This window comes from Pseudomonas sp. S31, from assembly GCF_016648105.1.
Classification (GTDB): Bacteria; Pseudomonadota; Gammaproteobacteria; order Pseudomonadales; family Pseudomonadaceae; genus Aquipseudomonas.
In genome coordinates, this window is sequence record NZ_JACVVE010000022.1 from 1 (window position 1) to 109,010 (window position 109,010).

Consider the following 109,010-nt stretch of genomic DNA (forward strand, 5'->3'; position numbering starts at 1 on the left):
ACCCCCGCCCCGTGCTCTTCTTATGCCCTGCGTTCAGGTGCCCCCTACGGGGGTGAAACGGGAAACCGGTGCGTCACAGGCCCTTGCTCCACTCGCTGCTGCAGTGGAAAAAAAGGCCCGGCAATTCCGGTGCTGCCCCCGCAACGGTAAACGAGTGAAAGGTCTGGACCACTGTGCCTCGCAGTTCGGCATGGGAAGGTGACCGCATCAGGAGCCCTGCTCCGCCTCGTAAGCCCGGAGACCGGCCTGGCGTTCATGTACACCCCGCGGAGGGCGGGCGCTGTCGCATTCCCCATGCCCTGGGGCCCAAGGCACTGATCGTGCCTGGGGCGGCCGCGCCTGTTGCCTACAATAAATGCAGAGGAACGCGTCATGCCCGTCACCAGCCTCAAACACAGCGTCGCCACCCCCACTACCTTCAGCCAGCGCGTGGCCGTGGCCGTAGGCGCCAGCCTGCTGGGCCTGTGCCTGGTCTACTTCGCCGGCTTCTCGCACATCGAAGCGGTGCACAACGCCGCCCACGACACCCGCCACAGCGCCGCCTTCCCCTGCCACTGAGCCTGCCCGCATGATCAAGCGCATCGCCCGCACCGCCGGATTCAGCGGCCTGCTCGCCGCCCTGTTGCTGACCCTGCTGCAAAGCTTCTGGGTCGCACCGCTGATACTTCAGGCCGAAACCTACGAGAACAGCGGCGCCGTCGCCGAGCATCACGAACATGAGCACGAGGCCTCGGCCGCGCACAGTCACGACAGCGAGGCCTGGGCGCCAGAGGATGGCTGGCAGCGCATCGTCTCTACCACTGGCGGCAACCTGGTGGTGGCGGTCGGATTCGCCCTGATCCTCGCCGCCCTGTACAGCCTGCGCGAACCTAGCCGCGCGCTGTCCGGCGCATGGTGGGGCCTGGCTGGCTTCGCCGTGTTCTGCCTGGCGCCGACCCTGGGCTTGCCACCGGAGCTGCCGGGCACCGCTGCCGCCGACCTGGGGCAGCGCCAGGCCTGGTGGATCGGCACCGCCGCCGCCACTGCGGTGGGCTTGGCGTTGCTGGTGTTCAGCCGGCACTGGCTGCTGAAAGTACTGGGCGCAGTGCTTCTGGTGCTGCCGCACGTCATCGGCGCGCCGCAACCCGAGCATCATTCGAGCCTGGCTCCCGCCGCCCTGGAAACCCAGTTCAAGATCGCCTCGTGGCTGACCAATGCGGCCTTCTGGCTGGCACTTGGGCTGCTCAGCGCATGGCTCTACCGTCGCGCCAATCCGGCCTGATGACTGCGCTGTACGTCGGCCTCGGCTGCCGCCGGGGCTGCCCTTTGGAAGTGCTCGATGCCCTGCTGCGACAGGCGCTGCAGGCCAACGGCCTGCAGCCTTCGGCGGTGCGCGGCATCGCCACCTTGGCGGCCAAGGCCGACGAGCCCGCCTTGTTGCAACTGGCCGAGCGCCACGGCTTGGCGCTACAGCCCTTCGACGCCCTTCAACTGCAGCCCTTCGAGGCACAACTGAGCCATCGCTCGTCGATAACCTACAGCCACACCGGCTGCTGGGGCGTTGCCGAGAGCGCCGCCCTGGCGCTGGCCTGGCAGGTGGAAGGCCAGGCCAGCCTGGTGCTCACCCGCCAGGTGCTCGGCCCGGCTACCCTGGCACTGGCACGGGGTCGATAATTGCCTCCCCCATCGTTCAAGGAATTCCCATGACTGTCTATTTCATCGGCGCAGGCCCGGGCGACCCGGAGCTGATCACGGTCAAGGGCCAACGCCTGATCCGCCAGTGCCCGGTGGTCATCTACGCCGGTTCACTGGTACCTGCGGCCGTGCTCGAAGGCCACCACGCCGAAACCCTGATCAACAGCGCCGAACTGCACCTGGAGCAGATCATCGCGGCGATGCGCGCGGCACACGAAAAAGGCCAGGACGTGGCGCGGGTGCACAGTGGCGACCCCAGCCTGTACGGCGCCATCGGTGAGCAGATCCGCCACCTGCGCGAACTGGGCATCGACTACCAGATCATCCCCGGGGTTACCGCCGCGGCTGCCAGCGCGGCCTTGCTCGGCTGCGAGCTGACCCTGCCAGACGTGGCGCAGACGGTGATCCTGACCCGCTATGGCGACACTTCGCCGATGCCCGCCGGTGAGCAACTGGCCGACCTGGCACGCCATGGCACCACCCTGGCCATCCACCTGGGCATCAAGCACCTGGCGCGGATCGTCGAGGATCTGCTGCCTCACTACGGCTCCGACTGCCCGGTCGCGGTGGTCCATCGCGCCACCTGGCCCGACCAGGACTGGGTCCGCGGCCGCCTCGACGACATCGTCGGGCAAGTGGCTGCCAAGGGTTTTCGCCGCACCGCGCTGATCCTCGTAGGGCACGTACTGGGAGATGCGCCTTTCGCCGAGTCCGCCCTCTACCGCGCCGGGCATGCCCACCTGTACAGGCCGCGCGACTGAGCATTGCCAAGTATGCACAGGCCAGAGCAGACTCCAGGTTCTCGTCCACGGCCCGGAGCCCTGCCCATGCTGGAACTGCGCCCCAATTGCGAATGCTGTGATGCCGACCTGCCCGGCGACAGCCACGACGCGATGATCTGCTCGTTCGAATGCACCTTCTGTCGAGCCTGCGCCACCGACCGCCTGCAGGGCCAATGTCCGAATTGCGCGGGTCAGCTGGTCGCCAGGCCCACCCGAGTCGGCCTGGCCCTGCGCAACAACCCCGCCTCGACCAGGCGGGTGAAAAAAACCCACGCGCCCTGTGCCTGACACGCCGTCTATACATCGCTTGCACCGGTCGATTCCAAGGGTGCAAGCCTTCCCATTCTCCTTGTAGGTTTTTTCACCAGAGTAAGGTGACAATTTCAACAGTCCTATACTCGCCATTACTAAGGCGACGGAATGCCCGTATCTTGCGCGCTGCCGGCCATCGTCTACAGGCCTCTTCCCGCTAAAAGCGAGAAACGGACCACATTCCGACAGGAGTTTTCTACATGACCACCGTACTGATCGTCGATGACCATCCTATCGTTCGCCTCTCCCTGCGCATCATGCTGGAACGTGATCGCTTCCAGGTTGTAGGAGAAGTCGATGATGGGAAGGAAGTCGCACAGGCCGTACGCGACCTTCAACCCGATGTCGTCATCCTCGACATCGGCCTCCCTGGGCTCGATGGCATGGAGGTGATCAAGCGCCTGCAGAAGCTCGAGCCGCAACCGAAGATCATGGTGCTCACCGGCCAGGCCGGCGACCTCTACGTCAGGCGTTGCCTGGATGCCGGCATCGCAGCATTCCTGACCAAGGACGAAGACCTGGATGCCGTGGTGTTCGCGCTGAAGGCGCTGGTCAAAGGCTACTCCACGTTCCCGCAGATGTCGGTCAATAGCAGCACGCTGGAAAGCGAGGCGTACCGCCTGGGCAGCCTGTCCAATCGGGAGATGGAGGTGTTGCGCCGCCTCGCCCGTGGCGAGAGCAACAAGTTCATTGGCCAGCAGATGAACCTCAGTGCCAAGACCATCAGTACCTACCGTGGACGGATCATGGACAAACTCAGGACCGAATCGCTGGTGGAAATGGTTGATTTGGCCAAACGCAACCAGGTGAATTGAACGGGCGATGCAATGAGAATCGTCCTGTGCTGCCTGCTCCTGCTGCTTGCCTGCTTGGCCACCGACGCCCTGGCGCGGGACGATGGCGAGCCACGTCACCTGCTGGCCCGCTCGCTCAGCGCCACGCCGCCGTTGCGGCTCGACGCCCAGGACCGGCAGTGGCTGCAACAACGCAAGGTGCTGATCCTGGGGAGCTCGCGCCCCGACTACCCGCCATTCGAGATCAATGCCAGCCTGGCCGACTATGAAGGCCTGAGCGCCGACTATGCCGGCTTGATCGCCGAACAGCTGGGCATTGCCATCGAAGTGCGGCGCTTCGCCAGCCGCCACGAGGCCATCGCCGCACTCCGTGACGGGCGCATCGACCTTCTGGGCACTTCCAACGCCTTTGAGGCGGCCGACGCCGAGCTGGCCTTGAGCCAGGCGTATGCCGACGACCTGCCGGTAATCGTCATCCGCGAAGGCCGTAGCCTGGAGCACAACCGCAACCTCGAAGGCCTGCGCCTGGCCATGGTCGACCACTACCTGCCTGCAGCGCAGGTCAGGGCGCTCTACCCCAAGGCCCAGCTCAGCCTCTATCGCTCCACCTTGACCGGCCTCGCAGCCGTCGAGCTGGGCGAAGCGGACGCTTACCTGGGCGATGCGATCAGCACCGACCACCTGATCGGCAAGAGCTACCAGGGCAGCCTGAAGATCGACCATTTCTGCCAAGCGCCTTCCGCTGCGTTCTCCTTTGCCCTGGCGCATGACAATGCGCGCCTGCATCGCCTGGTCGACAAGGCCCTGGCCAGGATCACCGAGAGCGAGCGGCTGAACATCCTGCGGCGCTGGAGCAGCGGCAACACCAGTCTGCTGCTCGATCGCCATCCGGTGGCACTGACCGAACAGGAGCGCAGCTGGATCGCCGCGCATTCCACCGTCAGCGTGCTGGTCAACAGTGGCCTGGCCCCATTGACCTTCAACGATAACCAGCAGCAGGCCAGTGGTATCACCCTCGACCTGCTCAAGCAGGTCACCCTGCGCACCGGCCTGCACTTCGACATCGTCGAGCACGATTCAGTACAGAAGATGGTCGACCTGGTGGCTCGCGGCCAGGCGCAGATGATCGGCGCCCTGGGCTATGGCGCGGAACGGGCCAGCAAACTGCGCTACACCCGCCCCTACCTGGTCAGCCCAAGGGTGCTGGTGACCCGCGCCCAGGGCATCTCGCCAGCCCAGGCCAAAGCCCTGGACGGCCAGCGCGTGGCCTTGCTGCGAGGCTCGCCACAGCGCGTGCAGATTCAACGCCAGTACCCTCGCGCCATCCTGGTCGAGGTGGACAACCCGCTCGGCCTGATGGAAGCGGTGGCCAACGGCGATGCCGACGCGGCCCTGAGCAGCCACATCAACGCCAGCTACTACATCAGCCACGTTTTCAAGGGTACGCTGCAGATTGCCGCGGTGCTCGACGACGACCCAGCCGTGGCGGCGTTCGCCGTGGCCCCGGACCAGCCGCAGCTGCAGGCGATCCTCGACAAGGTGCTGCTGAGCATCCCGCCGGAGGAACTGGAGCAATTGATCAACCGCTGGCGCACCAGCACCCTGGTCAGTGACAGTCCGTGGCGCAACTACCGCACCCTGGCCCTGCAGGTGCTGATCCTGTCGGCCCTGCTGCTGGCCGGCGTGGTGTTCTGGAACAGCTACCTGCGCAAGCTGATCCACCAGCGCACCGAGGCCCAGCAAGCCTTGCAGACCCAGCTGGGGCTGAGCCGCGGCCTGTTGGAGCAACTGCGCCAGGCCAAGGATGACGCGGTACGCGCCAGCCAGACCAAAAGCACCTTCCTGGCCACCATGAGCCATGAGATCCGCACACCGATGAACGCCGTCATCGGCTTGCTGGAGCTGGCCCTGGAAGACAACCAGGCCGGCCACCGCGATACCGAGACGCTACGTACCGCGCACGATTCGGCCATCGGATTGCTCGAGCTGATCGGCGATATCCTCGATATTTCGCGTATCGAGTCCGGGCACATGACCCTGCAGCCCGTGCCGGTCGACCTGGTCGAACTGGCCAACGCCTGCTTGCGGGTGTTCGAGGGCAACGCACACTTGAAAGGGCTGCAGTTGAACAGCGATATGCCGGACGGGCCCTGCTGGGTGCTGGCAGACCCGCTGCGGATCAAGCAGATCCTTTCCAACCTGCTGAGCAATGCGATCAAGTTCACCGACCGCGGCGAGGTGCAGATCAGCCTGCGGCTCACGCCGCAACCCAACGACATCGCCGTGAGCCTGGCCGTGCGCGATTCGGGCATCGGCATCGCTGCCGCCGACCAGGCGCGCCTGTTCAGCGCCTTTGCCCAGGCACAGGGCCCACGGGCGCAGCAAGGCGCCGGGCTCGGCCTGGTGATCAGCCGCTCCCTGGCAGAGCTGATGGGCGGCCAGCTCAACCTGCAGAGCGTCGAAGGGGTCGGTACCCGAGTCGAGGTGCTGCTGCGCTTGCAGCCCTGCATGGCGCCCGAACCGCCCGAGCGGGCCCCGGGCATGCCGCAGGCGCCTGCAGGTGCGTTGAATATCCTGGTGGTCGATGACTTCCCGGCCAACCTGATGCTGCTGGAAAAACAGCTCGATAGCCTCGGCCACCGGGTCACCCTGGCCGAAAATGGCGAGCAGGCATTGGCGTTGTGGCAAGCGACGCCGTTCGAGCTGGTGCTCACCGACTGCAGCATGCCCGTCATGGACGGCCGTACCCTCGCCCGCGCGATCCGCGCCACCGAGCAGAGCCGTGGACTGAGGCCGTGCAGGATCGTCGGCATCACCGCCAATGCCCAGGCCGAGGAGCGCGAGCGTTGCCTGGCCAGCGGCATGGATGACTGCCTGTTCAAGCCGATCGGCCTGCAAACCTTGAAGCAGCATGTCACAGGCCCGGCGGCGGAGCCCACAGCGATCCCCTATTTGCATCTCGACGAACTGCGCCACCTGACCCAGGATGACGAACACCTGACCCGCCAGCTGCTGGAACAACTGGCCAAGAGTGCGGGCGAAGACCTCGCTGCCCTGCAGGCGTTGGACAGCGAGCCCGGCGATGCGGAACTGCGCGCCTTGGCCCATCGCATCAAGGGAGGCGCGAAGATGCTCAAGGTGCGCCGGATCGTCAGCGTCTGCGAAGACATCGAGCAGGCTCAGGCCCGTGGCGAATCCACAGCCGAACTACGCCAGCAACTGCACGTCGGCCTGCAGACCCTGCTGGGGGAGCTGGCCGACAAGCTCAATGCAATTGCAACGTCGAGGTAATCTCGCCAATCGCATCGACCACGTGCCGAGAGCCCTGCTGGATTTCCATGATCACCGTGCCGGCTTCGTTGGCCAGTTCCACGCCGCGACCGGTACGCGACAGGCTCGATTGCATGCTGGCCACGGCGGTCAGTGAAAGGTCGTGGTTCTGACGCACCACATCGACGATTTCCAGGGTCGCCTTGCTGGTACGCGCCGCCAGGCTGCGCACCTCGTCGGCTACCACGGCAAAGCCCCGGCCGTGCTCGCCGGCGCGAGCGGCCTCGATGGCTGCGTTGAGGGCCAGCAGGTTGGTCTGGTCGGCAATGCCGCGGATGGTCAGGACGATCTGCCCTATCACGTCCGACTGCTTGCTGACCGCGTCGATGCTACGCGCGGCATCGTTGAGCTCGCGGGAAATCTGTTCGATCACCTGCACGGTCTGCTGCACCACCTCGGTGCCCTTGCGCGCGCAGGCATCGGTCTGCACGGAGCTGGCGTGGGCGGCCTCGGCGGCGCTTTGCTGGGTGGTTACCTGGGAGGTGATGTCGCTGGCGAACTTGACCACCTTGTACAAGCGCCCCTTGTTGTCGAAGATCGGGTTGTAGGAAGCCTCGAGGTAGACGATCTGACCGTACTTGTTGATCCGCTCGAAGCGGTGCGAGTGGTACTCCCCGCGGTTGAGGGAGGCCCAGAACTCGCGATAGGCCACTGACTCGCGCTCATGGGGCGAGCAGAACAGGCCATGGTGGCGGCCGACCACCTCCTCGTGGCGATAGCCCATGGTCGCCAGGAAGTTTTCGTTGGCCTTGATCACCCGCCCTTCAGGGGTGAACTCGATCACTGCCATCGACCGGCCGATGGCCTTGAGCAGGCTCTCGCTCTCGTGCTCCTCGAGCATCCGACGGGTAATGTCCGAGGCCACCTTGATCACGCTGGTGACCTGGCGCTGCTCGTCGAACACCGGCATGTAGCTGGCCTCCAGCCAGACCTCCCGGCCCGCCTTGTCCAGGCGTTCGAAGGTGCCACTGATGGCCTTGCCCTCTCCCAGTTCGCGCCACAGTTGCTGGTATTCGGCACTCTTGGCGTAGACCGGGTCGCAGAACATCCGGTGGTGCTTGCCCCGCAGTTCATCGACGCTGTAGCCCAAGGTCTGGCAGAAATGCTCGTTGGCCTCGAGGATGGTGCCATCGGGGGCGAACTCGATCATGGCCATCGAGCGGCTGATAGCCGCCAGCTTGGCCTCGGCACCCGCCAGGGCCAGCCGACTGCGCTGGATCTCGATCAAGTCTGACTTGCGATGGAAATCGAACATGACGCCGGGCTCCTCATCCTGGGATGCCCTCAGCATAGATCGTTCGTGCCTAAGTGCCAGCAAAAGGCTACTACCTAGGCATTAGCCCTTTGTGACTGGCGTATCTGCCCTCATGAGCTCTCCCGGACCACCAGCTCGAAGCCCAGGTCCTGCTGCTCGGCCGCTACCGCCTTGCCATCGAGCAACGCCAGCAAGGCCTGGGCGGCACGCCTACCAACGGCTGCGCGCGGGGTGCGGATGGAAGTCAGGCGCGGCACCATGTGCGCCGAGGCCGGCAGATCGTTGAAACCGACCATCGCCACCTGGCCCGGCACCTCGATGCCCTGTCGCAAAGCCTGGAGCACAGCGCCGTGGGCCAGGTCGTCGTTACAGAAGAAGATGCCATCGACTTGCGGCGCCTGCGCCATCAGTTGGCTGAACAATTCGCCTCCCAGGGCGATGGAGGACGGCTGCGGCGCGAGCAGCTCCAGTTCGTCCGCCTGCAGCCCGGCCTCGACCAGCGCCTGGCGAAAGCCCTCGGCCCGCTGCATCACTCGCGGGTCGAGCTGCGCGGCAACGAATGCCAGGCGTCTGCGCCCGCGGGCGATCAGGTGCCGGGCCGCAGCACGCCCGGCTTCCTGCTGGGAAAAGCCCACCGAGAACATCCCCTCGCCGCCCAGTTCCATCATGTGTACGCACGGCACGCCACTGGCAGCCAGCATCTGCCGGGAAGCATCGCTGCGCTCGAAACCGGTGAGCAGGATGCCGCACGGCTGATACGCCAGGTAGTTACGAATGAGGTTTTCTTCCTCGGCGACATCGTAGTGGTAGTTGCCGATCAGCACTTCGAGCCCGCGCGGGCGCATCACCTCGTGAATCGCCTCGAGGGTGTCGATGAACAACTGGTTGGACAACGAGGGGATGAGCACCACCACCGATTGGCTGCGCGCCGACGCCAGTGCCCGCGCCGCAGGGTTGGCGATGTAGCCGAGGCTGGCCGCGGCTGCGCTGACCTTTTCCACCAGCGCGGGCGCAACCGTGCTGACCCCGCGCAAGGCGCGGGAAGCGGTGATGGGGGAAACCCCGGAAAGCCTGGCGACTTCCGCCAGGGTGGGACGGCCGGTGGTGCGGGAACCTGTACGAGACATGATTGTTGTAATTTTACTACTTGCAAAGAGACGGGAACGGCCACTAAGGTAGCGCTGTCTCAGGACCCAGGCAATGTAATCTTTGGTCGCACCGGTAGCGACTGAGCGCCAGGCGTCCATACTGCGTAAGGACAAGATCAACAACACCGGGAAGGCAGCCGCGCATTTAAGCCAAGACAGCGCTGTCTCGCCCCGCAGGAGGTACTGATGAATGTTCCACTGTCCGCCATCGTCGTGATGGGCGTGGCCGGCTGCGGCAAAAGCAGCATTGGCTCGGCCATCGCTGGCCTAAGCGGCGGCCGCCTGATCGAAGGCGATGCGTTCCACCCCGCCGCCAACATCGCCAAGATGAGTGCCGGTATTCCCCTTGACGACGACGACCGCGCCGGCTGGCTAGTCCGCCTGGGCCAGGAGCTGCTTGACGTGGCCGCTGCCGGCGAACGCCCGATCCTGACCTGCTCGGCGCTCAAGCGTCGCTACCGCGACACCTTGCGCGATGCCATGCCGGGCGTGGGTTTCGTGTTTCTCGAGCTGACCCCGGCCGACGCCGAACAGCGCGTGCTCGCCCGTCCCGGCCACTTCATGCCGGCCAGCCTGATCGACAGCCAGTTCGCCGCGCTCGAGCCACCCCATGGCGAGCCGCTGACCCTGGCGCTGGATGCTACCCGGCCGGTCGCCGACCTGGCCAAGGCGGTAGACACCTGGCTAAAGCCCTGCGGTGACCGGAGCCTGGCGCGAACTGCCTGATTCTGGTGGTTTTTTCCGTTCACCAAAGACAGCGCTACCTCCACACCGCAAAGCGGTGAACATTCAATGAAGCTACGCCAAAAACAACGATAAGACCGAGGCATAACCACCATGTTCGGACTGGCTACTGATACCTACCTGCTGCTCGACGCCCTGGTCACCATCGTCGGGCTGATCCTGCTGATCACCCATTTCAAGGTTCACCCCTTCGTCGCCCTGACCCTGGCCGCAGGCTTTCTTGGCCTGACCTCCGGCATGGATGTGGCCAAGGTCATGAAGTCGTTCCAGGACGGCTTTGGCGGCGTGCTCGGTTTCGTCGGCATCGTCCTGGCGCTGGGCACCATGCTCGGCAAGCTGATGGCCGACTCCGGCGGCGCCGACCAGATCGCCCAGACCCTCATCCGTGCCTTCGGCAAGAAGAACGTGCACTGGGCAATGATGTTCTCGGCCTTCCTGGTCGGCATTCCGCTGTTCTTCGAGATCGGCTTCGTGCTGCTGGTGCCGTTGGTGTTCATCGTCGCCCGGCGTTCCGGGGTGTCGCTGATCAAGATCGGCATTCCGCTGCTGGCGGGGTTGTCGGTGGTGCATGGCCTGGTTCCACCGCACCCGGGGCCGCTGCTGGCCATCGGCATCTTTCACGCCGACATCGGCCGGACCATCTTCTATGGGCTGCTGGTGGCGCTACCGACCGCGATCATTGCCGGGCCGCTGTTCGGCAACTTCATCGCCCGCTACATTCCCGGCAGCCCTTCCCAGGAGCTGATGGACCAGATCGCCAAAGAGTCCGACCGTGGCAACCTGCCGAGCTTCACCGTCACCCTGGTGACCGTGCTGCTGCCGGTGGTGCTGATGCTGCTCAAGACCTTCGCCGACGTGGCACTGCCGGCCGAGCATATCGTGCGCAAGTGGATGGACCTGATCGGCCACCCCATCACCGCGCTGCTCGCCGCCCTGTTGCTGGCTTTCTACACCTTCGGTTCGGCACGCGGCTTCAATCGTCAGCAGATCATGAAGATGCTTGACCAGAGCCTGGCCCCCACCGCCGCCATCGTGTTGATCGTCGGTGCCGGGGGTGGCTTCAAGCAAATGCTGGTGGACACCGGTGTCGGCAACGTGATCGGGCAGATGGCCGTACAGGCGCAGATCTCGCCGATCTTGCTGGCTTGGCTGGTGGCAGCGGTGATTCGTATCGCCACCGGTTCCGCGACCGTGGCGACCATCACCGGGGCCGGCATCGTCGCGCCGGTGATCGACCTGGTGCCGGGGGTCAACCGCGAACTGCTGGTGCTGGCCACCGGGGCCGGATCGCTGATCCTGTCGCACGTCAATGACGCCGGTTTCTGGCTGGTGAAACAGTACTTCAACATGACCGTCGCCGAGACCTTCAAGACCTGGAGCATGATGGAGACCATCCTCTCGGTGGTCGGCATCATCTTCATCATGTTGCTGTCACTGGTGGTCTGACCGTTGATCGGGGTGATGGCACCCTGGCAGCTCGAGTAGGGCCGAACCTAGGAAGACGCCTACTCACGCAAAGGAGCCTGCCCCATGAACCGATCGACCCTGATACTCGTCGCCCTGCTCGCCTCCCCCTTGGCCTGGGCGGTGGGCACCGGCCCCACCTATCCCGATGACCCGCACAACCCGGCACCGCAGCCGGGCGTGGACAGCACGCTCAATCCCATCGAGCAACCGATGCCGCGTGACACCGATCCGCGCCTGCAAGGCACCGACCCGCAAGACCCACCGGCTCGGCAGAACGACAACCGCGACCTCCCGGGGATGGATGGCAGTGGCTCGGAAGGGACCGCTGGCCAAGGCGGCGATGGCGGCAGCAACAAGCCCTGAAGCCGGTACCGCCCCCGCCACCGGTAGCGGCCTGATCTGCGCCCCGAATCACCATTGCCGCTTGTCCGGCCGGGTCAGGCCGAGTTTCTCTATACGGTAACGCAGCATGTCGCGCGACAAGCCGAGCATTCGTGCCGACTTGGTGACATTCCAGTCGGTACGGTCGAGGGTGCGGCACACCAGGTCACGCTCCATGTCTGGGAGGCTGGTACCGGGCTCCGGCTCATGCCTTGGCACTTCGAAAGGCAGCGGCGCCGGCGGCGTCAGCGGCTCGTCGATCAACGTCAGGCAGAGGTTGAGCTGGTGCGCCTGGACCACTTCGTTAGGCGCCAGCAGCACGGTCTGCTCGAGCATGTTGCGCAACTCACGCACATTGCCCGGCCAGCTGTAGCTCAGCATCAAGGCTTCCGCCTCGGCGCTAAAGCGCAGGTTCGGCTTGCCATAGCGACGACCATGGTGGGCCAGGAAATGCCGCGCCAGCAGCAGGATATCCTGGCCACGGGCATACAGCCTGGGCACTTTCAAGGCGATGATGCGCAGGCGGAAGAACAGGTCGCGACGGAACTTGCCTTGCTGCACCATCTGCTCCAGGTTGCAGTTGGTCGCGCTGATGACCCGCAGGTCGACCTTGCGCTCCTTGACCGCGCCGATACGGCGGATGCTCCGGTCTTCCAGCAGCTTGAGCAACTTGGCCTGCAGCAACAGGTCCATCTCGCCGATCTCGTCGAGGAACAGCGTGCCGCCATCGGCGGCCTCGACCAGGCCGACCCGGCGGTCCTTGGCATCGGTAAAGGCGCCTTTCTCATGACCGAACAGCTCGGCCTCCAGCAGGTTGGCCGGGATCGAGGCGCAGTTGAACTCGATGAACGGCCCCTTGCTGCGCGAACCGTCGAAATGCAGGGCACGGGCCACCAGTTCCTTGCCAGTACCGGTCTCGCCCTCGATCAACACCGGCGGCAGGTCGTCGCTGGCCATGCGCCGCTCGGCGTCCAGTACCTGGCGCAGGGTGTGCTTGAGCCCGAGCATGGCCGGCGATTCGCCGATCAGCGCCTGCAAGCCGGACTTCTGCGCCTCGCGCTCCTGGTAGAACGACAGCGTGCGCTCCATCCGCTCGGTGGCCAGGGCCTTGTCCAGGGTCAGTTTCAGCTCGGCCAGCACCACCGGCTTGGTCAGGTAGTGGAATGCGCCCTCCTTCATCGCCTGCACGGCATCTTCGACATTGCCATAGCCGGTCATCATGATCACCTTGAGGTCCGGCGACTGGGCCAGCAGCGTGCGCAACAAGTCGTGGCCGCTCATGCCGGGCAAGGAGTTGTCGGTCAGCACCGCATCGGGCTGCGCTCGCTTGATCTGCTCCAGCGCAAGCTCCGCGCTGTGGCACACGTTGACCTCGAAGCCCTTGAGGCCCAGGTAGGTCTGAATGTTTTCGGCGAGGATTTCATCATCCTCGACCACCAGGATGCTGTGCTCCATGGTCCCCTCCCGCTGCGATATTGAAAATGAGGCTGACGCGGGTTCCTTCCTCTTCACGGCTGCTCAGGCTGACCGAGCCGCCAAAACGCTCCATGATGCGCTTGACCAGGGCCAGGCCGACGCCGAGGCCGCCCTGCTTGGTCGTGTAGAACGGCTTGAATACCATGCGCTCCTGCTGCTGGGTCATGCCTTTGCCGGTGTCGGTCAGCAGTAGCTGCGCCCGTTGCCCATCCAGCACACTGACCTCGGCGCAGAGCACGCCGCCCTTGGGCATGGCCTCGATGGCATTGGAGAACAGACTGTTGAGGATCTGGGTGAGCTGCAGCGGCTGGCTGGCCACCCATTGCACCTGAGGCCCCTCGAAGCGGAACAGCACGCCGTTGCGCTCGATCTGCTGGACGAACGCCAGGTGGGTATCCTCTACCGCCGCAACCAGGTCCACGGGCTCGGCTTCATCGCTGGTCGGGCGCAGCGACACCAGCAGGTCACGCACCCAGCGCGACATGCGGTCGACCTGGCTGATGATGTCGACGATGTTCTTCTGCGCCAGGGGGTTGGCGATTTCCTGGGCCAGCTCGGCGCTGGAGCGAATGTTGGCCAGCGGGTTGCGCAGGCTGTGGGCCACCGCCGAAGACATCTCACCCAGGGCCACGTAGGTTTCGCTGGCCACCAGGCGATCTTGCTGGTGATGAAGCAGAAGCGCGGCGCGGCGCACGATCCAGAACAGGCCGAAATAGATCAGCGCGCCACCGACCAGGGTCGAAGCCCAGATCAGCAGGTAACCACGCTGTATGCGACGCACCAGGTCCTGCGGCTCCTTGTAGATTTCCACCATCGACATCACCTGCTCGCCCTGGCTGTCGAACAGCGGGATGTAGTTCTCGATGAACAGGTACTGCGGCTCACGCAGGAATTTCTGCTCTTCGCGGTCCTCGTCCGCCTTGTGGTAGCTGGCCGATACCGCCTTGCGCGAGCGGAACGCGTGATCGAGGTCTCCGTCGGCCGCGATGCGCTTGCCTATCAGCTGGGGGTTGGTCGACCAGACGATGGTGCGATCGCGGGCATAGACGTTGGCCAGGAGGATGTCAGGCAGGTGGGCGACGTGATCGAGGAATTCGGTGCGGGTCGCCTCGGCGAGCGCCGGTGTGAACTGCAGGTGCTGTTGATCGAGGCGAGGGTCGAGCAGTTCGCCCATGGTCGTGCCGGGTGGCAACTGCGAGTGGCGCACCTCGGCCTGGGCAATGGCCTGGATGAACTGGGCGGTCAACATGGCATCGCGCTGGACGCTGTCGCGTACGACGAACCGGGTCGACACATACCCCAGGCCGCCGGCTACCGCCGTGATGATCAGCAAGCTGATGACCGAAAACCAGCGCAGCAGGTTGAACTCGCTGACCGGTGTGCCCGGACTGCTTGCGGGTACTGCCACTGGCTGAACAGGGTCTTCCAGCATCTGCATCGGTCAGATTCCACGCAGAAAGTGCGCTCGAAAAGCGCCTTCGAAACCACTGCTACCCAGGGTAGCAAGTGAGTGGCGCTTCGCCATGGCAGCCAGGCTGCCGGACGTTGCGCGTGATGTGCTGCAAAAACTCAGCCACATGCTTCAATAAAAATAGATCCTTTTATTTTCAGTAACTTACGATAAATATTGAATGCGATATCGAGAATGATTCCCCACATTTGGGTACTTTGCACCCATAAACAGGTTTTTCTTAAAAATCATATAGTTATGGAAATACTTTGATCCTCTGTATCAGGATTTAACCAGCTTGAAACTGAGGGATACCCGGGTACCGTGCCCCTCGCTACTACTGAGCCGCACCGAGCCTCCGAAGCGCTCCATGATCCGTCGCACCAATACCAGCCCCACCCCCAGACCACCTTGCTTGGTGGTGAAGAACGGCCTGAAGGCCAGACGTGACTGCTGCTCGCTCATCCCCCTACCGGTGTCCGACAGCCGCAGGGTCAAGCCATGCCGATCCTGGCGTACCACCTCCACCCGCAGGCGGCCACCCTGCTCCATGGCCTCCAGGGCGTTAGCGATCAGGCTGTCGAAAATCTGTGCGAGCAGCGCCGGATGTCCCAGCACCTGCACCGCCGGTAGTGGCTGCACATCGAGCGTCACCCCACTACGCGCCAGGGGCACGGCGAAGGCTTGCAGGCTTTCGTGCAGGGCCTGGGCCAGGTCCACCGGTACCGCTTCGTCGTTGAGCGGACGCAGCGACTGCAACAGCTGGCGGATCCACTGCGACATGCGGTCGACCTGGCCGATGATGTCGTTGATATTGCGCTGCGCCGGGCCTTCATCGAACGCCTGGGCCAGCTCGGCGCTGGAGCGAATGCTGGCCAGCGGATTGCGCAGGCTGTGCGCCACCGCCGACGACACTTCCCCCAGGGCCACATAGGTCTCGTTGCTGATCAGCCGTTTCTGCTGCACCTCCATCACCCGGGCCGCGCGGCGCATGATCCCGTACAGGCCGACATAGACCAGCCCCGCCCCCACGGCGATGGCCAACCAGATGAGAATCAGGCCATGTTCGATGCGCACGATCAGGTCGTGGGGTTCCTTGTAGATTTCCACCATGGCCGTCACCCGGTCGCCATCGGCATCGAACAACGGAATGTAGTTTTCGATGAACAGTTTCTCGGGGGGCGTGACGAACTTCTGCTCGGCCCGGGCCTGCTCGAAATCGTGATAACTGGCCGAGACCCGCATCTTGTACTCGAAGGCCCGCTCCAGGTCGTCGTCGCCTTCGATCAATTTGCCCATCAGGGCCGGGTTGCTGGACCAGATCACCGTGCGATCCGGCGCGTAGATGTTGGCCAGGAGCATGTCCGGCAAATGCGCGATATGGTCGAGGAACTCGCCGCGCGCCTTGCGCCGGGCAGTGGGGTCGACATCCGGCAAGGCGGCCTGGTCGGTACGGGGGTCGAGCAGTTCCCCCATGGTGCGCACGTCGGGAATGGATACATGACGGACCTCGGCATCGGCGATCGCGGTGATGAACTGAGCAGTGAGCAGCGCATCGCGCTCGATGCTCTCGTCGATGATGAATCGACTGGAAATCAGCCCCAGCCCCGCAGCCACCGAGACGATAATGGCCAGGCTCACCCAGGCGTACCAGCGCAGCAGGTCGAATGACCGGCGCCCGGAAGCGGTATCAGCGCTGGTGGGCATCACGGCGGGCTGGGAACGAGGGACGATGTCCATGGCGGACTCCACTGCTGGTCACCTGTGAAAGGTTATAGCCCAGAGTTGGGGAAGCGTTGGGGGGAATCTGCAAGCTGCCCATGTGCCCGAGCCTAGAGCGGCGAATCCGCCGCCAGACCCTGCAGCTTGCGGTATTCGCGCAGTACTGCAGGGACGTAGCGGCGGGTTTCGGCGAACGGCGGCACCGCGCCACGGCGTAGCACCGCGTCTGGCCCGGCATTGTAGGCCGCGACCGCCAGGGTGATGTCGTTGTCGAACAGCTTCAGCATGCGCTTGAGGTAGCGTGCGCCGCCCTGGATGTTGTCTTCCGGGTCGAGCCGATCTTCCACGCCCATCTCCCGGGCGGTGTCCGGCATCAGTTGCATCAGCCCCACCGCCCCGGCAGCGGATCGCGCCCGAGGGTTGTAGCCGGACTCGGCCTTGATCAGCGCATGCAGCAGCGCCTGGGGCACATCATGGATGCGCGCCGCCACGGCGACGACATCGGCATAGGGGCGCCCGGTTATCAGTTGCGCGTCGCTCGGGCCGGCCTGGGCAAGCGGCTCGCTGATCACCCGCTCATAGTGGCGTCCGGGTCGATGGACGTTGGTCAGTACGTAGCCGCCCTTGGCATCGATGGAAATGTACACATCGGCCTGGGCGATCGTCGCCGCCAGCCACAATGAAACCAGGATGAGTCCACGCATGTCGGTCGCCTCCCCGCCGTGCCCCCGATCTGGGGGAAATGCCCCGCAAATCCGGGCCTTTTGAGCGACGACGCAAGCACCGTGCCGCTTGCCATGGCGCATGGCGCAAGGCCCCGAGGCAGACGTGCACGGCAGTTGCATGGCGAGTGCCAGGCATGTCCCTGCAGCGGAGGATTTCACCATGCAACGCAGACCCAACCCCCAACGTGGCTTCACCCTGCTCGAACTGTTGGTCGTACTGGTGGTACTCGGCTTGTTGGCCGGTATCGTCGCGCCCAAGTACTTCAGCCAGCTCGGTCGCTCGGAGGCCAAGGTCGCGCGGGCGCAGATCGAAGGCTTGAGCAAGGCCCTGGACCTCTATCGCCTGGAAGTCGGCCACTACCCCAACAGCGAGCAAGGCCTGCAGGCCCTGGTGGTGGCGCCCAGCGGCGAATCCCACTGGTCCGGGCCCTACCTGCAGAAAGCGGTGCCCCAGGACCCGTGGGGCCGCCCCTACATCTACCGCCAGCCAGGTGAGAACGGCGGCGAGTACGACCTGCTGTCGATGGGCAAGGACGGCCAGCCCGGCGGCGATGGCGAAAACGCCGAAGTCACCAGCTGGCAATGAGGAGGCGGCCCATGCGCTATCAGCTCAAGGCCCTGGGCAGCCAGGGCGTGGTGCAACTGCAGATCGAAGCCGAGGACCTCGAACAGGCGCGGCGCAAGGCCGTCGAGCAAGGCCTGCGGGTGGTCAGCATACGTGGCCAAGGCAGCGCCTTGGGCGGCCTGCCCTGGCGACGCGAGGCGGCGTTCGACCTGGTGTTGTTCAGCCAGGAGCTCACCACCTTGCTCAGCGCCGGCCTGCCGCTGATCGATGCCCTGGAGAGCCTGGCGGAGAAAGCGCCAGGCGCAGGCGCGCGCAAGGTGTTGGAGGCGCTGGTGCGGCAACTCTATGAGGGGCGCTCGCTGTCACAGGCCCTGGGCCTGCAACCCCGGGTATTTCCACCGCTGTACGTGGCGCTGGTGCAGTCCAGCGAGCGCACCGGCGCACTGGGCGATGCGCTGGCGCGCTACATCGGTTATCGCCAGCGCCTGGACCTGGTCCGGCAGAAACTGGTGGGCGCCTCGGTCTACCCGCTGTTGCTGTTGCTGGTGGGCGGTGGCGTGGTGCTGTTCCTGCTCGGCTACGTGGTACCGCGCTTCAGCCTGGTGTTCGAGGGCATGGGCAGCGAGTTGCCCTGGTTGTCGCGGGTACTGATGCAGATCGGCCTGTTCCTGCATGCCCAGCAGCTGCCGTTGGCGCTGGGCACGGTCGGCGGCATCGGCGCGCTGGTGCTGCTGCGCCGCCACCCGCGGGTACGCCGCTGGGTAGCCCGCCAGTTGCGGCGCATGCCAGCGCTGCACCAGCGACTGATGATGTACGAACTGGCGCGCTTCTATCGCTCGCTGGGCATTCTGCTACAGGGCGGCATCCCGATCCTGACCGCCATGGGCATGGCGCGCGGGCTGCTGGGCAGCGCCTCGGCGCAAGGCCTGGAGCAGGCCAGCCAGCGGGTGGGCGAAGGCTTGCCGCTGTCCGATGCTCTGGAGGCGGCCAAGTTGGTGACGCCTGTCTCGCTGCGCCTGCTGCGGGCCGGGGAACAGTCAGGCAACCTCGGCGAAATGCTCGAACGCTGCGCGGACTTTCACGACCAGGAAATCGGCCGTTGGGTCGAGTGGTTCGTGAAGTTGTTCGAACCCCTGCTGATGACCTTCATCGGGCTGCTGATCGGGCTGATCGTGATCCTCATGTACATGCCGATCTTCGAGCTGGCATCGAGCATTCATTGAGGCTCAGTAGTCGAAGCGATCCACCGCCCGGCGCCGCTCGTTGTCATCGCGTCGGTCATAGCTGGCGGTGGTCTGGATATTGGCGTGATGCGCCAGCTTCTGGGCGATCGACAGGTCGTGCTCCTCGATCACCCGGGTGATGAACGCACGGCGAAAATCATGCGGCATGATCTTCACCCCTACCTGCGCGCCTCGCTGCCGGGCGATGTAGTAGATGGCATGCTTGGTGATGCGGGCCCGGGTGATGTGGTTGCCGCGACGAATCCGGTTGAACAGGAACGGGTCGTCGCTCGCCCCTTCGGGCAGCATCTCGCGGCGCAGGTCCAGCCAGGCCTGCAGTTTCTCGAAGGCCCAGGCAGGCGCATACTTGATCAACTGCCGGTTGCCCTTGCCCACCACCTGCACGCTGCGCGCCGCGAAGTCGACATCGTCCAGGTCGATGTCCACCGATTCCGACTTGCGCATGCCAGTGCCATACAGCAGCGCGATGATAGCGGCATCCCGCACGCCCTGGGGCCGTGGGTCGGCGGCGCACAGGTCCATCAACTCGCGGATCAGGCTGCGGCGCAGGTTGCGCCCTGGCGGCAGGCGGCTGCCGGTGTCGGGCTTGACCTCGCGGATGCGCAGCAACCGCTCATGATCGATCAGGCCCTGGCGCCAGGCTTCATTCATCACGCCGCGTACGGCATTGACATACAGCGACGAACTGTTGGGGGCATAGCCGTCGGCGCGCAAGGCCGCCACCAGGCCGATCACATGGCCAGGATCGAGCCGGTGCCAGGGCACATCGGCAATATCGTGGTCGACAAAACCCAGTCGGTCGGCGGCATCCTGGAGCACATAGCGCATGGTCTGCTGACTGGACGGTGCGAGCCGGGCCATGTATTGCAGCAGCGGGTTCTGTGAAAGCTCGGACAAAACAGAGATCCTGTGGTGCGATAGCGAGTCAATCCGACTTCGTCAAGCGTCTGATTGACCAGGAGAAACGAGAGGTCATCACGACCTGCGACACGTGCCATCACCTTGATATTCAAGGGCTTAGTCGATGGCATGGATCATGATAGTACCTTATTGCAGCCCTATTGAAGCCTCATTGAAGCCCCACAGATCGAATGAGGGGCCGGCCATCTGCGGGCTGCCTGGCATGCCTGGCTGAATGCCATTGGTCTGATAGTGCATCGCGGGCCGGCGGTGCCCAGCCCGCAGGAAAACGTTTGCAACGCGCCGGGGCAGTAAAGAGGGAGGCAAGAGCCCGCGTGATCGGCATCAAGTATTTGCGATTTAATCTTATTTTCAGGGCGACAGCGGCGTGTCAGGTGCTATGGTTACTTTCCCGGCGGCCTCGCCGGGCTACCCTCACCCCGTCCAGGAAAGGACAAGGAGGCTGGCATGAACAAGATGACGTTCCCCAACGCCTGCCAGGTGATGCGTTGGCATTTCCACCCACTGGGGTTCGAAGCCAGCATGGACGCGCCACGCAGCATGGTCGCCCGCCTGTTCGACCGGGCCACGGGCGAAACCCTGCTGGCAATTGCCGGTATCCCCTGTACCGCAATCATGCCGGCTGCCGATGTCGAACGCATCATCGAGGCGGTGGAGGCGGAAATGGACGCCTTCATCCCCAGTCTGCCCCTCAAGGACGCTGTCTAGGCTCCGTCTGAAAATCCTTGAGACTTTTCAGACGGAGCCTAGGCTGGCACCTCGCGGGTCTGGCCGAGCGCCTGCAAGCGCGCCATGAACTGCTCGGCCGGCACCGGTTGGCCAAGCAGGTAGCCCTGCAACGAATCGCACCCCAGCCCGGTCAGAAACGCCTGCTGCCCATCGGTCTCAACGCCTTCGGCGACGATACGCAGGCCCAACGCCTGCCCCAGCGCGACGATCGCCGAGACGATGGCTGCGTCATCGCCGTCCTGTTCCAGGTCACGCACGAAACCGCGGTCGATCTTCAATTCGTTGGCCGGCAAGCGCTTGAGGTACATCAGGCTGGAATAACCCGTACCGAAATCATCGATGGACAGGTCCACGCCCATGTCGGACAGGCGCTGAAGCACCGTCAGGCTGGCGTCGGCATCATGCATCGCGGTGGATTCGGTGATTTCCAGGGTCAGCCGGTTGGCCGGCAGGCCGTTGTCGTCCAGCGCCCGGGCCACGCTGTCGACCAGGCCGACATGGCAGAACTGCAGGGCCGACAGGTTCACCGCCATGCGCCAATCTTCGTGCCCCTGGTCGAGCCACTGGCGCATCTGCCGACACGCTTCGCCCAGCACCCATTCACCGATCGGAATGATCAGCCCGGTCTTCTCGGCCAGGGCGATGAAGCGATCCGGCAGCATCAATCCATGCTGCGGGTGCTCCCAGCGCAGCAGGGCCTCGGCGCCTATCGGCTGGCAGCCCTGGGCGGCGAACTTGGGCTGGTAGTGCAGGCGGAACTCGTCTCGCTCAAGGGCCAGGCGCAGATCCTGCAGCAACTGCAACTGCTGGCGGGCGTTACTGTTCATCGAGGCGTCGAAGAAGCTGTAGCCATTCTTGCCAGCGCTCTTGGCGTGATACATGGCGGCATCGGCGTTACGCAGCAATTCGTGCTGGTCCAGGCCGTTTCCTGGGTAGAGGACGATGCCCAGGCTGGCCGTTACCTGCAAGTCGTGGCCGGCGACCTCGAAGGCCCGGGACACCAGGTTGACCTGCTTGACCGCCACGCTCATGGCATCGTCGGGCTCCTGCAGCTCGACCAGCAGGACGAACTCGTCGCCGCCGATGCGCGCCAACGTGTCCTGGCTGTGCAGATGCCCACGCAAGCGGGCTGCCACGGCCTTGAGCAGGAGGTCGCCGACATGGTGGCCGAAGGCATCGTTGACCGGCTTGAAGCCGTCCAGGTCGATGAACATCAAAGCGAAGCACCCCCCCTGCTCCGCCACCTTGCCGATGGCCTGGTCGATGCGGTCGGCCAGCAGCGTGCGGTTGGGCAGCCCGGTCAGCGTATCGTGCAGGGCGAGCTGGGTCAGCTCCTGGTTGGCCAAGGTCAGCGAGCGGGCCAGCTCGGCGGTGCGCGCCTCGAGGCGGGCGTCCAGCACCGAGGTCAGCAAGGCCACCGAAAGCACCGCCAGGGTGGTGATCAATACCAGGTAGTCCAGTCCATCGCCTTTCAGGCCATTGGCCAACGCGCCACAGTAGCTGCCTTGCGGGAAGTTGGCCGCGGCCATGCCGGTGTAGTGCATGCCGACGATGGCGATCCCCATCAGCACCGCAGCCAAGCCACGGATCTGCCGCACGTAGGGGGTGTTCTGGCGTAGGCGAAAGGCGATCCACAAGGCCGCGGCCGAAGCCCCGACGGCAATCGCCAGGGAGGCGCCGAACAACGTCGGATCGTAGTCGACACCGGGCAGCATGCGCAGCGCGGCCATGCCGGTGTAGTGCATGCAACTGATACCGGCACCCATGATCAGAGCGCCGAAGCCCAGTTGCAGCCAAGGCAGGGTCGGCTGGCTGACCATCCAGAGGGCGAAGCCGGCCGACAGTACCGCGATCAGCAGGGAAAACGCGGTCAGCCCGATGTCGTAGCCCAGTTCCACCGGCAGGCTGAAGGCGAGCATGCCGATGAAGTGCATCGACCAGATGCCGATACCCATGGCCAGCGCGCCGCCGCCCATCCACAAATAGACTGCCCGCCCCTTGGCGGTGGCCAGGCGGCCGGTCAGGTCGAGGGCGGTGTAGGACGCGAGAATGGCCACGCACAGCGAAATCAACACCAGCGAGGACGAATAGCTACCAATCAGCATTTGCGATTCCAGCGACAGGCGATGCAAGGCCTGTAAAAAAACCCGTGATTGTACAGAAGCGCTGGCGAAACGCTATGAAGTTGTCGCGAATGGGAATGGATTCGTGAAACCACCACCCCACCCACCTGGGCCTGACGCATTCGCGGCTGAACCCGCTCCTACTCGGCTTCGGCGAACGCTTGCTCGGCGTCCCATCCCCCGCCCAGGGCCGCGATCAGTTGCACGCTGGCCACCAGCCGACCTTCCAGCAAGGTCAACACGCTACGTTCGTTGCTCAACGCCGTGGTCTGCACGTTGACCACGTCCAGATAGCCGATCAAGCCGGCCTTGTACTGGTTCTCGGTCAGGCGCAGCGACTCGCGCGCTGCCTCCAGGGCCTCCTGGCGTACCCCCGCTTCGTCGGCATACACCTTCAACTGCACCAGGTAGTTTTCCACTTCCTTGAAGCCATCGAGCACCGTCTGCCGGTACTGCGCCACGGTCTGGTCATACGCGGCCACGGTGCGGTCCACCTCGGCGCTGCGCTTGCCCGCGTCGAACAGGGTCAGCGCCAATTGCGGGCCGACCGACCAGTAGCGGTTCGGCAACTCGATCCAGTTGTTGAAGCTGCTACTGGAATAACCGCCGCTCATGCTCAGCGACAGGTCGGGGAAGTAGGCTGCCCGGGATACGCCGATCTGTGCGTTGGCGGCCATCACGTTGCGTTCGGCCGCAGCGATGTCAGGGCGACGCTCGAGCAACTGCGACGGCAACGCCAGCGGCACCTCCGGCAAGGCGGGGATCGACTTGCTGTCGGCCAGGGCGAAGTTGGCAGGTGCCTTGCCCAGCAACACGGCGATGGCGTTCTCGAACTGGGCGCGCTGCCACGCCAGGTCGATCAGGTCGGCCTGGGTGCTCTTGAGCTGGGTGCGCGCCTGGGCCACCGCATCAGGGCCGGATACGCCGGCGCGGTACTGGTTCTCGGTCAGGCGCAACGAGCGTTCGTAGGCAGCGACGGTGGCCTCGAGCAGGCGCTTCTGCTCATCGATCACCCGCAATTGCAGGTAGTTCTGTACCAGCTCCGACTGCTGGCTCAGGCGAATCGAAGCCAGGTCGGCGAGGCTGGCTTCGGCACTGGCCTGGTCAGCATGCAGCGTTTCACGCAGCTTGCCCCACAGGTCGATTTCCCAACTGACGCCCAGCTGCGCATTGTAGGTGTCGCGGATACCGCTACTGTTGTTCGACAGGCTCGAACTGGAGCTTCCCGTCCCTTGCGCCGAGCGGTTCTTGCTGGTGGTCAGGTCCAGCGTGGGAAACAACGAGGCACGGCTGCTGCGCACCAGCGCCTGGGCCTGGCGGTACTGGGCCTCGGACTGGGCCACGGTCTGGTTGCTGCGGTTGAGCTCCTCGACCAGGGCGTTGAGGCCCGGATCGCCGTAGATTTCCCACCAGGCGCCACGGGCCATGGCGTCGGACGGGCTGGCCTGGGTCCAGCCCTCGGCCTGCTTGAATTGCGCGGGTGTGTCGAGGGTCGGGCGATGGTAGTCCGGGCTCAGGGTACAGGCACTGAGCATGGCCACGCACAAGCCTGCGCCGACCAGGCGCGAACCGCGCCCACGGGTCAGCACTTGCAGGGCACGATGGAGCGGAGCTTGGGCAAAGGTCATAGCGGGGTTTCCAGGGCGGCGTCGGTGCGCACGCCGCGCCAACGGTTGAAACGGTGACGCAGGCGGTCGAGGTACAGGTACACCACCGGCGTCGTATAAAGGGTCAGGACCTGGCTGAAGACCAAGCCACCAATGATGGTCAGGCCCAGCGGCTGGCGCATCTCGGCACCCTCGGCACGGCTCAGCAGCAGCGGCAAGGCACCGAGGATGGCCGCCAGCGTGGTCATCAGGATCGGCCGCAGACGCAACAGGCAGGCCCGGCGGATCGACTCCTCGGGCGTGAGCCCCTGGTGACGCTCCAACTGCAGCGCCAGGTCGATCATCAGGATGGCGTTCTTCTTCACCACGCCGATCAGCAGGAACAGCCCGAGCAGCGAGATCAGGCTGAACTCGCCACCGGTCAGGTACAACGCCAGCAGTGCCCCGACGCCCGCCGAAGGCAGGGTCGAGAGGATGGTCAGCGGGTGGATGTAGCTCTCGTAGAGAATGCCCAGCACCAGGTAGACCAGCACCAGCGCCCCGAGGATCATGAACGGCTGGCCTTGCTGGGTCTTGGCGAAGGCATCCGCCGTCCCGCCCAGGCGAGCGATCACCGACTCGGGCAGCCCCATCTTGGCCACCGCGCGCTCGAGCGCGGCCATGGCCTGGTCGGTGCTGTAGCCTTCGGCGACGTCGAAATTGATGTCCTGGGAGGCGAATTGGTTCTCGTGGCTGACCCGGTCGTCGGCCAGGCTGTTCTCGTAGTGGGCGATGGTCGACAGCGGCACGCGCGCGCCCTCGCTGGTAATCACCTGCACCTGTTCCAGGGTGCTCGGGTCCCAGGCGTATTTCGGGTTGATCTCCAGCACCACCTGGTACTGGTTGAGGCTGTCGTAGATGGTCGAGATCTGCCGCTGGCTGTAGGCGTTGTTGAGCACCGTGGTGATCATGTCCATGTCGATGCCCAGGCGCTTGGCCTGGTCGCGGTCGACCACCAGGGTCACCTGCTGGGTCCCGCCACCATCGCGGGCATCGACCGAGGTCAGCTCGGGCAGTGTACGGACCACCTCCGTGACCTTCGGGAACCATTCGCGCAAGGCGCTCAGGTTATCGCTCTGCAGGGTGTAGACGTACTGCGAGGAACTCTGGTCGCGGCCCCCGCCACCGAGCTGCAGGTCCTGGTCGGCCATCAGGAACAAGCGCCCGCCCGGCACCTTGGGCAGATCTCGGCGCAGGCGGTCGATGACCTTCTGCGCCGAGATCTTGCGTTCGGCGATCGGCTTCAGGCGCACCAGCACCATGGCATTGTTGGTGCCGCTGTTACCCCCGATGAAACCAGCCACGCTCTGCACCGCCGGGTCGGCGAGCAAGGCACGTCGGTAGATTTCCATCTTCGGCTGCATCACGCTGAACGACAGCCCGTCGTCACCGCGAATGAAGCCCATCAGTTGCCCGGTGTCCTGCTGCGGCATCAGCGTCTTGGGAATCACCACATACAACGCGATGTTCACGCCGATGGTCACCAGCAGGCTGCACAGCGTCAAGCGCTTGTGCCGCAGTGCCCAGCCCAGGCTGCGATCGTAGGCGCCGACCAGGCGTTGGTGCTGCCTTTCGCTCCACTGCTGCAGGCGGTTCGGTTCGGCCTGCTGCGGCTTGAGCCAGCGGGCGCAGAGCATCGGCGTCAGGGTCAGCGACACCACCAGGGAAACGATGATCGCCGCCGCCAGGGTGACCGAGAACTCCAGGAAGAGGTTGCGCACGATGCCGCCCATGAACAGGATCGAGACGAACACCGCCACCAGCGAGACGTTCATCGACAGCAGGGTGAAGCCGACCTCCTTGGCACCGAGGAAGGCCGCACGCATCGGCGGCTGGCCATCCTCGATATGCCGCGAGATGTTCTCCAGGACCACGATGGCGTCGTCCACCACCAGGCCGGTGGCCAGGATCAACGCCATCAGCGACAGGTTGTTCAGCGAGAAGCCGCACAGGTACATGACGGCGAAGGTGCCCACCAGCGACACCGGCACCGCCAGGCTGGGGATCAGCGAGGCACGCAGGCTGCCAAGGAACAGGTAGACCACCAGGATCACCAGCACCACGGCGATCAGCAAGGTATGCTCGGCCTCCTTGAGGGTGGCCTTGATCACTGGCGAGCGGTCCATGGCCACATCCAGCTTGACGCTGGCCGGCAGCAGCGACTGCAACGCCGGCAACTGCGCCTTGATCTGGTCGACGGTCTGGATGATGTTGGCGCCGGTCTGGCGGTTGATCACCAGCAGCACCGCGCTCTGATCGTTGAAGAAACCGCTGTTGTAACGGTTTTCCACACCATCGGTGATGGTGGCTACGTCGGACAGGCGCAGGATGGTGCCGTTTTCCTGGCGGATCACGATGGGCTCGTAGTCCTTGGCTTTCTCCAGCTGGTCGTTGGCACGTACCTGCCAGTTGCGCTCGCCGTCCTCGACGAAGCCCATCGGCCGGCGCTGGTTGGCGTTGGACACCGCAGTACGCACGTCATCCAGGGCAACCCCGTACTGGTTGAGCAATTGCGGCTCCACCGCCACCCGCACCGCCGGCAACGAACTGCCGCCGATCTGCACTTCCCCTACCCCACTGACCTGAGCCAGGCTCTGCGACAGGATGGTATCGGCCAGGTCGTACAGCTGGCCTTTCTGCAGCACGTCCGAGGTCAGCGACAGCACCATGATCGGCGCCTGCGAGGGGTCGATCTTCTTGTACGTGGGCATGCTGCGCATGCCGCTGGGCAGCAGGTTGCGCGTGGCGTTGATGGCGGCCTGCACCTCGCGGGCGGCGCCGTCTACGTCACGGCCCGTCTCGAAGCCGATGATGACCCGGGTCGAACCCTGGCTGGAATTGCTGGTGAGCGTGGTGACCCCGGCGATGGTGCCGAGCTTGCGTTCCAGCGGCGTGGCCACGGTGGCGGCCATGACTTCGGGGCTGGCACCGGACAGGTTGGCCTGCACCACGATCACCGGGAAGTCCATCTTCGGCAATGGCGCCACCGGCAGCAACCCGAAACTCACGCCGCCCAGCAACATGATCGCCAGGCTCAGCAGCATGGTCGCCACTGGCCGGCGGATGAATGGCCCGGACAGATTCATGCCTGGGCCTGCTGGTTATCGGGGGTCGGGCGCCAGCGGCGGGCAAGGCGGTCGAAATACAGGTAGATGACCGGGGTGGTGAACAGCGTCAGCACCTGGCTGACCAGCAGGCCGCCGACCATCACCAGGCCCAGCGGCTGGCGCAGCTCGGCGCCGGAGCCGGTGGCGAGCATCAGCGGTACGGCACCGAACAGCGCCGCCAGGGTGGTCATCAGGATCGGCCGGAAACGCAACAGCGCCGCCTGATAGATGGCATCGGCCGGGGCCATGCCCTGGTTGCGCTCGGCCTCCAGGGCGAAGTCGATCATCATGATCGCGTTCTTCTTGACGATGCCGATGAGCAGGATGATGCCGATGATGGCGATCATCCCCAGGTCGTTGCCGCTGAGGATCAGCGCCAGCAAGGCGCCGACCGCGGCGGACGGCAGGGTCGAAAGGATGGTCACCGGGTGGATGTAGCTCTCGTAGAGCACGCCCAGCACGATGTACATGGTCACCACCGCCGCCAGGATCAGCAGCAAGGTACTCGACAGCGAGGCCTGGAACGCCTCTGCGGCACCCTGGAAGCGGGTCTGCACGCCGATCGGCATGCCGATCTCCTGCTGCACCTGCTCGATCACCTTCACCGCCTCGCCGAGCGATGCGCCGTGGGCCAGGTTGAACGACATGGTCACCGCCGGGAACTGGCCGATGTGCGAGATGGCCAACTGCGCCTGGCGCTGCTCGATGCGCGCCAGGGCCGAAAGGCGCACCTGGCCGCCGTCGCTGGCCTTGACGTGGATCGACTCCAGCGCCTGCGGGCCGATGCTGCCGGCATTCTGCGACTGCAAGACCACGCGATACTGGCTGGCCTGGGTGTAGATGGTCGAGATCTGCCGCTGGCCGAACGCATCGTAAAGGGCGTTGGTGATCTGCGACACGTCGATGCCGAGGCGGCTGGCCATGTCACGGTCGATCACCAGGTACACCTGCAGGCCCTTGTCCTGCAGGTCGCTGGCCACATCCTGCAGCTCCGGGCGCTGCTGCAAGGCGTCGACCAGCTTGCCGCTCCACTGCGCCAGCAGGTCGGCATCGGGCGAGGACAGGCTGAACTGGTACTGGGTCCGGCTGACCCGGTCCTCGATGCTCAGGTCCTGCACCGGCTGCATGAACAGCCGAATGCCCACCAGCTTGTCGAGTTGCGGTTGCAGGCGGCTGATGACTTCGCTGGCGGTGACGTCCCGCTCGCCATGGGGCTTGAGGTTGATCAGCAGGCGACCGCTGTTGAGGGTGGCGTTGTCGCCGTCGACGCCGATGTAGGACGACAGGCTCTGCACCGCCGGATCCTGCAGGATCAGCTTGCTCAGCGCCTGCTGGCGCTCGCTCATGGCGGTGAACGAGATGGACTGCGGCGCCTCGGAAATACCCTGGATCACCCCGGTGTCCTGCACCGGGAAGAAGCCCTTGGGCACCACCATGTACAGGAACACCGTGAGCGCCAGGCTGGCCACCGCCACCAGCAGGGTGAGCGGCTGATGCTTGAGCACCCAACGCAGGCCACGGCTATAGCGCTCGATCAGCCAGTCGATCCACGCGCCGCTGGCACGGTAGAAGCGCCCCTGCTCTTCTTCCTTGGGTTCGCGCTTGAGCAGGCGGGCACACATCATCGGCGTCAGCGTCAGCGACACCACCAGGGAAATCAGGATCGCCACCGCCAGGGTAATGGCGAACTCGCGGAACAGCCGGCCGACCACATCGGCCATGAACAGCAGCGGGATCAGCACGGCGATCAGCGAGAAGGTCAGCGACACCAGGGTGAAGCCGATCTGCCGGGCGCCTTTGAGCGCCGCCTGCATCGGCGTCTCGCCTTCCTCGATGTGCCGGGAGATGTTCTCCAGCATGACGATGGCGTCGTCCACCACGAAGCCAGTGGCGATGGTCAGCGCCATCAGCGTCAGGTTGTTGATCGAGAAGCCCGCCAGGTACATCACCCCGAAGGTACCGACCAGCGACAGCGGCACGGCGATCGACGGGATGATGGTGGCGCTGACGCGGCGCAGGAACACGAACGTCACCATCACCACCAGAACGATGGCGATCAGCAGTTCGTGCTGCACGTCCTTGACCGCGGCACGGATGGTCTGGGTACGGTCGGTGAGTACCGAGACGTCCAGGCCGGCCGGCAGGTTGTCGGTGATCGACGGCAGCAGCTGCTTGATCAGGTCGACCACCTCGATGACGTTGGCCCCCGGTTGGCGCTGGATATTCAGCAGCACCGCCTGGTTCTGGTTGGCCCAGGCCGCGAGGCGCTCGTTCTCGGCGCCGTCGACGATCTCGGCGACGTCCTTCAGGCGCAGCGGCGCACCGTTGTTGTAGCTGAGAATGAGGTTGGCGTATTCCTCGGGCGAACGCAGCTGGTCGTTGGCATCGAGCATCGACACCCGGGTCGGCCCGTCGAAGTTACCCTTCGGCTGGTTGACGTTGGAGGCGCCGATCAGCGTACGCACGTCGTCCAGATTGAGGCCGTTGGCGGCCAGGGCATCGACGTTGACCTTGATGCGTACCGCCTGGCGCTGGCCGCCGGCGATGCTGACCATGCCCACGCCGCTGATCTGCGCGAGCTTCTGCGCCACGCGGGTGTCGACCAGGTCGTTGAGCTTGGGCAGCGGCATGGTCTTGGAAGAAATCGCCAGGGTCAGCACCGGCGTATCGGCCGGGTTGACCTTGTTGTACACCGGCGGGGCCGGCAGGTCGCTGGGCAACAGGTTGCTGGCGGCGTTGATGGCCGCCTGCACCTGCTGCTCGGCGACGTCCATGTTCATGTCGAGGTTGAAGCGCAGGGTCAGCACCGAGGCGCCGCCAGAGCTGGTCGAGGCCATCTGGGTCAGCCCAGGCATCTGCCCGAACTGGCGTTCCAGCGGCGCAGTGACCGCGCTGGTCATCACCTGGGGGCTGGCGCCGGGGTACAGGGTCATGACCCGGATGGTCGGATAGTCGACCTGGGGCAACGCGGACACCGGCAACAGTTTGTAGGCGATCAGGCCGGCCAGGACGATGGCCAGCATGCTCAGCGTGGTAGCGACCGGCCGCAGGATGAACAGGCGCGAGAGATTCATGCGCCCGCCTTGCCCGGCTCGTCGGTCTTGCCCTTGGCCTCGCCGCCCTGCAGCTGCGAACCCGGCGTGGTCGGCACCTGCGAGCTGTCCTCGACCACTTCGACCAGGGTGCCATCGCGCAGGCGGTCGGTGCCTTCGAGCACCAGGCGGTCGCCGGCAGCCAGGCCGTCGAGGATCACGCTGCGCTCGCCATCGCTGGCGCCCACCTTGAGCTTGTGGATGCTGACCTTGTTGTCGGCATTGACCACGTAGGCGAAGCTGCCCTCGTTACCGAACTGCACGGCGGCGGAAGGCACCAGCACGACCTGCTTGAGGGTGTCGGCGAGCAGGCGCACGTTGACGAACTGGTTGGGGAACAACGACAGGTCCTTGTTCTCGAAGCGCCCCTTGAACTTCAGGGTGCCGGTGGTGGTGTCGATCTGGTTGTCGATGCTGCCCAGCACACCGGTCGCTTGCAGCTTGCTGTCGCTGCGATCCCAAGCCTCCACCGGCAGGCTGGCGCCGCCGCGATAGCGGTCGAGCACGGTGCTCAGCTCGGTTTCCGGCAGGGTGAAGGCGACGCTGATCGGCTCGGTCTGGGTGATGACCACCAGCGCTGTGGTGTCGTTGGCTGCCACCAGGTTGCCCAGGTCGAGCTGGCGCAAACCGACCCGGCCATTGATGGGCGCACGGATCTGGGTGAAGTCGAGGTTCAGGCGGGCGTCGTTGACCTGCGCCTGGTTGGTCTTGACCAGGCCTTGGAACTGCGCGACCTGCGCCTCGGCGGTATCCAGAGTCTGCTTGGCGATGCTGTCTTCGGCGTACAAGCCACGGTAGCGGGCGACATCGACCTGGGCGTTCTTCAACTGCGCCTGGTTCTGCGCCAGCGTGCCTTCGGCCTGTTGCAGGGCGATGCGATAGGGGCGCGGGTCGATCTCGGCGAGCAGGTCGCCAGCCTTGACCTGCTGGCCTTCCTTGAAGTGGATCTTGACCAATTCGCCCGCCACCCGGCTACGGACGTTGACCGTATTGGTGGCTGTGACCGTGCCCAAGGCCTTGTAATAGAGTGGGAAGTCGCCCACGGTGGCGGGCTCGACACGCACCGGTACCGGATCGGTGGAGGCACCGAAGCCCGGACGCCCGTTGCCGCCTGTTCGTCCTTTCGCCTCTTTGTGGGGCATGGAGGCCGGCCACAGCCACCACGCCAGCAGGGCCACCAGCAGCAGGATCAGCAGGCCCACGAGCCAGCGACGGGGAGAACGGGAGACGGAAGCGTGCATGGGTTGAACGAACCTTGTTCGGAAAAGCGACTTGGGGAGGGTGAACGATAAGCATTGGCACCGTTTTAGCAAAGCGCCTTTACAGGGCATTTACCTTAAGCTGACGAGGCCAAGATCCTGAACTTTAAATGAAAACGGCCCGGAAGGGTTTCCGGGCCGTTTCGCGATGTTGCCTGGCATGGCAAACAGGGCGCGAGTTCCACCGCCCTGCCCTACGCCATTCTTATTTCAGGACTGCCAGCGCTGCGTCGTAGTTCGGCTCGTCGGCGATTTCGCCGACCAGTTCGCTGTGCAGCACCTTGTCGTTCTCGTCCAGCACCACCACGGCACGGGCAGCCAGGCCGGCCAGCGGGCCGTCGGCGATGGCGACGCCGTAGTTCTCGAGGAACTCGCGGCCGCGCAGGGTCGACAGGTTCTGTACGTTCTCCAGGCCTTCGGCGCCGCAGAAGCGCGCCTGGGCGAAGGGCAGGTCGGCGGAGATGCACAGCACCACGGTGTTGGCCACGTCGTTGGCCTGGGCGTTGAACTTGCGCACGGAGGTAGCGCAGGTCGGGGTGTCGACGCTCGGGAAGATGTTCAACACCTTGCGCTTGCCGGCATAGTCTTTCAGCGAGGTGTCGGCCAGGTTGCCGGCTACCAGCGAGAAGGCAGGCGCCTGGGCACCGGCCTTCGGCAGTTCGCCCTTGACCTGAACCGGGTTGCCTTTGAGAGTCACTTGAGCCATGACGGAAATCCTTGTGCGGGGTTTGAAAAGGACACTGAGTTAAGCATGAAGGCGCCCGAGTGCCTATGGGGTCTGGCGAAAATGTTGCGTCGCCAGCCCGGCTGCCTCGCTCGTCGACTGCCCTGTCAGCCCAGGTCCAGGGCACTGGTGAGGTCGCCCAGCAAAGCCTGGCCGCGCCCGGCCATGGCCTGGTCGCGGGCCTTGAGACCTTCGAGCGGCTCCAGGTCGAACACCCGGGTGATCAGGCGCAGGATCGACGTGGTGTCGTACACGGTATGGTCCACCGTGCCCTTGCGCGCGAACGGCGATACCACCAGCGCCGGGATCCGCGAGCCCGGCCCGAAGCGATCACCCTTCGGCGGCGCGACGTGGTCCCACCAGCCGCCGTTCTCGTCGACGGTGATCACCACCACCATGTTCGACCACTGCGGGCTTTCCATCAGGGTCTTGACGATGCGCTCGATGTGGCGATCGCCCGAGGCCACGTCGGCGTAGCCGGCATGCAGGTTGAGGTTGCCCTGGGGCTTGTAGAACGTTACAGCTGGCAAGCGTCCGTCGCGCGCATCGGCGAGAAAGCGGTTGCTGCTCGGATCCTCGCCGAGGCCGCCGTCGCGCAGGCGCTTGCGGCGCTCCTCGGGGTGCTCCGGCCCCTGCTGGGCGAAGTAGTTGAACGGCTGGTGATGGTACTGGAAGTTGGGGATCCTGGGGATGCCGTCAGCGCCCTTGAAAGCGTCCAGCGTGGCCTGCCAGCCACCCGCGTACCAGGCCCAGTCGACATTGCGCCTGGAGAGCTTGTCGCCGATGTGCTCGTGGGTCTGCGGCACCAGCACATTGGGCAGGTCGGGCTTGGAATGGTCCGGGCGCGCCGGGTCGCGCAGCCAGGTCGGCCAGTACGGTGGCGCCAGGGTGTTGACCGCATGGCCATCTGGCGTGATGGCACTGGGGCCGAACTGCGGAGGGCCGTCGTGGGCCTTGTTCGGCGAGCCGGGCAAGGGCTTGAGGCGGATGTCCAGCGGATCGTCGCTCTGCAGTTGGGCGATCTGGCTGCTCGCAGGCGAGTTGGCGGCATCCGGATAGAACGGCGCACGCCCGGCGACCAGGAACTGGTGGTTGAGGAACGAGCCGCCGAAGGCAGCCTGGAAAAAGTTGTCGCACAGCACGAACTGCCGGGCCAGGTCCCACAGGCGCAGGTTGTAGCGCGTCTGCGGATAATGCCCCATGGTCAGGGCGCCAGCGTCGGACCAGGCGGCGAAGCCGTCGTTCTTGCCGCCATTGATCTGCAGTTGGTTCTGGTAGAACACATGCCACAGGTCGCGGGTCACCAGGCCCAGTGGCAGGTCCTCGCCGTGAGGGCCCTTGAGGGCGAATGGCGCATTGGGCAGTTGCGCCTGGTACTCGACGTCCTTCTCATAGGTGACGCCATCGACGGTCTGCGGGCCGACCTGCAGGGTGCCGCCGAACGTCGGCGGCAAGGTATCGAACAGGGTGCCATCGCGGTCGCGCTGGGCGTAGGCGTCCTTGGTCAACTTGGCCAACGGGCTCTGCAACCCCGGGAAGTCGGCGAACAGGTTGTTGAAGCTGCGGTTCTCCGCGTAGATCACCACCACGGTGCGCACCTTGTCACGCAACGCCCTGTCCAGGGCGGCGCCGGTCAGCTGTGCGCGTGGAGCATCGCCGGGTGTGCCGTCATTGTGGCCACAGGCGGCCAGGCCGGCACCTGCACCCAGCACCGCCAGGCCGCCGAGGAAACCACGGCGCGAAGGGCCTGGTGAAGATTGTCGATCGTCGTTGTCCGCTACTGCGTCGTGCTCGGGTGCTTCGTGCATCGCCTGATCCATGAGTTGTGACAGTTTATGTCCGCGCAGGCTAGCGAGGGTTCATGACGGTTTCGTGTCGGCAGGCAAACGATCAATGTGCGCTATCACCCACAAAAAAGCCCGGAGGGCGGTAGGGCCATCCGGGCTTCGGCGTCAGGCGCGGGTTACCAGCCGAGCAGGCTGTAGGCCAGGCTGTAGACCACCGAGGTCAGTGCCACCAGGCCGATCACCACGACGAACACGTTGGACAGCGCACCGCTGTACTTGCGCATCGAGGGCACACGGCGAATGGCGTACATCGGCATCAGGAACAGCAGCACGGCCAGGATCGGCCCGCCCAGCGATTCGATCATGCCAAGGATGCTCGGGTTGAGGGTGGCGACGATCCAGCACACCACCAGCATCAGCGCCGCGACCAGGCGGTCCAGGGCCTTGGCCGACGGCCGCGCGCCGGTCTTGGCGATGATGCCCTTGAGGCCTTCGCTGGCACCGATGTAGTGGCCCAGGAACGACTTGGCGATGGCCACGAAGGCAATCAGCGGCGCGGCGAAGGCGATGGCCGGGTTGCTGAAGTGGTTGGCCAGGTACGACAGGATCGACAGGTTCTGCGCCTTGGCTTCAGCCAGCTGGGCGCTGCTCAGGGTGAGCACGCAGCTGAACACGAAGAACAGCACCATGGCCACCATCAGCAGGTGGGCACGAGCCAGGATCTGGCCGCTGCGCTCATCGGCATGCTCGCCGTAGCGGCGCTTCTGGTCGACCGCGAAGGCCGAGATGATCGGCGAGTGGTTGAACGAGAACACCATGACCGGGATCGCCAGCCAGAGAGTGTGCAGGAAGGCCGAGCCCGCTGGCACCTGGCCGACGCTGTCGAGGATGCCGCCGGTCCAGTGCGGCACCAGGTACAGCCCCAACAGCGCGAGGGCGACGATGAACGGGTAGACCAGCAGGCTCATGACCTTGACCGTAGCCTGCTCGCCACAGCGCACGATGCTCAGCAGGCCCAGGATCAGCACGAACGACAGCAGCGCCCGCGGCGGCGGCGCCATGTGCAACTGGTGCTCGATGAAACTGCTGACGGTATTGGTCAGTGCCACGCTATAGATCAGCAGGATCGGGAAGATGGCAAAGAAGTAAAGCACGGTGATCAACGCACCCGCCTTGATACCGAAATGCTCCTCTACCACGGCGGTGATATCGCCGCCGTCACGGCCGGACAACACGAAACGGGTCAGGGCGCGGTGGGCGTAGTAGGTCATCGGGAAGGCCAGTACGGCGAGTATCAGCAACGGCCAGAAACCGCCGAGCCCGGCATTGATCGGCAGGAACAGCGTGCCTGCGCCGATGGCGGTGCCGAACAGGCCGAGCATCCAGGTGGTGTCTTGACGCGCCCAGCTGCCAAGGGTGGCGGGGGTCGATTCTGCAAAGCGTTGTTCAACGCTTGGGGCCTGCTCATTCATTCCGGGTGAAGCTCCACTCGCAAGACTGCAACAGGGTTGAGAATGGCGAAACAGATGCTTCGCGCACCTCAACCGAAAAAGAGGGGCGCGATTGTGCACTGAATGAGGGCAATTGCGAAGCCCCGTCCGAGGGACGGTTGCACTTGTCTTCACAAGCGGGTTGCACTGGAAGGGGCCGCCGAGCGGCCCCGGCGCTACTACTTCTGCACGGCCGCGAAGGCCTCGGCCACCTGTTGCAGGTTGGCCGGCCGCAGGCCGGACATGCACACCCGGCCGCTGTCGATCAGGTACACGCCGAACTCGTCACGCAGGCGACGCACCTGCTCGACGCTGAAACCGGTGTAGCTGAACATGCCGCGTTGGCGCAGGAAGAACTGGAAGTCCTGGCCCGGCAGCAGTTGCCCCAGTGCATCGACCAGTGCCTGACGCATGTCGAGGATGCGCTTGCGCATGACCTCGACTTCCGCCGCCCACTGGGCGTTCAGGGTAGCGTCACCGAGCACGCCGGCCACCAGCTGGGCACCGAAGTTGGGTGGGCTGGAATAGTTGCGGCGCACGGTGGCCTTGAGCTGGCCGAGCACGCTCTGCATGGTGGCCTCGTCATCGCAGACCACCGACAGCCCCCCTACCCGCTCGCCGTACAGCGAGAAGATCTTCGAGAACGAGTTGCTGACCAGGCACGGTACGCCGGCGCGGGCCATTTCGCGGATGGCGAAGGCGTCTTCGACCAGGCCTTCAGCGAAGCCCTGGTAGGCGATGTCGAGGAACGCAATGAGCTGCCGCGCCTTGACCACTTCCACCACCTGTTGCCACTGCCCCTGGGACAGGTCGGCACCGGTAGGGTTGTGGCAGCATGGGTGCAGCAGCACGATGCTGTTGGCCGGCAGGGTCTGCAGGGTGGCGAGCATGCCGTCGAAGTCGACGCCACGGCTGGCCTGGTCGAAGTACGGGTAGTTGTGCACCTTGAACCCGGCACCTTCGAAGATCGCGCGGTGGTTGTCCCAGGTCGGGTCGCTGACCCAGACTTCCGACTGCGGGAAGTAGCGTTTGAGGAAGTCGGCACCGACCTTGAGCGCACCCGAGCCGCCCACGGTCTGCACGGTCGCCACGCGACCGGCGCTTACCGCCGGATGGTCGGCACCGAACAGCAGCGCCTGGATCGCCTGGCGATAGCTGGCCAGGCCTTCCATCGGCAGGTACAGCGAAGCTTCATGGGCCTGGCCGGCGAGGCGCCGCTCGACCGCGTCCACCGATGGCAGCTGCGGCACCACGCCGGCCTCATCATAGTACAGCCCGATGCTCAGGTTGACCTTGTTGGCCCGCGGGTCGGCCTTGAAGGTTTCCATCAACGAGAGGATCGGGTCGCCGGCATAGGCATCGACATGTTTGAACACAGCGTGCAGCTCCTTGGATCAGGACAGTTCGAAAAGGCAGCGATGAGCATACCCGCTGTTGCCGTGGAGGAACATCACTTGCGTGCAAGCCAGTTCATGCAAGCGTGCACACCTCCTATAGAACAACCGCTAACTTATCGATTTTGCTGAGACTCTGTGGGAGCGGGCTTGCCTCGCGAACACCGGCAAAGCCGGTGCCAGACACCGCGTGGCCTGCTTCGCGGGGCAAGCCCGCTCCCACATTCTGGACTGCCCACTGTTCTCTGGGCGATGGCGCAGCCCAGCGGGGCTGGGTGATCTCCTGCCGCGCTCAGCGCCCAGCCTGCCTAGTATTTTTGCCAGTTTCGCCCTTTATCCACCGGCCCCACACTGCGCTGAGCGACCCCCACACCTGTTGGAGACACCATGAACAGCGTCCATCAACTCAGCGCCATCAGCCTGCTACTTGCCCGCCTGCGCGGGCCTGGCGACTTCGTCCAAGGGGCCAAAGACAACCTGCCCGCGCCGAGCATACCTTCTGCCGAGCCCAATGGCGGCCTTCGCTATTACGACCTGGTAGACCCTACCGTCCACGTCCTGGTCCTCGTCCGAGCTTATCCACAGATGAGCCTCAACGACCACTTGGTCGTGTATTGGAACGACGAGCCTGTCGCCACGGACTATATCCGCCAAGATCACATCGAGGGGGCCAGCATCCTTATCCCCGTCAGCAGCCTAGGCATCGAGGACGGCCTGGCGCAGGTGCGTTATGAGGTCACCAGTGCCCTCGGCGGCAACCTCTACCCCTCGGATGCACTCAGCATTCGGGTGAAGACCAACGTGCCTGGCGGCCTTGACACCGACGACGCGACACCCGGCATCAACGATCGGCTCACGCCTGTGCAAGGCGTACCGGAGACCACCCAGGACGGCGACCTGGACAGCCTTGTCGCGACCGTGCCCGCCTACCTCAACATGACCGGCCCGGACGACGGGCAAGGCATCGAAGCTGACCAGATCACCCTCAGCTGGAATGGGGTGAAGTTCAAGCACGCCATCGAACCTGAAGATGTCGGCAAGGATGTGTGCTTCGACATTCCTCGCGAAGTCGTCGAACAAGCAGGCTCCGGCGACATTCTCATCCGCTACGAAATCCGCGACACGGTCAATAATTGGTCGCGCTGGTCGCAAGGGTTCAATACGTATGCGGAGATTGGCGGTGATTTGCTCACAGCCCCCATCGCCAGGGAGGTCGTCGAAGGCGTACTGGACCTCGACATGCTGGGTGACGAAAATGCGCATGTCTTGGTGCGCGCTTATATCGGCATGCTGCCCGGCGATACGGTCCGCTTGTTGTGGTCCGCCGAGGCAGAGAGTGAACGCCCCCTCGAATACCAGAGCGATTTTTTCATCGACGACGACAATTACGGCCTTCCTATTGTGTTCATGGTGCCTAACGCCATCGCCAAAGCCAGTGCCGGGGCCGAGGCCACGCTCAAGTACACGGTCAACCCTGGCCCCGATGAGCGCCTGTCCAAACGCCTGGTGTTCCACGTGGCCGGCCAAGCGCAGCGGCTCGAGCCCCCGCGCATCCAGGAAGCCGAGGGCGATCGACTCGAGCTCGAAGCCATTCCCCCCTCGGGTGCCACCGCAACGGTCGCCGCCTACCCCGGGATGGTCGCCGGAGACCGGCTGGAACTGTTCGTCGTTGGCGACGACGGGAGCAGCCATTACGCTTTCACGGACATCGACAGTACGCAACTAGGCAATCCGGTCGACTTCACGGTGCCCAAGGACTTCTTCGAGCGCTTGCCCGGCCAGTGCATCACCGTCCATTACCGAGTCAATAACGAGCCTTCCGAGTCGCTCGCCTTGGCGGTTGTCAGCCAGGGCGCCGCGGACCTGATCGCTCCTGAAGTGGATAATGCCGGTGGGGGCGTGCTCGATCCCGACGCAGTCAACCCGAACGGCACCAAGGCCTGGGTGCTGAACTATGAAGGCAAGGCGGTCGGTGACTCCATCACGCTGGAGTGGATCGGCGTGTATCGCTTCGAAGCCCATACCGAAGTCACAGAGGCTAGCCAGAACACGCGCATCGATTTCGATATCCCCTACGACCCTTTCATCATCGGCAACCTGGACACTGAAGTGAGGGTGCAGTATAGGGTGAGGCGCGCAAGCGGTGGCTTGGCGTCGTCAAAGGCCTTGCCGATCCGAGTGCAACATGAAAGCGGTGAAGAGCTCGTCGCACCCACCGTATTGGAGGCATCGGATGGCACGCTCGACCCGATGGCGGCGCTCACTGGTGCCACCGTGCGCGTCCGATATACCAGCATGCTGCCCACCGACATCCTCGCGGCAGCTTGGGTCGGCGAAACCCTAGCCGCCACTTGGCAAAGCGACCAAGCGCCGGGCAGCATTGTTGGCTTTGTCGATTTCACCGTACCGCAGAGCGTGGTGGCTGCCAGCCAGGGCGAGGACATCCAAGTGGCTTATGGCTTGATGCGCAATGGCAAGCCGTCCCCTTCCATGCCGCTGGAACTGGCGGTCGGAGAGCTGGACGAGCGTGACTTGCCCACACCGGTGGTACCGCAAGCGAAGGGTGACACACTGGACCTGCTCGACTTCACGGGCGATGCCCACATGCAAGTTGAACCGTGGCCACTGATCGCTCAAGGGCAGCGGTTCTGGTGTCGAATCGATGGCACCCTGGAGAATGGCCAGGCCTATGCGTTCTACTCTGCCCGTGACCAAGAAGTGAGCGCTGAACAGGTACGCCAAGGGCTGCAAAGCCCGGTAGCCCGGACTGAGTTGGAGAAGCTCAAGGGTGACGCCGAGCTCACCTTGACGCTCTCGGTAGCCTTCGACAAGGGACGAATCGAAGCAAGCGCTGTGGCATTCCCACAACGCACCTACAGGCTCGTAAAGTTGCCCGAAGTCGCCCCTACCCTCGCGTCGGTGGCGGACGACAAGGGCAATCCCGTGCCCGACGGCGGCTCGACCACCGCGACGACACTCTTGCTCACGGGTAAAGCCGCCGTCAACCAGCGAGTGCAGATCCTGGACGGCGCAGCCATCAAGGACATTGTCACAGCCGGTGCCAACGGCGACTGGACCAGTACGCTGACCGGCCTGAGCGTGGCGGCGCATAGTTTCAAGGCCAAGGCCCTATATGGCAGCGAACCCGTGTCACCTGCCTGGGCGGTGACCGTGGTCGCGGCGACGGCGCCGACGATTACCACGGTGGAAGACGACAAAGGCACTGCGGTACCGACCGGGAGCTCGACCACCGCGACGACACTCGTGCTCACGGGTAAAGCCGCCGTCAACCAGCGAGTGCAGATCCTGGACGGCACAGCCATCAAGGACACTGTCACAGCCGGTGCCAACGGCGACTGGACCAGTACGCTGACCGGCCTGAACGTGGCGGCGCACAGTTTCAAGGCCAAGGGCCTATATGGCGGCGAACCTCTGTCACCTGCCTGGGCGGTGACGGTGATCGCGGCGACGGCGCCGACGATTGCCACGGTGGAAGACGACAAAGGCACTGCGGTACCGACCGGGAGCTCGACCACCGCGACGACACTCGTGCTCACGGGTAAAGCCGCCGTCAACCAGCGAGTGCAGATCCTGGACGGCGCAGCCATCAAGGACACTGTCACAGCCGATGCCTACGGCGACTGGACCAGTACGCTGACCGGCCTGAGCGTGGCGGCGCATAGTTTCAAGGCCAAGGCCCTATATGGCAACGAACCTGTGTCACCTGCCTGGGCGGTGACCGTGGTCGCGGCGACGGCGCCGACGATTGCCACGGTGAAGGACGACAAAAGCACTGCGGTACCGAACGGGAGCGCGACCACCGCGACGACACTCGTGCTCACGGGTAAAGCCGCCGTCAACCAGCGAGTGCAGATCCTGGACGGCGCAGCCATCAAGGACACTGTCACAGCCGGTGCCAGCGGCGACTGGACCAGCACGCTGACCGGCCTGAGCGTGGCGGCGCACAGTTTCAAGGCCAAGGGCCTATATGGCGGCGAACCTCTGTCACCTGCCTGGGGGGTGACCGTGGTGGAAACTGTCACGCCGACGATTGCTTCGGTGAAGGACGATCGAAACATCGAAATACCGGACAACGGTAATACGCGAGCCGAAAGTATAACGCTCAGTGGTAGAGCATCCAAAGGGCTGCGCATCGAGCTGTTGGATGGTTCCGTTTCGAAGGGGTTATATAACGTCAATTATGCCGGGGTGTGGACGACTCAACCCGCAATTGCGATAGATGTGGGTAGTCATAGTTTCAAGGCCGTGGCGCAATATGGGAACGGCCAGACTTCTGACATTAGGCGATTGGAAAGGCGACAACCTGGCAGGTATGCATATGAGGACTTCGAGAGCTTCGCAGTGGGTCATCAATTTCCGCCTTATACCACCACTACGTTGCCCTCAGGTATTATCTTGCCTACTGGTGCTGTACGGCCTGTGCAGATCGTTGCAGGTAACGGAGGGCGCGAGCTTAGTTTCGTCTTAAGGAGAGTAGATTGGCCACTGCTATACTTCTATATCCCATGGACGGGGGCCTTGATGCGCCCCCTAAGAGTAACTATCGAATACCAGATAATCTCTGTCCAAGCGAAGTGTAGATTGATGTTCTCGGGGAAGAACAATCACGATACTATATACCTTTCGCCGGGGGCAGGTACTGTAACGCTTGATTTGCCTGCATACACAAGTCCTGTACTTGACCCCCCTAACACCTTTACCATAGGTTTCGGACATCGTCAGCCAGTCCTCGAGGACATTACCGTACGTCAATCAGAGGACATCACCGTGCGTCTAAGATCAGTAGGCTGGGAAGAGGTATAGCCACAGCAGCTAAGAAGCAGGCCTGACGTTACTCTCAGATTTGTTGAAAGAACATCACCTGCGTAAATAGCTGGTTGGCACCAGCTCTATCACCAGCCGGGGGGGGGGGGGGGGGCGGGGGGGGGGCCCGGCGCCCCCCCCCCCCCGCCCCCCCCCGGCCGCCCCCCCGCCCCCCCCCCCCCCCCCCCCCCCCCGGCTGGTGAATCCGTTTCAGCCCAGCAATGCCCTCAAGTCATGCAACTCCTGCTCACTCAACGCCACCCCTTCACGCTCGGCAACCTCCCGCTCCCGATAGCGCCGCTCCCCCGGCATGCGCGACAACCCCACCGCCTGCATCTGCTCCACCAGTTCACGACTGCGCTGGGCGAATCGATCCCCTTCGGCCTTGCTTGGATCGATCAGGATGATCAGCTGTCCGGTCCACGGCGTCTTCGCGCCGGGGTGCCCTGCCCAGTCGAACTCCCAGGAGAAGTGCCCACCGGTCAGCGCCGCGGCCAGCAGCTCGACCATCATCGACAGCGCCGAGCCCTTGTGCCCGCCAAACGGCAACAGGGCCCCGCCCTCGAGAATCGCCGCCGGGTCGCAGGTCGGCTGCCCCTGGGCATCCACACCCATGCCTTCGGGTAAAGATTGGCCGGCACGCGCGGCAAGCTGCACATCGCCGTGGGCCATCGCGCTGGTGGCCATGTCGAAGACGATCGGGTCATGCCCCGCGCACGGCGCAGCGAAGGCGATCGGGTTGGTGCCGAACAGCGGCTTGCGGGCACCATGGGGCACCACGCAGGTCATGCTGTTGACCACGCTGAGGGCCACCAGCCCTTCATCGGCGAACGGCTCCACGTCCGGCCAGAGCGCCGCGAAATGATGGGAGTCATGAATCGCCAGCACGGCGATGCCGGCGCTGCGCGCCTTTTCCACCAGCAGGCTGCGCGCTGCCGCCAGGGCCGGCTGGGCAAAGCCTCCACGCGCATCCACGCGGACATAACCGGATGCCACATCGGTTATCTGCGGCACGGCACGGCCATCGACCCAGCCGCTGGCCAAGGTCGAGATATAACCGGGCATGCGAAAAACCCCATGGCTATGGGCACCATCACGTTGCGCGCTGGCGCAGTTGGTCGCCAGCACACTGGCCACCGCCTCGCTGCAGCCATGCTGCTGGAAGATCGCCTGCAACAACCCCGACAACTCGGCAAAGGACATGCGCACCACGGCGCTGGAGGAAGGTAAAGACATCGGCGGCTCCTTTGTTGGAATGTTGGATGGGCTGCGGCCTTCCGTTATGCCCACATCGGCGCTGCCAGGCAAGCCACTGGGCGTACGCCTTCATTGCATGGCTGCAATCAACCGACTGCATCGTTAAATATAATTGACCTTGGCTTGCGGCAAACCCTTGCCAGCACAGGGGCGCAGCGCCGACACCGCCTAAAAACAAGGACAAAAGCCCGCTTCGACGCGCGCTGAGTCGTTTGACATATCGAACGGCTCTGGCAAGCTGTCGATAAGCCCCGACCGGATCCTTCTCCGGCAGTGCTCGGGGCTTCAGGTAGCACAGCGGCCCATGCCGAGCACCTGCACGACAACGGCAGGCAGGACCTGCCCCAAGGTGACATATGTCCAACAGCAACATTGGCAACAAGCAACCCTCCCTGCGCAAACCCGTCGTCCTGATGACCATGGGCACCCAGGAGCGCAAAGGCCATGACTATCAGGTCATGACCCACAAATACATCACTCCGCTGGTCGACTTCGCCGATTGCGTCCCCGTGCTGGTGCCCACCTGCTGTGGCACCGAGGCCCTGGATGCCTATCTGGACATGGCCGACGGCGTCTACCTGACCGGTGCCGGCAGCAACATCGACCCAGCCTTGTACGGCCAGGACAACCAGACCCCCGGCAAGGCCCAGGACAAGGACCGCGACCTGTTCGACATCCCTCTGGTCAAGGCGGCGATCAAGCGCGGCCTGCCGATTTTCGGCATCTGCCGTGGCATGCAGGAAATCAACGTGGCCCTGGGTGGCGACATCTACCAGAAGGTCTATGCCGAGCCAGGCTTCAACGACCACCGGGAGAACCCGGAAGATCCGGTCGATGTGCAATACGCCCAGGTCCATGGCGTGAAGATCCAGCCTGGCAGCTGGCTGCGTGATGCCTTGGGCACCGATGAGATCCGCGTCAACTCGCTGCACGGCCAGGGCCTGCACAAGCTGGGCGCGGGTATCGAGCCGATCGCCCGCGCCGAAGACGGCCTGGTCGAAGCGATCCACGCCCCGAGCATTTCGCCGTTCCTGTTCGCCGTGCAATGGCACCCGGAATGGCAGGCGGCGAAGAACCCTGACTCGATCAAGATCTTCCAGGCCTTCGGCGATGCCTGCCGCGCCCAGGTACGCAAAGCCCAGGTGAAACGCCAACAGGCGGCCTGAGGCTAGGCTTCTTCAGCTTTGATCGCGGGGCGGCGCAAGGCCGCCCCTGCTTCCCCGGTCACCCTCTGCTGGTCCCAGAACATCTCCCGTGGAAGCGGGCGGCGGGTGCGTGCCTGTCTCCGCGATCTTTTTTTGCTCTCTCCTCATATAGAGATACGATGACCCACGATTGGTCGTCGTGAATCCTCAGCGCCTGTGCTATCGAGCGCCGCCCGCGCGGCGCATCGCGAGCTGCGCTCGCTCCTACATTTGTTTCTGGCCAGTACCGTCAGTGACAGACGCGCGCGACCGCCTGGTGCGCAGGACGCGGTATCGCATAATGCCCACCTCAATACCGTGGCGGACACCAAGGCGGTCGCGCGCAAATCCCACAGGAATGATTGGCCCGAGACAAACGTAGGAGCGAGCGCAGCTCGCGATGCGCCGCGTGGGCGGCGCTCGATATCCGCACCACCGCCCATCCAGAATCGACCACCGAATCCAAAAATTTTTCGAAGGGGACTAGTCATCCTTGTAGTTGTACGATAACTTACCTCTCACCTTAGCTCTCCCCCCAAAAGCGCCACAGGATGCCTATAACAATGAATCCACAAGAACTGAAATCCATCCTCTCCCACGGCCTGCTGTCGTTCCCGGTCACCGACTTCAACGCCCAGGGCGACTTCAACCAGGCTGGCTACATCAAGCGCCTGGAATGGCTCGCTCCTTATGGCGCCAGCGCCCTGTTCGCTGCCGGTGGCACCGGTGAGTTCTTCTCCCTCGCCGCCAGCGAATACAGCCAGGTGATCAAGACCGCGGTCGACACCTGCGCCACGTCGGTGCCAATCCTCGCCGGCGTCGGCGGCTCCACCCGCCAGGCCATCGAATACGCCCAGGAAGCCGAGCGCCTGGGGGCCAAGGGCCTGCTGCTGCTGCCGCACTACCTGACCGAAGCCAGCCAGGAAGGCGTCGCCGCCCACGTCGAGGCGGTGTGCAAATCGGTGAACATCGGTGTTGTCGTCTACAACCGTAACGTCTGCCGCCTGAACGCCGACCTGCTGGAAAAACTCGCCGAGCGTTGCCCGAACCTGATCGGCTACAAGGACGGCCTGGGCGACATCGAGCTGATGGTGTCGATCCGTCGCCGCATGGGTGATCGTTTCAGCTACCTGGGTGGCCTGCCAACCGCCGAGGTGTATGCTGCTGCCTACAAGGCCCTGGGTGTGCCGGTCTACTCCTCGGCGGTGTTCAACTTCGTGCCGAAGACCGCGATGGACTTCTACAACGCCATCGCCCGCGACGACCACGCCACCGTGGCCAAGCTGATCGACGATTTCTTCCTGCCGTACCTGGACATCCGTAACCGCAAGGCCGGCTACGCCGTGAGCATCGTCAAGGCTGGTGCCAAGCTCGCCGGCTACGATGCAGGCCCGGTCCGCACGCCGCTGACCGACCTGACCGCCGAAGAGTACGAAATGCTCGCAGCGCTGATGGACAAGATGGGCCCGCAATAAGCGCCCCAGCGGCCTGCCAATGCCGCGACCGGAGTGGGCTGCCCCCACTCCGGCTACAACTCGTTAGCCCGCACAAAAATAACTAGTGGGAGTATTACCAGCATGCAAGCGACGAAAAAGACGCATGTGCGCTACCTGATCCTGTTCATGCTGTTCCTGGTGACCACGATCAACTATGCCGACCGAGCCACCATCGCCATCGCCGGCTCCAGCCTGCAGAAAGACCTCGGCATCGATGCCGTGACCCTTGGTTACATCTTCTCCGCCTTCGGCTGGGCCTACGTGGCCGGCCAGATTCCCGGCGGCTGGCTGCTCGACCGTTTCGGCTCCAAGAACGTCTATGCCTTCAGCATCTTCACCTGGTCGTTGTTCACCCTGCTGCAGGGCTTCGTCGGCGGTCTGCCGGTGGCCTGGGCGGTGGTGACACTGTTCACCCTGCGCTTCCTCGTCGGCTTCGCCGAAGCGCCGTCGTTCCCGGGCAATGCCCGTATCGTCGCAGCGTGGTTCCCAACCCAGGAACGCGGTACGGCCTCGGCGATCTTCAACTCGGCGCAGTATTTCGCCACCGCGCTGTTCGCCCCGATCATGGGCTGGATCGTGTTCAGCTTCGGCTGGGAGCACGTATTCGTGGTCATGGGCGCATTGGGCATCGTGTTCTCGATGTTCTGGCTCAAGACCATCTACAACCCGCGCCAGCACCCGCGTATCAGCCAGGCCGAGCTCGAGCACATCGAGCACAACGGTGGCCTGGTCGACATGGACCAGAAGCGCGGCAATGACGGCCCGAAATGGGGTTATATCAAGCAACTGCTGACCAGCCGCATGCTCCTGGGCGTGTACCTGGGCCAGTACTGCATCAACGCCATCACCTACTTCTTCCTGACCTGGTTCCCGGTATACCTGGTGCAGGAACGCGGCATGACCATCCTCAAGGCAGGCTTCATCGCTTCGTTGCCGGCGGTATGCGGCTTCATCGGTGGCGTGCTGGGCGGCGTGATCTCCGACTGGCTGCTGCGCCGTGGCAATTCGCTGACCTTCTCGCGCAAACTGCCGATCGTCTGCGGCCTGTTGCTGTCGACCACCATGGTCTTCTGCAACTACGTCGACGCCGAATGGATGGTGGTCGGCTTCATGACCCTGGCCTTCTTCGGCAAAGGCATCGGCGCGCTGGGCTGGGCAGTGGTGGCGGATACCTCGCCCAAGCAGATCGCCGGGCTGTCCGGTGGCCTGTTCAACACCTTCGGCAACATCGCCTCGATCACCACGCCAATCGTCATCGGCTACATCATCAGCGCCACCGGCTCGTTCAAGTGGGCCTTGGTGTATGTGGGTGCCAACGCCTTGGTGGCGGTGTTCAGCTACCTGGTGATCGTCGGCCCGATCAAGCGTATCGAGTTGCGCGATGACCCAAAGCCTGAGGCCGAGGCCGCCGACGGCGGCAAACTGGCCACCTCGCAATCCTGAGTGAACACGCCCGCCCCCGGTCATGCCGAGGGCGGGCGGATGTATAAAGCCTGAGCAATCGAAAAAGGGCACGACCATGCAGTTGATCGAACATTCCGACTCGCCCCGCTACGTCCGCCTGCACGACGACGACAATGTCGTGGTGGTGGTCAACGATGGTGGCCTGGGCGAAGGCGCTCGCTTTCCCGACGGCCTGACCCTGGTCGAGGCCGTACCACAGAGCCACAAGGTGGCTACCGTCGCCATCGCCAAGGGCGAGCCCGTGCGCCGCTACGGGCAGATCATCGGCTATGCCCTGGAAGACCTGCGCCAGGGCAGCTGGGTGCAGGAAAGCCAACTGGCCATGCCGTCGGCACCCGAATTGGACAGCCTGCCCCGCTGCGACGCGGTCCCTGCCCCGCTGCCACCGCTCGATGGTTTCACCTTCGAAGGCTACCGCAACGCCGACGGCACGGTCGGCACCCGCAACATCCTCGGCATCACCACCACCGTGCAGTGCGTCACCGGCGTGCTGGAGCATGCGGTCAAGCGCATCCGTGACGAGCTGTTGCCCCGCTACCCCAACGTCGACGACGTGGTCGCCATCACCCACAGCTACGGCTGCGGCGTGGCGATCAATGCCCGTGACGCCTATATCCCGATCCGTACCGTGCGCAACCTGGCGCGCAACCCCAACCTGGGCGGTGAAGCCCTGGTCATCAGCCTGGGCTGCGAGAAACTCCAGGCCGGCCAGGTGATGCACGAAGACGACCCGTCGGTGGACCTCAGCGACCCCTGGTTGTACCGCCTGCAGGATGCCAGCCTGGGCTTTACCGAAATGATCGAGCAGATCATGGGCCTGGCCGAGACCCGCCTGAAGAAGCTCGACCAGCGCCGTCGCGAAACCGTACCGGCCAGCGAACTGATCCTCGGCATGCAGTGCGGCGGCAGCGACGCGTTCTCCGGCATCACCGCCAACCCGGCGCTGGGCTACGCCGCCGACCTGCTGGTGCGTGCCGGGGCCACCGTGCTGTTCTCGGAAGTGACCGAAGTGCGCGATGCCATCTACATGCTCACCTCCCGCGCCGAGAACCAGGACGTCGCCGACGCCCTGGTGCGCGAGATGGACTGGTACGACCGCTACCTGCAGCAAGGCGCCGCCGACCGCAGCGCCAACACCACCCCGGGCAACAAGAAGGGCGGGCTGTCCAACATCGTCGAGAAGTCCCTCGGCTCGATCGTCAAGTCGGGCAGCGGCGCCATCCAGGGCGTGGTCGGGCCAGGCGAACGGGTCCAGCGCAAGGGCCTGATCTTCTGCGCCACCCCGGCCAGCGACTTCGTCTGCGGCACCCTGCAACTGGCAGCCGGCATGAACCTCCACGTCTTCACCACCGGCCGCGGCACCCCCTACGGCCTGGCCATGGCCCCGGTGGTCAAGGTCTGCACCCGCACCGAGCTGGCCCAGCGCTGGCCCGACCTGATCGACATCGACGCCGGGCGCATCGCCAGCGGCCGTTCGAGCATCGAGGAACTGGGCTGGGAGCTGTTCCACTACTACCTCGACGTCGCCAGCGGGCGCAAGCAGACCTGGGCCGAACAGCACCGGCTGCACAACGACATCACCTTGTTCAACCCGGCACCGATTACCTGATTCCCAGGGTGCACAGCTTCCCTGTAGGAGCGGGTTTACCCGCGAACACCGGCAAGGCCGGTGCCATGCACCGCGGAGTCCATTTCGCGGGTGAACCCGCTCCTACAGGGGCCAAGCACGCTCAACCAGCCATTTACCAGCACAGGAGCATCCCATGCCTGAGATCCTCGGCCACAACTTCATCGCCGGCCAGCGCAGCGCCGCTGGCCCACAGCGCCTGCAGAGCCTGGACGCCACCACTGGCGAGGCCCTGCCCTACAGCTTCGCCCAAGCCACCGAAGCGGAAGTCGACCAAGCCGCCAAGGCCGCTGCCGCAGCTTTCGTCGAATTCCGCCAGCTGTCGCCAGCACGCCGCGCCGAATTCCTCGACGCCATCGCCGCCGAACTGGACGAACTGGACGATGCTTTCGTCGCCATCGTCTGCCGCGAAACCGCCCTGCCGGCCGCCCGCATCCAGGGTGAACGTGGCCGCACCAGCGGCCAGATGCGCCTGTTCGCCCAGGTCCTGCGCCGTGGTGACTTCCTCGGTGCGCGCATCGACCTGGCCCTGCCCGAGCGCCAGCCACTGCCACGCGTGGATCTGCGCCAGATGCGCATCGGCGTCGGCCCGGTCGCCGTGTTCGGTGCCAGCAACTTCCCCCTGGCCTTCTCCACCGCCGGCGGTGACACCGCGGCCGCACTGGCCGCCGGTTGCCCGGTAGTGTTCAAGGCGCACAGCGGCCACATGGCCACCGCCGACCTGGTCGGTTGCGCCATCCAGCGCGCCGCCGAGCGCACTGGCATGCCCAAGGGCGTGTTCAACATGGTCTTCGGTGGCGGCGTCGGTGAACCCCTGGTCAAGCACCCGGCCATCCAGGCCGTCGGCTTCACCGGTTCGCTCAAAGGCGGCGACGCCCTGTGCCGCATGGCCGCCGAACGCCCGCAACCGATCCCGGTGTTCGCCGAGATGTCCAGCATCAACCCGGTGATCGTCCTGCCGGGCGCCCTGGCCAAGCGTGGCGAGGCCATCGCCCGTGAGTTGGCAGGCTCCGTGTGCATGGGCGCCGGGCAGTTCTGCACCAACCCGGGTCTGGTCATCGGCCTGCAGTCGCCGCAGTACAGCCAGTTGCTCGCCGACCTCGGCCAGCATCTCGACCAGCAGGCCGGGCAGACCATGCTCAACGCCGGTGGCCTGCGCAGCTACGTCGGCGGCCTGGAGCACCTGCACGCCCACGCCGGCATCGAGCACCTGGCCGGCCAGGCCCAGGAAGGCAGCCAGGCCCGCGCCCAGCTGTTCAAGGCCGATGCCCGCCTGTTGGTGGAGTCCGACCCCCTGCTGCAGGAAGAAGTCTTCGGCCCCACCACCGTGGCCGTCGAAGCCAAGGACAATGCGCAACTGCGTGATGCCCTGCTCGGCCTGCGTGGCCAGCTGACCGCCACCCTGATCGGCGAAGCGGAAGACTTCGAGGCCTTCGCCTGGCTGGTGCCGCTGCTGGAGGAGAAAGTCGGCCGTATCCTGGTCAACGGCTACCCGACCGGTGTCGAGGTGTGCGATGCCATGGTCCACGGCGGGCCGTACCCGGCCACTTCCGATGCCCGTGGTACGTCGGTCGGCACCCTGGCCATCGACCGCTTCCTGCGCCCGGTGTGCTACCAGAACTACCCGCAGGCGTTGCTGCCCGAAGCGCTGCGCGACGCCAACCCGCTGGGGCTGCGTCGGCTGGTGAACGGCCAGTGGAGTGAAGGGGCGATCTGATCGACACCTGATGTGAAAAAGCCCCGCGAATGCGGGGCTTTCTTTTTTTGCCTGTTCGGGCCCTTTCGCGGGTAAACCCGCTCCTACAGGGCCCGGTGTAGGAGCGGGTTCACCCGCGAAGGGGCCCGAACAGGCGACCGGGGATGGTCAGGCGCCCTGCGCCTCGGCTTCCTCATGCGCCTGGCGCAGCCGTTCGCGGCTGTTGCTCAGGTGCATGCGCATGGCCATCTTGGCCCCTTCGCTATCGCCTCGGGCCACGGCTTCATAGATTGCCTCGTGCTCGTGCATCAACCGGCCCAGATAGTGCGCCTGGTCATCATGGGCCAGGCGCGCCGAGTTGAGCCGGGTACGCGGGATGATGCTCGACCCCAGGTGATTGATGATGTCGGCGAAGTAATGGTTGCCGCTGGCCTGGGCGATACGCAGGTGGAACTGGAAATCCGCCGAGACCGCATCGCTGGCGCGAGCGGCACCTTCGTTCAGCTCATCCAGCGCCGCGCGCATACCCGCCAGTTGCTCGTCGGTGCGCCGCTGCGCGGCCAGGCCGGCCGACTCGATCTCCAGGGCAATGCGTAACTCCAGCACCGCCAGCACTTCACGCAGGGTCACCACCGTGGCCGGGTCGATACGGAACCCGCCCGTGGCCGGGGCGTCCAGCACGAAGGTGCCGATGCCATGGCGGGTCTCGACCTGGCCTGCGGCCTGCAGCCGGGAGATCGCCTCACGCACCACCGTGCGGCTGACCCCCTCTTCGGCCATGATCTGCGACTCGGTCGGCAGCTTGTCGCCGCGCTTGAGCTGGCCGCTGCGAATGCGCTCGGTCAGTACCGTGACCAGTTCCTGGGCAAGGCTGCGCGGCTTGCGCCGGACCCGTGCCTGTACCTGCTGCTCTGTCATGCCCTGAAGTTCACCTTGAAAGACTGCCGTCATGATAGCGCAAGCAGTTGTACGATCACATACGCCCCGCGTGCTATTTCCGGGCGTTGCCGGCCATCCTTGCGTGCATAACGGCAAACTGCTGGCCCCCGATATTGGGAAGCGAAGGCAAACTCCGTTTTCCATCAGTAGCTTAGGACAGCAACATGCGAGTACTTCTAGCAACGATCGCCGGAACCGTACTGGCCATATCCGCCTGCGCCGCGCAGGCCAAGGCACTTAGCCAGAACGATCGCCAGGTGTGTGGATGGGGCTCGCAGATCGCCGCCGAGGCGCAACAAGCCAAGCTGTCCGGCGTCACGCTGTACGCTACGCGGAAAAAACTGCAGGTGCGCAGGTTCGCCAAGCCGTGGATGCGCATGACCGCTTTCGGCATCACCGAGCAGACCTACAACAGCCGTTCCCGGCTCAAGCCTGCGGCCATCAAGCAGACCTACTTCGAGCAGTGCGTGCAGCACGCCGTAGCGAAGAGATAAACGATATTTATCAGTAGGTTATGAAGAACTCATAACCTACTTTATAAGAAGCTGTCTCAGCAGCCGCTGAGCTTCGCAGGTGCGCGCTCACCGGCAAAGAACAGCGGCCGCAGGCGCACACCAATCACGTTGCCGGCGTAGGCCGCCACCAACCACAGCCAGCCATGCACGCTGCCCGAGGCGATACCGCTGAAATACGCGCCGATGTTGCAACCATAGGCCAGGCGCGAACCATAGCCGAGCAACAGGCCACCGATCACCGCAGCGATCAGCGACGGCAACGGGATCTTCAGGCTTGGCGCGAAGCGCCCGGCCAGGCCCGCAGCGAGCAGGGCGCCAAGGACGATGCCCAGGTCCATGACCGTGGTCACGTCCTGCCACAGCGGCGAGGCCAACGCCTTGGCATTGGCCGGGGCCTGCCAGAACACCCAGCTGCCCACGTCGATGCCCAGGCCCTGGAGGGTCTTGGCGCCCCACAGGGCGAATGCCGAGGTGATGCCCCAGGGGCGCCCCGCCAGTGCCAGGGTCGCGTAGTTCAGCAGCGCCAGGGCGATCGCACCCCACAGCAGCGGCCAAGGCCCGCGCAGGAAACGGCGCAGCCCCTGGTGTTCGCTGCTGACCGGTGCTTCCAGGGCGCCGTGGCGACGCTTCTCGAGCACCACGGTGGCCCAGGCGATGAGTGCGAACACTGCGACGCTCACCAGCAACGCCGGACCCACTCCCCAGGCCTGGACGATCGAGGTCGGCGCCAGCGACGGCAGCGCGAACCACCAGTCGGCATGGTGGGTCGCGGTCACCGAGCCGATGATGAAGAACAGCAACGTCACCAACATCCGCGCGTTGCCACCGCCCACGGTGAACAGCGTGCCCGACGCACAGCCACCGCCCAACTGCATGCCGATGCCGAAGATGAACGCACCGAACACCACCGACACGCCGGCAGGGGCCACCAGGCCGGTGACCGGGTTGCCGAACAGGCTGCCGGCCGACAGGGCCGGGAAGAACAACAGCACGGCCAGGGTCAGCATGACCATCTGCGCTCGCAGGCCAGCGCCCCGGCGTTCGTTGATGAACACCCGCCATGCCGAGGTGAAGCCGAACGCCGCATGGTACAGGGTAAGCCCCAGGGCGGCGCCGACCAGCAGCAACAGCACCTGCTTGAAGCCGGCGTTGAGGTTGAGGAACCAGGCGCCTGCCAACAGCAGGGCCAGGGCGATCATCGGCGCGCCCAGGCGGCGCGGTTCGGGTGTGGCGGTTGCGGAAAGACCCATCGGAATACTCGGATAACTGTCAAACGGAGCGCGAGTATACCGCCATGGGCCGATCAATGCTGCGCTGGGTTGGGCATCGGGCCCCGACGCCGGCATGCCGGCGACAAAGCACCTGCTGCGCAGCTCCTCGCTCAAGTCAGCGGGAGGTCTCGACGCGCAGCACCTCGGTGTAGATCGCATCCACCGTCTGGCCGACCTTGAGGTTCTTCATCCGCTCCTGCAAGTCGGGGTTCTCGACCTTGACCACCTGCACCTTGCCTTGCGGCGGCAACAGGGTCACTTCGTGCTTGTCGAGGTCGATCTTCTCGACTTTCGAGGTCACCCGTACCTGGCGAAACGCTTCACCGCCGGGGTTGGGATTGTCGGCGGTGGCGCGGATGGTGCCCTGCTCGGCGCTGGCCTTGGGTGCGCCACCGACGTTGCTGTTGAGCACATAGGCCACGGCACGGGTGACGTAGATGTCGACATTGTCACCGACCTTGAGGTTGGGCAGCGACTTGGCGTTTTCCGAAAGCTGGAAGGTGACGTCCTTGTCGTGGGCCCCCTTCACTGTCACCTGGCGAGTGGCCAGGTCAATGGCCGTGACCTGGGTCTGGATATGGCTTTCCAGCGCCTCGGCGCCGATCGGAATTTCGTTGGCCTGCACGCTGGAACTGGCAGCGCCGACCAAGGTGGCGAGGGCAATGGCATGAGCGAGTGAGCGAATTGGATTCATAGGCCTGCTTCCATGTGATCAAGACCGGATTGGCGCGTGAACCTTTCACGCGCCGCTCCTTCACGATAGCCGGACTTATCGATTACGCGTCACTCGCCACACGGTATTGGCCAGATCGTCGGCAATGATCAACGCACCGCGTGGGTCGACCGTCACCCCGACCGGACGGCCGCGGGTCTTGCCATCCTCGCCCCTGAACCCGGTGGCGAAGTCGACCGGTTCACCCGCTGGCTTGCCATCGCTGAACGGCACGAAGATCACCTTGTAGCCCACCGGGTTCGGCCGGTTCCAGCTGCCGTGCTCGCCGACGAAGGCGCCATTGGCGAACTGCGTGCCCATGGCCGGGAGCGAGAAGCTCACCCCAAGCGCGGCCACGTGCGAGCCCAAGCTGTAGTCGGGCTTGATGGCCGAGGCCACCTTGTCGGGATTCTGCGGCTTGACCCGCTCATCGACGTTCTGCCCCCAGTAGCTGTACGGCCAGCCGTAGAACGCGCCTTCGCGTACCGAGGTCAGGTAGTCCGGCACCAAGTCCGGGCCCAGTTCGTCGCGCTCGTTGACCACTGCCCACAGCTGCCCGTTGCCCGGCTGGATCGCCAGCGCCGTCGGGTTGCGCAGGCCGGTCGCATAGGGCCGGTGGGCACCGGTCTGGGCGTCGATCTGCCAGACCATGGCGCGGTCGGCCTCGACTTCCATGCCGCGTTCGGTGATGTTGCTGTTGGAGCCGATGCCCACGTACAGGTAGCGGCCGTCAGGGCTGATCGCCAGGGACTTGGTCCAGTGGTGGTTGATCTCGGCAGGCAGCGAAGTCACCACGGTCGGCGCACCGCCGGCCTTGGTCTGGCCTTCCTGGTAGTCGAAGCGCACCAGCGCGTCCTGGTTGGCCACGTACAGCTTGCCGTCGGCGAATGCCAGGCCATAGGGGGCGTTGAGGTTTTCGGCGAAGACGCTCTGGGTCTCGTACTTGCCGTCGCCATCGGCGTCGCGCAACAAGGTCAGGCGGTTGCCGCCCTTGACCTGGGTATTGCCCTTGGCCTTGATCTGGCTGGCGATCACGTCCTTGGGCTTGAGCTTGGCGGCATTGCCACCACGGCCTTCGGCCACGAGGATATCGCCATTGGGCAGTACCAGGGTCTGGCGCGGGATCTTCAGGTCGGTGGCGATCGCAGTGATGCTGAACCCCTCCGGCACCGTAGGCTTCTGCTCGCCCCATTGGGTCGGTTCGGCGATCTTCATGCTCGGCAGCAGGCCACGCTCGGGCGCCGGTAGTTTGGGATCGGGGCCGCGGGCTTGGGTGGGCTCGCCATCGCTGCCGCATGCGCTCACCAGCAGGGCCATGCTCAACAGGGTCAACGCAGCTGTAGGCTTCATGCGGCACCTCCGTTACGCAGATTGCTCATGCCGATCCAGGCAGCGATGCAGGCGAGCACGCTGACGATCACCGACAGCACCAGGCCCGAGGGCATGACCGCCCAGGCGTCCTTGGCGTGTTCGAAGGCATTGATCAGGCCCAGGATCCAGGTCACCACCAGCAACAGCAGGTAGACCGTCGGCCGCCCTCCCTTGCGCTCGGCCCGCACCAGGGTGGCCAGGGCGAACAATATCGCCAGCCCACAGCACAACAAGGCACCGGCGATCAGCCAGGAAGCGAAGTTGGCCCACTGGATCTGGTAGCTCTGGTAGTAGGCGATATCGCTCAGCAACGCCCCGAGAAACAGCGGGACCGAGCCGCCCAGCAGGATCGCGTGCAACGGGCTGGGCGTGCATCGATAGAGGGTTTGGTCTGGTGTGGTCACGGCGCCTCCTTATCATTCAGTGACCCGGTGCCGATGAGCGAGCGCGGTGCCCGGTCCATCAGGCTTGCGCGGGGTGCGCCTAGGAAAAGATAGCCTGTGTTGCCGATAGTTCCGGTTTATCGGGATGTGGCGGTGTGATAAGCGCCAAGCGAAGCGTATTATCCTGTGGCGAAGCACGGGAGACGCACATGAACACATTGGTATTGCAGCCCTACGCCCGCTTGGCATTGGCTGCTCTGCTCGGCCTGGGCCTGATGATGACGGGAGGTTGTTCGAGCAAATCCAAGCAGGCCCGCTATGCCACGCTGGGCTCGAACTGCTACGCCAAGGCCGTACCGCGAAGCGGCGAAGGCGGCCTGGCCTGGGGCAACACCCTGAGCATTGCCCGGCAGAAGTCGCTGAACAACTGCATTCGCTACGCCAGCCGCTCGGGCGGCACGCCAGACACCTGCCAGGTGGTCGTGGCCGAGTGCAAACGCTGATCAGCTAAACGCCACGGCGCGCTGGCGACAACCACCAGCGCGCGAACGGCAAGAGCGACTGGGACCACTCTGCCCTGGTTTTATCGAACTGCCCGAGCCCGCGCTGCGTGCAGCTTCTTGTAGCTCTCGATCAGACGCAGGTGGCGATCGAGGCCTTCGAGCTTCATGCTGGTCGGGGTCAGGCCGTGGAAGCGCACGCTGCCATCCACCGAGCCCAGCGCCGCGTCCATGCGCGCGTCACCGAACATGCGGCGGAAGTTGGTCTCGTAGTCGGCCATTTCCAGCTCGTCGTCCAGCATCACCTCCAGCACCACGTTCAAGGCTTGATAGAACAGGCCGCGCTCGACGGTGTTGTCGTTGAACTGGAGGAACGCCTCGACCAGTTCCTTGGCTTCGTCCAGGCGCTGCACGGCCAGGCAGATCAGCAGCTTGAGCTCGAGCAGGGTCAACTGGCCCCACACCGTGTTCTCGTCGAACTCGACCCCGATCAGCGTGGTGATGGTGGTGTAGTCATCCACATCGCAGTTGTCCAGGCGCTTGAGCAGCAGCTTGAGGCTGCGGCTGTCGAGGCTGTGCAGGTTGAGGATGTCGGCACGGAAACCCAGGGCGCGGTTGGTGTTGTCCCAGATCAGGTCCTCGACCGGGTAGATCTCCGAATAGCCCGGCACCAGGATCCGGCAGGCGTTGGCGCCCAGATCGTCGTACACCGCCATGTACGCTTCCTTGCCCATGGCCTCTAGGATGGCGAACAGCGTCGCAGCTTCCTGGACGTTGGAGTCCTCACCATGGCCGGAGAAGTCCCACTCGACGAATTCGAAATCGGCCTTGGCGCTGAAGAAGCGCCACGACACCACGCCACTGGAGTCGATGAAATGCTCGACGAAGTTGTTCGGCTCGGTCAGCGCATGGCTCTCGAAGGTCGGTTGCGGCAGGTCGTTCAGGCCCTCGAAGCTGCGGCCCTGGAGCAGCTCGGTGAGGCTGCGCTCCAGCGCCACCTCGAAGCTTGGGTGAGCGCCGAACGAGGCGAACACGCCACCGGTGCGCGGGTTCATCAGGGTCACGCACATCACCGGGAATTCACCGCCCAGCGAGGCATCCTTGACCAGCACCGGGAAGCCTTGCTCCTCCAGCCCCTGGATGCCGGCGAGAATGCCGGGGTACTTGGCCAGCACCTCCTGCGGCACGTCCGGCAGGGCCAGTTCGCCTTCGAGGATCTCGCGCTTCACCGCCCGCTCGAAGATTTCCGACAGGCACTGCACCTGCGCTTCGGCCAAGGTGTTGCCGGCGCTCATGCCGTTGCTCAGGTACAGGTTCTCGATCAGGTTGGACGGGAAGTACACCACCTCGCCGTCCGACTGGCGCACGAACGGCAGCGAGCAGATACCACGGGCCTTGCTGCCCGAGTTGGTGTCGTAAAGGTGCGAGCCGCGCAGCTCGCCGTCAGGGTTGTAGATCTCGAGGGTGTACGGGTCGAGGATCTCGGCGGGCAGCGCGTCCTTGGCGCCTGGCTTGAACCATTGCTCGTTGGGATAGTGGACGAACTCGGCGTTGGCGATGTCCTCGCCCCAGAACTGGTCGTTGTAGAAGAAGTTGCAGTTCAGCCGCTCGATGAACTCGCCCAGCGCCGAGGCCAGCGCAGCCTCCTTGGTGCTGCCCTTGCCGTTGGTGAAGCACATCGGCGACTGGGCGTCACGCACGTGCAGCGACCAGACGTTGGGCACGATGTTGCGCCACGAAGCGATCTCGATCTTAATGCCTAGCCCGGCGAGCAGGCCCGACATATTGGCGATGGTCTGCTCCAGCGGCAGGTCCTTGCCCGCGATGTAGGTGGTGCTGTCGGCCACCGGCATCAACAGGCCTTGGGCATCGGCATCGAGGTTGTCGACTTCCTCGATGATGAACTCGGGCCCGGTCTGCACCACTTTCTTCACCGTGCAACGGTCGATGGAGCGCAGGATGCCCTGGCGATCCTTCTCGGAAATGTCCTCGGGCAACTCGACCTGGATCTTGAAGATCTGGTTGTAGCGGTTCTCCGGGTCGACGATGTTGTTCTGCGACAAGCGGATGTTTTCGGTGGGGATGCCGCGGGTCTGGCAGTACAGCTTGACGAAATAAGCCGCGCACAGGGCCGACGAGGCCAGGAAGTAGTCGAACGGCCCCGGGGCCGAGCCATCGCCCTTGTAGCGGATGGGCTGGTCGGCGATCACCGTGAAATCGTCGAACTTGGCTTCGAGCCGGAGATTGTCGAGAAAATTGACCTTGATTTCCATGCGGGGATTACCGTGAGTTAAGCGTGCAGAACGAAATTGGCCGGCATTATCCGGGTTTTTGCCCGGGAAGTCCTGCTTGGCAGCGCGGGCCCTTGCGCATTCCCCCGGACTTCTTGCCCGATCCTCCGAACTTGCCAGCCCCCATCCAAGGCCCTCCGGGCCGCTGTGCTAGCGTTGATGAATTGGGGAACAACGTATTCCCCAGCCGATTGCAAACGCCATCAACCGATGATCAGCAGGTGAGCCATGGAACTACGCATCAACCAGAAGACCTATCAGGTCGAGGCCGAGGCGGATACGCCGCTGTTGTGGGTGATCCGCGACGACCTGGGGCTGACCGGTACCAAATATGGCTGCGGCCTGGCCCAGTGCGGCGCCTGCTCGGTGCTGGTGGACGGCAACGTGGTGCGCGCCTGCGTCACCCCGGTGGCCGGCGTGGTCGGGCGTGAAGTGACGACCATCGAGGCGATCGAGGACGACGCGGTGGGCAAGCGCGTGGTCGCTGCCTGGGTCGAGCACCAAGTCGCGCAATGTGGCTATTGCCAGTCGGGCCAGGTGATGGCCGCCACCGCGCTGCTCAAGCACAATGCCAAGCCCAGCACCGAGCAGATCGACGCGGCGATGGTCAACCTGTGCCGCTGCGGCACCTACAACGCCATCCATGCCGCCATGCATACGCTCGCCGAAGGGGAGAAAGCCTGATGAACTCGCCCGTCGATACCCCCGCAGACCTGCTCAAGCTGCAACTGGGCGAAACCGTCAACCTGTCGCGCAGACGCTTCCTGGCCGGCACCGCGGTCGGTGCCCTGGTACTGGGCTTCGGCCTGCCCCTGGGCTCGGCGCGGGTACAAGCGGCGGCAGCCGCTGCGCCCGAGCGCGGCACGCAAGTGCCGGCTTTTCTGGAAATTCGCCCGGACGGCAAAGTTCGCCTGCTGAGCCCGTTCATGGAGGGCGGCCAAGGCCCCTTCACCGCCATGGCGCAGATCGTCGGTGAGGAGCTGGACGTCGATCCGGTCAACTTCCTGGTCGACAGCGCGCCGCCTGGGGAAGCCTACGTGGTCATGGAAAACGGCATGCGCATCACCGGCGGCAGCATGTCGGTGCGCATGAGCTACCCGACCATGCGCCGCCTCGGCGCCCTGGCTCGGGCCATGCTGATGCAGGCCGCAGCCGAGCGACTGGGTGTGCCGGTCGGCGAGCTGTCCACCGAGCCCGGCAAGGTCCTGCATGCGGCTTCTGGCCGCTCGCTGAGCTACGGCGAACTGGCCGGCCGTGCCATGGACTTGCCAGTGCCCGACCCGGCCAGCGTCAAGCTCCGCGACCCCAGTCAGTTCCGCTGGATCGGCAAGCCGGTCCGGCGCCTGGACGCCCATGACAAGTCGACCGGCAAGGCCGTGTACTGCATCGACATCAAGGTGCCGGACATGCTCCATGCCGCCGTGCAGCATGCGCCACGTCTTGGCATGACGGTGGACAAGCTGCGCAACGAGGACCAGGTCAAGGCCATGCCCGGCGTGCATTCGCTGCACACGTTGCCAGGCGCGGTGGCCGTGGTCGCCGAACGTTGGTGGCACGCCAAGCGCGCGGTCGAAGCCTTGCAGGTCGACTGGCTGGAGCCAAAGGCCGATAGCCAGGTGCGGCCAATGCCGGCGGATTTTTCCAGCGACGGCTGGCGCGACCACCTCGCCGCCGCTCACGCTAACGGCACCGCACGCGACGAGGAGAACCAAGGCGATGTAGCCGCAGCCCTGGCCAGTGCCAAGACCCAGATCGAGGCCAGCTACCACAATCAGTACCTGAACCATGCCCAGCTGGAGCCGCCTTCCGCCCTCGCCCGCTTCAACCCGGACGGCACCCTGGAGGTCTGGCTGCCCAACCAGGCCCCGGACATGTTCCGCGACGACATCGCCAAACGCACCGGTCTTGCGACCGAGCAGATCCACCTGCATTCGCCGCTGCTGGGCGGGTTCTTCGGCCGCCACTTCCTCTACGACTCGGCCAACCCCTACCCGCAGGCCATCGCCCTGGCCAAGGCCGTGGGCCGTCCGGTGAAGTTGATCTGGAGCCGTGAAGAAGAATTCCTGCGCGACGTGTTGCGCCCGGTCGCGGTGGTGAAATTCCGCGCCGGGCTCGACGCCGACGGCTGGCCCGTTGCGATCGAAGCGGTGAGCGCTACCGAAGGCCCTACCGAAGCCCTGGCAGGCAAGCAAGGCGACAAGATCGACCCGACCGCCCTCGAAGGGCTGTCGGGCAAGGCCTACGCCATCGCCAACAAGCGCATAGCCCAGATCTACGTCAAGGGCCCGGCGATGCTCGGCTACTGGCGCTCGGTGGGCAACTCGCTGAACGACTTCTTCTATGAATCGTTCCTCGACGAACTGGCCGACAAGGGCGGCAAGGACCCGCTCGGGTTGCGCCGGCACCTGCTGCGCGACAATACGCGGCTGACCAACCTGCTCGATGCGGTGCTTGAATTGTCCGGTGGTTGGAAACGCGGGCCGTTCACCGCCGAAGATGGCAGCAAGCGCGCCCGCGGTATCGCCATGGCCTCGCCGTTCGGCTCGGAAGCGGCGGCGATCGCCGAAGTGTCGATCGAAAACGGCCAGGTCAAGGTGCACGACATCTGGCAGGCCATCGACCCCGGCAGCATCGTCAACCCCGCGATCATCGAGCACCAGGTCAACGGCGCGGTGGCCCTGGGCCTGTCGCAGACACTGCTCGAGGAAGCGGTGTACGTCGACGGCAAGCCACGGGCGCGCAACTACGACCTGTACCCGATCCTGCCGCCCTCGCGCATGGCCCGGGTGCATGTGCGTATCGTCGAGAGCGGGGCGAAGATGGGCGGCATCGGCGAACCACCGCTGCCCGCCGTGGCACCGGCGGTGGCCAATGCCGTGGCCCAGCTCACCGGCCAGCGCGTGCGCAGCCTGCCCCTGAGCCGCCATACCTTCAGTTGACCGGACAAGGAACGCCCATGCCTCATCGTCGATTCGCAAGAACCGCAGGCTGGTTGGCCCTGCCGTGCCTGGTAGCGGCTGGCCTGCTGGCCTGGTACGTCACCCGCGAGCCTGCCACGCCGTTTGCCGGGCAAACTTCACAAGGCTTCGACGCGGCGTTAGTCGAGCGCGGCGAGTACGTCGCCCGCCTGAGCGATTGCGTCGCCTGCCACAGCCTGCCAGACGGCAAGCCATTCGCCGGCGGCCTGGAAATGGCCACGCCGCTGGGCGCCATTCACGCCACCAACATCACCCCGGACAAGGCCACCGGTATCGGCACCTACAGCCTGGCCGACTTCGACCGCGCAGTGCGCCAGGGGGTAGCACCCGGTGGACGGCGGCTGTACCCGGCCATGCCCTACCCCTCCTACGCCAAGCTCAGCGATGACGACGTGCGCGCGTTGTACGCGTTCTTCATGCAGGGTGTGCAGCCGGCCGAACAGGCGAACATCCCCAGCAGCATTCCCTGGCCGCTGAACCTGCGCTGGCCGATCGCGCTATGGAATGGCCTGTTCGCCGCCGACACCCCCTACGCAGAGAAGCCCAGCCAGGACCCGCTGTGGAACCGTGGCGCCTACATCGTCCAGGGCCCTGGCCATTGCGGCAGCTGCCACACCCCACGCGGCCTGGCGTTCAACGAGAAGGCCCTGGACGAGCATGGCGGCGCCTATCTGGCCGGCGCCCTGCTCGACGGCTGGTACGCGCCGAGCCTGCGCAACGATCACAACACAGGGCTAGGCCGCTGGAGCGAAGCCGAGATCGCCCAGTTCCTCAAGACCGGGCGCAACCGCCACGCGGTGGTATTCGGCTCGATGACCGAGGCGTTCAACAACTCCACCCAGTTCATGAGCGACCAGGACCTGACCGCCATCGCCCGCTACCTCAAGTCGCTACCGGGCGATGCCGGGCGTGACGGCGCGCCCTGGCAGTACCAGGCCGCCAGCATCGACGATGCTCCCGGCGCCCACACCTACGCCACCCGCTGTGCCTCCTGCCACGGCCTGGACGGCAAGGGGCAGGCACCCTGGATGCCGCCGCTGGCCGGTGCCACCTCGGCCCTGGCCAAGGAAAACGCCTCGGCGATCAACATCACCCTCAATGGCTCGCAGCGCGTGGTCGCCGCTGGCCGGCCCGACGCCTACCGCATGCCAGCCTTCCGCGAGCAGTTGTCGGACCAGGACATCGCCGAAGTGCTGAGCTACATGCGCAGCACCTGGGGCAACCACGGCGCAGCCGTCGACGCCCAGGCGGTCGGCAAGCTGCGCGGGCACACAGACCCGGCCAGCAGCAGCCCGATCATCCTGCACATGCGATGAATTGAGCCCAGGCCGTGCTGCAGAGGTCCATATCTGCACATGGCCCGAATCCACAGAGGTGCGACAACCCCATGGAAAGTATCGACCTGCTGGTCCTGCGCACCGCCCGCGACTGGCGCAAGGCTGGCGAACGCGTGCTGCTCGCCACTGTGGCCCGCACCTGGGGTTCGTCGCCCCGCCCCGTGGGCTCGATGATGGCCTTGCGCGGTGATGGCCGGGTGGTCGGCAGCGTCTCCGGCGGCTGTATCGAAGACGACCTGATCCACCGCTATACCACCGCCTACAGCGGCCCCGGCATGCACACCGGGCTGCCCGAGGTGGTGCGTTATGGCGTCAGCGCCGACGAAGCGCACCGCTTCGGCCTGCCCTGCGGCGGCACCCTGTCCCTGGTGCTGGAGTTCGACCCTTGCTGGCAAAGCCTCGAGCAGCTGTTGCAGCGATTGGACGCCGGCCAGCTGGTGCAGCGCAGGCTCGACCTGGACACCGGCATCGCCAGCCTTGCCGCCAGCGATGCCCCGGCGCAGTTCGAGTTCGACGGCCAGCGCATGCTCAATACCCTGGGCCCCGGCTACCGCATGCTGTTGATCGGTGCCGGCGCGCTGGCCGAGTACCTGGCGACCATGGCCCTGTTCAACGGTTTCAAGGTCTCGGTATGCGACCCCCGCCCCGAGTACATGAGCGGCTGGAACCTGGCCGGAGTGGAAAAGATCGTCGGCATGCCGGACGACGTGGTACGCGCCTTCGCGCCCGACCTGCGCACCTGCATCGTCGGCCTCAGCCACGATCCCAAGCTCGACGACCTGGCGTTGCTCGAAGCCCTGCACAGCCCGGCGTTCTACATCGGTGCCATCGGCTCGCGGCGCAACAGCCAGCTGCGCCGCGAACGGCTGATCGAGCATTTCGGCGAGACCGAGGCCTCACTGGCGCGTCTGCATGGCCCCATCGGCATCTACATTGGCAGCAAGACGCCGCCTGAAATCGCCGTCAGCGTCATGGCGCAGATCCTCGCGGCGAAGAACCACATCGCCTTGCCCGGCGAAATCAGCGTGAGCGCGGCCAAGCGCGCCCGCGAGGCGCAGGTGCCGGCCGCCTAGCCGGCCAGCACCTTGTCGACGGTGATCGGCAGGTCGCGCAGGCGCTTGCCAGTGGCGTTGTATACGGCATTGGCCACCGCTGCAGCGACACCGATGATGCCGATTTCCCCCACGCCCTTGGAGCCCAGCTCATTGACTATATCGTCCGGTTCGTCGACGAACAGCACCTCGATGTCACCGATATCGGCGTTCACCGGGATGTGGTACGCGGCCAGGTCATGATTCATCGGCCGCCCCAGGTGATGATCGACCTCGGCCTGTTCGTGCAGGGCCATGCTCAAGCCCCAGACCACACCGCCGAGGATCTGGCTGCGAGCGGTCTTGGGGTTGATTACCCGACCTGCGGCGATCGCACTGACCACCCGGCTGACCCGAACCGTGCCCAGCGCCTCGTCCACTCGTACCTCGACGAACACCGCCGAGTGGGTAGCGCTGGAGAACCCCTGGCGACGCGCGCCGGGCTCGGCGTCCAACTGCACTTCCAGCACGCCGCCTGGCATGCCCTGCAGCAACTCGGCCAGTTCATAGTGGCGATCACCGACCTGCAAGCGACCGGCTGCGATCATGAATCGCTCTGCGGGCTCGCCGGCCAATTCACCAAAGCGCGTCTTCGCCGCCTCGACCAGCTTGCCGCGTAGAACCTCGCACGCCTGGCGCACGGCTGAACCGACCGAGGACACGGTGAACGAGCCGCCTTGCAGCGGCGCCGTCGGCAACGAGCTGTCACCGAGCAGGAAGGTGACGTCGCCGACTGCCATCCGCGCCGCGTCGGCGGCGATCTGGGTCATGACGGTGTAGGTTCCGGTGCCGATGTCGGTCGTGGCGCTGCTGACCCAGAGGTGGCCATCGGCGTCCAGCCGCGCCTTGGCGCTGGCCTTCATCTGCATGGCTTCCCACACCCCGCCAGCCATGCCCCAACCCACCCGCTCATGGCCTTCGCGGCGGCTGCCCGGGCATACCTCGCGGGCCGCCCAGCCGAAGCGCTCGGCGCCTTGCCGGTAGCAATCGAGCAATGCCTTGCTGGAATAAGGCTTGCCCTCATTGGCATTGCTGTCGGTGAAGTTGGCCTGGCGCAGGGCGAGCGGATCCAGCCCCACCGCCTCGGCCAACTCATCCATGGCGCACTCCAGGCCGATCAAGCCCAGCGCCGCACCCGGGGCGCGCATGTCCAGCGGGGTGTACACATCCAGCGGCACCAGGCGGTAGTCCATCGCCACGTTGTCGCAGCGATAGAGCATGCCGCTCCACTCCACCACATGCTCGGTGAAGTCCTCGAAACGCGAGGTCTGTGCCGTGGCCTGGTGGCGCACCGCCTGCAGGCGACCCCGGGCGTCGGCAGCCAGTTGCAGGTGCTGTAGCGTGCGCGGGCGATAGCCGAAGGTGAACATCTGCTGGCGGGTCAGGGCCACCCGAACCGAGCGTTGCAGCTTGAGCGCAGCCATGGTTGCCAGTGCCAGCTGGTATTGCGGCCGCAGGCCCGAGCCGAAGGCTCCGCCGACATACGCCGCGCAGACCCGCACCTGCTCCTTGGCCAGGCCGAACACCTTGTGCAGGTAGTCCTGGCTGTTCTGGGTGCCTTGGGTCTTGTCGTGCACGTGCAGGCTGCCGTCGGGCTGGTAGATCACCGTCGAAGCGTGCGGCTCCATCGGGTTGTGGTACTCGCTGGGCGTGCTGTACGCCACGTCCACCTTGAACGGGGCGGCATCGAAGGCGCGCTGGAAATCGCCGCGAGGCTTGGGCAGCTCAGCCGGCGCCGGATGGGCGCGATCGAGCGCTGCCAGCAGGTCGGTCTCGAACGGCTCGGGGTCGATGTCGATGCGCACCAGCGCCTCGGCGTGGCGAGCCGCTTCCAGGCTCTGCGCGACGACCAGCGCGACCGGTTGCCCGCTGTAGAGAACGCGGTCGTTGAACAACGGTCGGAACGGCTGGCCATCGGCTGCATCGGCATCTTCGTAGGCCTCGTCGTCACCGGCCATCGGGGGGCGGTTGGCGTGGTGCAGCACGGCCATCACCCCGGGTACGGCCAGGGCCGCGGCGCAGTCGATGTAGCGGATGCGCCCACGCGGCACGACGCTACAGACCACGCGGCCATGCAGCAGGCCGTCGCTCGGGTACTCTGCCGCATAGCGGGCCTGGCCGGTGACTTTGGCGGGGCCGTCGATTCGGTTCAGCGGCTGACCGCTGCTGGGTTCGAAGTGGGTCATTGGACGCCTCCCTGGGCTTGAGCCTCGCTCAAGGCGCGAATGATCGCCTGGGTCGCCAGCGGGATCTTGAACGCATTGCCAGACAACGGCTGGGCACTTTGCAAAAGCGCCTGGGCCAGTTGCGCGTAGGTGTGCGGGTTGGCCGGCTGGCCGACGAAGCGCTGCTCCACGGCAGCTACGCGCCACGGTTTGTGGGCCACGCCACCCAGCGCCAGGCGCAGGCTGGCGATATGCTCACCGGCGAGTTCCAGGCCGGCAGCCACAGACACCAGGGCGAATGCATACGAAGCCCGGTCGCGAACCTTCAGGTAGTGGCAGCGCGTGGTGAAGCGTGGTGCGGGCAGCTCGATGGCCAGGATCAGTTCATCATCGGCCAGGCAGTTATCCCGCTCTGGGTGCTCACCCGGCAGACGATGGAAGTCGGCGAAAGGTATGCGTCGCTCACCCCCCAGCCCGCGCACGTGCACCACGGCTTCCAGCGCCGCCAAAGCCACGCAGAGGTCAGACGGGTGCACCGCGACGCAATGCGCGCTGGCGCCGAGGATCGCGTGGTTGCGGTTGAGACCGTTACGCGCCGGGCAACCGCTGCCGGGCTGGCGCTTGTTGCAGGGGCTGCCGACGTCGTAGAAATACGGGCAACGGGTGCGCTGCAGCAGATTGCCGCCGGTACTGGCCATGTTGCGCAACTGCGGCGAGGCGCCCGCCAGGATCGCTTGTGCCAGCAGCGGGTAGCGCTGCTCGATGAGCGGATGCCAGGCCAGGTCAGCGTTGCTGACCAAGGCTCCGATGCGCACACCGCCGCCTGCGGTTTCGCTCACCTCGCGCAATGGCAGGCCAGTGATGTCGATGATCGTGCGCGGATTGGCGATGTGCTCTTTCATCAGGTCGAGCAGGTTGGTACCGCCGGCGATGTAGCGCGATTGTGGCCCAGCCTGGCGCAAGGCCTGTTCGATGCTGGAGGGTTTGCTGTAGGCGAAGGGCGTCATGGGCGCGGCCCTCCCTTGCCTGGGTGGATGAGTGGCAGCGCCTGCTGCACGGCGGCCAGGATATTGCCGTAGGCACCGCAACGGCACAGGTTGCCGCTCATGCCTTCGCGCAGCTGCTCGGGCGTATGCGCCCTGCCCTCATGAGCCAGGCCCAATGCCGAGCAGATCTGCCCTGGCGTGCAGTAGCCGCACTGGAACGCATCCTGGTCGATGAACGCCTGTTGCAGAGGGTGCAGGCGGTCGCCCTCGGCCAGGCCTTCGATGGTGGTCAGCTCCTCGCCGTCGCACATCACTGCCAGGGTCAGGCAGGCGTTGATCCGCCTGCCATTGCGCAGCACCGTGCAGGCACCGCACTGGCCGTGGTCGCAGCCTTTCTTGGTGCCGACCAGGTCCAGTTGCTCGCGCAACAGGTCGAGCAACGTCGTCCAGGGCGCCACCGTCAGCTGCCTGGCCTGGCCATTGAGGGTCAGGCCTATCGTCAGGCCTGCGCTGGCATCTTGCATTTGTGTCATCACGATTGCCTCACGGTAGGTATGCTTGTGCGCAGCTGATGCTGCTTTTTCAGGTCCGACCCAAGGGCTCACAGATGCGTTCAAAGCAATCGACCACCCGCCCCTGCCCCTGCCACGCGTTGGTGCTGGCTGCTGGGCAGGGTCTGCGTTTCGGCAGCGACAAGCGCCAGGCCCGCTTGCCGTCCGGGCAGGCCCTGCTCGGCACAACCCTGGCCCAGGCACTGGAGCATTTTTCCGATGTCAGCGTGGTGCTGCGTGCGGACGATGACCCGTCACTGCTGGGCATCGATCCAAGGATTAGCGTGGTGTGGGCACGGCAGGCGCACGTCGGGCTGTCGGCGAGCCTTGCTGCAGGCATCGCCGCCCTGCAAGATTCGCCCGCCCAAGCCGTCGCCGTGCTGCTCGGCGACATGCCATCGATTGCCCCAACGACCCTGCATGCACTCTGCTGCCAGGCGCGTGCCGATCGCATCGTGGTGCCGGTACACCAGGGGCAACGGGGCCACCCGGTGATCTTCGGCCGGGCGTTCTGGACAGCGCTGGAGCAGGTACTAGGCGACCAGGGCGGCCGCCAGGTCATTCAGGCCAACGCCCATGCTTGCATACGCGTCGAGGTCGATGACCCCGGTGTGCTGCTGGATGTGGACACGCCGGCGGACCTTGCCGCCCTTGCCAGGCCTGGGCAATGAACTGGACGGGGTCAGGGCGCCTGCGCCGCAGGTTGCTGTTGCTGTTGCTTCCAGCGCTGCAGATTGCGCTCCAGCAATCGCTGCGGCAATTGCCCGGAAACCACCTGCTTCATCTTCTGCGCCAGTCGCTCGCGCAACTGCGGCTGGTTGCAGGGTGACGCCCGGGAAAAGGCCAGGTACAGCCCCTCGCTCGACACTGCCGGGGCGAGCACTTTGAGTTGCTCGTCCATGTTCAACTGGCCTGCCAGGGCCATTCCGGGGAATTGCTCGTACACCACATAATCGCTGCGCTTGAGTAGCAGCTTCTCGAACGCCTGGCGAGCGCTGGGCACCGCTTCGAGGTCGAGGTTGGCCCTGGCGTACTCGTCGAACGCCTGGCCATGACTGTTGTTGACCAGGGTACCGCCCTTGCGGCCCTCGAGGTCGGACCACTTGCCGTAGTCGAAAGCGCCATCCCGGCGAACCCAGACCACGCTGGGCGTATACAGGAACGGCGGGCTGATGAAGTCCATCGACTGCTGGCGGGCTTGGGTGACGAAGTAACCGGCCAGCAGGTCGATGTGGCCCGTGCGGACTTCTTCCTGGGCGCGTGACCAAGGGCCGGCGTACACCACCTGCACTTCCAGGCCCAGGGATTGGCCCACGTGCCTGAGCAGGTCGGCATTGACGCCGATCAGGCGCTGGGGGTCCTGGGGGTCTCGCCACAGATAGGGAGGGTATTCGGGATTGCCCGTAGCGGTCAGCTGCTGGCAGGTTTGCTCGGCCAACGCTTCAGAGGCCGCCAGGCACAAGCCAAGCAGCAGGCAAGCCGAGCCGTGGAACCATTGCCCGATCATCTGCCTACCCCTGCCCGGCCCGCACCGACGCCCCGGTCAGAGCAACGACTTGCCTTGCTTGAGGATCTGGTCGCAGGCTTGCTTGGTGACCTTCTCCTTCAACCCGCTGAGGCTGAAATCCTTGCCACTGGACGTGGTGATGGTGCCCTCGCTCCCTTCGCTGTAGCCGCTGTCGGAGGTGCCGCCGGTCACCTGGCTGAGCAACTTGTCTTTCACGGTGGATGCTGCGTCGGCATTGAGGTAGTTGTTCTTCACGCAATACTCCAACACCCCGGCAACGTTGCCGGCGCTATCCGAAGTCAAGGTGCTCGGCAAGGCACCGGTCAGCCCGCCGAGGTCGGACAGCCCAGCCGCCATTGCCCACGGCGAACCCAGGGCCGAAACCAGCGCGATGCAAAGGGTGGAACGACGAATGGAACTCATGTTGCCTCCTGTAGCCTGTCCATGATGCGCAGGTATTAGACTCTAGCAGCAATCTGCGGCCTGGCCCGCCACTGAACCACTCGGCCCCTGCGCCAAGGCATGCATTGCACATGCCCCAGCGCGCGGGTGACTCGCGATCCGATCCGGACACCTTGTAGGAGCGGCTTCAGCCGCGAACACCGGCTCAGCCGGTGCCAGGCAACGCGTCGCTTGCTTCGCGGCTGAAGCCGCTCCTACAGGGCTACTCGCTGGCCAGGGTCGCGCGGACCTTGGCCACACTGGCCGCAGTCACTTCCGGTGCCTGGTTGCCCCAGCTGCTGCGCACGAAGGTCAGCAGCTGCGCCACTTCCTCATCGCTCATGCGCCAGGCGAAGCCCGGCATGCCCAGTTCCGAAGGCGCAGTGGCAGTAGACGGCAGCTTGCTGCCGTGCAGCACCAGGCGGATCATCGATACGGGGTCTGCGGACAGCACCGAGGAGTTGCCGGCGATCTTCGGGAACACCCGCGCATAACCCAGGCCGTCGGTACGGTGGCAGGCGGCGCAGTTGTCGACGTAGAGCTCGGCACCACGGCCACTTTCCTGACCGGCCTGCAATGCCTTGGCGGTGGCCGGGTCGGCCTTGAACGACGACACCGAGTTAGCGCTCGCCGGCAGGGTCTTGAGGTAGGCGGCAATGGCCTGCAAGTCATCGTCACCCAGGTGCTGGGTGCTGTGCACCACCACATCGCCCATGGCCCCACCGAGTACTGCATGGGTTGGGCTGCGGGCACTGCGCAGGGTCGCGACGATATCCTCGCGGCTCCAGGCGCCCAGGCCGTCGGCCGGGTTGCCACGCAGGTTCACCGCCAGCCAGCCATCGATCACCGGACCACCGGCCAGGAACGCTTCGCCAGACTCGTCCAGGGCCTTTTCCTGCAGGGTTGCCGCCCGTGGCGTATGGCAGCTGCCACAGTGGCCAAGGCCTTGCACCAGGTAGGCACCGCGCGCGACCTGAGCGTCGGCATAGCGACCGGCATCGAAGGTAACGGCCTGCGGCGTAGGTGCGAACACCTTGCGCCAGATCGCCAGCGGCCAGCGCATCGACAACGGCCAAGGCACGTCGTTGGTACGATTCTCGGCCTTGACCGGGGCCACGCCCTGCATGAAGTAGGCATACAGTGCCCGCACATCGTCATCGCTGACCCGGGCATAGGCCGGATACGGCATCGCTGGGTACAGGCTGTCGCCGTTGGCGGCGATGCCGTGGCGCAGGGCCCGGTCGAACGCGTCGAGCGAGTAGTTGCCGATGCCGGTGTCCTTGTCCGGCGTGATGTTGGTGCTGTACAGGGTGCCGATCGGCGAGGCGATCGCCAGGCCACCGGCGAACGGCTTGCCGTCCTTGCTGGTATGGCAGGCGGTGCAGTCACCGGCATCGGCCAGGTAGCGGCCCTTGTCGATCAGCGCCTGGTCGACGCTGGCCAACCGCGCGAGCGGTGCGGTGGTGGTTGGCCACAAGGCGTACGCCAGCACGGCGACGAACACCAGCAGCGCCAGGGCGATCAGGCGCAGGAGAAACTTCTTCATGGTCATTTCTCCTTAGGCGTGAACCAGCGGGCCAGGGTTTTTCAGGTACTGTTCGCGAATCGCCTTGGCCGACCAGTAGGCCAACGCACCGACCATGCCGGTCGGGTTGTAGCCGTTGTTCTGCGGGAAGGCGTTGGCGCCGATGGCGAACACGTTGTGCACGTCCCAGGACTGCAGATAGCGGTTCAGCGCCGAGGTCTTCGGGTCGCTGCCCATGATCGCGCCGCCACAGGTGTGGGTGCTCTGGTACTTGGTGATGTTGTAGTGCTCGCCCGGTTTCTTGGCATCGCCCGAGAGCGCGCTGGGGTTGAGCACCTTGGACATCTCCAGGGCCTTGCCGACCAGGAACTGCGAGGCCTTGACCTCGTTGTCGTGCCAGTCGAAGGTCATGCGCAGCAGCGGCCGGCCGAAGGCGTCCTTGTAGGTCGGATCGAGGCTCAGGTAGTGCTGCTTGTACGACATGCAGGCGCCCTGCACCTCGAAGTAGAACGAGTGACGGAACGAATCGCTGGCCGCCTGCTTCCAGGCCGTGCCCCAGTTCGGCGTGCCCGGTGGCACGTTGATGCCGCGCACCGGCCCGGCGCCCGGTTGGCGAGCCCAGATGATGCCGCCACCGACGAAGCCGGCCTTGGCATTGTCGAGCTGGTTGCCGTTGAGGTTGTCCATGGTGGTGCCGGCGCCGCCGATTCCGATGAACTGGTTGGCCTGCACGTCCTTGTCGAAGAACAGCACCACGCGGTTGAGGTTCTGGTAGGAGTAGTTACGGCCCACCGTGCCTTCGCCGGTCTGCGGATCGTAGGGTTTGCCGATGCCCGACAGCAGCATCAGGTGCACGTTGTACAGCGAGAACGCGCACAGCAGCACCAGGTCGGCCGGCTGCTCGATCTCACGGCCTTGCGCGTCGAGGTAGGTCACGCCAGTGGCTTTCTTGCCATCGCTGTCGAGGTTCACCTTGAGCACCTGGGCGTGGGTGCGCAGCTCGAAGTTCTTGCGCTGGCGCAACACCGGCAGGATGCTGATGTTCGGGCTGGCCTTGGAGTAGTTCAGGCAGCCGTAGTCGCTGCAGAAACCACAGGCGTTGCACGGGCCCATCTGGCAACCGTAGGGGTTGACGTACGGCCCCGAAGCGTTCGACGCCGGGATCGGGTACGGGTCCCAGCCCATCTCGCGGGCACCCTTGTAGAACATCTCCGCGCCCAGGTAGTTGGGGTTGGGGCCCAGCGGGAATTCACGCGAGCGCGAACCTTCGAACGGGTTGCCGCCAGGCTGGCGTACACCCTTGATGATGCCGGCCTTGCCCGAAGTGCCACAGACGTGCTCGAAGTGGTCGAAATGCGGCTCGAGGTCTTCGTAGGTGATCGGGAAGTCCTGGATGCTCATGTCCGAGGGAATGAACTTGGCGCCGTAGCGCTGTTCGACGTTGCTGCGCAGCTTGAAGTCCTCGGGCAGCGCACGGAAGTGGCAGCCGGACCAATGGCTGCCGGCACCGCCGACGCCGGTACCGGGCTTGAACGAGCCCATCTGCCGGTACGGCACGGCGGTCGCGGTGGGGTTGTGCCGCGCGGTGACGGTTTCCTGGGCCAGGCTCTGCAGGTAGCGGCGGTGCACCGAACCTTCCAGCTCGTCGACCACCTTGGGGTAGGCGAAGTCCGGCTGCGTGTCGCGGTCGGCGCCACGTTCGAGCACCACCACGTGCAAGCCGGCGTCGGTCAGTTCCTTGGCCAGGATCGCCCCGGTCCAACCCATGCCGACGATGACGGCGTCCACTTTCGGTTTTGCATTTGCCATGTTCAGCCTCTCCGTCCGGCCAGGTCCACGGGTGGGAACGGATACGGCTTGTCACGCACCGTTACCCAGTCCATGTAGTCGGCACGCATGCCCGGGTAGCCGATCATCTTCCAGGCCCCCATGTTCTTGTTGCCGCCATGCGACGGGTCGGCGAAGTAGCCATTGCGCACTTCGCCGAGCAGGCTGCTGAAGAACAGCTTCGCGGAAATATCGTCCAGGGCCAGCTTGCCGGCTTCCGCGGCCTTGAGCAGGTCTTCCTGCTGGGCGTGGGACAGTTCGGCGAAGGCCTTGCCGTCGAATGCCTTGCGGCAGTGGCCGTCGAACGCCTTGATACCGATGCGCAGCGTTTCGCGCAGGTTCAGGCGGCCCTGGTAGCCAAATTCCGGTGCCGCCTCGAGGAACGGCCCCTGCATGTACCAGATGGCGCCGTTGGCATAGGGTGTCTGCATGTGCCGGTCGAGGAACTCGGGCACGCCCAGTTCCACGGCGCCAGGGCCGACGTGGTCGGAGGGGATCAGGCGGTCGCACGCAGCGATCAGGAAGGTCCATTCCTCGGGGCTGAAGAAGGTCGGTTTGTAGTCGCCGGCCGCTTGTGCAGGTACCGCCTCGGGCTTTGCCGCTGCATCGCTGGCCGGGGTCTGGGCGAAGGTGGTGGCGGGAACACCGGCGCTGGCCAGGGTGACCACCGGGATCAGCGTCAGCGACTTGCGCAGGAAATCACGCCGTGCGGGTGATGTATCGTCATCGAGCATCGTGCTTCTACTCCTTGGGCTAAACACGGGGAGTGCTTTTTTCTTATGTTTGTCTTCATGAGCCGCGCGGACCGATCCTCGGCACCGCGCCAGATGATGGCCAGCTAACAATTATCTAGCTAAGCAATCAGACGTCACTAAACCAGCAATTGCCGCCCGCGACCACCGCCGCAGGCTGCTTAAACGTTTCTTCAGATCTTGAACTGACGCACCAGGGCGCTGAGGTTGCCGCCAAGGGTGGAAACGTCGCGCATGGTGCTGGCGCTCTGCTCGGTTTCCTCGGCGAGGTTTTCCACGGCACCGGCGATCTGGTGCACGCTGCGGTTGATCTCTTCGGCCACCGAGGTCTGCTCTTCGGCGGCGCTGGCGATCTGTGCGTTCATGGCATTGATGGTGGCGATCAGGCCGGAGATCGAGTCCAGCGACGCGCCGACCGCGTTGGTCTGCTCGTTGGCGCCCTGCCCGGCTTCAGTGGAACGGCGCATGGCCTCGACCGAGGCGTGGGTACCGGTTTCCAGGCGGGTGATCATGCCCTGGATTTCCTGGGTGCTCTGCTGGGTGCGGCTGGCCAGCGCGCGGACTTCGTCGGCGACCACGGCAAAACCACGCCCGGCCTCACCAGCACGGGCGGCTTCGATGGCGGCGTTGAGGGCCAGCAGGTTGGTCTGCTCGGCAATCGAGCGGATGACGTCGAGCACCGATACGATCGAACGCACGTCCTGCTGCAGGCTGTCGAGGCTGGTGCCGCTGAGCTGGATGTCTTCGACCAGCGAGCTCATGCCGCTGATGCTCGAGCCCACCACCTTGCGCGCGGCCTGGCCTTGCTGGTCGGTTTCCGAGGCGGCCTCGGCGGCGCGCTGGGCGCTACGAGCGACTTCCTGGGCGGCGGCGGACATTTCGTGGATGGCGGTGGCGACCTGGTCGGTTTCCTCGCGCTGGCGCTGCATGGCCTGCTCGGAGCGCAGGGTCTGCTGGGTAGCCTGATCCACCAGGCCGGCGAGGTCGGTGGTCATCTGCGCGATCTGGCGGACCATGCCATGGATCTTCTCGACGAAGCGGTTGAACGAGGCTGCCAGGTCGCCCAGCTCGTCGCGGCTGGTGATGGCCAGGCGGTGGGTCAGGTCGCCGTCGCCGGCAGCGATATCGTCGAGGTTGGTCTTGAGCACGCGCAGCGGGCGCACGATGCTGTTGGCGATCCAGGCGCCGACGGCAGCAGTGGCCAGCAGCAGCACCAGGGTCACCACGAACACACTGACCAGAATGCTGCGGGTGCGCTTGTCTACCGCCGCCTGCTCCAGCGCCATGGCCGCGTCGATGTCGTCCATGTTGATCGCACTGCCCAGTACCAGGTCCCATTTCGGCAGGTACACGGTGTAGCCGAGCTTCGGCACTTGCACCGCTTCGTCACCTGGCTTTGGCGCCTGGTAGTCGATGTAGTGAGTGCCGTTCTTGGCCACCTCGACGAAGGTCTGGTAGTGGTACGAGCCATCGGGATCGCGGGTATTCCAGAAGCTGGTGCCGATGCCGGCCGGGCTGTCGCCCCGGAAGACCCGCACGCCCTTGGTGTCGTAGCCGAAGAAGTAGCCCTCGTCACCGAACTTGACCGGCTTGAGCAACTCGAGCGCCTTGTCGCGGGCCTGCAGGTCGCCGGGGGCGGACGCATCGTGCAGCGGCTGGATGGTGGTCAAGGCCACGTCCACGTAGTTTTTCAGTACCTGGCGGTTGCGCTCCACCAGTTTCTCGCGTCCTTCTTTCATTTCTGCGGTAGCGCTGCGCTGCAACATCCACGAGGCGACGCCACTGAGAATCAGCGCGAACAGCAATGCGGGAACGATGGCTAGGCAGAGCAGCTTGCTCTTCACGGTAAGCTTCATGGACAGATCACCTCCTGGTCGTGTGGATATGTCCTATCGGCCAGATATGAAACATCTTGAAAGCTTTTGATGGCATTTTGACGCCAAACTTTAGGAAAATCGATTCAGCGCCCACTTTCGAGCGCTGAATGGTCAATCGCGCTGCCAGACCGCAGCGGCAATGTCCACGCGCTTGGGCAGCACCCGGTTGTCCAGGAACAGCTGCGCCGTGCGCTGCTGAGCCGCGACGATCTCAGCGCTGATCGGCAGCAACGGCGAAGCCGGGCGGTGACCGAAGCTTCGCCGCACGACCGCTTCCGGCAAACCCATGAAACCGGCCAGTAGCGCGATGCTCCCGGCCTCGTCGCTGCGCGTGAGTGCCTCGGCACGGTTGACTTCCTCCAACAACCGGTCGACGAACTCGCCATTGGCCTCGACGTAGTCGCGAGCACCGAGCATGAACGGCCCGATCAGGCCCAGCCCCTCGCCATTGGCCAGCACACGGGCCTTGCCCTCCAGTTCGATAGCGGAATAGAACGGATCCCAGATGGCCCAGGCATCGACGCTGCCGCGCTCGAACGCCGCCCGCGCATCGGCCGGCGCCAGGTACACCGGCTGCACGTCACGCATGCCCAGGCCGGCCGTGGCCAGGGCACGCAGCACCAGGTTGTGGGCGCTGGAGCCCTTCTGCAAGGCGATTCGCTTGCCCTTGAGTTCAGCGACCGACTGGATCGCGCTGCCGTTGGCCACCAGGATCACCTCGGCCTTGGGCTTGGGCGGTTCGGCGGCGATGTACAGCAGGTCGGCACCGGCGGCCTGGGCGAAGATCGGCGGGATGTCGCCCGTCGAGCCGATGTCCAGGCTACCGATGTTCAGCGCCTCGAGCATCTGCGGGCCGGCCGGGAACTCGATCCATTCGATACGGGTGTTGGCGAAGCGCTTTTCCAGTAATTGGTGCTGCTTGGCCAGCACCAGGCTGATCGAGCCCTTCTGGTAGCCGATGCGCAAACTTGCCGGGTCGTCCGCCTGGGCGGTGGTGACAAAGGCCAGCCATGCGAACATGGCCAGGCGTAACCAGGCCATGGCTCACTCCTTCCAGTCGGTCGAGGGTTTTTCCCAGAGATTGATCCCGCCTTCCACCGCGTGCTGGTCGATTTCGGCCAGTTCTTCCGCGCTGAACGCCAGGTTGTCGAGGGCGGCGACGTTCTCGATCACCTGCTCGGGGCGGCTGGCCCCGATCAACGCCGAGGTCACCCGCGGGTCGCGAAGGGTCCAGGCCAGGGCCAACTGCGCCAGGCTTTGGCCACGTCGCCGGGCGATCTCGTTCAGGGCCCGGGCGCGGGCGATGTTGGCCGGCGACAGGTGGCCAGGCAGCAATGATCCGCCGCCTGCACGGTTGACCCGTGCGTCGGCCGGGATGCCGTCGAGGTACTTGTCGCTGAGCAAGCCTTGGGCCAGGGCGGTGAAGACGATGACGCCAGTGCCCAGTTCGGCGGTGGTGTCCAGCAAGTCGCGCTCGACCCAGCGATTGAACAGGTTGTAGGAAGGCTGGTGGATCAGCAGCGGCACCTTGAGCTCAGCCAGCAGGTCGGCGATCTCACGGGTCTTGCCGGCCGAGTAGGATGAGATGCCGATGTACAGTGCCTTGCCCTGGCGCACGATGTCAGCCAGGGCGATGGCGGTTTCCTCCAGAGGCGTATCGGCGTCGAAACGGTGCGAATAGAAGATGTCGACGTAGTCCAGCCCCAGTCGCTGCAGGCTCTGGTCGAGGCTGGCATGCAGGTATTTGCGCGAACTGCCGCCTTGGCCGTAGGGGCCCGGCCACATGTCCCAGCCAGCCTTGGTCGAGATGATCAGTTCATCGCGGTAGCGGTGCAGGTCCTCGCGCAACAGGCGGCCGAAGTTGCGCTCGGCGCTGCCGTACGGCGGGCCGTAGTTGTTGGCCAGGTCGAAGTGGTTGATGCCGGCGTCGAATGCAGTGCGCAGCAAGGCGCGCTGGGTATCGATGGGCGTGGCATCGCCGAAGTTGTGCCACAGGCCCAGGGACAGGGCCGGCAACACCAGGCCGCTGCGGCCGACGCGGCGATAAGGCATGCGCGTGTAGCGCTCGGGGTTGGCGGTGTAGCTCATGGTTGACCTCGGTCGACGAAATAGGGGTTGGCAGGGCGCTCCAGGCCCAGGTGTTCACGCAGGGTGCGGCCCTGGTACTGGCGCCGGAACAGGCCGCGCCGCTGCAGCTCAGGCACCACCAGGCTGGCAAAATCTTCCAGGCCGGCAGGCAGGTGCGGCACCAGCAGGTTGAAGCCATCGGCGGCGCGCCCCTCGAACCAGGCCTGGAGCTGGTCGGCGATCTGCGTCGGGGTGCCGATCAGGCTGTAGTGCCCTCGCCCACCGGCGATGCGCCGGCCCAGTTCGGCCAAGGTCAGTTGCTCGCTGCCCGCCAGCTCGGTCAGCAGTTGCTGGCGGCTGCGCTGGCCATCCTCGGTGGGTGGCAGTTCGGGCAGCGGGCCGTCCAGCGGGTAGCCGGACAAATCGAAGTTGCCGAGCATGCGCCCGAGCAAGGCCACGCCTACCCTCGGGTCGACCAGCGCCTGGAACTGCTGGTACTTGTCCTCGGCTTCGGCGACGCTACGGCCGACAACGACGAACACCCCCGGCATGATCTTCAGCGAATCCTCGCTACGCCCGTAGCGCTGCAGCCGCCCCTTGAGGTCGGCATAGAATGCCTGGGCCCGGGCCAGGCTGGGCTGCGCGGTAAACACCACTTCGGCGCTTTCGGCTGCCAGCTCACGGCCGGTTTCCGAAGAGCCGGCCTGTACCAGCACAGGACGGCCCTGGGGCGAGCGGGCGACGTTCAACGGGCCACGCACGCGGAAATGCTCGCCGACATGGTCGAGGGTACGTACCGCGTCGGGGTGATGGAATACGCCCTGGGCCTTGTCCCGGACGAAGGCATCATCCGCCCAGCTGTCCCACAAACCTTGCACCACCTGCTGGAACTCGCGGGCCCGCGCATAGCGCTCGGCGTGAGGAATGTGGGCACTGCGGCCGAAGTTGCCGGCCTCGGCGGCAGCATCCGAAGTCACCAGGTTCCAGCCGGCACGCCCGCCAGAAAGATGGTCGAGCGAGGCGTACTTGCGTGCTATGTGGTACGGCTCGTTGTAGCTGGTGGTCGCCGTGGCGATCAGGCCGATGCGTTCGGTCACGACGCTCAGCGCCGAGAGCAGGGTCAACGGCTCGAAGTACACCGACCGGGCGCTGTGGCTGGCCAGGGTATCGCTGGGCGCGGCCACGCTGTCGGCGACGAACAGCGCGTCGAAGCAGGCCGCTTCGGCGATTTCGGCGGCGCGGCGGTAGCTGGAGAAATCCAGCGGATCGGCCGGCACATCCGGGTGACGCCAGGCGGCGATGTGGTGCCCGGTGGCCATGAGGAAGGCGCCGAGGCTCATTTGACGATTCATGCTTTGGGGTCCTTGATTGGGGCCGCCTTGCAGCCCTTCGCGGGCTTGCCCCGCGAAGGCCGCGACGCGATCAGAAATCCTTGCGCAACTGCACGCCGAAGTAGCGCCCGTCGTCACGCGGCACGGCGCGGTAGATGTAGTCGCCGCCACTGGCGAGCATCTGTGCATACGACTTGTCGCCCAAGTTCTTGCCGAGCAAGGCCACGCGCCAGCCGTTGGCGTAATCGGCCAGGGCCACGCTGGCGTTCCAGATGCCATAGGCGCCCTGCACGGTGTCGGGGTTCTGGTCGAGGCTGAACTGCACCGAGTCCTGCCAGCTGTAGTCGCTGGACAGCTCGACATCCAGACCGTTGTCCAGCGGGATCACGTAGTCGGCACGCAGGTAGGCCTTCCAGTCCGGGGTGAACGGCAGGCGGCCACCGTCGATGTCGCAGCTGGCCGCCGCGCCGGCCGGGCAATTGAAGTGATCGACCCGGGCCTTGGTGTAGGCCACCGCAGTGGACAGCTTCAGCTGGCGGGTCGCCTGGAAGCTGGCATCGAGCTCGACGCCCTGGGTCTTGACCTTGCCGGCATTGACCAGGCGCGTCACCACCTGGTTGGCCACGGTGTCGTAGAAGTTGGCCTGGTAGTTGTCGTAGTCGGTGTGGAATATCGCCAGGTTGGCGGTCAGGCGGTTATCCAGCGCCGTGCTCTTGAGGCCGACTTCGTAGGCATCGGAGGTTTCCGGCTTGAGGGCCTCGGTATCGCGCGGCTGCATGTTGAAGAACACGTTGTAGGCCGGGCCCTTGTAGCCACGCGAGTAGGTCAGGTAGCCGGTCAGGTTGTCGTTGAAATCGTACTGCAGTCCGGTGCGGCCGCTCCAGCCGTCTTCGTCCACGGAACCGGAGCTGGAAGTCGAGGGCTGGATACCGGTGACTGCAGTGGCCGAAGAGGACACGCGACGGTGGTCGTAATCGAGATCATCGTGGGTCCAGCGCAGCCCGAAGATCGCACGCAAGTCATCGGTGAAGTTGAAGGTGTTCTCGCCGAACAGCGCCACGCTGTCGTTGGTCGTCGAGTAGTCGGCGCGGCCACTGTCGGCCACCCCGCCGTTGACCGACAGGCGCCGGTAGGTCTCGTTCGAGGTGCCGTGCATGTAGAAGGCGCCGAGCACGTACTCGTTGAACTGGCCTTTGGGTGAGGTCAGGCGCAGTTCCTGGCTGTATTGGTCGTAGTCCACCGTGCCCTTGTCGTGGGAGGCGGTGACGGGCAGCAAGGCGCGACGGTCGCCGTCCTGGTACTGGGTGTTGTCCCAACCGCGCCAGGCGCTGATCGAGGTCAGGGTGTAGTCGCCCAGTTGCCAATCGAGCTGGGCCGAGAGCCCTTGGTTCTCGTCCTCGACATGAGTCTTGAAATCACTGCTGATGTCGCGGTTGTGGGCGCTCGGACGCACGCCGCCGAGCTGTCGGGTGAAGGCATCGCTGGCGCTGGTGATCACGCCGCTGGGCAAGGTGTCCTCGCCCTTCATGTAGTCGCCGATCAGCGTCAGGCGCAGGTCGTCGCGCGGCTCGAACTCCAGCTTGCCGCGCACGCCCTTGCGTTCGTAACCGTTGACCTCATGGCCGTTGACGACGTTCTCGACGTTGCCATCGTAGTCGCCCCAGAGGGTGCTCAACGAGCCCTTGAGCTGGTCGTTCAGGCGCCCGCCAATGCCAAAACGCAGGCGGTTCTCATCGCCCCCGCCGAAGTGCGAGTAGTCAACGTAGCCCTGGGCCTGCTCGGGAATCGCCTTGCTGACGATGTTCAGTACGCCGGCCGAGGCGTTCTTGCCGAACAGTGTGCCCTGCGGGCCGCGCAGCACTTCGATGCGCTCCAGGTCGAGCAGGTCCAGGGTCGACTGCCCCGGGCGGCCGAACACCACGCCGTCGACCACCGTGGCCACGGTCGGCTCGACGCCCGGCGAGGTGGAAATGGTGCCCACGCCACGGATGAACAACGAGGTGTCCTTGTTCGAGGCGCCGGCGCGATAGTTCAGGGTCGGCACTTGCTGGACGATGCTGGCAACGTTGTTGCGGTTGTCGCGCTCCAGTTGTTCGCCATCGATCACCGAGACGGCCACCGGTACCTCCTTCAAGGTGGCTTCACGACGCGTGGCGGTCACGGTCACGGCGCCGAGCGCGGTGGCCTGCGGCACCTGCCCGGCTGGCTCGGCAGCCTGGCTGGCCTGGCCGAACGCGGCCAGCAACACTGCGGCGGCCAGGGGTTGGCGTTGCTTGAACGGAAATGTCGTACGACGTGTTTGCATGATGCTCACTGCCTTCAGGAACCAGACCAGACCCGCGAAATGGGGGCCTACACGAAAACGGCTGCGGGTGTCTGGTCTCGCTCGTGCGAGTGGCAGGCGCTTGCCAACAGCTGCGCTTGTTAGCGCTAACATTGGCAAGTATCCGAGGCTGATGCTTAGCAGGTCAAATAATAAAAAGTCAGATTTATATGCAATAAAGCTATTTGTCAGCGACCTCTGCGTTAGCGCTAACATCGCCCCATTTCCCCAGGAAGCCAGCGCGTGAGCCAAGCCAAGGAACCCACCCGCAAACGCCGCAGTGCCGGCCGCGTGACCCTCAACGAAGTGGCGCGGGCGGCCGATGTCTCGGCCATCAGCGTGTCACGCTACTTCAACCAGCCAGAGCAGGTTTCGCCGCCCTTGCGCGAGCGCATCGAGGCCGCCGTGCAGGCATTGGGCTATGTGCCGAACCTCGTGGCGGGCGGGCTCGCCTCGGCGCGCGGGCGTATCGTCGGCATGGTCATCCCGAACATCTCCGGGCCGATCTTCGCCCACACCATCGAAGCGTTCAGCGATACCTTGAGCCGGCACGGCTACCAGTTGCTGCTGGCCTCCAGCTACTTCGACGAGGCGCAGGAAGAAAGCGCGGTGCGGGCGTTCCTCGGCTGGTCGCCGGCGGCGCTGGTGGTGACCAGCCATTTCCACAGTCCGGCCACCGAGAAAATGCTGGCCGAAGCCGATGTGCCGGTGGTGGAAATCTGGGACTACCGCCCCGAGCGCGCACCACTGCAAGTCGGTTTCCTGCACCATCAAGTGGGCGTGCAGGCCTGCCGCTATCTGCTGGAACAAGGTCATCGGCGCATAGCCTTCGTGCAGAACAGCGCCCCTGGCGACTTCAGCGCACTGGAACGGCGTGACGGCTATCTCGAGGTGCTCGCCGAGGCAGGGCTCGAGCCCTGCGTGTTCGCGCCAGCGGCCGACTGCGCACCGTTCGAGGCGGGCAAGCAAGCCATGGTGGCGCTGATGCAGGCCGAGCCGCGGCCCCAGGCGATCATCTTCGCCAACGACAACCTGGCCGCCGGCGCCCTGCTCGCCGGCCAGCGTGCGGGCCTGAAACTGCCAGACGACATGGCGATCATGGGGTTTGGCGACTACCCGTTCGCCGATATGCTGCTGCCCAGCCTGACCACCCTGCGCCCGCCCTCGCGGGAAATCGGCGAACTGGCGGCGCTGCGCGTGCTGCAACACCTGGGGGCAATCGCCGCGGACGGCGAGGTGCCGCGGCTGAACCTGCTCGCGTGCCAGTTGGTGGTGCGCGAGAGCGCTTGAGCCGCGCGGGCTGTGACAACCAGGCCATAGAGGATTATGCTCGCCAGGTATGTCCCACAGCCCCAATATGTGAGCGCCGAATATGAAAATCGATGACATGGACGCCTTCGTGGCAGTCATCCGTTGCCAGTCGACCAACCTTGCCGCCGAGGCCCTGCAGCTTACACAGCCAGCCATCACGCGGCGGGTGCAGAACTTCGAGGAAGACCTTGGCGCCACCCTCCTCGACCGCAACACCAAGCCGCTCAAGCCCACCCCCATGGGCTTGCGGGTCTACGAGCAATGCAAGGCCATCCTGCGCGAGATCGACTCGCTGCGCGAACTGGTGGCCAACGATGGTGCGCCGTCGGGCACCCTGCGCCTGGGCGTGCCACAGACCCTGGGCGATGTGGTGCTGCTCGATGCCCTGGGGCGCCTGCACGACGCCTATCCCCAACTGCGCACGCAGGTTACCAGTGGCTGGGGCAGCAGCCTCATAGCACGCATGGAGAACGCCGAACTCGATGCGGCTGCGGCGCTGTTCCCGCCAGGCAAGATCTTCCCCGAGGGCATCGCCAGCCAGTCCATTGCGCGCATGCCCCTGCGCGTGGTCGCAGCCAAGGGCAGCGCCAGCAAGCGCAGCTACAAGCTGCGCGACTGCTACACCCGTGGCTGGGTACTCAACCCCGATGGCTGCGGCTTCCGCGCCGGGCTGCAACGGGCATTGAGCGAACAGGGCCTGAGCCTGTCGATCAACCTGGAGACCTTCGGTACCGACCTGCAACTGGGGCTGGTAGCCAACGGCCAGGGGCTGGGCCTGGTGCCTGAGCCGTTGCTGCTGGCGAGCCGCCACCGCGAGGCGCTGGATGTGCTCAACGTGACCGACTTCAAGCCCCAGGTGGACTTGTGGCTGTTCCATCCGCGCTATCTGGGCAACCTGCAGGAGCCGGTGGAGTTGTTTGGTGAAATCGCCGGGCAAAGCCTTCAGGCGGAAGGCGGCGATAAATGATATATCCGCATAATGACAAATAGCCTAAATACCGTTAACTGATAATTAGCATAGAAGAAAAAAGACTTTTACAGCATTCATCCCGGCGAATACGGTTCCACGAACTTCCGTATTTCAGGGATGAATGCCCATGAGTCACCCGCTTTCCCCAGGCGTCCTTGCCGAACTGACCCAGGCCCTGGCCGCGAACGCCGAGCGCTATGACCGCAGCGGCGAGTTCCCCGCCGACAACTTCGCCCTGCTCCACCAGCACCGCCTGCTGGGCCTGACCGTGCCGGAGGCGCTGGGCGGTGGTGGTGCCGACCTGGCCAGCGCACGCCAGGTGATCGCCGCAGTCGGCAAGGGCGACCCGGCCACGGCGCTGATCCTTTCCATGCAGTACCTGCAGCATTTTCGCTTGCGGCACGAGACCCGATGGCCCGACCACCTGTACCAGCGTGTCGCCCGCGAAGCGGTGGTCGATGGTGCGCTGATCAACGCCTTTCGCGTCGAGCCGGAACTGGGCAGCCCGTCCCGCGGCGGGCTGCCGGCTACCGTGGCACGGCGCAGCGCCGAGGGCTGGCGGCTGTCGGGGCGCAAGATCTATTCGACCGGCAGCCACGGCCTGACCTGGTATCTGGTGTGGGCGCGCAGCGACGATCAGGACCCGCTGGTAGGGACCTACCTGGTGCACAAGGATACTCCCGGAATCAGCATCGTCGAGGACTGGGATCACCTGGGCATGCGCGCTACCTGCAGCCATGAAGTGCGCTTCGACGATGTGCTCATCCCGCTCGACCACGCTGTCAGCGTCAGCCCCGCCAGCGCTCCCAGTCCCGAGCTCGATGGCAGCGCGCTGTTGTGGATGTCGGTGCTGCTGCCCGCGCTGTACGACGGCGTGGCCCAGGCTGCCCGCGACTGGTTGGTGGGGTTTCTCAAAGACCGCACGCCGTCCAACCTGGGGGCGCCGCTGGCCAGCCTGGCGCGCTTCCAGGACACGGTCGGGCGCATCGATACGCTGCTCTTCGCCAACCAGACGCTGCTGGACTCTGCGGTTGCAGGGCAAGTCGAGCCAAAGCATGCAGGTCAGCTCAAGCACCTGGTCAGCCGCAATGCCATCGAGGCAGTGGAACTGGCCATAGAAGCTGCCGGCAACCCTGGCCTGTCACGGCGCAACCCGCTGGAGCGGCATTATCGCGATGTGCTGTGCAGCCGCATCCATACGCCCCAGGACGATGTGGTGCTGGGGCAGGTCGGGCGCACGGCGTTGCTTGTGCGCGGGTAAACCCGACATCGCATCGTCGCTCCTGTAAAAGCGCCGCTCCCCTGCAGGAGCGGCGCAGCGGCGATCCGACTACCGGCTAAAGGCACCCATCTTCTAAAGCGCCGAAACGCGGAATCTCCAGCCCAAGACTTGCGCGCAACGTCGTACCCTCGTACGCCGAGCGGTATATCCCGCGCTCCTGTAGCAACGGCACCACTTCCTGGGTGAAGCGGCGAAACTGCCCAGGATGGCCGATATAGATGTTGAACCCGTCCAGGGCCCGGGCCTCGAACCACTCAGCCATCTTCGCCGCTACCGTCTGCGCCGTACCGACGAAGGCGCCAGGGCGCAACTGGCGCCCGAACTCCACAGCCTGGCGCAGGCTGAATCCCTTCTCGCGTGCCTGGTCGGCAATGCGCTTGGCATTGGTGAAGAAACTGCTACGAGCAGACTCCAGGCTTTGCTGGGGAAACGGAGCGTCGAGATCGTACTGACTGAAGTCGTGCCAGCCGAAATTGCGCCCGAACTCCTTCAGCGCCAGCTCGAAGCTGTGGTCCTGATGGTGATAAAGGCGCTCGATTTCCCGCGCCTGCTCATCGGTATCACCCACGTAGATCTCGGCTCCTGGCAACACCAGGATCTGCTCGGGATTACGTCCCAGCCGCTCGGCTCGGCTCTTGACGTCCTGATAGAACGCCTGGCCCTGCGCGATGCTCGCGGCATGGGTGAAGATCACATCGGCAGTGGCAGCGCCCAGTTCCCTGCCCTGCTGCGAATCGCCCGCCTGGAAGATCACCGGCTGGCCCTGCGGCGAACGCTGGATGTTCAACGGCCCGACCACCGAGAAGTGTTCGCCCTTGTGGTCCAGCGCGCGCCGAGCTTGATCTGTCGCTTGCTCATGAACGGTTCCTCGAACTCAGTGGCTTACAGCCTGGGCCGTGGCAGGTTGTGCCAAGGCCGCGCTGAACGACTGATCGAACAGGCTGGCTGCCGGGTATGCCTTGATCAGCCCGAGCCCGGCGAAGAAGTCCACGGTCTTTTGCGCGTCCACCACCACCTGCGGGTTGAGCGGCGCCAGGTCGGTGCGCGCCTGAGCGAACCAGGCCCGGGCGATGTCGCGGTCGGCACGGGTGCGCTGTGCCCAGGCGTCGGCATAGGCTTCGGTGTGAGCAGGGTCGGTCAAGGTCCAGTCACGGGCTTTTTTCAGGCGTTGCAGGAAATCGCTGATCTGCGCGCGCTTGTCTTCGACCGCCTTGGCGTTGGCCACCACGAAGCTCTGCGCCGGAATCAACCCTTCGGCCGTCGCCAGCACCCGTGCGCCTTGGCGCTTCTGCTGGGTGACATAGGGTTCCCAGGTGGCGATGACGTCCACCGCTCCGCCCTCCAGGGCGTGGGAGGCATCCAGCGCGCTGAGATAGCGCAACTCCAACGCATCGCGCGGCACGCCGGCCTTGTCCAGCGCGGTGAACAGCAGTTGCTGGCTCCACGAGCCTTTCCAGATCGCCGCACGCTTGCCACGCACATCGGCCAGGCTGTGAATGTTGGAGTCCTTGCCAGCAAGGATCGCCACCCCTTCGAGGCTTTGCCGACTCACCGCGATCACCTTGATCGGTGCACCCAGGGCGCCGAGGAACAACGGCGGCGCATCGCCTAGCAGGCCCAGGTCGAGGCTACCGACGTTCAGCGCCTCGGCCACCGGCGAGCCGGCAGTGAATTGCTTCCATTCAAGTGTATAGGGCAGGTCGTCGAGCACTCCGGCCGCTTCCATCACCGCGCGGGCGTTGTAGCTCTGGTCGCCGACGACCAGGGTTTGCGCGGCCGCAGCCAGGCTCAGGGAGGTGGCCAGCACACCGGCGGCCAATTGCTTGAGATATCGCACGTTCGTCTCCTGGTGCCCAAGGGCACGACAGCCGATCCGCGTGCGCGGTCTCGTCTTGGTCTGTGATGAGGGGTCAAGTCAGGCGTTGCGCGCGGCCACTTTGGCGCGGGTCAACGGGATCAGTTCACGGCCATAGTCCTCGGCGTCTTCCAGCGGGTCGAAGCCACGGATCAGGAAGTGGCTGACACCCAGGTCGTAGTAGGCCAGCAAGGCGTCCGCCACCTGCTCGGGGGTACCGACCAACGCCGTGGAGTTGTGCCCGCCACCGACCAGTGCGGCGATGCCGGTCCACAGGCGTTCGTCGACCCGCTCGCCCTTGGCCACCGTGTCGCGCAGGCGTTGGGCGCCAACGCTCTGCGGCTTGTTGGCGATCACCGGCCCAGCCTGCTCGATGCGCTCGCGGGCCTGGCCGAGGATGGTCTCGGCCTTGTCCCAGGCGGCCTGCTCGGTGGCCGCGATGATCGGCCGGAACGACACGCTGAACTGCACCTGGCGACCATGGCGGGCAGCCTCGGCACGCACTGCGGCAATGGTTTCGGCGGTTTGTTCCAGCGACTCGCCCCACAGGGCGAACACGTCGGCATGCTTGCCAGCCACTGCCAGTGCCGCCGGCGACGAGCCGCCGAAGAACACGGGCAGATGCGGTTGCTGCAGCGGCTTGATCGCGGAGAACGCGCTTTGCGCCTGGTAATGCTCGCCGACATGGTCGAACGGGGTATCGCGGGTCCAGACCTTGCGCACCACCTCGAGGAACTCGTCGGTACGGGCGTAGCGCTGGTCGTGGTCCAGGTAATCGCCGTCCTTGCGCTGTTCGGTGTCGTTGCCGCCACTGATCACGTGCACCGCCAGGCGGCCGTCGAGCAAGTGCTCGAGGGTCGCCAGCTTTCGCGCTGCCAGGGTCGGGGCAACGAAGCCTGGGCGATGGGCCAGGAGGAAGTGGATGCGCGAGGTAGCCTGCCCGGCCAGGGCCGTCACCAGGAAACCGTCGGGCTGATCGGACCAGTAGCCGACCAATATGCGGTCGAAGCCGGCCTGCTCGTGGACCTGGGCGAAGCGGGTGATGTAGTCCTTGTCGAAAATCGGCCCCTGCGGGGCGAGGATTTCCGAGGACAGCCGGTGGCCGATCATACCGATGAATTGAACGCTCATGCTGGGAACCTTGCTTCCTGAGGTGGATTTATATGCGCTTTGGATCTAAGCGAGAACCTGCTTATAAGATATGACCTGTAAAACGTCCTGTGAAATGCGTATTGGTCATAACCTAATGCCTGCTTCCCGCTTTGATTTCAAAACATAATCCGCGCCCTGTAAATGCAATCTTTGCATATTAGCTTATGCGCAATTTGAATTTTGAGAATATTCAAGGGGTTTGCTAGGGTTAATGCAAACCGTTAGCCGAGCCACAACCATGAGCCACCCCCTGCGCCACGAGCGCCTGCGTCACTTCATCGGTGCCCTGTCGGATCTGCTGGATCGGGAGCCTGACGAGGCCACCCTCCTCGACCAGGGCCAAGGCTTGCTGCGCAGCCTGGTCAGCCACGACGACTGGCTGCCCGATACCCTTGCCCAACCAGACCCTGCCCGTTACCAGCAGTACCTGTTGCACTGCGACTCAGCCCAGCGCTTTTCCGTGGTCAGCTTCGTCTGGGGGCCAGGCCAGCAGACCCCGATCCATGACCACCGGGTCTGGGGGCTGATCGGCATGCTGCGTGGCGCCGAGCATTCGCAAGGCTTCGCCCGCACGGCCCAGGGCTCGCTGGTGCCAGCCGGTGCGCCGGTGCTCATCGAACCGGGGCATGTGGAAGCCGTGTCGCCGCGCATTGGCGACATCCACCAGGTCAGCAATGCTTTCGCCGACCGTGTCTCGATCAGCATCCATGTGTATGGCGCCAACATCGGCGCGGTGAAGCGGGCCGTGTACCTGCCCGACGGCAGCGAAAAGCCGTTCATTTCCGGTTATTCCAATACCCAATTGCCCAATATCTGGGACCTGTCGAAAGAGAACCCTGCCCCATGAGCACTGTCACCACCCGAAGCTTCCAGGACATCCGCCGTGCCTTGCTGGCGCGGCAGGAACTCGCTTTGATCGATGTGCGCGAAGAAGACCCGTTCGCCCAGGAACACCCGCTGTTCGCCGCCAACATTCCGTTGTCGAAACTGGAAATCGAGATCTACGCCCGGGTACCCCGCCGCGAGACCGCGATCACCGTCTACGACGACGGCGAAGGGCTTGCCGCCGTGGCGGCTCAACGCCTGCTAGCGCTGGGCTACCACGATGTAGCGCTGCTCGAAGGCGGCCTTGCCGGCTGGCGCGCCGCCGGTGGCGAGCTGTTTCGCGACGTCAACGTGCCGAGCAAGGCGTTTGGCGAGCTGGTCGAAAGCGTGCGCCACACGCCGTCGCTGGCCGCCGAGCAAGTCCAGGCGCTGCTCGATGCCAAGGCCGACGTGGTGGTGCTCGATGCCCGCCGCTTCGATGAATACCAGACCATGAGCATCCCCGGTGGCGTCAGCGTGCCGGGGGCCGAACTGGTGCTGCGGGTCGCCGAGCTGGCGCCGAACCCCACGACCCAGGTCGTCGTCAATTGCGCGGGGCGTACCCGCAGCATCATCGGCACCCAGTCGCTGGTCAACGCCGGTATCCCCAACCCGGTGGCTGCTCTGCGCAACGGCACCATCGGCTGGACCCTGGCCGGCCAGCAACTGGCCCACGGCCAGGACCGCAGGTTCGCCGAAGTCGGCGAGGTCACCCGCAGCAGTGCCGCGCAACGTGCGCGCAAGGTGGCCGACCAGGCCGGCGTGCTGCGCCTGAGCCGCCAGGGCCTGGCCGACTGGCAGGCCGATGCCGGCCGTACCACCTACCTGTTCGACGTGCGCACCCCCGAGGAATATGCCAAGGGCCATGTGCCGGGGAGCCGCTCGGTGCCCGGCGGGCAGCTGGTTCAGGAAACCGACCATGTCGCCAGCGTGCGTGGCGCGCGGATCGTCCTGGTGGATGACGATGGCGTGCGCGCCAACATGAGTGCCTCGTGGCTGGCGCAGATGGGCTGGCAGGTGGCGGTGCTCGATGGGCTGTCGGCAGCGGACTTCGGCGAAACCGGCGAATGGCAGGTGCCCTTGCCGGCGCAGCCACAGGTCGACGAGATCGATGTGCAGCAGTTGGAGGCCCTGCTCGCCGAGCCTGGCACCGTGCTGCTCGACTTCACCACCAGCGCCAACTACGTCAAACGGCATATTCCCGGTGCGCACTGGGCGATTCGCGCGCAGTTGGCCCAGGCGCTGGAGCACCTGCCCGTCGCCGAACGTTATGTCCTCACTTGTGGCAGCAGCCTGTTGGCGAGGTTCGCCGCCGCTGACTTGCAGGCATTGACGCAAAAGCCGGTGCAGGTGCTCGCAGGCGGCACGGCGCGCTGGATCGCCGCGGGCAAGCCACTGCACAGTGGCGAGGCGCAGCTGGCGGTGCCACGTACCGACCGCTATCGCCGGCCTTATGAAGGCACCGACAACCCGCGCGAGGCGATGCAGGGCTATCTGGATTGGGAGTTCGGCCTGATCGCCCAACTGGAGCGTGATGGCACCCACGGTTTCGAGGTGTTGACCCAGCCCCTGTAGGAGCGGGTTCACCCGCGAACACGGGCTCTGCCCGTGCCATCCATCGCGGTGCCCGTTTCGCGGGTAAACCCGCTCCTACACGGACGATGGGGGATGGGATCACCATGCCCCACATCGATAATTGATCCGCACATATCATTGCCCGTGATAATAACCTTCGCTCCATTCGATTCGTGCGTCACGCGCAAGACACTCACACTCCGCCCACTATCAATACATTGGCGGAGTTCTCCATGGACCACTCACTCAAACCCTTGCGCCTGCCCCTTGCCGCCCTGGCAGTGGTGGTGATCAGCGCTTGCGGCCGAACCCCAGATGCCGTGCAGGCCCCCGCCGCGCCGAAGGTGACCGTGGCCAAGGTCATCGAACAACCGATCAACGAGTGGGACGAATTCACCGGCCGCCTCGAAGCCCCCGAAACCGTCGAGGTGCGCCCCCGGGTGTCTGGCCAGATCGACCGCGTAGCCTTCACCGAAGGCGCCCAGGTCAATAAAGGCGACCTGCTGTTCCAGATCGACCCTCGTCCGTTCCAGGCTGAGGTGCGTCGCCTCGAAGCGCAGTTGCAACAAGCCAAGGCCACCGCCATCCGCAGCGCCAACGAGGCCCGCCGCGGCGAGCGCCTGCGTGACAGCAACGCCATTTCCGCGGAACTGGCCGAATCGCGCAGCAGCGCCGCCGCCGAAGCCCGCGCCGGGGTCGATGCGATCCAGGCACAGCTCGACCTGGCCCGCCTGAACCTGAGCTTCACCCGCGTCACCGCGCCGATCGGTGGCCGCGTCAGCCGCGCCCAGTACACCGCCGGCAACATCGTCAGCGCCGACGTCACGCCGCTGACCAGCGTGGTGTCCACCGACAAGGTCTACGCCTACTTCGATGCCGATGAGCGCGTCTACCTCAAGTACACCCAGCTCGCCCGCGAAGGCCAGCGCGGCCAGACCACCCCGGTGTACCTGGGTCTGACCAGCGAAACCGGCAACCCGCACCTGGGCCAGATGAACTTCGTCGACAACCAGGTCAACCCGCGCACCGGCACCATCCGCGGCCGCGCCGTGTTCGACAACCGCGACGGTCAGTTCACCCCTGGCCTGTATGCACGCCTGAAGCTGGTCGGCAGCGCCCAGTACGACGCCGTGCTGATCAACGACGAAGCGGTGGGCACCGACCTTGGCAAGAAGTTCGTGCTGGTCATGGACAAGAACAACACCGCCGCCTACCGCACCGTCGAACTGGGGCCCAAGCTCGAAGGCCTGCGCATCGTGCGCAGCGGCCTGGCCAAGGACGACCGCATCGTCGTCCGTGGCCTGCAGCGCGTGCGCCCGGGCTCGCCGGTCACGCCTGAGGAAACGGCGATGGCCAGCGACGCCACCCTTGCCGCCCTCGCCCGCCAACGCCAGGCGCTGGAGGCGAGCAATCCGCCACCTGCGGTCAACCGCTCCACTGTCAATGTCGCCAGCGCCCAGGCGCCTCGCGGTTAAGGGACGACACCGATGAACTTCTCGAAATTCTTCATTACCCGGCCGATCTTCGCCGCGGTCCTGTCGCTGATCCTGTTGATCGCGGGCTCCATCGCGCTGTTCAAGCTGCCGATCAGCGAATACCCCGAAGTGGTCCCCCCCACCGTGGTGGTGCGTGCCAACTTCCCCGGCGCCAACCCCAAGGTCATCGGCGAAACCGTCGCCGCGCCACTGGAGCAGGCCATCACCGGGGTCGAGAACATGCTGTACATGTCCTCGCAATCCACCGCCGATGGCAAGCTAACCCTGACTATCACCTTCGCCCTGGGCACCGACCTGGACAACGCCCAGGTGCAGGTGCAGAACCGCGTCACCCGCACCCAGCCCAAGCTGCCCGAGGAAGTGACGCGTATCGGTATCACCGTCGACAAGGCCTCGCCCGACCTGACCATGGTCGTGCACCTGACCTCGCCGGACAACCGCTACGACATGCTCTACCTGTCCAACTACGCCATCCTCAACATCAAGGACGAACTGGCACGTTTGGGCGGCGTCGGCGACGTGCAACTGTTCGGCATGGGCGACTACTCCCTGCGCGTCTGGCTCGACCCGAACAAGACCGCATCGCGCAACCTGACCGCCAGCGACGTGGTCGCGGCCATCCGCGAGCAGAACCGCCAGGTCGCCGCCGGCCAGTTGGGCGCCCCGCCCGCGCCGGGCTCGACCAGCTTCCAGCTGTCGATCAATACCCAAGGCCGGCTGGTCAACGAGGAAGAGTTCGAGAACATCATCATCCGTGCCGGCGCCGACGGCGAGATCACTCGCCTGAAGGACATCGCCCGGGTCGAACTGGGTTCCAGCCAGTACGCCCTGCGCTCGCTGCTGAACAACCAGCCAGCGGTGGCCATCCCGATCTTCCAGCGCCCAGGCTCCAACGCCATCGAGATCTCCGACGAGGTACGGGCGAAAATGGCCGAGCTGAAGAAGGACTTCCCCGAAGGGATGGACTACAGCATCGTCTATGACCCCACCATCTTCGTGCGCGGCTCCATAGAGGCCGTGGTGCACACCCTGTTCGAGGCCCTGGTACTGGTGGTGCTGGTGGTGATCCTGTTCCTGCAGACCTGGCGCGCCTCGATCATCCCGCTGATGGCCGTACCGGTGTCGCTGATCGGCACCTTCGCGGTGATGCACCTGTTCGGCTTCTCGCTCAACGCGCTATCCCTGTTCGGCCTGGTGCTGGCGATCGGCATCGTGGTCGACGACGCCATCGTCGTGGTGGAGAACGTCGAGCGTAACATCGGGCTGGGCCTGAAGCCGTTGGAAGCCACGCAGAAGGCCATGGGCGAAGTGACCGGGCCGATCATCGCCACCGCCCTGGTGCTGTGCGCGGTGTTCGTGCCGGCGGCGTTCATTTCTGGCCTCACCGGGCAGTTCTACAAGCAGTTCGCCCTGACCATCGCCATTTCCACGGTGATCTCGGCCTTCAACTCGCTGACCCTGTCGCCGGCGCTGGCCGCCGTGCTGCTCAAGGACCACCACGCGCCCAAGGACCGCTTCTCGCGGCTGCTGGAAAAGCTGCTGGGGGGCTGGCTGTTCGCGCCGTTCAACCGCTTCTTCGACCGCGCATCCAACCGCTATGTCGGCGGCGTGCGCCGGGTCATCCGCTCCAGTGGCATCGCCCTGTTCGTGTATGCCGGCCTGATGGGCCTGACCTACCTGGGCTTCTCCTCGACCCCGACCGGTTTCGTCCCCGCCCAGGACAAGCAGTACCTGGTGGCCTTCGCCCAGTTGCCCGACGCCGCCAGCCTCGACCGCACCGAGGCGGTGATCAAGCGCATGAGCGAAATCGCCCTGGAGCAACCCGGCGTGGCCGACTCGGTAGCCTTCCCCGGCCTGTCGATCAACGGTTTCACCAACAGCCCCAACAGCGGCATCGTGTTCACCCCGCTCAAGCCGTTCGATGAGCGTAAGGACCCTAGCCAATCGGCGGCCGCTATCGCCGCGGCGCTGAACGCCAAGTTCGCCGACATCCAGGACGCCTACATCGCGATCTTCCCGCCACCACCGGTACAGGGCCTGGGCACCATCGGCGGTTTCCGCCTGCAGATCGAGGACCGTGGCAACCTGGGCTACGAAGCACTGTACAAGGAAACCCAGAACATCATCGCCAAGAGCCACGACGTGCCTGAACTGGCGGGCCTGTTCACCAGCTACCAGGTCAACGTGCCGCAGGTCGATGCCGCCATCGACCGGGAAAAGGCCAAGACCCATGGCGTGGCGATCAACGACATCTTCGACACCCTGCAGGTGTACCTGGGTTCGTTGTACACCAACGACTTCAACCGCTTCGGCCGTACCTACCAGGTCAACGTCCAGGCCGAGCAGCAGTTCCGCCTCGACGCCGAGCAGATCGGCCAACTGAAGGTGCGCAACAACCTCGGCGAGATGATCCCGCTGGCGACCTTCCTCAAGGTCAGCGACACCTCCGGGCCTGATCGGGTCATGCACTACAACGGCTTCATCACTGCCGAGATCAACGGTGCCGCCGCCCCAGGGTACAGCTCCGGCCAGGCCGAAGCCGCGATCGAGAAACTGCTGAAGCAGGAACTGCCCAACGGCATGACGTTCGAGTGGACCGACCTGACCTACCAGCAGATCCTCTCGGGCAACACCGCGCTGCTGGTATTCCCGCTGTGCGTGCTGCTGGCCTTCCTGGTGCTGGCCGCCCAGTACGAAAGCTGGAGCCTGCCACTGGCGGTGATCCTGATCGTGCCGATGACCCTGCTGTCGGCCATCACCGGCGTGATCGTCTCCGGCGGTGACAACAACATCTTCACCCAGATCGGCCTGATCGTGTTGGTGGGCCTGGCGTGCAAGAACGCGATCCTGATCGTCGAGTTCGCCAAGGACGAGCAAGCCAAGGGCCTCGACCCGCTGGCTGCGGTACTGGAAGCCTGCCGCCTGCGCTTGCGGCCGATCCTGATGACCTCGATCGCCTTCATCATGGGCGTGGTACCGCTGGTGTTCTCCTCCGGTGCCGGCTCCGAAATGCGCCATGCCATGGGCGTGGCGGTGTTCTCCGGGATGATCGGCGTGACCGTGTTCGGCCTGTTCCTGACCCCGGTGTTCTTCTTCCTGATTCGCCGCTTCGTGGAGCGTCGCCAGGCCCGCAAGGCCGCGGCCGCACCCGCGCTGGAGAGCCACGCATGAACCTGCTCAAACCCCTGACCCCGAGCCTGTTGGCCATGGCCCTGGCGGCCTGCGCGGTGGGCCCGGACTACCAGGCGCCGACCACCGCACCCGCCAGCCTGGGCAGTGATGCCCAGGCCCAGGCCTTCGACCGTGGCCACTTCGAGAGCATCTGGTGGAAACAGTTCGACGACCCGGTACTGAACCAGCTGGTGCAAGCCTCGCTGGACGGCAACCGCGACCTGCGCGTAGCGTTCGCCCGACTCAAGTCGGCCCGGGCGATCCGCGAGGATGCCGAGAACGACACCTTCCCGGTGGTCACCAGTCGCGCCAGCAGCGAGGTCGGCAAGGGCCAGGTGCCTGGCCAGACCGAGCAGCGGGTCAACAGCGAGCGCTACGACCTGGGCCTGGACATGGCCTGGGAGCTCGACCTGTTCGGCCGCATCCAGCGCCAGATCGAAGCCAGCGAGGCCCAGGAAGCGGCGGCCCAGGCCGACCTGCAACAGTTGCAGGTCAGCCTGATCGCCGAACTGGTCGATGCCTATGGGCAACTGCGTGGCGCCCAGTTGCGCGAGCAGATTGCCCTGGCCAACCTCAAGACCCAGCAGGAGTCGCGCAGCATCACCGTGACCCTGCGCGACGCTGGGGTCGGCAACGAACTCGACGTGGTCCGCGCCGATGCCCGCCTGGCGGGTGTCGAAGCCACCGTGCCGCAGCTGCAGGCCGAGCAGGTGCGCGCCCGCAACCGCATCGCCACCCTGCTCGGCCAGCGGCCTGACGCGCTGAGCGTCGACCTCTCGCCCAAGGCCTTGCCGGCCATCGCCAAGGCCTTGCCGGTGGGCGATCCGGGCGAACTGCTCCGGCGCCGCCCGGATATCCGCAGCGCCGAACGCCAGTTGGCCGCGGCCACCGCCAACGTCGGCGTGGCCACCGCCGATCTGTTTCCACGGGTCAGCCTGAGCGGCTTCCTTGGTTTTACCGCCGCGCGCGGTTCGCAGATCGGTTCGTCGGCGGCCAACGCCTGGTCCCTGGGCCCCAGCATCACCTGGGCCGCCTTCGACCTGGGCAGCGTGCGGGCCCGCCTGCGCGGGGCCAAGGCCGATGCCGACGGCGCCCTGGCCAGTTATGAGCAGCACGTGTTGCTGGCCCTGGAAGAATCGGCCAATGCCTTCAGTGACTACGGCAAGCGCCAGCAGCGCCTGCTGTCGCTGATGCGCCAAAGCGATGCCAGCCGCAAGGCCGCGGACCTGGCCTCGGTGCGCTACCGCGAAGGTACCGTGGACTACCTGGTGCTGCTCGACGCCGAGCGCGAGCGCCTGAGCGCCGAAGATGCCCAGGCCCAAGGCGAGGTCGAGCTGTATCGCGGCATCGTCGCGATCTACAAGGCCCTGGGTGGGGGCTGGCAGCCTGAGACGGTGGCCAGCGCGCACTGATTCAACGACTCCTTTGGTTGGTTCCTCCCCCAACCGTTTGCCCCGCTGGCCTTGGCCTGCGGGGCTTTTTTATGGTTTGGCTTGAGACTTGTAGTGTTCTGCCCCAAGCTCTGCCCTTCCACTGCTGCGGAACGCCCGATGCCCAGACGCCACCATTACCTGATCGCCTTGTCGCTGCTGATCCTGGTGTCGGCCGCGTTCGTCTACCTGCGCCGGGCGCCGCAAACCGTCGCGCCCAGCCTGCCGCCGCACAGCTACAGCAAGGCCCTGCGCCAGGCCCACGACGGCCTGCCGGGGGCGGCACGGGTGCTGTACCAGCAATTGCAGCGCGATGACATCACCGCCATACGCCGCGCCGCGCTCTACGCCGAGCTGCCCAACTACCCCTCGCCGCAGGCCTTGAAACTGGCGCGCCACGACCTGGAAAACGACGACCCGCTGGTGCGCCGGGCGGCCATCGCCAGCGTTCGTCGGCTGCTGCCCGCAGCGCAACGCAGCCTGGTGCTGGGCCCGTTGCTCGATGATGACGAGCAGAGCGTGCGTTTTGCCGCGGTCGATGCCCTGCTCGGCTTGGATCCGGATGCCATCGGCCTCTATTTCGGCCCGCTGCAGAGTGCGCTGGAGCAGTATCAGCAGGCCCTGGAGCAGCAACCCGAGGATGCCGGGGCGCAAGTACACCTGGCGCGCCTTTACCTGCATGAGAACGACTATACCCAAGCCGCGCAGGCGTTGAATCGCAGCCTCGAAGTCGCCCCGGACAACCTCGAGGCCCTGGCCACCCAGGTGCGCCTGCTCGAACGCCAGGGCCAGCATGACGCGTCGCGCCAGGTACTGGCCAAGGCCCTGGCCCTGCGCCCGGACTCCGCCTTCCTGCAATATGAGCTGGGGCTCTGGCTCAATCGCCATCAACAACCCGAGTATGCGCTGCTGGCCTTGTCTCGCGCGGTCGAACTGGAACCGGAAAACCCCGACTATCGCTATACCCTGGCCGTCACCCTGCATGCCCTGGAGCAAGTCGACGCGGCGCAGAAGCAGCTGGAAACACTGCTCAGCCGCCAGCCCGCCAACCGCCGAGCGCGGGTGCTGCTGATCCAGTACTGGAAGGAAACCGGCCAGTTGCAGAACGTCCAGGTGTTGTTGGCCGAGCTGGAGCAGCAAAACCCGGATGACCCGCTGCTTCAACAAGGCTTGTAGAAAAACCTCAATTAGGTTGAACCCCTGAAGACGCCGAGTGGTCCAGTGGGTATCTGATCCTTGCCACAGGAGCTTCACCGTGGCCAGTTCGTTACCGACCGACGAACGTGCCTTGATTCTGGCACCCACCGGGGTGGCCACCCAGATGTCCTCCCTCCTGGCGTCGGTGGGCATCGCCAGTCTGCGCGCGGCTGATGCTGCAGCCCTTGGCGCTCGACTGGACGAAGGCGCCGGCGTGGCGATCATCGACTATCGCACCCTGCACGATGGCCCCAGCGCCGAATTGCAGGCTTTCATCGCCCAGCAACCTGATTGGTCCGACCTGCCGGTATTGCTGCTCAGTGACAGCGCAACCTTGGGCCCTGCATACCCCTGGCTGGGAAACGTAGTGGTTCTGGACCCGCCCCTCGATGGCGCGCGGATGCTGCCGTTGGTCGACAAGGCGCTGCGCTCGCGCCGCCGCCAGTACCAGGCACGCGATGCCTTGCAGGACATGCAACGGCGCCTGGAAACCGCCAGCAGTGAGTCGGATGTGGCGGAACGGAGCAAGCGCCAGAACCAGAAAATGGATGCCATTGGCCAATTGGCAGCGGGCGTCGCGCACGATTTCAACAACCTCCTGACCAGTATCGGTGGTAGCTTCGAGTTGATCGATCGGCGCTTGCGCCAAGGCCGCACCGAGGGCCTGGAGGGCGTGCTGCAAATGGGCCAGGAAGCTGTCGGCCGAGCCGCTCGTCTGACTCATCGCCTGTTGGCGTTCTCATCCCGGCAATCGCTGCGCCACCAGTGCGTCGACCTGCGCCAGTTGCTCGATAGGCAACGCCTGCAGGCAGGCCTGAGCCGGGATGTGAACCTGAACATGCAACTGGCCGACGACCTCTGGCCGGCTGCAGCCGACGATGGCCAATTGCGGGAAGCGCTCGATAACCTGCTGCTCAACGCCTGCGAAGCCATGCCCAACGGTGGCGTATTGCGCATCGAGGCCTGCAATCGCCAGGTTGCCCGCCAAGGCCTCGGCGAAACCGGCCTGCCGCGAGGGGATTACCTGTGCCTGAGCATCATCGATGACGGCCGAGGCATGTCGCAAGGTACCCTGGAGCATGCCTTCGAGCCGTTCTTCAGTACCAAGCCGGTCGGTCAGGGCATCGGCCTCGGGTTGTCGATGGTCTACGGCTTCAGTCGCCAGTCCCACGGTCATGTGGCGTTGCACAGCCGCATCGGTCACGGCACCCAGGTCGATCTGTACTTGCCCCGCTACCTCGATGAAGTGGCTACGCCCTCGCCCCCGGCAAGGGCGCCGCGTCGAGCCAAAGGCCGCCATATCCTGTTGGTAGAAGACGACATACATGTCCGGCAGCTGCTGTGCGAGGCGCTCGACGAAGCGGGATTCGACTGCCATAGCCTGCCTGACGCCAACGCGGCGCTGCAGGTGCTGCGCTCTTCCCAGGCCGTGGACCTGCTGCTCAGCGACGTTGGCCTGCCGGGCATGAATGGTCGGCAACTGGCAGAAATCGCCCGCACCTTGCGCCCGCAACTGCCGGTGCTGTTCATCACCGGCTATGCCGAAACCGCCATGACCCGCGAAGCATTCCTGGCGCCGGGCATGCAATTGATCTGCAAGCCCTTCGAACTCAAGCAGTTGCAGGACCAGGTGGCGCAGATGCTCGGCAGCGATTGAACAGTCAAATGCCGAGCATGCTCACTGCCTGGCTCGCCAGTCTCTGCAACGAAAACGGCTTGAGCATCAGCGCCGTGCCAGGTTCATTCAGCAGCCGCTGCTCGATCGGCGTGTCGGTGAAGCCGGTGATGAACAGGACCTTCTGTTCGGGGTTGATCATGCGCAGGGTCTTGGCCAACTGCCGCCCGCTGAAACCACCTGGCAGGCCGATATCGGTGACCACCAGGTCGAAGGGGCCCTGCTGCTGGAAGGCATCGAGGGCGCTGTAGGCATCGAATGCATCGAACACCTCGAAACCACGCTCGGCCAGGTACTCATGCATCAATGTGCGCAAATTGGCTTCGTCGTCGACCAGCAACAGGCGCTGGCCGTCAGCGGGCCTGTCGATCGGTGCCGGCAGGCTGGGCTCCGCCGGCACGGGTTGCAGACTGCGCGGGAACAACATCGAGACTCGGGCACCTTGGCCAGGAGCGGACTCTATCCAGACATAGCCACCCGACTGGCGCACAAAGCCATAGACCATCGACAAGCCCATGCCAGCGCCGCGGCCCGCGGGCTTGGTGGTATAGAACGGATCGAACACCCGCGAAACCTCCTCGGCGGACATGCCATGTCCGGTATCCTCGACATGCAGGGCCACGTAATCGCCCGGCGGCAGGCCGCCCTCATCGGGGAACGCACTGGTCAAACGCTCGTTGACGCTACGAATGGTCACGCTTCCACGATCAAGGCTGGCCTCCCGGGCGTTGATACATAGATTGATGATCGCGTTGTCCAACTGACCGACATCCAGGCACACCGGCCAGGGCAGGACATCGAGCTGCCATTGCAGGCGCATCTGCGCACCAAGGGCCTGGCGCAACAGCGGTTCGAGGCCGGACAAATGACGATTGATGTCCAGCGGCCGTGGCGCCAGCGGCTGGCTACGGGAGAATGCCAGCAGTCGGTGGGTCAGGCTCATGGCCCGCTGCACCGAGTCGCGAGCCAGGTCGGTGTAGGTTTCCAGGCCTTCCAGGCGACCCTGCGCCAGGCGCCGCTGAAGCAGCTCCAGGCTGCCGCCGATGCCCGACAGCAGGTTGTTCATTTCGTGAGCCATGCCGCCGGCCATCTGGCCAACCGTTTCGAGACGATGGCTGTCACGCATCAGGGCCTCGGCCTGGCGGATCGCCGCCTCCTGCTCGGCGGTGATGTCCCGGCCTACCGCAGTGAACGAATCACCGTCGAAGCGGGCGGTCCAGCGAAACCTGCGGTAATGCCCGTCCTGATGACGTACGCGGGTGATCACCGGCTCTTCGAGCTTGCCGTGCACCACGTCGATCACCGCCACCTGGACTTCGGTACGGTCGGCCGGGTGCACCATTTCGAGAACCGGCGTATCCATTACCTGCGCTTCGCTCCAGCCAAGTATGCGGTACAGGGCCGGGTTGGCCGCCATGAACTTGAGCTCGCGGGTGACGATCAGCATCGCGTCGCTCGACAGTTGCCAGATATGCTCGCGATCGGCCATGTAGCGGGCGATCTGGGCCTCGAAACTCTGCGCCTGGTCACGCCAGGCCTGGTGCGCGGCTACGCTGGCGGTGGTGTCGATAACGGTGTGCAGGAACCCCCCACCTCGCCGTCTTCGTCGCGGATAGGCGAGTAGCTGAAGGCGAACCAGCCTGTGCTGTCGGACGCCCCCCGAGGAATGCTTACTGGCTGGTCCTCGATGAAGCTGGAATGGCCTTCCAGCACCTTGAACACCCAAGGCCCCACGTCTTCCCAGGCGGCATGCCACACCTCGTCGAAGCGCTGGCCCTGGACATCGGGCACATCGACCCGCAGTGCCAGGTAGGCATCGTTGCAGATCACGATCATGTTGCCGCCCCACACCACCGCACTGGGGAAGGCCGAGGACAGCATCATGTCCACCGCGATGCGCAACGTTGCCGGCCAGCGGGGCAACGGCCCCAGCGGCGTATGCGCCCAGTCGAAAGCCGCCAGACGCTTGCCTTGGGCCTCTGCGCTGCTGGCACTGGGTGCCAGCAATACAGCTGGCGGTTCGGGTCTACGTGGTGGAGTTTTCGCGACCAAACCCTGATCCTTATCCAATTCGAGTGGATTGCACTGGCATGATCCGGGTCGGTGGCCAGGCCTGCAAGCGTCCATGATCAGACACGCGCACCTGGCGGCGGTTCCGACCGTCGGCCGAGGGCCCTCGGGCAGGCGGCCTGCCAAACCGGGACTATGCTGTTCAGGCCTGCACAAGCGCTTGTAACGCCCCCTTTAACGCTAGCCGACGGGAAACTGATCATGAGCAAGAAGATCCTGGTTGTGCTGACCAATACTGCAAAATATCCCACGCTCACCCGCGCCACAGGGCTCTGGCTGGGTGAGGCGGTGCATTTCGTCGACAAGGTGCAACAGGCTGGCTATAGCGTCGATTACGTCAGCCCGCTCGGGGGCTACGTGCCGATCGACCCGCACAGCCTGCAGATGGCGCCGGAGCTCGACTGGCACTGGTATGACGACAAGGCTTTCATGAATCGCCTGGGGGCGACCTTGAGTCCCGGCCAGGTCAAGGCCGAGGAGTACCACGCCATCTACTACACCGGCGGCCATGGCGTGCTCTACGACTTTCCCGACGATCCGGCCTTGCAGGCCCTGGCCCGACGCATCTATGAGAACCAGGGGGTCGTCGCCGCCGTTTGCCACGGCGTGGCGGGCTTGCTGAACATCAAACTCAGCGACAACACCCTGCTGCTCCGGGACCGACTGGTCACCGGGTTTTCCAACACCGAGGAAAAGCTGGCCGAACTGGACAAGGTGGTGCCCTTTCTGACCGAGAACGAACTGGTAGCGCGCGGTGGCCGTTATGACAAGCACGAAGACCCGTGGTCCGCCTTCGTGGTCAGCGACGCCCGACTGATCACCGGGCAGAACCCTGCGTCCAGCGCTGGAGTCGCCGAGGCTGTACTCAAAACGCTACAGGCGGGATGACTCTTACGCACCGCCGCTCCCAATCCACTGAAGATGCATCAAAAGGATTACAGCCACCCACCGAGATACAACCGTAGGCTCGTGTTCTTTTCGTGCCCGTGTCGGGCACTCCCTGGATGCGAGGGCGAAAGCCTATGGCAACGAACCTGCAGCCGCACCAAGGCATGCTGGCACTGATGCAGATGGCGGCGATTGGCGTGGTGCCACTGATATTCGGAATGATGGTAGTGACCTGGCATCTGGACAGGCAACTGGAAAAAAGTGCACGCAAGGCGGTCAAGCACACCTTGCTCGCCGTGGACCGACTGCTTGACCAGATGCAGATCTCCACGCTCGAGGCTGCACCAACGGTCGCAAAACCGAGCCGCGAGATACCCGCCAGCCTGCCGCAAGCGTTGGCGCAAGAGCAGGGCCTGCAAGACCTCGCCGACGGCAATATGATTGTACAGGTCGAACTGAAGGGCATGGCCATCTGGACCCAGGGTCCAAGCCGTGACCGGCAGCAGCCATCACCTGCCGAGTTCATTCATCGAGCTTATTCCAGCAAGCATCCCTATGCCGTCCAAGCGGGTTACACCGCCGACCATATCGGCCGCCAGGCGCGCCAGTCGATGTTGCAGGTGCTGCCATCGCTGGCGCTGGTCAGCCTCATGACCGGCGCGACCGGCTACCTGGGCATGGCCAGGCCGCGCCGTTTGGGGGCGGCGCAGGGCGCCGCCTGAGTGGTTCAGTCGGTACTCAGCACGCCACGGCGAACCTGATCGCGTTCGATCGACTCGAACAACGCCTTGAAGTTGCCCTCGCCGAAGCCGTCGTCGCCCTTGCGTTGGATGAACTCGAAGAACACCGGCCCCAGCAGGGTTTCCGAAAATATCTGCAACAGCAGACGCTTGTCGCCAGACTCGGCGGCACCGTCGAGCAGGATGCCGCGGGCTTGCAGTTCGTCTACCGGCTCGCCATGGCCAGGGAGGCGCTCCTCGAGCATCTCGTAGTAGGTTTGTGGCGGCGCGGTCATGAAGCGCATGCCGAAGCCTTTGAGCGCATCCCAGGTCTTGAGCAGATCGTCGGTAAGGAACGCCACGTGCTGGATGCCCTCGCCGTTGAACTGCATGAGGAACTCCTCGATCTGCCCGGCGCCCTTGGACGATTCTTCGTTCAGCGGAATGCGGATCATGCCGTCGGGCGCGGTCATGGCGCGCGAAGTCAGGCCGGTGTATTCGCCCTTGATGTCGAAGTAGCGAATCTCGCGGAAGTTGAACAGTTTTTCGTAGAACCCCGCCCAATAGGCCATGCGCCCGCGATAGACGTTGTGGGTCAGGTGATCGATGATTTTCAGCCCCGCGCCGACCGGGTTGCGCTCCACGCCTTCGATGAAATTGAAATCGATGTCGTAGATCGAACTGCCTTCTTCATGGCGGTCGATCAGGTACAGCGGTGCACCGCCGATCCCCTTGATTGCAGGCAGGCGTAGTTCCATCGGGCCGGTTTCGATCTCCACTGGCTGGGCGCCCAGCTCCAGGGCGCGGGCGTAGGCCTCGTGGGCATTGCGCACACGGAACGCCATGCCGCAGACCGACGGGCCGTGCTCGGCCGCAAAGTACGAAGCGACACTGCGCGGTTCGTTGTTGAGAATCAGGTTGATGCCACCCTGGCGATACAGGTGCACATCCTTCGAGCGGTGGGTCGCCACCTTGGTGAAACCAAGCATCTGGAATACAGGTTCCAGCACGCCGGGGGTCGGCGACGCCAGTTCGATGAATTCGAAGCCCATCAGGCCCATTGGGTTATCAAAGAGATCTGCCATGTTCGTGTCCTCATCTACAGCCAATTAGTCGTTAGGAGCTGGGGATAGCGAACGAGACAGGCGGCGAACAGGGAATGCCCCGAACACTGCGGGCGAGGAAGTCACCAATGATGAGTTTGAACCCGTGGTAGGCCATACGCGTGCATTCTCGGCGGGTGGATGGCCGCCCTCAGGGCGACCTTATTGTTGTATTCGTAAATCGATTCTACAGGGCGTAATTGCCTTTGTCGCGCTTTAGTTCGTGCCCCTCTTGGCGACAAGCGGCTATCCTTGCCCGAATCTCCTCATACAAGACTAGGTCAGCATGCCCCTCACGGTTAAACGTCCCGCCCGCTGGAGCTGGCGCGCCCTGCTGCCCTGGGCTGTGGCCCTCCTCCCGGTGCTGTGTGGCCTGGCCGTGATGCGCTGGCAGGTGGAGCGTGAGTTGCAGGCCACCAGCGAGGCCACCACGCGGCAGGTGGTCGAGCATGTCGATCGCATCCTCGACAGCCTGGCTGAGGTCGCCCAGGGCCTGGTGCCGCTGGCCGGCCAGCCTTGTGACGAGAGCACGCTGAACTTGCGTCGCCAGGTCACCGGCAACGCCTTCGTTCGGTCCACCAACCTGTTCGACCACGACAACCTCTATTGCTCTTCGTTGTTCGGTGATTTCGAAGAGCACGTCGATGCCGGTGACTACACCGACGGCAAGCTGTGGCTGATGGATGGCAACTCGATCACACCCAGGCATCCGCTGCTGGTGTACCGGGCCAGCGAGGGTGACCGTGGCGCTATCGCCACGGTGGACGGCGAGCACCTGCTGACCGCCCTGCGCCTGATCGGCGGCCAGCAGGTGCTGCAACTGCAGGTGGGCGAACACTGGATGGGCGAGGATGGCGTAGTCCGCCAGGGCAGCCCGCCACCTGCGGCCAGCGCGGCGACGACCCAGGGCTCCACACGCTACCCGTTCAGCATCCATGGCGGCTATGCCGCAGGTACCGAAGGGCAGGTACTGCGCAGCCACTACCCGGCGCTACTCAGTCTGTTGGCGGTACTAGGCGTGCTCGCCGGGGTGATCTGCCGCTGGCAGATCCGCCGCGCCTCGTCACCCAGCGCCGAGTTGCGCCGGGCCCTGGAGGCGGATGAATTTCTCCCCTACTTCCAACCAGTGGTACGCGCCGGGGACTACCGCTGGGCCGGCGTCGAGGTGCTGATGCGCTGGGAACACCCGCGCGAAGGCCTGGTGCGCCCCGACCTGTTCATCCCCTATGCCGAGCACAGCGGGCAGATCGTCGCCATGACCCGCGCGTTGATGCTGCACACCGCACAGGCACTGGCGCCCTACGCGTCGCTGCTGGACGAGGGCTTTCGGGTCGCGGTCAACATCACTGCCGACCACTGCCGTGACCTGGGCCTGCTCGACGATTGCCAGACCTTCCTCCAGCACTTCCCGCCCGGCCGGGTGGTGCTGACCCTGGAACTCACCGAGCGCAAGCTGATCGAGCCCACCCCGGTGACCCTCGAACTGTTCGAGAAACTGCATGGCATGGGCGTGATGATCGCCCTCGATGACTTCGGTACTGGCCAGTCGAGCCTCAACTACCTGCGCCAGTTCAAGGTCGACTACCTGAAGATCGACCAGAGCTTCGTCGCCATGATCGGCGGTGATGCGTTGTCGGTGCATATCCTCGACAGCGTCATCGACCTTTCGCGCAAGCTTGGCCTGCAAATCGTCGCCGAAGGTGTCGAGAGCGAGCAGCAGCGCGACTACCTGGCCCGGCATGGCGTGCATTTCCTGCAAGGCTACCTGTTCGCCCGGCCAATGCCGGCACAGGCGTTTCTCCAGGCCTTGGCCGCCCGCCCCGACGCAGCGCAGTTGCCGCACGGCGCGCCCCCTGAGATCATGCGCGGCTGACGTATCCGCTCACTTCCCCCTGGTTTAGAGGCATTCGTGTCAAAAGGCATTGTTTCATCGGTCCTGGCGTCCTGCTTGTTCGCTGTGATGTACGGCTATACCTCCCTGCTCACCCCACTGGACGGTGAGGAAATCTTCGGCTGGCGCATCCTCCTGACGCTGCCCTGCCTGACCCTGTTCATGCTCGCCAGCAAGGACTGGAAACTGGTCGGCGGGCTGCTCGCACGGGTGCGCCAGCAGCCCATGCTGTTGCTGGGCATGGTCGGTACCTCGTGGCTGATGGGCGTGCAGCTGTGGTTGTTCCTGTGGGCGCCCCTGCACGGGCGCAGCCTGGAAGTGTCGATGGGCTATTTCCTGCTGCCGCTGGCCATGGTCCTGACCGGGCGACTGGTGTATGGCGAGCGCCTGTCGCGCCTGCAGAAGGTGGCAGTGGGTTGCGCTGCCCTTGGCGTCGGCCACGAGCTGTACCAGCATGGCAGCTTCGCCTGGGAAACCCTGCTGGTGATGACGGGCTACCCGATCTACTTCGTGCTGCGCCGGCGTTGCCGCACCGACAACCTGGGCGGGCTGTGGTGCGACATGTGCCTGCTGCTGCCGTGGGCCCTGTATTTCGTGATCCAAGGCCCACTCTCCGGCGCCGACCTGGCAGCGCACCCAGGCCTATACGGCCTGATCCCGCTGCTGGGGGCGATCAGCGCACTGGCCCTGATCGCCTACGTGCTCGCCAGTCGCCAGCTGCCCTTCAGCCTGTTCGGGCTGCTCAGCTATGTCGAGCCGGTGCTGCTGGTGGGCGTGTCGCTGCTGCTCGGCGCCACCATCGGCCCGGATCAGTGGCTGACCTACCTGCCGATCTGGGCCGCAGTGCTGGTGCTGGTGCTCGAAGGCATCAAGCACCTGCTGCGTCAGCGTCGGCGCTCGGTGTAAGGCGCACCTGGCGCACCCGCCGTTCTTCCACCGCCACCACCGTGAGGGTCCAGCCGTTCCAGGCCAGGCGATCGCCGACCATCGGCAGGCGGTCGAGCAGGCTCATCACCAAGCCTGCGAGGGTCTGGTAGTCCTCGGTGGCACGGGCGCTGAACCCAGTGCGCGCCTGGACCTGGCTGAGGTTCAGGGCACCGTTGACGACGAACTCCCCCCCCTCCTCGACGATCGCCGGGCCGTCCACCTCGCTGGCGTCCGGCAGTTCACCGGCAATCGACTCAAGGATGTCGGTCATGGTCAGCAGACCGGTGAAATCACCGAACTCGTTGACCACGAAGGCAATGTGCGTCGACTGGCTGCGCATCTGTTCGAGGGCGTTGAGGATGCTGAAGCTCTCCAGCAGGTTCAACGGCGCCCGAGCCATGCGTTCGAGATCGGGCTCACTGCCGGACAGCAGCTCATTGAGCAGTTCCTTCTTGTGCACGAAGCCCAGAGGTTCGTCGATGCGGCCATCGCGGATCAACGGCAGACGCGAGTACGGCGAGTTGGCCAGTGCCTCGGTGATGGCTTCTGGCGCTTGCGCCAGGTCGATCACGTCGACTTCGGCGCGGGCGGTCATCACCGTGCGGATCGGACGCTCGGCCAGGTTCAGCACGCCGCTGATCATCACCCGCTCACGGCGGTCGAACAGCACCTGCTCTTCACCGCCTTCAACCAGGTCGGCAATGTCCTCACCCACCTCGTCGGCCTCGACCCGGCGCCCGCCGAGCAGGCGCAGCACGGCATGCGCCGTGCGCTCACGCAGCGGCTTGTGCTGCTGCAGACTGCGTTTGCGGCGGGCACGGGCCAACTGGTTGAACAGTTCGATCAGCAGCGAGAAGCCGATGGCCGCGTACAGGTAGCCTTTGGGGATATGGAAGCCCAGGCCTTCGGCCGTCAGGCTGAAGCCGATCATCATCAGGAAGCCCAGGCACAGCATGATCACCGTGGGGTGGGCGTTGACGAAGCGGGTCAGCGGCTTGCTGGCGACGATCATGATGCCGATCGAGAAGATCACCGCGATCATCATCACCGACAAGTGCTCGACCATGCCCACCGCCGTGATCACGGCATCCAGCGAGAACACCGCATCGAGCACGACGATCTGCGCCACGATCGGCCAGAACGCGGCATGCCGGACCGCGCCGCTGGCCTGGGTGATATGCCCCTCGAGACGTTCGTGCAGCTCCATCGTGGCCTTGAACAACAGGAACACACCACCGAACAGCATGATCAGGTCACGGCCGGAGAAACTCTTGTCGAATACCTCGAACAGCGGCGCGGTCAGCGTGACCATCCACGAGATACTCGCCAGCAGGCCAAGGCGCATGATCAATGCCAGGCTCAGGCCGATCACCCGCGCGCGATCGCGCTGATGTGGCGGTAGCTTGTCGGCGAGGATGGCGATGAACACCAGGTTGTCGATACCCAGCACCAGCTCGAGGACGATGAGCGTCAGCAGGCCCAGCCAGGCCGTGGGGTCTGCTAGCCATTCCATTAGCGGGTACTCTCGGGGGTGACGTCACGAAGACGGGGGAAGGTTGGCCAGGACGGCCGGGGACTGGGGGGCTCCGCGAAGGTGCTCATATGGACCTTGATTGAAAATTGGGAAGGTGATCCTACAAGCACAGCAGGTTTTGCTGATAGCGCGAAACTATTACAAAACCTGTAACCGCAGCGAAGAGAGCGGCGTTTTCACGGTTTGGCGGCGAGGTTCGACGGTAGTGATGGGGCGCCTGTGAGATCGCGCGCCGCCCGCGCGGCGCATCGCGAGCTGCGCTCGCTCCTAC

Annotated in this window: 79 protein-coding genes, 5 pseudogenes and 1 riboswitch; of the genes and pseudogenes, 40 read left to right on the forward strand and 44 right to left on the reverse strand. The window is 64.9% G+C overall.

The annotated features are described in order from the left end of the window. Window positions 1–18 precede the first annotated feature (18 nt). Window positions 19–265, forward strand: a riboswitch (cobalamin riboswitch). A gap of 107 nt (window positions 266–372) precedes the next feature. The 7 genes from IAE37_RS16710 (at window position 373) to IAE37_RS16740 (ending at window position 6,853) form a co-directional block, all read left to right on the forward strand. Next, the gene (locus tag IAE37_RS16710) at window positions 373–558 is read left to right on the forward strand and encodes a CbtB domain-containing protein (RefSeq protein WP_201175316.1); all 186 of its coding nucleotides are present in this window, start codon (window positions 373–375) and stop codon (window positions 556–558) included. A 10-nt stretch (window positions 559–568) separates the two neighbouring features. Continuing rightward, a complete protein-coding gene (locus IAE37_RS16715; protein WP_201175319.1) occupies window positions 569–1,261 on the forward strand; it encodes a CbtA family protein in 693 nt (230 codons plus the stop codon). Further along, on the forward strand, window positions 1,261–1,653 hold the full coding sequence (locus IAE37_RS16720) for a cobalamin biosynthesis protein (RefSeq protein ID WP_201175445.1): 393 nt from the start codon (window positions 1,261–1,263) through the stop codon (window positions 1,651–1,653). The genes IAE37_RS16715 and IAE37_RS16720 overlap by 1 nt, the downstream gene beginning before the upstream one ends. A 29-nt stretch (window positions 1,654–1,682) precedes the next feature. After that, on the forward strand, window positions 1,683–2,435 hold the full coding sequence (gene cobM, locus IAE37_RS16725; protein WP_201175321.1) for a precorrin-4 C(11)-methyltransferase: 753 nt from the start codon (window positions 1,683–1,685) through the stop codon (window positions 2,433–2,435). Window positions 2,436–2,501: 66 nt separating this feature from the next. Next, the gene (locus IAE37_RS16730; RefSeq protein ID WP_201175323.1) at window positions 2,502–2,744 is read left to right on the forward strand and encodes a DUF1272 domain-containing protein; all 243 of its coding nucleotides are present in this window, start codon (window positions 2,502–2,504) and stop codon (window positions 2,742–2,744) included. A gap of 224 nt (window positions 2,745–2,968) precedes the next feature. Then, window positions 2,969–3,583 carry a response regulator transcription factor gene (locus tag IAE37_RS16735; RefSeq protein ID WP_201175324.1) on the forward strand — a complete coding sequence of 205 codons (615 nt, stop codon included), beginning with the start codon at window positions 2,969–2,971 and terminating at the stop codon, window positions 3,581–3,583. Between the two features lie 12 nt (window positions 3,584–3,595). Then, window positions 3,596–6,853 (forward strand): transporter substrate-binding domain-containing protein, encoded by a 3,258-nt coding sequence (locus tag IAE37_RS16740; RefSeq protein ID WP_201175325.1) that lies wholly within the window; start codon window positions 3,596–3,598, stop codon window positions 6,851–6,853. On the opposite strand, the gene IAE37_RS29225 is transcribed toward IAE37_RS16740, so the two are convergent. The 3 genes and pseudogenes from IAE37_RS29225 to IAE37_RS16750 all read right to left on the reverse strand — a co-directional run bounded on the left by IAE37_RS29225 (window position 6,828) and on the right by IAE37_RS16750 (window position 9,274). Next, window positions 6,828–7,322: a methyl-accepting chemotaxis protein gene (locus IAE37_RS29225; RefSeq protein WP_442967828.1), complete on the reverse strand. Its 495-nt coding sequence runs from the start codon at window positions 7,320–7,322 to the stop codon at window positions 6,828–6,830. The two genes, IAE37_RS16740 and IAE37_RS29225, sit on opposite strands and share 26 nt — an antisense overlap. A 42-nt stretch (window positions 7,323–7,364) precedes the next feature. Beyond that, a pseudogene (locus IAE37_RS29230) lies at window positions 7,365–8,183 on the reverse strand (PAS domain-containing protein); the annotation flags it as partial. 74 nt (window positions 8,184–8,257) lie between these two features. Next, window positions 8,258–9,274 (reverse strand): LacI family DNA-binding transcriptional regulator, encoded by a 1,017-nt coding sequence (locus tag IAE37_RS16750; protein WP_201175327.1) that lies wholly within the window; start codon window positions 9,272–9,274, stop codon window positions 8,258–8,260. Window positions 9,275–9,481: 207 nt separating this feature from the next. Here IAE37_RS16750 and IAE37_RS16755 point away from each other — a divergent pair, with 207 nt between their 5' ends. The 3 genes from IAE37_RS16755 to IAE37_RS16765 all read left to right on the forward strand — a co-directional run bounded on the left by IAE37_RS16755 (window position 9,482) and on the right by IAE37_RS16765 (window position 11,869). Next, window positions 9,482–10,021 carry a gluconokinase gene (locus IAE37_RS16755; RefSeq protein ID WP_201175328.1) on the forward strand — a complete coding sequence of 180 codons (540 nt, stop codon included), beginning with the start codon at window positions 9,482–9,484 and terminating at the stop codon, window positions 10,019–10,021. A gap of 111 nt (window positions 10,022–10,132) precedes the next feature. After that, entirely contained in the window at window positions 10,133–11,485 is a 1,353-nt protein-coding gene (locus tag IAE37_RS16760; protein ID WP_201175329.1) for a GntP family permease, read from the forward strand. A gap of 84 nt (window positions 11,486–11,569) precedes the next feature. Continuing rightward, window positions 11,570–11,869 carry a hypothetical protein gene (locus IAE37_RS16765; RefSeq protein ID WP_201175331.1) on the forward strand — a complete coding sequence of 100 codons (300 nt, stop codon included), beginning with the start codon at window positions 11,570–11,572 and terminating at the stop codon, window positions 11,867–11,869. Window positions 11,870–11,917: 48 nt separating this feature from the next. On the opposite strand, the gene IAE37_RS16770 is transcribed toward IAE37_RS16765, so the two are convergent. From IAE37_RS16770 to IAE37_RS16785, 4 genes are all read right to left on the reverse strand, one after another. Continuing rightward, the gene (locus IAE37_RS16770; protein WP_201175333.1) at window positions 11,918–13,342 is read right to left on the reverse strand and encodes a sigma-54-dependent transcriptional regulator; all 1,425 of its coding nucleotides are present in this window, start codon (window positions 13,340–13,342) and stop codon (window positions 11,918–11,920) included. Then, entirely contained in the window at window positions 13,311–14,801 is a 1,491-nt protein-coding gene (locus IAE37_RS16775; RefSeq protein ID WP_201175336.1) for a sensor histidine kinase, read from the reverse strand. Before IAE37_RS16775 ends, IAE37_RS16770 begins: the two co-directional genes overlap by 32 nt. A 294-nt stretch (window positions 14,802–15,095) precedes the next feature. Continuing rightward, on the reverse strand, window positions 15,096–16,553 hold the full coding sequence (locus IAE37_RS16780; protein WP_201175338.1) for a sensor histidine kinase: 1,458 nt from the start codon (window positions 16,551–16,553) through the stop codon (window positions 15,096–15,098). A gap of 92 nt (window positions 16,554–16,645) precedes the next feature. Next, window positions 16,646–17,239, reverse strand: a complete 594-nt coding sequence (locus tag IAE37_RS16785; RefSeq protein ID WP_201175339.1) for a transglycosylase SLT domain-containing protein — start codon at window positions 17,237–17,239, stop codon at window positions 16,646–16,648. A 181-nt stretch (window positions 17,240–17,420) separates the two neighbouring features. Between IAE37_RS16785 and gspG the strand changes: the two genes are divergently transcribed. Beyond that, window positions 17,421–17,846 carry a type II secretion system major pseudopilin GspG gene (gene gspG, locus IAE37_RS16790; RefSeq protein ID WP_201175340.1) on the forward strand — a complete coding sequence of 142 codons (426 nt, stop codon included), beginning with the start codon at window positions 17,421–17,423 and terminating at the stop codon, window positions 17,844–17,846. A gap of 11 nt (window positions 17,847–17,857) precedes the next feature. After that, window positions 17,858–19,048 carry a type II secretion system F family protein gene (locus tag IAE37_RS16795; protein WP_201175341.1) on the forward strand — a complete coding sequence of 397 codons (1,191 nt, stop codon included), beginning with the start codon at window positions 17,858–17,860 and terminating at the stop codon, window positions 19,046–19,048. A gap of 3 nt (window positions 19,049–19,051) precedes the next feature. On the opposite strand, the gene IAE37_RS16800 is transcribed toward IAE37_RS16795, so the two are convergent. Beyond that, complete coding sequence (locus IAE37_RS16800) at window positions 19,052–19,966, reverse strand: site-specific integrase (RefSeq protein ID WP_201175342.1); 915 nt, start codon at window positions 19,964–19,966, stop codon at window positions 19,052–19,054. Window positions 19,967–20,437: 471 nt separating this feature from the next. Here IAE37_RS16800 and IAE37_RS16805 point away from each other — a divergent pair, with 471 nt between their 5' ends. Further along, complete coding sequence (locus tag IAE37_RS16805) at window positions 20,438–20,698, forward strand: DUF1652 domain-containing protein (RefSeq protein WP_201175343.1); 261 nt, start codon at window positions 20,438–20,440, stop codon at window positions 20,696–20,698. A 38-nt stretch (window positions 20,699–20,736) separates the two neighbouring features. Here IAE37_RS16805 and IAE37_RS16810 read toward each other — a convergent pair whose 3' ends face one another. From IAE37_RS16810 to IAE37_RS16850, 9 genes are all read right to left on the reverse strand, one after another. After that, window positions 20,737–22,824 carry a putative bifunctional diguanylate cyclase/phosphodiesterase gene (locus IAE37_RS16810; protein WP_201175345.1) on the reverse strand — a complete coding sequence of 696 codons (2,088 nt, stop codon included), beginning with the start codon at window positions 22,822–22,824 and terminating at the stop codon, window positions 20,737–20,739. A gap of 158 nt (window positions 22,825–22,982) precedes the next feature. After that, window positions 22,983–24,470 carry an efflux transporter outer membrane subunit gene (locus tag IAE37_RS16815; protein ID WP_201175347.1) on the reverse strand — a complete coding sequence of 496 codons (1,488 nt, stop codon included), beginning with the start codon at window positions 24,468–24,470 and terminating at the stop codon, window positions 22,983–22,985. Next, window positions 24,467–27,574, reverse strand: a complete 3,108-nt coding sequence (locus IAE37_RS16820) for an efflux RND transporter permease subunit (RefSeq protein WP_201175349.1) — start codon at window positions 27,572–27,574, stop codon at window positions 24,467–24,469. Before IAE37_RS16820 ends, IAE37_RS16815 begins: the two co-directional genes overlap by 4 nt. Next, window positions 27,571–30,669, reverse strand: coding sequence for an MdtB/MuxB family multidrug efflux RND transporter permease subunit (locus IAE37_RS16825; protein ID WP_201175351.1), 3,099 nt, complete (start codon window positions 30,667–30,669; stop codon window positions 27,571–27,573). Before IAE37_RS16825 ends, IAE37_RS16820 begins: the two co-directional genes overlap by 4 nt. Beyond that, window positions 30,666–31,928: an MdtA/MuxA family multidrug efflux RND transporter periplasmic adaptor subunit gene (locus tag IAE37_RS16830; protein ID WP_201175352.1), complete on the reverse strand. Its 1,263-nt coding sequence runs from the start codon at window positions 31,926–31,928 to the stop codon at window positions 30,666–30,668. The genes IAE37_RS16825 and IAE37_RS16830 overlap by 4 nt, the downstream gene beginning before the upstream one ends. A gap of 223 nt (window positions 31,929–32,151) precedes the next feature. Next, window positions 32,152–32,652, reverse strand: coding sequence for a thiol peroxidase (tpx, locus tag IAE37_RS16835; protein ID WP_201175353.1), 501 nt, complete (start codon window positions 32,650–32,652; stop codon window positions 32,152–32,154). Between the two features lie 125 nt (window positions 32,653–32,777). Further along, a complete protein-coding gene (gene acpA / locus IAE37_RS16840) occupies window positions 32,778–34,478 on the reverse strand; it encodes an acid phosphatase (protein ID WP_201175354.1) in 1,701 nt (566 codons plus the stop codon). A gap of 155 nt (window positions 34,479–34,633) precedes the next feature. Continuing rightward, complete coding sequence (locus IAE37_RS16845; RefSeq protein ID WP_201175355.1) at window positions 34,634–35,929, reverse strand: serine/threonine transporter; 1,296 nt, start codon at window positions 35,927–35,929, stop codon at window positions 34,634–34,636. Window positions 35,930–36,126: 197 nt separating this feature from the next. Next, window positions 36,127–37,323: an amino acid aminotransferase gene (locus IAE37_RS16850; RefSeq protein ID WP_201175356.1), complete on the reverse strand. Its 1,197-nt coding sequence runs from the start codon at window positions 37,321–37,323 to the stop codon at window positions 36,127–36,129. A 405-nt stretch (window positions 37,324–37,728) separates the two neighbouring features. Here IAE37_RS16850 and IAE37_RS16855 point away from each other — a divergent pair, with 405 nt between their 5' ends. Continuing rightward, window positions 37,729–42,165: a hypothetical protein gene (locus IAE37_RS16855; RefSeq protein WP_201175358.1), complete on the forward strand. Its 4,437-nt coding sequence runs from the start codon at window positions 37,729–37,731 to the stop codon at window positions 42,163–42,165. 210 nt (window positions 42,166–42,375) lie between these two features. Here the strand turns inward: IAE37_RS16855 and IAE37_RS16860 are convergent, their stop codons facing one another. After that, window positions 42,376–43,401, reverse strand: a complete 1,026-nt coding sequence (locus tag IAE37_RS16860) for an Ldh family oxidoreductase (RefSeq protein WP_201175360.1) — start codon at window positions 43,399–43,401, stop codon at window positions 42,376–42,378. A gap of 377 nt (window positions 43,402–43,778) precedes the next feature. Here IAE37_RS16860 and IAE37_RS16865 point away from each other — a divergent pair, with 377 nt between their 5' ends. From IAE37_RS16865 to IAE37_RS16885, 5 genes are all read left to right on the forward strand, one after another. After that, window positions 43,779–44,588 carry a gamma-glutamyl-gamma-aminobutyrate hydrolase family protein gene (locus IAE37_RS16865; protein ID WP_201175362.1) on the forward strand — a complete coding sequence of 270 codons (810 nt, stop codon included), beginning with the start codon at window positions 43,779–43,781 and terminating at the stop codon, window positions 44,586–44,588. Window positions 44,589–45,169: 581 nt separating this feature from the next. Then, a complete protein-coding gene (gene kdgD / locus IAE37_RS16870; RefSeq protein ID WP_201175364.1) occupies window positions 45,170–46,081 on the forward strand; it encodes a 5-dehydro-4-deoxyglucarate dehydratase in 912 nt (303 codons plus the stop codon). A 102-nt stretch (window positions 46,082–46,183) separates the two neighbouring features. After that, entirely contained in the window at window positions 46,184–47,545 is a 1,362-nt protein-coding gene (locus IAE37_RS16875) for an MFS transporter (protein ID WP_201175365.1), read from the forward strand. Between the two features lie 76 nt (window positions 47,546–47,621). Next, a complete protein-coding gene (garD, locus tag IAE37_RS16880) occupies window positions 47,622–49,175 on the forward strand; it encodes a galactarate dehydratase (protein WP_201175367.1) in 1,554 nt (517 codons plus the stop codon). A 154-nt stretch (window positions 49,176–49,329) separates the two neighbouring features. Continuing rightward, window positions 49,330–50,910, forward strand: coding sequence for an aldehyde dehydrogenase (NADP(+)) (locus IAE37_RS16885; protein WP_201175369.1), 1,581 nt, complete (start codon window positions 49,330–49,332; stop codon window positions 50,908–50,910). A 147-nt stretch (window positions 50,911–51,057) separates the two neighbouring features. Here the strand turns inward: IAE37_RS16885 and IAE37_RS16890 are convergent, their stop codons facing one another. Beyond that, the gene (locus IAE37_RS16890) at window positions 51,058–51,807 is read right to left on the reverse strand and encodes a FadR/GntR family transcriptional regulator (RefSeq protein WP_201175371.1); all 750 of its coding nucleotides are present in this window, start codon (window positions 51,805–51,807) and stop codon (window positions 51,058–51,060) included. A 185-nt stretch (window positions 51,808–51,992) separates the two neighbouring features. On the opposite strand from IAE37_RS16890, the gene IAE37_RS16895 reads away from it, so the two are divergent. After that, window positions 51,993–52,322 carry a hypothetical protein gene (locus IAE37_RS16895; protein WP_201175372.1) on the forward strand — a complete coding sequence of 110 codons (330 nt, stop codon included), beginning with the start codon at window positions 51,993–51,995 and terminating at the stop codon, window positions 52,320–52,322. A 56-nt stretch (window positions 52,323–52,378) separates the two neighbouring features. Here IAE37_RS16895 and IAE37_RS16900 read toward each other — a convergent pair whose 3' ends face one another. The 4 genes from IAE37_RS16900 to IAE37_RS16915 all read right to left on the reverse strand — a co-directional run bounded on the left by IAE37_RS16900 (window position 52,379) and on the right by IAE37_RS16915 (window position 56,101). Continuing rightward, window positions 52,379–53,593 (reverse strand): YeeE/YedE family protein, encoded by a 1,215-nt coding sequence (locus IAE37_RS16900; protein WP_201175373.1) that lies wholly within the window; start codon window positions 53,591–53,593, stop codon window positions 52,379–52,381. Between the two features lie 136 nt (window positions 53,594–53,729). Further along, window positions 53,730–54,308, reverse strand: a complete 579-nt coding sequence (locus tag IAE37_RS16905; protein ID WP_201175374.1) for a hypothetical protein — start codon at window positions 54,306–54,308, stop codon at window positions 53,730–53,732. 75 nt (window positions 54,309–54,383) lie between these two features. Continuing rightward, entirely contained in the window at window positions 54,384–55,676 is a 1,293-nt protein-coding gene (locus tag IAE37_RS16910) for a PQQ-dependent sugar dehydrogenase (protein WP_201175375.1), read from the reverse strand. After that, a complete protein-coding gene (locus IAE37_RS16915; RefSeq protein ID WP_201175376.1) occupies window positions 55,673–56,101 on the reverse strand; it encodes a DUF2231 domain-containing protein in 429 nt (142 codons plus the stop codon). Before IAE37_RS16915 ends, IAE37_RS16910 begins: the two co-directional genes overlap by 4 nt. A gap of 188 nt (window positions 56,102–56,289) precedes the next feature. On the opposite strand from IAE37_RS16915, the gene IAE37_RS16920 reads away from it, so the two are divergent. After that, window positions 56,290–56,583: a hypothetical protein gene (locus IAE37_RS16920; RefSeq protein WP_201175378.1), complete on the forward strand. Its 294-nt coding sequence runs from the start codon at window positions 56,290–56,292 to the stop codon at window positions 56,581–56,583. A gap of 80 nt (window positions 56,584–56,663) precedes the next feature. Here the strand turns inward: IAE37_RS16920 and IAE37_RS16925 are convergent, their stop codons facing one another. After that, entirely contained in the window at window positions 56,664–58,853 is a 2,190-nt protein-coding gene (locus IAE37_RS16925) for an OsmC domain/YcaO domain-containing protein (protein ID WP_201175380.1), read from the reverse strand. Between the two features lie 246 nt (window positions 58,854–59,099). Between IAE37_RS16925 and IAE37_RS16930 the strand changes: the two genes are divergently transcribed. The 4 genes from IAE37_RS16930 (at window position 59,100) to IAE37_RS16945 (ending at window position 64,259) form a co-directional block, all read left to right on the forward strand. Beyond that, window positions 59,100–59,555, forward strand: coding sequence for a (2Fe-2S)-binding protein (locus tag IAE37_RS16930; protein WP_201175382.1), 456 nt, complete (start codon window positions 59,100–59,102; stop codon window positions 59,553–59,555). Beyond that, the gene (locus IAE37_RS16935; protein WP_201175385.1) at window positions 59,555–61,810 is read left to right on the forward strand and encodes a xanthine dehydrogenase family protein molybdopterin-binding subunit; all 2,256 of its coding nucleotides are present in this window, start codon (window positions 59,555–59,557) and stop codon (window positions 61,808–61,810) included. Before IAE37_RS16930 ends, IAE37_RS16935 begins: the two co-directional genes overlap by 1 nt. 17 nt (window positions 61,811–61,827) lie before the next feature. After that, window positions 61,828–63,165 carry a c-type cytochrome gene (locus tag IAE37_RS16940; protein ID WP_201175387.1) on the forward strand — a complete coding sequence of 446 codons (1,338 nt, stop codon included), beginning with the start codon at window positions 61,828–61,830 and terminating at the stop codon, window positions 63,163–63,165. A gap of 71 nt (window positions 63,166–63,236) precedes the next feature. Beyond that, window positions 63,237–64,259, forward strand: a complete 1,023-nt coding sequence (locus IAE37_RS16945) for an XdhC family protein (RefSeq protein WP_201175389.1) — start codon at window positions 63,237–63,239, stop codon at window positions 64,257–64,259. Here the strand turns inward: IAE37_RS16945 and IAE37_RS16950 are convergent. The 3 genes from IAE37_RS16950 to IAE37_RS16960 are packed head-to-tail and all read right to left on the reverse strand — an operon-like array spanning window position 64,256 to window position 67,952. Then, on the reverse strand, window positions 64,256–66,463 hold the full coding sequence (locus IAE37_RS16950) for a xanthine dehydrogenase family protein molybdopterin-binding subunit (protein ID WP_201175391.1): 2,208 nt from the start codon (window positions 66,461–66,463) through the stop codon (window positions 64,256–64,258). The genes IAE37_RS16945 and IAE37_RS16950 overlap by 4 nt on opposite strands. After that, a complete protein-coding gene (locus IAE37_RS16955; RefSeq protein ID WP_201175393.1) occupies window positions 66,460–67,449 on the reverse strand; it encodes an FAD binding domain-containing protein in 990 nt (329 codons plus the stop codon). The genes IAE37_RS16950 and IAE37_RS16955 overlap by 4 nt, the downstream gene beginning before the upstream one ends. Beyond that, window positions 67,446–67,952, reverse strand: coding sequence for a (2Fe-2S)-binding protein (locus IAE37_RS16960; RefSeq protein ID WP_201175447.1), 507 nt, complete (start codon window positions 67,950–67,952; stop codon window positions 67,446–67,448). Before IAE37_RS16960 ends, IAE37_RS16955 begins: the two co-directional genes overlap by 4 nt. 83 nt (window positions 67,953–68,035) lie before the next feature. Here IAE37_RS16960 and IAE37_RS16965 point away from each other — a divergent pair, with 83 nt between their 5' ends. Next, the gene (locus IAE37_RS16965) at window positions 68,036–68,650 is read left to right on the forward strand and encodes a nucleotidyltransferase family protein (RefSeq protein WP_201175395.1); all 615 of its coding nucleotides are present in this window, start codon (window positions 68,036–68,038) and stop codon (window positions 68,648–68,650) included. Window positions 68,651–68,661: 11 nt separating this feature from the next. On the opposite strand, the gene IAE37_RS16970 is transcribed toward IAE37_RS16965, so the two are convergent. The 11 genes and pseudogenes from IAE37_RS16970 to IAE37_RS17015 form a co-directional block, all read right to left on the reverse strand. Next, on the reverse strand, window positions 68,662–69,486 hold the full coding sequence (locus IAE37_RS16970) for a substrate-binding periplasmic protein (protein WP_201175397.1): 825 nt from the start codon (window positions 69,484–69,486) through the stop codon (window positions 68,662–68,664). Between the two features lie 36 nt (window positions 69,487–69,522). Beyond that, a complete protein-coding gene (locus tag IAE37_RS16975; protein ID WP_201175399.1) occupies window positions 69,523–69,909 on the reverse strand; it encodes a DUF2501 domain-containing protein in 387 nt (128 codons plus the stop codon). Window positions 69,910–70,150: 241 nt separating this feature from the next. Continuing rightward, window positions 70,151–71,473: a cytochrome c gene (locus IAE37_RS16980; protein ID WP_201175401.1), complete on the reverse strand. Its 1,323-nt coding sequence runs from the start codon at window positions 71,471–71,473 to the stop codon at window positions 70,151–70,153. Window positions 71,474–71,485: 12 nt separating this feature from the next. Then, entirely contained in the window at window positions 71,486–73,261 is a 1,776-nt protein-coding gene (locus tag IAE37_RS16985) for a GMC family oxidoreductase (RefSeq protein ID WP_201175402.1), read from the reverse strand. Window positions 73,262–73,263: 2 nt separating this feature from the next. Beyond that, window positions 73,264–74,013: a gluconate 2-dehydrogenase subunit 3 family protein gene (locus IAE37_RS16990; RefSeq protein WP_201175403.1), complete on the reverse strand. Its 750-nt coding sequence runs from the start codon at window positions 74,011–74,013 to the stop codon at window positions 73,264–73,266. A 191-nt stretch (window positions 74,014–74,204) separates the two neighbouring features. Beyond that, window positions 74,205–74,699 (reverse strand): annotated as a pseudogene (locus IAE37_RS29235) (methyl-accepting chemotaxis protein); the annotation flags it as partial. A gap of 363 nt (window positions 74,700–75,062) precedes the next feature. Beyond that, window positions 75,063–75,887, reverse strand: a pseudogene (locus IAE37_RS29240) (cache domain-containing protein); the annotation flags it as partial. Window positions 75,888–76,019: 132 nt separating this feature from the next. Next, a complete protein-coding gene (locus IAE37_RS17000; protein ID WP_201175405.1) occupies window positions 76,020–76,949 on the reverse strand; it encodes an aliphatic sulfonate ABC transporter substrate-binding protein in 930 nt (309 codons plus the stop codon). Window positions 76,950–76,952: 3 nt separating this feature from the next. Beyond that, window positions 76,953–77,996 carry an L-glyceraldehyde 3-phosphate reductase gene (gene mgrA, locus IAE37_RS17005; protein ID WP_201175406.1) on the reverse strand — a complete coding sequence of 348 codons (1,044 nt, stop codon included), beginning with the start codon at window positions 77,994–77,996 and terminating at the stop codon, window positions 76,953–76,955. Next, complete coding sequence (locus IAE37_RS17010; protein ID WP_201175407.1) at window positions 77,993–79,327, reverse strand: LLM class flavin-dependent oxidoreductase; 1,335 nt, start codon at window positions 79,325–79,327, stop codon at window positions 77,993–77,995. The genes mgrA and IAE37_RS17010 overlap by 4 nt, the downstream gene beginning before the upstream one ends. A 70-nt stretch (window positions 79,328–79,397) precedes the next feature. Further along, a complete protein-coding gene (locus IAE37_RS17015; RefSeq protein WP_201175409.1) occupies window positions 79,398–81,611 on the reverse strand; it encodes a TonB-dependent receptor in 2,214 nt (737 codons plus the stop codon). Window positions 81,612–81,872: 261 nt separating this feature from the next. On the opposite strand from IAE37_RS17015, the gene IAE37_RS17020 reads away from it, so the two are divergent. The 3 genes from IAE37_RS17020 (at window position 81,873) to IAE37_RS17030 (ending at window position 85,171) form a co-directional block, all read left to right on the forward strand. Beyond that, complete coding sequence (locus tag IAE37_RS17020) at window positions 81,873–82,919, forward strand: LacI family DNA-binding transcriptional regulator (RefSeq protein WP_201175411.1); 1,047 nt, start codon at window positions 81,873–81,875, stop codon at window positions 82,917–82,919. Window positions 82,920–83,001: 82 nt separating this feature from the next. Next, a complete protein-coding gene (locus IAE37_RS17025) occupies window positions 83,002–83,907 on the forward strand; it encodes a LysR family transcriptional regulator (protein WP_201175413.1) in 906 nt (301 codons plus the stop codon). A gap of 130 nt (window positions 83,908–84,037) precedes the next feature. After that, window positions 84,038–85,171 (forward strand): acyl-CoA dehydrogenase family protein, encoded by a 1,134-nt coding sequence (locus IAE37_RS17030; RefSeq protein WP_201175415.1) that lies wholly within the window; start codon window positions 84,038–84,040, stop codon window positions 85,169–85,171. Window positions 85,172–85,247: 76 nt separating this feature from the next. Here the strand turns inward: IAE37_RS17030 and IAE37_RS17035 are convergent. The 3 genes and pseudogenes from IAE37_RS17035 to IAE37_RS17045 form a co-directional block, all read right to left on the reverse strand. After that, window positions 85,248–86,021, reverse strand: a pseudogene (locus tag IAE37_RS17035) (LLM class flavin-dependent oxidoreductase); the annotation flags it as partial. Between the two features lie 45 nt (window positions 86,022–86,066). Continuing rightward, window positions 86,067–87,029: an ABC transporter substrate-binding protein gene (locus IAE37_RS17040; RefSeq protein WP_201175417.1), complete on the reverse strand. Its 963-nt coding sequence runs from the start codon at window positions 87,027–87,029 to the stop codon at window positions 86,067–86,069. Window positions 87,030–87,107: 78 nt separating this feature from the next. After that, window positions 87,108–88,178, reverse strand: a complete 1,071-nt coding sequence (locus IAE37_RS17045) for an LLM class flavin-dependent oxidoreductase (protein WP_201175419.1) — start codon at window positions 88,176–88,178, stop codon at window positions 87,108–87,110. Between the two features lie 259 nt (window positions 88,179–88,437). Here IAE37_RS17045 and IAE37_RS17050 point away from each other — a divergent pair, with 259 nt between their 5' ends. The 7 genes from IAE37_RS17050 (at window position 88,438) to IAE37_RS17080 (ending at window position 99,589) form a co-directional block, all read left to right on the forward strand. After that, window positions 88,438–89,046: a cysteine dioxygenase gene (locus IAE37_RS17050; protein ID WP_201175421.1), complete on the forward strand. Its 609-nt coding sequence runs from the start codon at window positions 88,438–88,440 to the stop codon at window positions 89,044–89,046. After that, window positions 89,043–90,638: a rhodanese-related sulfurtransferase gene (locus IAE37_RS17055; protein WP_201175423.1), complete on the forward strand. Its 1,596-nt coding sequence runs from the start codon at window positions 89,043–89,045 to the stop codon at window positions 90,636–90,638. The genes IAE37_RS17050 and IAE37_RS17055 overlap by 4 nt, the downstream gene beginning before the upstream one ends. Before the next feature lie 233 nt (window positions 90,639–90,871). Continuing rightward, on the forward strand, window positions 90,872–92,113 hold the full coding sequence (gene mexE, locus IAE37_RS17060) for a multidrug efflux RND transporter periplasmic adaptor subunit MexE (protein WP_201175425.1): 1,242 nt from the start codon (window positions 90,872–90,874) through the stop codon (window positions 92,111–92,113). Between the two features lie 12 nt (window positions 92,114–92,125). Then, on the forward strand, window positions 92,126–95,305 hold the full coding sequence (locus IAE37_RS17065; RefSeq protein WP_201175427.1) for an efflux RND transporter permease subunit: 3,180 nt from the start codon (window positions 92,126–92,128) through the stop codon (window positions 95,303–95,305). Further along, entirely contained in the window at window positions 95,302–96,717 is a 1,416-nt protein-coding gene (locus tag IAE37_RS17070) for an efflux transporter outer membrane subunit (protein ID WP_201175428.1), read from the forward strand. The genes IAE37_RS17065 and IAE37_RS17070 overlap by 4 nt, the downstream gene beginning before the upstream one ends. Before the next feature lie 138 nt (window positions 96,718–96,855). Continuing rightward, window positions 96,856–97,911 (forward strand): tetratricopeptide repeat protein, encoded by a 1,056-nt coding sequence (locus IAE37_RS17075; protein WP_201175429.1) that lies wholly within the window; start codon window positions 96,856–96,858, stop codon window positions 97,909–97,911. Window positions 97,912–97,990: 79 nt separating this feature from the next. Further along, the gene (locus IAE37_RS17080; protein WP_201175430.1) at window positions 97,991–99,589 is read left to right on the forward strand and encodes a response regulator; all 1,599 of its coding nucleotides are present in this window, start codon (window positions 97,991–97,993) and stop codon (window positions 99,587–99,589) included. Between the two features lie 4 nt (window positions 99,590–99,593). On the opposite strand, the pseudogene IAE37_RS17085 reads toward IAE37_RS17080, so the two are convergent. Next, window positions 99,594–101,659: pseudogene (locus IAE37_RS17085) on the reverse strand (ATP-binding protein). Window positions 101,660–101,878: 219 nt separating this feature from the next. Here IAE37_RS17085 and IAE37_RS17090 point away from each other — a divergent pair. Continuing rightward, the gene (locus IAE37_RS17090; RefSeq protein ID WP_201175432.1) at window positions 101,879–102,565 is read left to right on the forward strand and encodes a type 1 glutamine amidotransferase domain-containing protein; all 687 of its coding nucleotides are present in this window, start codon (window positions 101,879–101,881) and stop codon (window positions 102,563–102,565) included. A 164-nt stretch (window positions 102,566–102,729) separates the two neighbouring features. Beyond that, the gene (locus IAE37_RS17095; protein ID WP_201175435.1) at window positions 102,730–103,287 is read left to right on the forward strand and encodes a hypothetical protein; all 558 of its coding nucleotides are present in this window, start codon (window positions 102,730–102,732) and stop codon (window positions 103,285–103,287) included. Between the two features lie 5 nt (window positions 103,288–103,292). On the opposite strand, the gene hppD is transcribed toward IAE37_RS17095, so the two are convergent. Then, window positions 103,293–104,369 (reverse strand): 4-hydroxyphenylpyruvate dioxygenase, encoded by a 1,077-nt coding sequence (gene hppD, locus IAE37_RS17100; RefSeq protein WP_201175437.1) that lies wholly within the window; start codon window positions 104,367–104,369, stop codon window positions 103,293–103,295. A gap of 304 nt (window positions 104,370–104,673) precedes the next feature. Here hppD and IAE37_RS17105 point away from each other — a divergent pair, with 304 nt between their 5' ends. Together IAE37_RS17105 and rarD are read left to right on the forward strand one after the other, a co-directional pair. Further along, a complete protein-coding gene (locus IAE37_RS17105; RefSeq protein ID WP_201175439.1) occupies window positions 104,674–106,260 on the forward strand; it encodes an EAL domain-containing protein in 1,587 nt (528 codons plus the stop codon). A 36-nt stretch (window positions 106,261–106,296) separates the two neighbouring features. After that, a complete protein-coding gene (rarD, locus tag IAE37_RS17110; RefSeq protein ID WP_201175441.1) occupies window positions 106,297–107,184 on the forward strand; it encodes an EamA family transporter RarD in 888 nt (295 codons plus the stop codon). On the opposite strand, the gene IAE37_RS17115 is transcribed toward rarD, so the two are convergent. Continuing rightward, on the reverse strand, window positions 107,147–108,718 hold the full coding sequence (locus IAE37_RS17115; protein ID WP_201175443.1) for a TerC family protein: 1,572 nt from the start codon (window positions 108,716–108,718) through the stop codon (window positions 107,147–107,149). The genes rarD and IAE37_RS17115 overlap by 38 nt on opposite strands. Between the last annotated feature and the right edge of the window lie 292 nt (window positions 108,719–109,010).

Bases quoted from the DNA above. Each gene is read 5' to 3' on its own strand.
- IAE37_RS16710 (WP_201175316.1), top strand. From the start codon at position 373: ATGCCCGTCACCAGCCTCAAACACAGCGTCGCCACCCCCACTACCTTC.
- IAE37_RS16715 (WP_201175319.1), top strand. From the start codon at position 569: ATGATCAAGCGCATCGCCCGCACCGCCGGATTCAGCGGCCTGCTCGCC.
- IAE37_RS16720 (WP_201175445.1), top strand. From the start codon at position 1,261: ATGACTGCGCTGTACGTCGGCCTCGGCTGCCGCCGGGGCTGCCCTTTG.
- cobM (WP_201175321.1), top strand. From the start codon at position 1,683: ATGACTGTCTATTTCATCGGCGCAGGCCCGGGCGACCCGGAGCTGATC.
- IAE37_RS16730 (WP_201175323.1), top strand. From the start codon at position 2,502: ATGCTGGAACTGCGCCCCAATTGCGAATGCTGTGATGCCGACCTGCCC.
- IAE37_RS16735 (WP_201175324.1), top strand. From the start codon at position 2,969: ATGACCACCGTACTGATCGTCGATGACCATCCTATCGTTCGCCTCTCC.
- IAE37_RS16740 (WP_201175325.1), top strand. From the start codon at position 3,596: ATGAGAATCGTCCTGTGCTGCCTGCTCCTGCTGCTTGCCTGCTTGGCC.
- IAE37_RS16750 (WP_201175327.1), bottom strand. From the start codon at position 9,274: ATGTCTCGTACAGGTTCCCGCACCACCGGCCGTCCCACCCTGGCGGAA.
- IAE37_RS16755 (WP_201175328.1), top strand. From the start codon at position 9,482: ATGAATGTTCCACTGTCCGCCATCGTCGTGATGGGCGTGGCCGGCTGC.
- IAE37_RS16760 (WP_201175329.1), top strand. From the start codon at position 10,133: ATGTTCGGACTGGCTACTGATACCTACCTGCTGCTCGACGCCCTGGTC.
- IAE37_RS16765 (WP_201175331.1), top strand. From the start codon at position 11,570: ATGAACCGATCGACCCTGATACTCGTCGCCCTGCTCGCCTCCCCCTTG.
- IAE37_RS16770 (WP_201175333.1), bottom strand. From the start codon at position 13,342: ATGGAGCACAGCATCCTGGTGGTCGAGGATGATGAAATCCTCGCCGAA.
- IAE37_RS16775 (WP_201175336.1), bottom strand. From the start codon at position 14,801: ATGCAGATGCTGGAAGACCCTGTTCAGCCAGTGGCAGTACCCGCAAGC.
- IAE37_RS16780 (WP_201175338.1), bottom strand. From the start codon at position 16,553: ATGGACATCGTCCCTCGTTCCCAGCCCGCCGTGATGCCCACCAGCGCT.
- IAE37_RS16785 (WP_201175339.1), bottom strand. From the start codon at position 17,239: ATGCGTGGACTCATCCTGGTTTCATTGTGGCTGGCGGCGACGATCGCC.
- gspG (WP_201175340.1), top strand. From the start codon at position 17,421: ATGCAACGCAGACCCAACCCCCAACGTGGCTTCACCCTGCTCGAACTG.
- IAE37_RS16795 (WP_201175341.1), top strand. From the start codon at position 17,858: ATGCGCTATCAGCTCAAGGCCCTGGGCAGCCAGGGCGTGGTGCAACTG.
- IAE37_RS16805 (WP_201175343.1), top strand. From the start codon at position 20,438: ATGAACAAGATGACGTTCCCCAACGCCTGCCAGGTGATGCGTTGGCAT.
- IAE37_RS16810 (WP_201175345.1), bottom strand. From the start codon at position 22,824: ATGCTGATTGGTAGCTATTCGTCCTCGCTGGTGTTGATTTCGCTGTGC.
- IAE37_RS16815 (WP_201175347.1), bottom strand. From the start codon at position 24,470: ATGACCTTTGCCCAAGCTCCGCTCCATCGTGCCCTGCAAGTGCTGACC.
- IAE37_RS16820 (WP_201175349.1), bottom strand. From the start codon at position 27,574: ATGAATCTGTCCGGGCCATTCATCCGCCGGCCAGTGGCGACCATGCTG.
- IAE37_RS16825 (WP_201175351.1), bottom strand. From the start codon at position 30,669: ATGAATCTCTCGCGCCTGTTCATCCTGCGGCCGGTCGCTACCACGCTG.
- IAE37_RS16830 (WP_201175352.1), bottom strand. From the start codon at position 31,928: ATGCACGCTTCCGTCTCCCGTTCTCCCCGTCGCTGGCTCGTGGGCCTG.
- tpx (WP_201175353.1), bottom strand. From the start codon at position 32,652: ATGGCTCAAGTGACTCTCAAAGGCAACCCGGTTCAGGTCAAGGGCGAA.
- acpA (WP_201175354.1), bottom strand. From the start codon at position 34,478: ATGCACGAAGCACCCGAGCACGACGCAGTAGCGGACAACGACGATCGA.
- IAE37_RS16845 (WP_201175355.1), bottom strand. From the start codon at position 35,929: ATGAATGAGCAGGCCCCAAGCGTTGAACAACGCTTTGCAGAATCGACC.
- IAE37_RS16855 (WP_201175358.1), top strand. From the start codon at position 37,729: ATGAACAGCGTCCATCAACTCAGCGCCATCAGCCTGCTACTTGCCCGC.
- IAE37_RS16860 (WP_201175360.1), bottom strand. From the start codon at position 43,401: ATGTCTTTACCTTCCTCCAGCGCCGTGGTGCGCATGTCCTTTGCCGAG.
- IAE37_RS16865 (WP_201175362.1), top strand. From the start codon at position 43,779: ATGTCCAACAGCAACATTGGCAACAAGCAACCCTCCCTGCGCAAACCC.
- kdgD (WP_201175364.1), top strand. From the start codon at position 45,170: ATGAATCCACAAGAACTGAAATCCATCCTCTCCCACGGCCTGCTGTCG.
- IAE37_RS16875 (WP_201175365.1), top strand. From the start codon at position 46,184: ATGCAAGCGACGAAAAAGACGCATGTGCGCTACCTGATCCTGTTCATG.
- garD (WP_201175367.1), top strand. From the start codon at position 47,622: ATGCAGTTGATCGAACATTCCGACTCGCCCCGCTACGTCCGCCTGCAC.
- IAE37_RS16885 (WP_201175369.1), top strand. From the start codon at position 49,330: ATGCCTGAGATCCTCGGCCACAACTTCATCGCCGGCCAGCGCAGCGCC.
- IAE37_RS16890 (WP_201175371.1), bottom strand. From the start codon at position 51,807: ATGACAGAGCAGCAGGTACAGGCACGGGTCCGGCGCAAGCCGCGCAGC.
- IAE37_RS16895 (WP_201175372.1), top strand. From the start codon at position 51,993: ATGCGAGTACTTCTAGCAACGATCGCCGGAACCGTACTGGCCATATCC.
- IAE37_RS16900 (WP_201175373.1), bottom strand. From the start codon at position 53,593: ATGGGTCTTTCCGCAACCGCCACACCCGAACCGCGCCGCCTGGGCGCG.
- IAE37_RS16905 (WP_201175374.1), bottom strand. From the start codon at position 54,308: ATGAATCCAATTCGCTCACTCGCTCATGCCATTGCCCTCGCCACCTTG.
- IAE37_RS16910 (WP_201175375.1), bottom strand. From the start codon at position 55,676: ATGAAGCCTACAGCTGCGTTGACCCTGTTGAGCATGGCCCTGCTGGTG.
- IAE37_RS16920 (WP_201175378.1), top strand. From the start codon at position 56,290: ATGAACACATTGGTATTGCAGCCCTACGCCCGCTTGGCATTGGCTGCT.
- IAE37_RS16925 (WP_201175380.1), bottom strand. From the start codon at position 58,853: ATGGAAATCAAGGTCAATTTTCTCGACAATCTCCGGCTCGAAGCCAAG.
- IAE37_RS16930 (WP_201175382.1), top strand. From the start codon at position 59,100: ATGGAACTACGCATCAACCAGAAGACCTATCAGGTCGAGGCCGAGGCG.
- IAE37_RS16935 (WP_201175385.1), top strand. From the start codon at position 59,555: ATGAACTCGCCCGTCGATACCCCCGCAGACCTGCTCAAGCTGCAACTG.
- IAE37_RS16940 (WP_201175387.1), top strand. From the start codon at position 61,828: ATGCCTCATCGTCGATTCGCAAGAACCGCAGGCTGGTTGGCCCTGCCG.
- IAE37_RS16945 (WP_201175389.1), top strand. From the start codon at position 63,237: ATGGAAAGTATCGACCTGCTGGTCCTGCGCACCGCCCGCGACTGGCGC.
- IAE37_RS16950 (WP_201175391.1), bottom strand. From the start codon at position 66,463: ATGACCCACTTCGAACCCAGCAGCGGTCAGCCGCTGAACCGAATCGAC.
- IAE37_RS16955 (WP_201175393.1), bottom strand. From the start codon at position 67,449: ATGACGCCCTTCGCCTACAGCAAACCCTCCAGCATCGAACAGGCCTTG.
- IAE37_RS16960 (WP_201175447.1), bottom strand. From the start codon at position 67,952: ATGCAAGATGCCAGCGCAGGCCTGACGATAGGCCTGACCCTCAATGGC.
- IAE37_RS16965 (WP_201175395.1), top strand. From the start codon at position 68,036: ATGCGTTCAAAGCAATCGACCACCCGCCCCTGCCCCTGCCACGCGTTG.
- IAE37_RS16970 (WP_201175397.1), bottom strand. From the start codon at position 69,486: ATGATCGGGCAATGGTTCCACGGCTCGGCTTGCCTGCTGCTTGGCTTG.
- IAE37_RS16975 (WP_201175399.1), bottom strand. From the start codon at position 69,909: ATGAGTTCCATTCGTCGTTCCACCCTTTGCATCGCGCTGGTTTCGGCC.
- IAE37_RS16980 (WP_201175401.1), bottom strand. From the start codon at position 71,473: ATGAAGAAGTTTCTCCTGCGCCTGATCGCCCTGGCGCTGCTGGTGTTC.
- IAE37_RS16985 (WP_201175402.1), bottom strand. From the start codon at position 73,261: ATGGCAAATGCAAAACCGAAAGTGGACGCCGTCATCGTCGGCATGGGT.
- IAE37_RS16990 (WP_201175403.1), bottom strand. From the start codon at position 74,013: ATGCTCGATGACGATACATCACCCGCACGGCGTGATTTCCTGCGCAAG.
- IAE37_RS17000 (WP_201175405.1), bottom strand. From the start codon at position 76,949: ATGGCCTGGTTACGCCTGGCCATGTTCGCATGGCTGGCCTTTGTCACC.
- mgrA (WP_201175406.1), bottom strand. From the start codon at position 77,996: ATGAGCTACACCGCCAACCCCGAGCGCTACACGCGCATGCCTTATCGC.
- IAE37_RS17010 (WP_201175407.1), bottom strand. From the start codon at position 79,327: ATGAATCGTCAAATGAGCCTCGGCGCCTTCCTCATGGCCACCGGGCAC.
- IAE37_RS17015 (WP_201175409.1), bottom strand. From the start codon at position 81,611: ATGCAAACACGTCGTACGACATTTCCGTTCAAGCAACGCCAACCCCTG.
- IAE37_RS17025 (WP_201175413.1), top strand. From the start codon at position 83,002: ATGAAAATCGATGACATGGACGCCTTCGTGGCAGTCATCCGTTGCCAG.
- IAE37_RS17030 (WP_201175415.1), top strand. From the start codon at position 84,038: ATGAGTCACCCGCTTTCCCCAGGCGTCCTTGCCGAACTGACCCAGGCC.
- IAE37_RS17045 (WP_201175419.1), bottom strand. From the start codon at position 88,178: ATGAGCGTTCAATTCATCGGTATGATCGGCCACCGGCTGTCCTCGGAA.
- IAE37_RS17050 (WP_201175421.1), top strand. From the start codon at position 88,438: ATGAGCCACCCCCTGCGCCACGAGCGCCTGCGTCACTTCATCGGTGCC.
- IAE37_RS17055 (WP_201175423.1), top strand. From the start codon at position 89,043: ATGAGCACTGTCACCACCCGAAGCTTCCAGGACATCCGCCGTGCCTTG.
- mexE (WP_201175425.1), top strand. From the start codon at position 90,872: ATGGACCACTCACTCAAACCCTTGCGCCTGCCCCTTGCCGCCCTGGCA.
- IAE37_RS17065 (WP_201175427.1), top strand. From the start codon at position 92,126: ATGAACTTCTCGAAATTCTTCATTACCCGGCCGATCTTCGCCGCGGTC.
- IAE37_RS17070 (WP_201175428.1), top strand. From the start codon at position 95,302: ATGAACCTGCTCAAACCCCTGACCCCGAGCCTGTTGGCCATGGCCCTG.
- IAE37_RS17075 (WP_201175429.1), top strand. From the start codon at position 96,856: ATGCCCAGACGCCACCATTACCTGATCGCCTTGTCGCTGCTGATCCTG.
- IAE37_RS17090 (WP_201175432.1), top strand. From the start codon at position 101,879: ATGAGCAAGAAGATCCTGGTTGTGCTGACCAATACTGCAAAATATCCC.
- IAE37_RS17095 (WP_201175435.1), top strand. From the start codon at position 102,730: ATGCTGGCACTGATGCAGATGGCGGCGATTGGCGTGGTGCCACTGATA.
- hppD (WP_201175437.1), bottom strand. From the start codon at position 104,369: ATGGCAGATCTCTTTGATAACCCAATGGGCCTGATGGGCTTCGAATTC.
- IAE37_RS17105 (WP_201175439.1), top strand. From the start codon at position 104,674: ATGCCCCTCACGGTTAAACGTCCCGCCCGCTGGAGCTGGCGCGCCCTG.
- IAE37_RS17115 (WP_201175443.1), bottom strand. From the start codon at position 108,718: ATGGAATGGCTAGCAGACCCCACGGCCTGGCTGGGCCTGCTGACGCTC.